The following is a 114,159-nucleotide window of genomic DNA, read 5'->3' as shown; positions in this document are numbered from 1 at the left end:
AACAAAAAAGCGCCCCGGCATATCACCGGGACGCTCAATGTTTTCGATAGGGCGCAGCCTAGTGCTGGCTCTCCGGTGTCGTGACTTTCAAGCCATCCAGATCTTCCGAAACGGTGATCTGGCAAGACAGGCGGGAATTTTCCTGAACATTTTCAGCGAAATCCAGCATGGATTTTTCCATTTCTTCCTGCTCTCCAACTTTGTCCATGAAGGCCTGGTCGACATATACATGGCATGTGGCACACGCGCAGGCGCCGCCGCAATCGGCATCAATGCCCGGAATGGAGTTCTTGATAGCAGCTTCCATCACGGTCTCGCCGTTCTGGGCCTCCACAACGCGCTCGGTGCCGTCGTGGTCGATATAGGTAATTTTCGCCATGTGCGGGTTTCTCTCCTTCAAGCTGCCACTGCGTTAGTGGCAATCTCTTTCATTGTTATTGATGTGTCTGCAAGAATGTCAGCCGAAAGCTTGGCGCCTGACATGATGAGCTTCTTGGATGCGAGGAATTCGGGCGGACTGTTGATCGCATCCACTGCGATGAGCGTTCCGTTCTTCAGGTAGAAGGCCGCAAACTTTCGATCCTCCGGTGAACCTCTCACGACGATCTCGTCATACCCGGCGCCGAGCCCGGCGATCTGGAGCTTGAGGTCGTACTGGTCTGACCAGAACCAAGGGCAATCTTCATTCGGTCGCGGTTTGCCAAGAATGGCGGCGGCAGCGAGCTTGCCCTGCTCGATGGCATTGTGGACGCTTTCAAGCCGACCAGAGCGACCAAAATGCACCAGCGGCCGACTGGCGCAATCGCCTGCGGCAAAGATTCGTGGGTCGGATGTGCGCGCATCGCGATCAACAAGAATGCCATTATTGCAGGCAATTCCGGAATCTTTGGCGAGTGCTTCGTTTGGCAGGATACCGATGCCGACCAGAACAATGTCCGCATCGAGTTTGGTCCCATCGGTGAGCACGGCAGCGGTCACCGCGCCATCATTCCCTTCAAGCTTCGACAGGCTCGTCTCTGTGCGAATCTCAACGCCCTGGCGGCGATGCTCAGCCTCATAGAACTCGCTCATGACCGGGCTTGTAACTCTGGCTAGAACACGTGGTGCCATTTCCAGAACGGTCGTTTTCAGACCCATTTGCTGGGCGACGGCCGCTGCTTCAAGACCGATATAACCAGCTCCGATAATCACCATGGAGCGTCCGGCCACCATTTGCGGCCGGATCCGCTCGACATCGGCAAGACCGCGCAGCGCGTAGACATGCTCAAGCTCTGCACCGTCGATCGGCAGGGCGCGAGGGCGCGAACCCGTCGCGATGATCAGCGCGTCATATTCGAGGTGGCCACCATGTTCGAGATCCACTCTGCGTTCCGCCCGGTCGATGCTGGTTGCACGTGTCGAAAGGATCAATTCCACATTGTTGTCTTCGTACCAGGCGGCTGGTTTGAAGTAGAGGCGCTCCTCGGCGAACTCACCCTTCATATAGGCTTTTGACAATGGTGGGCGCTGGTAGGGCAGTGCCGGTTCTTCACCGACCAATGTCAATTCGCCCGTATAGCCACCCATGCGCAGGGATTGAATTGCTTGCGCCGCAGCTTGCCCAGCCCCAAGCACCACAATGCGTTTTGCGTCTGTCAAATCCAATGTGCTATTCCCGGTCTACGTAGGGTCAATTCGTGACGCCTGCGTCATTTTTAATGTTCTAGGCCAGTCTGCCTGTTACTGCAAGGCATGTCACCACGCGTTTTGCCGCAATTTGGTCAGGAAACGATGGTGTGTGAGGTCAGTCTTTTATATGCACATGATGATGAAATTGACCTACCGACTCGACAATGAGGCTCACACGCTCGCATTCGGCAATGCGATCGCCCCCTTGCTGAAACCGGGCGACGTGATTGCCTTGCATGGCGGACTGGGTGTCGGGAAGACGACATTTACGCGAGGGCTGGTCCGGGCGCTCATACCGGACATTCAGGAAGTGCCGAGCCCGACATATACTCTGGTCCAAGCCTACGAGGCTCCGGATTTTCCCGTCTGGCATTTTGACCTCTATCGGCTGGGATCGCCTGACGAAATGGCTGAGATTGGGTGGGACGAGACGCCGGAAGGCGTGGCGATTGTCGAGTGGCCGGAGAAAGCGGGAAAGCACCTTCCTGCGTGGCGGCTGGATATCGTCTTTGACTTTGAAGGCGAACATCGGCTCGTATCCCTGGAACCCCAAGGCGAAGATTGGCGGGCGCGCTGCAATGAATTTCAATTCTAATTCCCGCGACGCGCTGATCGCCGATTTTCTTGCGCGTCATGGATGGGGTGGTGCAGACCTCAAGCCATTGGGACAAGACGCATCCACGCGCCGGTATGTTCGGATGGTGCGCGCTGATGGTTCGGCGGCGATGCTGATGGATGCCCCACGCATCGAAGCCGACCCATGCCCACCGGATGCCGATGATGCCACGCGCAACGCGATGGGCTGGAATGCACAGACGCGTTTGGCGGCCTCTCGTGTCGACGCCTTCGTCCTGATTGCGCACCATCTCAGATTACTCGGTTTTGAGGCGCCGGAGATATTTGCGCATGATACTGAAGCCGGGTTGGCTATTCTGCAGGATTACGGCGACGGTAGGGAATTGGCTCGGCAGATCGAGCAGGATCCAGCTTTGGAAGTGCCCGCCTACATGCTGGCCGCTGGCATGTTGGCAAAACTTCATCAGCAACCGATCCCCGAAGCTGTGATCTATGGGTCCGAGCAATGGCCGATTCTCGATTTTGACCGCCTCGCATTGTCCTCGAATGCTGACCTGTATGCGGACTGGTTGCCAGTGGAGGCGGGTGGCGGTGCGCTGACTGGACTTGCCCGCGTTAGGTGGGAGTCCGAACGTGATGCCCTGATCGAACAGGCAATGTCGTTCCCGCGAGTGTTCACTCTGCGTGACTATCATGCAGAAAACCTGCTCTGGTTGGGCGACGACCGCATCGCGCTGCTCGATTTTCAGGACGCGGTGAAGGGCTGGGATGCGTGGGATATGGCCATGCTGACTCAGGACGCGCGACGGGACGTTTCGCATGAGGCGTCCGAAGCCGCGATCCGGCACTATCTCGACCAGACCGGCAAGACGCGCGAGGCCTTTGACGAGCGGCTCGCCGTGATTGGGGCTCTCAACGCGCTGCGTATTGCAGGTGTGTTCTCCCGGTTGCAGCATCGTGATGGCAAGGCCCGGTATGGCACATTCCAACCGCGCCAACTGAAACTTCTGGCCCGCAATCTGTCCCACCCCGCACTGGAGCCCATGGCGGCCTTCGTGCGGGAGACGACCCCCTTCGTGTTCAAGGAAAGCTGATGTCATCAAATATTCCGCATACGGCGATGGTGCTGGCCGCCGGGCTCGGTACCCGGATGCGGCCGCTGACGGACACATGTCCGAAGCCCCTGATAGAGGTTGGTGGCAAGCGTCTGATGGACCGGATGATCGACCCACTGATCGAAGCGGGCGTTCAGCGGATCGTCGTCAATGTCCATTGGCTCGCCGATCAGGTCGAGGATCATGTTTCGGGCATCAAGGGTGTGGACCTGATTGTGTCGGACGAACGTGGCGAAGTGCTTGAAACAGGCGGCGCGCTGGTGAAAGCCGCGCCAATGCTTGGCGATGATCCCGTCTTCGTGGTCAATACAGATGCGTTCTGGGGTAAGGGTGATCCGAGACCTTTCCTCGATCTGGCCAGCGCATTTGACCCAGCGCAGATGGACGAGATCCTCCTTCTCGCGGATACGCAGCGCAGCCTGGGATATGGGGGCGCCGGAGACTTTCTCCGTGCCGAGGATGGCAGCCTCAAGCGACGCGGCGAAAACCCGTCTGCCCCATGGGCCTATGCGGGAGTACGCATCCTCAAACCGCAAGCATTCTCAGGCCTCGCCGTGGAGCGCTTCTCGGTTGCTTGGCGAATTTGGGGGCCGCTTGTCGAATCCGGACGGCTGCATGGTCTGCCACTGGATGATTTCTGGCTGCATGTGGGCGATCCGGACGCCCTGAAAGATGCCGAAATGTGGTTGCGCTGCCATGGCGCGTGATCCTGCCCTGTTTGGCGTAGGCGCGCCAAAAGTCTGGTCCATCCCGCCGGGCGAAAACTTCCTGAAATGCCTCGCAGCGGAACTGGCTCGCGCGGTGGATTTGCAAACCATTCCGGATGCGTTGGCGGACGCCACCATTTATGTTCCAAACCGCCGGTCTGCGCGGGAATTGTCTGCCGCTCTTTTCCTCGCCGCGAACGAAACCCCGATCCTGTCGCCAGACATCCGGGCGATGGGCGATCTCGAAAGCGACGAGGCCCCGCCTGTCGCCGAGTTTTCAGTAACCGATTTGCCCCCAGCACTGGCGCCTGCCAAGCGGCTCGGAACATTGGCCTCTCTTGTGCAGGCCTATTATCGCGAGAGTTCCGGCATGGATGTTCCGCCATCGTCGGCGCTTGCAGCCGCGAACGAGCTGGCGCGATTGCTGGACCAGGCTCATCTCAGCCCCGGGGCTGACTGGAGTGGGCTGGCAGATCTGGCAAAAGACGCCGACCTTGCCCAGCATTGGGAGAACTCGGCCAAATTCCTCGAAATCATAACCGATGCCTGGCCGAAATGGCTTGAAGAGCAGGGCGTTACCGACCCCCTTCAACGGAGATTGCTGGCTGCGGAAGCGACCGCAGAGGCTTGGCTGGCGCATCCACCCGAGGCACCGGTCATCATTGCCGGCTCGACCGGGGCGACGCCTGCCGGGCGCGCGTTGATGAAAGCCGCGCTGCAATTGCCGATGGGGCTTATCGTTTTGCCCGGGCTCGATTCTGCCGCCTCGGAAGAGCATCGTGCCGGTATTCTTTCCGAGGTCGGACATCCGCAAAATACGTTGCTCAATACATTGGTCGCGCTCGAAATTGAGCCGGGGGCTGTGGCTGAATGGCCTGGCATCGAGATTGGCCCCAAGCGCGACGCGCGCCGTCGCATGATCATGGAGGCGCTCGCGCCCGCCGATGCCACAGCAGACTGGCGAGATACCCTCGACCAACTTTCCGCAACAGCTGGCACCGACGTGCCAAGTTTTGCAAGAGACGCGCTGGAAGGCCTGTCGCTCGTAGAGGCTGCGGACGAATCTGCTGAAGCAAGTGCCATCGCCCTGATGATGCGCGAGACATTGGAAGCCAAGGACCGGACGGCGGCCCTTGTCACGCCGGATGCTGGTTTGGCGCGCCGGGTTTCCGCCCTGCTGAAGCGTTGGGACATCAGTGTGCCGCCGTCGGCCGGTATTCCGGTTGGGCGGACAGCCGCCGGTAGCTTCGTGGGGCTCTGCGCGAAATGGGCGGTCGATCCGGGCGACCCGGTCCTGATCGTGGCGGTTCTAACGCATGAACTGGCCGCGCCAGTCGATGATCTCGCCGACTTTGAGCTTCATTTCCTGAGAGGTCCGCGACGATGGAAATCCCTTCAGGAACTGGTCGAGAGCATTCGCACTCGAGATATGATCGAGCCCTATCCGCAATTCGGGCCAGATGATCAGATTAGGGGGATCACGCTTGTGGAATCCCTGATTGCCCGGTTCGAGCATGCCGATGCGGACCTTAGCCAGATTGAAGAAGTAACCGGCGACGACGCAATTCAACGTATCGCAGCCTTGGCGGAATCGGTCAGCCAGACGCCGATGCCTTGGGCTGGGGAAGACGGCGCAGCCACGAGCCGCTTGCTTGAATTCGTGCGCGAGGTCTCTGAATCCCTGGGACCGATGCGACCGGCCGCGCTCGCCGATCTCGTCAATGCGCAGGCGTCCCAGATGACCGTCAGTTTTGGTGAAGCCGAGCATCCGCAACTCTCGATCTGGGGGCCGCTGGAAGCGCGACTTCAGTCTGCGGATCGGGTGATCCTTGCTGGACTCAATGAGGACGTTTGGCCAAAGCGCCCGGCGCCGGACGCGTTCCTGCCCCGGCATTTCCGTGCGCGCCTCGGCCTGGGTGATCCTGAAGAGCGCATGGGACTTGCCGCGCACGACTTTGCCCAGCTTGCCTGCGCGCCGGATGTCACTCTGGTTTACGCCTCACGGCGAAATGATGCACCGGCAGTCGCGTCGCGCTGGGTCTGGCGGCTCAAGACGCTCGCAGAAGGCGCGCTGGAGAATCAGGCTACAGATCATTTCACCCCCACGGCGTTTGATCCGATCAAGCTGGTGGAAGGTCTAAAGCTGAATCGGGTCAATGCATTTTCTGACTTTAGCGCCGAGCCGACTCCGTCCGCGCGCCCAGAAGGCTGGCCCGCGCGCTTGTCCGCCACACGCGTCGACCTGTTGCAGCGCGATCCATATGCGCTCTGGGCTGAACAGGTGCTGGGCCTCTCCTCAATCGATGCGCTGAATGATGAACTCGGCCCTGCGCCGCGTGGGACCGCAATTCATAGGGCGCTAGAGCTGTTCGAGGAAGACGGAAATCCGAAGACGGCCGAACACTTGATGGGCCTGCTCAGGCAGGAATTGCTGCGTGTGGGCGAACCTGGCGACGCATGGGCGGCGCGTGAGGCCGTGTGGCGGCGTACAGTAGATTGGTTCATGGTCTGGCGCAGTCAGCGAGATACGTCGGGCGGCAAGTTGAAGCAGGAAGTCAAGGGTTCCATTGAGTACAGCGTCGCCGGTCAGCCGTTCACTTTGTCGGCGACCGCTGACCGGATAGAGCAAACGGCCCGGGGCGATCTTGTCATTGTGGACTTCAAGACGGGCAGTCCGCCGCGCGACAAGGAAGTGGCCACAGGGCTTAGCCAGCAAATGCCTTTGCAGGCCCTCATCGCCCAGAAGGGTGGCTATGACGGGGTGCCAGCGGCACGGGTTGACCAGTTGCACTATGTGGCCTTCAAGGCGAAGCCCGATGCATTCAGCCTGGGGGGCAAGCACAACCTCCCGACAGAGCCCGCCGACATGGCAACCATGGCTGAAGATGGCCTGTTGCGCCTGATTGAGGCCTATCGCGAACCCAGCTCGAAATTCCTGTCTGCGCCGCGGGTGAAATTCGTGAAATACGACAATGGCTACAATCTCCTGGCCCGCCGTGCCGAGTGGGCAGGTGATACCGAAGACGGGGAGGGCGGGGATGCCTGACGTGAAGATGCCCATTACTCCGCCGGATACGGAAGACTACCGTCGTGCGAACACTGCCCAGCTCGTTTCGGCCGATCCGGCACGTCCGGTTTTCGTTATGGCCAATGCGGGCAGCGGCAAGACAAAAGTCCTGATTGATCGCGTCGCTCGCCTGTTGCTGCGCCGCGAAGATGGGCGCGTGGGCGCTGCTCCGGATTCGATCCTTTGCATAACTTACACAAAGGCCGCCGCAAACGAGATGCTGTCGCGTCTGTTTCGAACGCTCGGCAAATGGTCGATCATGCGCGACGACAAGTTGCGCGAGGAATTGTCCCGCCTGGAGGGGCGACCGAAAGATGCCTACAAGACAGATGACCTGAGAGCGGCCCGCGCACTCTTCGCTCGCGCGCTTGAAACACCGGGCGGCCTTCGGATCGAAACGATTCATGCGTTCTGTGCGCGCATCCTGCGACGCTTCCCGTTGGAGGCCGGCGTGCTACCCGGCTTCGCAGAGATTGAAGAAGATGAGGCTCAGGCAATTTGGCAATCCGTTCGTGCGCAAGCGGTGCTGAACGCAAGTGAGGTGGCTCCTGAAGCTTTGAACGTATTGGCGCTGGAAGGGGGGCATGATGGTGCGGACGTTGCGTTGAATGCCATGCGGTTCCAGATGAGCGTCTATCTTGATTTTGCTGAAACGCATGCATTCAATCAGGCTGCGATGCGTGCTGCTCTCATTGAGGGGCTGAACGCACCTCAGGCGAGCCCTGCAGAAATTCTCGAGCTGGAAATGGGCTCGCAGATGCCGGTTGGTGCACTGCGAGAGGCCCTCATCAGTCTTCGCGCCTCTGGTAAGCGTGATGATACCCGTACGGCCAATGCCGTAGAGGCGGCGCTTTACGAAGAAGACCCGGGCCGCCGGTGGGGCTGTTACAAGGGTGCCTTCTTCGGCGCTCAGGGCAACGCATACAAATCCCTTTACAATGCAGAGGCGGGTAAGGATGCCAATGTGGTCGCGCTGTTCGCGACCAAGGATGAAATTGGGTCAGAAGTGGCGCGCGTTGAGGCGCTCGCGGCGAAGTTGAAGCTGGCCGAGACCGTAGAGCGCACCTCCGCTCTGTTGGAAGTCGGGCTGGATGCGCTGGTCGCATACCAGGAAGAGAAGCGTCGTCGCGGCGCGCTCGATTTCGACGACCTTATCCGCAAGACACGTGACTTGCTCACCCGGACCGGCATGTCCGACTGGGTACTTTACAAACTGGACGGAGGAATCAGTCACATACTGCTCGATGAAGCACAGGATACCAGCCCAGAACAATGGCAGCTGATCAATGCGTTGACGGAAGAATTCACCGCGGGCATCGGCGCCGAACGCCAACAGGACCCGCGCACCTTGTTCGTGGTGGGGGATGAGAAACAGTCTATCTATTCCTTCCAGGGCGCAGAGCCTGCCCAGCTTCGTGCGCAGGAGCAGGCCTATATCCAGAAGGATCCGGCGGCCCTGTCCCAAACCATGGAAATGTCGTTCCGGTCATCGCCGGAAATTCTCGGCTTCGTCGACGCGGTCTGGAACTCGGCCCCGCCGGTCGACATTGCATCTGGCGCACAACCTCCGCTGACGGCGGATGAGGTCACACATACAGCTCGTCGCGCGAACCAGCCCGGCTTGGTAGAGCTCTGGCCGGTGGATGAGCATGACGAGGACGAAGACGCTGATGCGTGGTCACGACCCGTAAATGCGCTGCGTTCAAGTTCTCCAAAGGCGCAGCTTGCAAGCCGGCTTGCAAAACAGTTGAAAGCCATGGTGGATCGGGGCGAGACCGTATGGGAGGAATTGCCGACACGGGACTGGCAGCGCCGGGCCATGAAGCCTGAGGATATTCTGATCTTGGTGCGTAGCCGGACGGGTGGCCTCTTCGATGCAATGATTTCAGCGCTCAAGTCCGAAGGTCTCCCGGTTGCTGGGGCCGACCGGTTGAAGCTCACCGACCATATTGCAGTACAGGATTGTCTGAACTTGATGCGGTTTGCGCTCCTGCCAGAGCGTGATCTGACACTGGCGGAAATCCTGCGCGGGCCTTTCGTCGGACTGGTGGACGATGATCGGTATCTGTTCCGGCTTGCGAGCAAGCGCAGAAAGGGCGAGACGCTCTGGTCGCGCGTTCGCGCGAGTGACGATCCCGATGTGCAGGCTGCCGAAAGATTTTTGTCAGGCCTGCTGGAGCGTCGCCATGAGCCGCCATACGAATTTCTCTCGCGGGTGCTGGATGTGCCGGGGGCGGACGATTTGACGGGTTGGGACAAGATCAATGCACGGCTTGGTGCGCCGGCTCATGATCCTGTCGAGGCACTGCTTTCCCGCGCTCAAGGCTTTGATGCGACGGAGCCGTCTTCACTGCAGGCCTTCGTTGCAGAGATGGAGTCGAAGCTTGTCGAGATCAAGCGAGATCTCGCCGCGCCTGAAGGAAAGGTCAGGGTGATGACGGTGCATGGTGCCAAGGGGCTTCAGGCTCCGGTCGTCGTGCTGCCCGATACGACCGCTGGGCCGAAGTCTGTTTCATCGTCCATGTTCACCGTCAGCGACATGCCGATCTGGTCTCCCCGCAAGGACAGCGACATCCCCGCTGCAGAGCATGCGCGTGCTGTTGCGAACGCAAAATCCGAAGAAGAGTTTCGCCGGCTTCTCTATGTTGCGCTGACCCGCGCGCAGGACCGGTTGATCATTGCCGGTCATTGGCATGGTGCGCGCCCGCCCGGGTATCATGACCGGAGCTGGTATGCATTGTGTGGCGCGGCCATGAGCCGGTTTGCTGAAGAGGCTGATGAGGATGGCATCCGCAGGTTTGGACGGGTGCCTCCGAAAGACCGGGATGTATTCGAAGAATCCAAAGCGCATTCAGCGCTGCCAGACTGGGTGTTTACGCCACCCCGTCAGGCCGAACGCCAGCGCAGGTTCGGCGCGCCGTCCAGCCTGCTTGGCCGCAAGACACCGGTCCTTGCGCCTTTCAGCCAGACGCGGCAGGCGCGCCTGCGCCGCGGTAGAATCATTCATTCCTTGCTGGAATACTTGCCGGCGCTGGACCCTGCCGCGCGCCAGGCGGCCGCGGATAGGTACCTGTCCCGCCTATCCGACCTCACAGATTCTGATCGCCACGAAATGAACGCTGCGGTCTTTGGCATTCTGGACGCGCCAGACATGCAGCGTCTGTTCCGGCCCGGCGGGCGCGCGGAGGCTGCGATTGTCGGTTCGGCGCCTGAGCTGCCGGACGGGCTGATCATCAATGGCCGGGTCGACCGGCTGGTGGTGACGGATGACGAAGTGCTGATTGTCGATTTCAAGACCGATCAGCCTGCGCCTGACAGGCCGGACGGTGTAGCAGAAACGTATCGTGCCCAGATGGCGGCTTATTGGGCTGTTCTGAGGCGGGCCTATCCCGGACGGACGGTGCGCACGGCGCTTTGCTGGACTGACGGTCCACGCCTGATGTTCTTGCCTGAGGAGATGCTATTAGAAGCTCTAAAGGGTGCGCAGAGCCCGGTTTGACTTCCCAATAGAGTTCCTATGTATGTTCCAACTGAAACAGAAAGCATGAAGGAGCCACGCTATGGCTGCGGTGAATGTTACCGACGATGAATTTGACGGCCTGATCGGCGATTCCGATTTGCCGGTGGTTGTGGACTTCTGGGCTGAGTGGTGCGGCCCATGTAAGCAGATGTCGCCGCACATTGATGCGGTGTCCGAAGAGCTGGCAGGCCAGATCAAGGTCGCCAAGATCGACGTGGACGAGAACCCAATCGCGCCTTCGAAGTATGGAGTCCGGGGTATGCCAACTCTCATGATCTTCAAGGATGGCAAAGTTGCCGCGACGCACTTGGGCGCGATGAGCAAACAGGCCATCTCTGACTGGATCAAGCAAAGCGTCTAAAACGTCTTGCTAAGTAGATATTAAAAAAACGCCGGCAGCGATGTCGGCGTTTTTTTTATGCAGCTTGCGTGGTCAGGGCGATGAAGACGTCTTCAAGGTCAGGTGCTTCTGTAACCAGGTCGCCAATTCCGATTCCGTTTGAGCGTACAGTCTCCAGCAACCTGCCGATACCGGTTTCGCTTGACCGGAACGTAATGGCGAGATCGCCATCGGGGCGCAACACTGCATCCATATCCGACAGGGCAGCGGGCACGGTCGCAAGCGGTTCCTTCGGCGTAATCACCAGCGTCTTGTAGTCGAGGCGGGAAAGTAGTTGTGGGGTCGGCTCGCAAGCAACAATCTCACCATGGTTCACGATGGCGATTGAATCACACAGCTCCTCGGCCTCTTCCAGATAATGAGTCGTCAGGATGATTGTCGTGCCTTTGTCGTGAAGTTCCCGCACATAGGTCCACAGAGACCTGCGCAGTTCCACATCGACACCCGCTGTTGGCTCGTCGAGAATCAGGACGGGGGGATTGTGGACGAGGGCCTTGGCCACCATCAGGCGACGTTTCATGCCGCCCGACAATTGGCGCACATAGGCATCCTTCTTGTCATCGAGCCCGACGGCTGTGAGGATTTCAAGGCTGCGGCGCTCCGATTTCGGCACGCCGTAAAAACCAGCCATCAATTCAAGCATTTCCAAAGGCGTGAAGAAGGGATCGGCAACGATTTCCTGATTGACCACTCCGATGGCTGCCCGACTCTGGCGTGGATATTTGTCGATATCCAGCCCCCAAATGCTCGCCGAACCCGACGTCTTGTTCACAAGGCCAGCCAGAATGTTGATAAAGGTCGATTTTCCCGCACCGTTCGGACCAAGCAGTCCGAAGATAGAGCCACGCGGAATCTCCAGATTCAGGCCCTTTAGCGCATGCTTTTCGGGCATCTTGCCAGATGCGCGATAGATTTTGTTGAGGTCTTTGACTTCAATGGCGAAGTCAGGGGCAGGTTTGCTGGACGACATGTGGGGGCCTTTTCACTCTGTCCATTCGATCTTGCGCCGATGGGCGGTGCAATCTAGGTAGGACCATGTGGCACCGGTAACAACCATGCCGACGAAATTGCAGATGGAATTACAAGTCATGTCCACGAAACGCGATGTGTTCGACCCGCCGGAAATCTCAATGGTGACGAGCCATAGGGTCTCGTGCAATGGCGGCGGCGGCGCCCTCGGACATCCGCGCGTTTGGTACGAAATGGGCGACGAGGATTTCGTCGAGTGCAAATATTGTGACCGGCGATTCGTTCTGATCGGCGGCAAGCAAGACCCTTCACGGGCGCGATGATTGCGGCCGGATGATGTGTGAGGTGTCCGAATGCGCGTCCTGATAGCAGGCGGAGGCATTGGGGGCCTGACCGCCGCTCTGGCGCTCGATCATTTTGGGCACGAGGTTTTCGTTTTCGAACAGTCCAGCGTGCTGGATGAAGTCGGCGCGGGTATCCAACTCAGCCCCAATGGCATGCAGGTGCTCAATCAGCTGGGAGTATCCGCCCGCATTCTCAAGGATGCGTTCCGTCCCAAGGCTCTGGAAATGCGGATGGGCCGCAGCGGTCGTCGGCTGTTCGACATCCCGCTCCGCAAGTCGGCGATCAATCGCTGGGGCGCTGACTATCTCCATGTCCACCGGGCTGACCTGATCCAGGCTCTCTACGATGCACTGGTCGCACGCCGTCCGGAAGCAGTCAGTCTTGGCCGAAAAGTTGTTTCCTATCAGAAGGATGAGACTGGCGTTCGTGCGACATTGGACACCGGCGAAACTGTCGAGGGCGAGCTTCTTGTCGGCGCAGATGGAATTCATTCTGTCGTCCGGACTCAGATGCTCGGCACTGAAGCGCCCCGATATACTGGCATGACGGCTTGGCGGGCCATGTCCGCTGTCTCGGACCTGACCGAAACCCCGCCTCCAACGGCCACAGTCTGGACCGGATCTCGCAGACATGCGGTCACCTATCTGCTGAGAGGCGGCAGTCTCGCCAATTTCGTTGGCGTGGTGGAGCGCAAGGCGAAGCATCTGGAATCATGGACCGCTGAAGGATCGCGAGAGGATGCGCTCGCTGATTTCAAGGGATGGCACTCATCCGTCACCGGCATCATCGAACACGCGCCGGTGCTGCATCGCTGGGCGCTGTTTGACCGCGACGAGTTACCGCGCTGGTCCGACGGGCGCGCAGTATTGATGGGGGATGCCTGTCATCCGATGTTGCCTTTCCTTGCGCAGGGCGCCGTGATGGCCATTGAAGATGCCTATGTACTTGCAAGGGAAGTTTCGTCCGCGGCAGACCTGCCCGACGCTCTCAAGGCCTATGAGGCCTGCCGCAAACCGCGCACCAGCAAGGTTCAGGCGGGCGCGAGAGAGAATGCGAGCCTTTTCCATCGCAGTAATCCAGTAACCCAATTATCCACATACGGTCCCATGTGGATGGCCGGCCGCATGATGAAGGGCTTCATCCATTCGCGGAATGATTGGCTTTATGGGCACGACGTCACGCTGGGCTGAGTGGCGCACGGCTTGTCAGCTCGCTGGGAAGCGGGCATTCAGATGTTTCATTTGAAACAATATTCGGGTCCCTATGCTTTCAGTTCTCGACCTATTTCGCGTGGGGATTGGTCCTTCCAGTTCCCACACAGTTGGGCCCATCCGGATTGCGGCGCGTTTCTCTGACGGACTTGCGAAGGCGGGCAATCTCTCACAAGTTCAGCGGATCGAGGTGGAGCTTCAGGGCTCCTTGGCGCTGACGGGGGAGGGGCATGCTACGCCGAAGGCGGTTCTACTTGGGCTCGCCGGGTTTGCACCAGAGACTTTGGATCCGGACGCGGCAGATGCGGCCGTCTCTGAGATCAACTCCAGCCACAATCTCTCCTTGGCCGGAACGCACCAGATCACGTTTGATCCGGATAAGGATATCGTATTCGCATATGGAATTATCCCCAGCCTGCATCCCAACGGCATGCGGTTAAGGGCGTTCGACGCATCGGGTGAAATTTTGTCCGACGAGACGTGGTATTCAACAGGCGGGGGATTCATTGCCTCCCAGCGCCAACTTGAAAAGCCGCTTGAAGACGATCTCATCCAGACTCAAGTCGACGTGCCTTACCCTTATTCGTCTGCCGCTGAGCTAATCACGATGTGTTCGCAGAACGACCTCACGATTGAACATCTCGTCCTGGCCAACGAGGATTCCCTGCGGCCTCGGTCTGAAACGTTTGAAGCGCTCGACCGTATCTCTGACGTTATGGCGAAATGCATTGAGCGGGGCCTGTCACAGACGGGAACCCTACCGGGCAAGCTAAATGTCAAACGTCGCGCTGCATCGCTCTGGGCGAAGCTCGCGAATGATCATGGCTCAAACGAGCGCGAGCAATTGTTTGACTGGCTCAATGTGTATGCCATGGCGGTGAATGAGGAAAACGCATCGGGGGGCCAGGTGGTCACCGCGCCAACAAATGGCGCCGCTGGTATTATCCCTTCCGTGATCCGCCATTATTGCAGTGGTACAGACGATGCGCGTGACCGTACGCGTAAATTCCTGCTTACCGCGGGCGCGATTGGCATTCTCTACAAGCAGCGCGCCTCAATCTCGGGTGCCGAGATGGGATGTCAGGGTGAAGTCGGCGTGGCTTGTTCCATGGCGGCTGGCGGCCTCGCTGCCGTTTGGGGCGCAGTTCCACAACAGGTGTCCAACGCAGCGGAAATCGGTATGGAGCACAATCTCGGCCTGACATGTGACCCGGTTGGCGGGCTTGTCCAGATACCTTGCATCGAACGCAATGCCATCGGAGCGGTGAAAGCCGTCAATGCGGCGCGGCTCGCCTTGCATTCAACCGGGCATTCGCATGTCTCCCTGGATCAGGTCATTGAAACAATGCGGCAGACCGGGCTCGACATGTCCACGAAATACAAGGAAACCAGTCAGGGCGGATTAGCCGTCAACGTCGTGGAGTGCTGATGACGCAAGTCAACAATCTCGGATCGCTACTGGACAGCCTGCGGGAGCAGACATCGGGAGAGAAGGTCACCGTTGGGGCCATGCTTGATGCGGTCGGTCGACGTTCTTACGGACCACTATTACTGCTTCTGGGTTTTGTGTCGATCAGCCCGTTGACCATCATTCCGGGCGCAAACTGGCTCGTCGCCCTGATCATTCTCATAATCGCGGGTCAAATCGTCCTGGGCCTGAAATATCCATGGGTACCGCGGCGCATTCTGGATTTCGAGTTTCCGCGATCGGCGCTGATCCTGGGCGTGGAACAGGCGCATCCTTATGTTTGCCAGGTCGACCGATTCCTGAAACCGCGACTCGCATTCCTGACCGACCCGCCCTTTGTGCAGCTCGTGGCGTTGATTTGTATCGCGGCGGCGCTCGTCTCGTTTCCGCTCGGCCTCATTCCTTTCGGGCCGGTCTTGCCAGGTTTGACGGTGCTCCTGTTCGGGCTGGCGCTAACCGCGCGCGATGGATTTGTGCTGATTCTTGCGGCGCTGGGTCTTGTTGGCAGCTGCTATCTCGTCATCCGGCTCTGGGAACGTCTGATCGGCTGATCGGTCCTGATCAGGCGGAGAATTCAGTCTTCTGAAGACGGTCCGTGATTGAGTTCGGCCAGGGCAGAGCGAACCAATATGAATGTGATCAGCGCCCAAAGGCTCAGAAACAGGGTCCCCGCCCCAAGCTTGTCCCAGCGAATATGGCGATAGATGACGGCCTTGGAGGGGCTTTTCGGATTAATCCAAACGGATAGGGGCTCATTCCGAGACTTGTGCCGACTCAGTTGGCGATTGAGCTGGTGATAATAGGATTCCCGAACGCCCAAGGTTTCATCAAAGAAGGTACGACGAGAGACATGAGTCTCGTTGTCCCAGACATAGCTATACTCGGTTCGCAGTCGATATTGCCGGTTTCGATTCTGGACATGGCTGGACAGGATGACGGCCGGACGCGCCTCCCAGTTCTGTGCTGCGATGGTCAGGCCGACAGGTTTGAGAACCGAGTAGGTGATGAAGGGGGCGATCACGCAAAACCCGGTTGCAACGATCCAAAGGACGATCGTTCCGCCAATCGGCCGCGTTCCATCTTTTTCCACCATACATGAACTCCCTTTCGGGTGTGTAGCATTTGTAGAAGAAGACTTGGAAGTCTGCGACCCGTGGATGGGCTACGTCACGTATAGGATTTTTCGGGAAGGGAAGGTGGCTCCGCGAGTAGGACTCGAACCTACGACCGGGCGATTAACAGTCGCCTGCTCTACCAACTGAGCTATCGCGGAACAGCCGGAGACGGGTGAATAGCAGACCCGAATACCCGTTCAAGCCCCCACATGCTGCGAAGTCATAAAAACTTGCAGATTCCGCAAAAAAAAAGGCGGGAGACAAGCTCCCGCCGAGGCGTTGGGTGATGGTGGGTGTCTCCAAGAGAAGACAGGTACACAATCCCTCAAATTGGTTAACGGGCTGTAAACGGTTTGCAAATGTGTGAGGGAAAATTTGCCGGATCGCGTTTACGACTCCGAAATCATGGGCGTCGGGGTGCTGGCGCACCTGTTGGGGCGCGCTGGTCAGGCGTGTGGCGGATAGGAGTGGTCATTTGAAAGTCTGGAGGCTCCGGCCGGAATCGAACCGGCGTACACGGATTTGCAATCCGCTGCGTAACCACTCCGCCACAGAGCCGTCCCAGAAGGCGCGTCACTTAGCAACGAACTTCGTAGCTTGCAATCTGTCCTTTTCATGCGGCGTGCGTTTATCGCGCATTGCGCCCCCGAAAACCCATGTTAAAGGGCAGGGAAACCGCGCTATAACAAAGCCCGAGAGGGAATCGAGATGAATTACGACAAAGCCCGTGAGATCATGGTCGACACGCAAGTGCGCCCGAATGATGTCTCTGACCCGCATATCGTCTCGGCTTTCTTGAAAACGCCTCGCGAAGCCTTTGTGCCGACATCGCGCAAATCGGTTGCCTATTCTGAACTGGAAATCGAGACGTCCGTGGGCCGTGCCCTCTGGACGCCGCGCGATACGGGAAAATTGGTCAAGCTGGCCGACATCAAACCATCCGACATTGTGCTCGTGATTGGTGCTGGCTCTGGCTACGAGGTGGCGCTTATCAGTCATTTGGCCGAAACCGTTATCGCGCTCGACGATACCGATGCGCGCGTGGACGCCATGTCAGAGCGCTTTGCAGCGCTTGGGATCGATCAGGCGGTTGCCGTCGAAGGTGATCTCGCTGCAGGATTGCCTGACCAGGCGCCTTTCGACGTTATCTATGTCTGCGGCATGGTCGAAACACTTCCAGAAGCCTGGACTTCGCAGTTGGCTGAGGGCGGTCGACTGGCCGTCGTGACGCTCGAGCGGGAAGGGCTTGGACGCGGCAAGGTTTACACGCGCGCAGGCGACACAGTATCGGCCCGCGAAGGATTCGATGCTTTTCCACCAAAATTCCCTGCATTCGACCGCAAGAAGTCATTTGTCTTCTGACAAGCGACAGGCCGCGACAATTTGTTAAGACTCCAGAAAAGTGAACAGTGTTCACTAATGCTGTCAGAACCCTTATATTAGGGATCAAGCATATAAGGGGCTCAGTCGGTCTGGGCCTCAAGGAGCGCCGCATGAATTTCCACCGATCCCTCTCTGTCAGCCTTTTTGCCCTCGGCCTGACCGGGATGACCGCAGCACAAGCAGACACACTCGCCGACGCCATCAATGCAGCGCTCGCAACCAATCCGGGGCTGCAATCTCAGCGAGTTGAGACAGATATTGCTCGTGAGAGTGTGGAGCAGGCCCGCTCACAGGGGCGTACCACGGTCGATCTGTCTGGGAGTGCTGGCTACCAGTACACAGATTCAAACGCAGCTTTTGCGTCGCTCTCCGGCACGAATGGCGACCGTCCGATTGCCAGCGCCCAGATTCAGGCTGCCAAACCCATTTATACCGGAGGACGTATCAATGCCGGTATCCGTCAGGCAAAGGCCGGCGTGGACGCCGCTGAATCGCAATATGATGCCGCCGTCCAGGATCTCATCCTTCAGGTCATAACGGCCTATGTCGATGTGCGCAGCGACCTCGAAACCGTTTCGATTCGCGAAAACAATGTCGAAGTGACCGGTGAGCAGGTTCGTGCGGCGTCTGACCGGTTCGACGTGGGCGTGGTGACGCGGACCGATGTTTCGTTGTCTCAAGCTCGCCTCGAAGGCGCGCGCGCCGCTCTGGCCGGCGCCGAAGCAGTTCTCGAAGCAGATATTGCAAATTATCAGTTCCTCACCGGTCTTGCGCCGGACGATCTCGCGCCGCCGCCGCCGCTGCCGCCCCTTCCGGCCTCGCTGGACGAAGCAGTCCAGATCGCGCTCGACACGAATCCGGACCTGATCGCCGCCCGCCATGCTGAACGTGCGGCTCGCGAGGCAATTGACGTTGCCCGCGGTCAGTACAAGCCTCAGATCAGCATCGTGGGCACTGCGGCGCGCCAGGAAACCTATAATGACTTCACTCAGCGCGATTCGAGCGTCTCAGCTGTGGCGCAAGGCACCATCCCGCTGCTTTCAGGCGGCCTGATCAAAAGCCAGGTGAAATCGGCCAAGCTGCAGCGCGCTCAGGCGCAGCGCCAGATCGACACGCTTCAGCGCAGCATTCGCGCTCAAATCGCACAATCCTGGTTCGCTTATGAAGCTTCCTTGCGCTCCATCTCGGCCTCCGAACGTCAGGTCGACGCAGCCCAGATCGCCTATGACGGCGCCACGGAAGAACTGGCCGTGGGCATTCGCACCACGCTGGATGTGTTGGACCAGGAACAGCAATTGTTCGAAGCCCGGCTTGCCCTCGTGCAGGCCGAGCGGGACTCCTATGTCGCCGCTCACAATCTCCTGCGCGCGACCGGACAATTGTCTCCGAACATGCTGGTTCTGGATGGCGCGGGCTGAGACTCGCGTTAACGACGATAAACGGTTGTTAACACAATCCCCGTAGCGGTTAATGCATAGGGATTCGCACTGCACCAAATATCAAGGGGCTGGCCATGGCCAATGAAGCACACAAAGAACCGACGATGGAGGAAATCCTCGCGTCGATTCGCAAGATCATCTCAGATGATGACACGGCTCCACAGGCGGAAGAATCGGCGCACGCCGAAGAGACTTCCGCGCCTGTCGAGGCTGAAGCCTCATTCGATGAGGATGATCTGCACGATATTGATGACGTCATGTTCGAGGACGAACCGGCAGCGGACGAGGCTTCTGCCGAAGAGGTCGTGGCTGACGAAGACGCCTTTGAAGTAGAATTCGAGCAATTCGACTCCAGCGCCGACGAAGTCAGCGAGCCGCCAAGCTTCGAAGAAATGCTTGGCGCGGCGCGCGCTGTCGTGGCGGCCCCCAAGGCCGAAGAGGCTGAGGAAGTCGTAGAAGAAGTGTTTCCCGAAGCGCTCGTTGAAGAAGTCGCTCCGGAGCCCGAACCAGAGCTTGAACCAGAACCCGCTGCCCCCGAACCGGTGGCTGCATCCGTATCCGTGGAGGAAGACATGGCGGCTACCGCACGTTATCAGCAAACCATCCTGACCGACGACCAGACTGCCGATGTGGCCGCTGGTGCACTTGGCAAACTCATTTCCAAAATGGACATGGGCGGCGACAATACGATCGAGGGCCTCGTGCGCGAGATGCTCAAGCCGATGATGAAGGACTGGCTCGATGCCAACCTGGCAAAGATCGTCGAGGAAAAGGTCGAGGCCGAAGTACAGCGCATTGCCCGCATGGCGCGCTAGCCTCTCCTGACAAATACGTTATAGGGAAGGGCGCGCCGTCACTGGCGCGCCTTTTCTTTTACATGGAATACGCCTGAAACGATGCTCGATCAAAGATTTGACCCCGCCGAAGCCGAACCCCGCCTGTACAAGGCCTGGGAAGAAAACGGATGCTTCAAGCCCTCCGGCGACACGTCTGCACAAGCCTATTCCATCGTAATACCACCGCCCAACGTCACCGGCGTCCTGCATATGGGCCACGCCTTGAACAATACGTTGCAGGATGTCCTGATCCGGTTCGAGCGCATGCGCGGCAAGAATGTGTTGTGGCAGCCGGGCACCGACCATGCCGGCATCGCAACGCAGATGGTGGTCGAGCGCCAGATGGCCCAGTCCGGTGACAATGTCACCCGCCGCGACATGGGTCGCGAGGCCTTTGTCGATCGCGTGTGGAACTGGAAAGAGGAATCCGGCGGTGCCATTGTCGGCCAGCTGAAACGTCTCGGCGCGTCGTGCGACTGGTCAAAGGAAGCCTTCACGATGGGCGACCGCAACGATCCCGACAACAGCATGATGCGCGCGGTGACGAAGGTCTTTGTCGAGCTCCACAAGAAGGGCCTGATCTATCGCGACAAGCGGCTCGTGAACTGGGACCCACACTTTCAGACTGCGATCTCGGATCTTGAAGTCGACCAGCGCGAAGTGCCGGGCCATTACTGGCATCTACGCTACCCGCTCGCGGACGGCGTCACCTATCTGCATCCGGTCAAGGATGAAGACGGCAATGTCACCGAACAGGAAATGCGCGACTACATTGTCGTCGCCACGTCCCGTCCGGAAACCATGCTTGGCGATACCGGCGTCGCTGTGCACCCGGAAGACCCGCGCTATGCAGGCCTGATTGGCAAGTTTGTCGAACTGCCGATTGTCGGCCGTCGTATACCGATCATTGCGGATGAGTATGCCGACCCGGACAAGGGCTCTGGCGCCGTGAAGATCACCCCCGCGCATGATTTCAACGATTTCGAAGTCGGCAAGCGCGCGGGCCACACACCGCTGAACATCCTGAATGCGACCGCGCATATCGTGGACGGCGAAGAGGCTGACACGGCCGGCATTCCGGCTGAGTATCGCGGCTTGGGTCGCTTTGACGCACGCCGGAAAGTTGTCTCGGCTTTCGAGGAAGCTGAACTCCTGCAGGAAATCGAGAACCTCAAGATTGAGCAGCCTTTTGGCGACCGCTCAAACGTCGTCATCGAACCGTGGATGACGGACCAATGGTATGTCGACGCCAAGACGATGGCCAAGCCTGCCATCGCCGCGGTGAAAGAGGGCAAGACCAAATTCGTCCCGGAGAACTGGGAAAAGACCTATTACAACTGGATGGAAAACATTCAGCCCTGGTGCGTCTCCCGCCAACTCTGGTGGGGACACCGGATTCCGGCCTGGTATGACGAAGATGGAAATGCCTACGTTGCGTCCACCGAAGCGGAAGCTCAAGCGCAAGCCGGCAAAGGCAAGAAGCTTGTTCAAGATGAAGACGTTCTCGACACCTGGTTCTCTTCCGCCCTCTGGCCGTTTTCCACACAGGGCTGGCCGGACAAGACGGTCGATCTCGACACCTTCTTCCCGACCGCGACGCTTGTTACCGCGTTCGACATCATCTTCTTCTGGGTCGCCAGGATGATGATGATGAGCCTCGAATTCATGGGGGAAGTTCCGTTCAAGGACGTCTACATCCACGCGCTCGTGCTCGACGAGAAGGGCCAGAAAATGTCCAAGTCCAAGGGCAATGCCATGGACCCGCTGGAACTGGTCGACGAATACGGTGCCGACGCGCTGCGCTTCACGATGGGCCGCATGGCCGGGCAGGGGCGCAACATCCGGCTCTCCAAACAGGCCGTCGAAGGCAATCGCAACTTCGCCACCAAGCTCTGGAATGCGGCCCGCTTTGCCGAGATGAATGAGTGCGGCGCGCCTGGCGAGATCGACTATGCCAGGGTCGAAAGCCCGGTGAACCGCTGGATCCTGTCCGAACTCTCCCAATGCGCGGCAGAAGTCAGCAAGGGCATTGAGGACTACAAATTCAACGAAGCTGCGGGCGCGCTCTACAAATTCATCTGGAACACGCTCTGCGACTGGTATCTCGAACTGATCAAGCCGCTGCTGGCAGGCATGGACGATGCCGCCAAGCAGGAAACCCGAATGGTCTGCGGCTATGTGCTGGATGAATCGCTGAAGCTGCTCCATCCCTTCATGCCGTTCGTGACGGAAGAGTTGTGGGAGCGCCGCGCTGAGGGCCGCGCAGAGGCCAAGGGCTTCCTGATGCACCAGTCCTGGCCATCGACTGAGCCGTTCACGGATGAGGCTGCCGCTGAAGAGATCAACTGGGTGATCGACATGATTACCGAGCTGCGCTCGCTCCGGAACGATCTCGGTGTCCCGGCGGGCTCCAAGCTGCCGCTGACCCTGGTCAATGCCGGCGCGGAAATCGAAAACCGCGCGATGAGCCATGAGGACGTCCTGAAGCGCCTTGCGCGCCTTGAAGACATCTCGATGACGGATGCGACCCCCGAAGGTGCGGTGACTGCGGTCATCGGCGAGACCATGTCTGCGCTTTCGGTGGCCGACATTGTCGACATCGACGAGGCCCGCAATCGGCTCGACAAGGAGCTGGCCCAACTCGACAAGGACATCAAATCCACCGAGGGCAAGCTTTCAAACGAAAAATTCGTTTCGCGCGCCCCGCCAGAGATTGTTGAAGAGAATCGTGAGCGGATCCGTGACTGGTCCGCGCGCAGGGAAAAGCTGAAAGCTGCTCGCAAGGGGCTTGAAGGTCTCTGACCAATGCGGGCATCCTGTTTCAGCATGAACAGGAGTTGCTCTCATGAATTTCCGCAAACTGGTGATCGCGTCGGCGGTCCTCCTCGGCGCGTGCGCTGCGACCCCGGACCCTGGGCCCACCATGACCGAGTGGCGGCTGGTGATCCATGGCGGTGCAGGCGTGATCACCCGCGAAGGCATGAGCCCGGAAAAGGAAGCGGCTTACACCGCAGCGCTCGAGACTGCGTTGGAAGCTGGCGCAGCCGTGCTCCGAAACGGTGGTAGCGCGCTGGATGCGGTCGAGGCGGCTGTCATCCCGATGGAAGACGATCCGCTCTTCAATTCCGGCCACGGCGCCGTGTTCACCGCGGCGGGTACTCATGAACTCGACGCATCAATCATGGACGGCCGCGACCGCAATGCCGGCGCCGTCGCTGGCGTCACCCGCGTACGCAACCCGATCAAGGCGGCGCGCGCCGTGATGGACAAGTCCGAACATGTCATGTTCGCCGGATCGGGGGCCGACGCTTTTGCTGAAGCGCAGGGGCTCGACATGGTCGACAATTCCTATTTCGACACGGACCGGCGCAGGCAGTCTCTGGAGCGCGTGCTCGAAGAGCGCGTTCGGACCGCCGCCGATCGTCATGGCACCGTCGGCGCGGTCGCGATCGATCAGGACGGCAATCTTGCCGCGGCGACGACGACCGGCGGCATGACAGCCAAGGCAGCGGGCCGGATCGGGGACTCGCCGCTGATTGGCGCAGCGACCTATGCCGAGAACGGCGTTTGCGCCGTGTCTGCAACTGGACACGGCGAATATTTCATCCGCGTGGGCGTGGCAAAGACCATTTGCGACAGAGTGAAACTTGCTGACGACGAAATCGAACCGGCTGCAACATCCACGCTCGCGGAAGTCGCGGAATTGGGCGGCGATGGCGGCGTCATTGTGGTGAATGGGGATGGCGGATATGCCTTCGTCTTCAACTCCGAAGGCATGTATCGTGGGGTCGTGGATGCTTCAGGGGCAAGAACTGCCATCTATGGCGGCGAATAGTCCCTTTTCCGCAACAGGATTGCGCGCTAGGGGCATTGCAGAACACACAGGATAGGACCGTCATGAGCAAGACTTGGGACAAATCGAAAATGCCCTCCCGCCACGTTACACAAGGGCCGGAGCGCGCGCCGCATCGCAGCTATCTCTACGCCATGGGCCTGTCGACCAAGGACATCCAGAAGCCCCTCGTTGGCGTTGCGTCCTGTTGGAACGAGGCCGCGCCCTGCAACACCGCGCTGATGCGTCAGGCACATGCGGCTTCCGAAGGCGTCAAGAAGGGCGACGGCACTCCGCGCGAATTCTGCACCATCACAGTGACCGATGGCATCGCGATGGGGCATGAGGGCATGCGGTCTTCGTTGGTCAGCCGCGACACGATTGCGGACTCTGTCGAACTGTCCATGCGTGGCCATTCCTATGATGCGCTGGTCGGCATTGCCGGCTGTGACAAATCCCTGCCGGGCATGATGATGGCCATGCTGCGCCTCAACGTGCCCAGCGTCTTCCTCTATGGCGGATCGATCCTGCCGGGCTCTTATGAGGGCCGCGATGTCACCGTGCTTGACGTGTTCGAGGCCGTGGGCGCGCATGCCGCTGGCTCGAACGAGATGACCGCCGAGAAACTTCACGCGCTGGAAAAGGTCGCCTGTCCTGGCGACGGGGCGTGCGGCGGCCAGTTCACGGCGAACACGATGGCCTGCGTCTCTGAGGCCATCGGCCTCGCCTTGCCGCTCTCCTCGGCGCTGCCAGCGCCTTACACCGACCGTGACGGCTATGCCGTGGCCAGTGGTGAAGTGGTGATGCAACTGGTCGAGAAGAATCTGCGCCCGCGCGACATCTGCACGCGGGAAGCCTTCGAGAATGCGGCCATCGTCGTCGCCGCGACCGGCGGCTCGACCAATGCGGCGCTTCATCTGCCAGCCATGGCGCATGAGTGCGGCGTTCAGTTCGATCTCGAAGACGTCGCGAAGATCTTCCAGAGGACGCCTTACATCGCGAACCTCAAACCCGGTGGCGACTATGTTGCCAAGGATTTCGGCGAAGCAGGCGGCGTGCCCATGCTGATGAAGACGCTGCACGAATCCGGCCTGATCAATGGCGACTGCCTGACCGTCACCGGACAGACCTGGGCAGAATACCTCGAAGACATCGAGTGGGACCCGAACCAGAAGGTCATCTATCCGGCAACCAATCCGATCTCGCCAACCGGCGGTGTCGTTGGCCTGTGGGGATCGCTCGCCCCCGATGGCGCCATCGTGAAAGTGGCCGGACTGCACACGCTGCAATTCTCCGGGCCGGTGCGCGTCTTTGACGGCGAGGAAGCCTGTTTCAAAGCCGTGTCCAACCGCGACTACAAGGAAGGCGAAGTTCTCGTCATCCGATACGAAGGCCCCAAGGGTGGCCCCGGTATGCGGGAGATGCTGTCGACCACTGCCGCGATCTACGGTCAGGGCATGGGTGACAAGGTGGCCCTGATTACTGATGGTCGCTTCTCCGGCGCAACGCGTGGCTTCTGCATTGGTCATGTCGGCCCTGAAGCGCAGGAAGGCGGCCCCATCGGCCTGCTGAAGGATGGCGACATCGTCACGATCGATGCCGAAAAAGGCACGATTGATGTCCGCCTGACGCCTGCTGAGCTGGAAGACCGCAAGCGTCAGTGGAAGCCGCGTATTACGGCCTATGGCTCCGGTGCGCTGCAAAAATTTGCCGCGCTGGTCGGCCCTGCACACAAGGGCGCGACGACCCATCCGGGCTTCGCGGGTGAGCGGCACGTCTACGCCGATATCTGATACAGGTTTTACCTGTCACGGAATCCAAGCTTAACTGGGGCGGTCTGTTTATGAGAGGCCGCCCCAGATGAGTCAGGATATGCCATCGACCGATCCACTCCCGTCACAACCTCCTTTCGATCCGGATGTTGTAAAGGCATTGGGTGATCTTCCAGAGGAATTCCAGGAGTTTCCCCGCCTGTTCCAGGATGAGATCAGGCCAGCGCTTTTGACTCGTGAGGCCGAACGACAAGTCGCCGTCGCGAAGGCGCGACAAGCCCGCTATGTGGGGATCGCGGTTGCTGTTCTCGGTGCGCTTGCTGGCGTGCTTCTTGTTCGGCATCCCTTCGCAGCAATCATCGCTGTGGTGGTCGGTGTGGGCTATCTGTACTGGGGAGGCCGTGATGTGCGTCGACTTGGCAAGGAAGCCAAGGATCTGATTGTCCTGCCCGTTGTGCGAAAGCTTGGTCTGCAATTCTTGGCGGAGCCCGGCTCTGTCGACTCTATCTACAAGCATCATGATGTTGGAATCGTGCCCAGCTGGGACCGCGCCAATTATGAGGATCGGCTGACGGGACGGCGCAAAGGCGTGGATTTCGAATTGTTCGAGGCGCATCTCGAAGAGCGCAGTACGTCGACCGATTCCAAAGGCAATACGCAAACCCGCTGGAGAACGGTCTTCAAGGGCCAATGCCTGCGCTTCGAGTTTTCCAAGCGCTTCTATGGCCGCACGCTGATCACGCGTGATTCGGGCTTCTTCAACCGGTTTGGCGGGGGAAAGGGCATGTCCCGTGCCATGCTGGAAGACCCGGTGTTTGAAAAGATATTTGAGGTCTACACCACCGATCAGGTGGAGAGCCGCTACCTCCTGACGCCGGACCTCATGCAAAATCTTGTCGACTTGGAAAAGGCATTCCACGGCGGTCGGCTGAAGGCGTGTTTTGATGGTGGAGAGATGTTCATCACACTGGAGGGAGGGAACCTGTTTGAGCCTGGCAGCATGTTCAAACCCCTCGATAGTGTGGATCGCGTGCGGGAATTGCTGACTGATTTTGCGGCCATATTCCGCATCATGGATGCTGTCATTATCGGTCGTGCCCGTGAAGGCCAGGAGCGCGACTGAGATCGTTCAAATGAGGCAGTTCGGGGGCAACAGCGTTCAGCTTTGCTTCAGTGACTTTCCGCCATAAAAAGCGTGAACTTAGCAAGAGGTCCCGTTTCATGATGAAATCCATTGTCGCCAGTTTCATGCTTGTCATTGCTGCACAAACAGCCGTCGCTCAGGCGATGACGACTGCGGACGTGAAGCGGTGCAATGCCATGACGGCAACCATGGCGCCGAAGAAGGCGGAGATCGAAACGCTGCAGGCCAAACGTGATGAATTGGCGATCCGTGTGGAAGAGTTGGGTGAGGTTTGGGAAGACGCCGAAATCCATCGCTTGGCCTCGCCTGCGCACGCTGTGACGGCTGATGAGACCAAGTCTGCCTATCAGACTGCCAGGAAGGAGCTGATGGCAAAAGAGCGTGGGCTGCAAGCCGTTGCACGCCAGTTCAATCAGGACATTGCCTCATATAATCAGAGCTGCGCCACCGCCAAATAGGCGGCAATTCCCTACTCCATTCGTGCTGGACCTCAGCCTGCGATGATGCGCAACTGGCGCATCGTCGTCGCCCCGACTCGTAGGAGCCGTTGCAGCAGAAACACTTGTCAACGTTGACAACTCAATTTTGATAGACTTCTTGTTGGCGATAACATTCGAGGCTAGACTTCGGTATAAGCAAAAAGCGGGCAGGGGGTTGCCTGCCGCGAAACAAGGGAGGGCGCGCGGTATGAGCGACGCATCATCGACTGTAAATATGGATACAGGACAGGGCAGTTTTGGCCAGGTTCTGCTGATCACCGCCGTCGCCACGATCGGCGGATTTCTTTTTGGTTTTGACTCAGGCGTCATCAACGGAACTGTTGATGGTCTCCGTGTTGCCTTCAACTCGCAAGAAATGGGCACAGGTTTCAACGTTGCCTCCATGCTGCTTGGCTGTGCGGTCGGCGCGGCACTGGCAGGCACATTGTCGGATGCGTTCGGTCGTCGCACGATGATGATCGTTGCTGCGGTTTGTTTCATAATCTCCGCATGGGGCTCCGGTGTAGCGGGCTCGTCGGCGGAATTTGTCGTCTATCGCATCATTGGTGGTCTTGCGGTCGGCGCGGCAAGCGTCATGTCACCAGCTTATATTTCCGAGGTTGCTCCGGCCAAATATCGCGGTCGCCTCACGTCGATCCAGCAGGTCGCCATCATCAGCGGGCTTTTTCTGGCATTCGTGTCCAATTATCTGATCGCGCAAGCAACTGGCGGGTCTGCCATGAATGAATGGCTGCTCGGCTTTGAAGCGTGGCGCTGGATGTTCTGGATGGAATTGCTGCCGGCTACATTCTTCCTCGTGGCCCTTCTGTTCATTCCGGAAAGCCCGCGCTACCTCGTGGCACAAGGTTCTACAGACAAGGCGCGTTCGGTGCTCTCGCGTCTCTCTGGTGCCAAGGCCGCTCACCGCAAGGTCGACGAGATCGAGCAGTCGCTTGCCAATGATCACAAGCCGTCCCTCAAGGACGCGCTTGGTCAATTCGGTTTCAAACCCATTGTCTGGGTCGGTATCGGTCTTGCCGTGTTCCAGCAACTTGTTGGTATCAATGTCGTCTTCTATTATGGCGCCGTGCTCTGGCAGGCGGTTGGCTTCTCCGAAAGCGACGCCTTGCTGATCAACATCATTTCCGGTGCGGTCTCGATTATTGCCGTGATCATTGCGCTGCTGCTGATCGACCGGATCGGTCGCAAACCACTATTGTGGATGGGCTCGGTCGGTATGACGGTCACACTTGCCATCGTGGCATTCTGCTTCTCACAAGCGGTCACGATTGATGGGGCAGTCAGTCTGCCCGGCAGCTTTGGCTTGATCGCTCTGCTCGCCGCGAATGCCTATGTTGTGTTCTTTAACGCGTCATGGGGCCCTGTCATGTGGGTCGCCCTTGGTGAGATGTTCCCGAACCAAGTTCGCGGCGCAGGTCTCGCCATCTCCGGCTTTGCGCAATGGATCGCCAACTTCGCGATCACGATGACCTTTCCGATCATGCTGGCAACGGCTGGTATCGGTCTGGCGGGTGCTTACGGTTTCTACGCTGTGTGTGCGCTGATTTCCGTCTTCTTCGTCTTCAAGGCGGTCAGGGAAACCAAAGGTCTCGAACTCGAGGAAATGCAGGGTTAGGCCCGGCATATACATTCCGCCCTCGCCGATCTGTCGGCGAGGGCATTTTTTTAAAAACTGAACAAGGGAGGTCGCGATGGCCAAGGCTGTCCGGAAATCGTCAATCATTTCGCTGCTCGGCGGCGTGGCTAGTGTGGCGCTCATTGCCGCGTGTAGCCATACGCCGACCGATGCCGATGCCAACGAAACAATGGTAGCTGCAGAGCCCGTGCAGACCGCGCTCATGACTGAGCACGATCTCGTCGCAACACCAGAACTTTGGCCCGAAATCACTGTGCCGGATCTCGACCCTGTGATCGAAGCGCGCATTGACGAGATCATGGCGAAGATGACTCTGGAGCAGAAAGTCGGTCAGGTCATCCAGGCGGACAGCGACAGTGTGACCCCTGAAGAAGTAAAGGCCTATCGCCTTGGGTCCGTTCTCAGTGGTGGCAGCTCGGCGCCCGGTGACGAACCGTTCGCGTCCATGGACGCGTGGCTCGCGGATGCGGACGCTTATTGGCACGCCTCGGTCGATCCAGAAGGTGTTGAAATCGCCATCCCCGTCATCTGGGGCATCGATGCCGTGCATGGCCATGCGAACCTGTTTGGTGCGACCATCTTCCCGCACAATATTGGTCTTGGCGCTGCCAATGATCCGGACCTGATCGAAGACATTGCCCGCATTACCGCCGAGGAACTCATTGTCTCCGGCCATGATTGGACATTTGCCCCGACCATCGCCACTCCGCGCGATGACCGCTGGGGCCGCACCTATGAGGGCTATTCAGAAAGCCCTGAAATTGTCCGCGAATATGCCGAACGGATTGTCTACGGATTGCAGGGCCGTCCGGATGATGAGGACTTTCTCGGCGAGGGCCGTGTCATTTCCAGTGCCAAACACTATGTCGGCGACGGCGGTACACAAGATGGCATCGATCAGGGCGAGACGCTCGCCACCGAACAGGAACTCATCGACATTCACGCCCAAGGCTATTTCACCGCGCTTGAAGCCGGTGTGCAGACCGTCATGTCGTCATTCTCCAGCTGGCAGGGTGTCAAGATGCATGGCAGCCACGTCATGCTGACCGAAGTGCTGAAAGACCGCCTCGGTTTCACTGGTTTTGTTGTCGGTGACTGGAATGGTCACGGCCAGGTGCCGGGTTGTACGAATACCGACTGTCCACAGTCGTTGAATGCTGGGCTCGATATGTACATGGCACCGGACAGCTGGAAGGGGCTCTATGAAAGTACGCTCCAGCACGCCAAGGATGGCAACATCCCGATGGAGCGTCTCGACGATGCCGTGCGCCGTATCCTGCGTGTGAAGCTCGCCTATGGCATTTTCGACAAGCCTGCGCCAAGCGAACGCCCTGGAGCGAACGACGAGAGCCTGATGGCAACGCCCGAGGCCCGAGAGATCGCCCGCCGCGCCGTGCGGGAATCGCTCGTTTTGCTGAAGAACAATGACAATCTCCTTCCGCTCAGCACGGAGCAAACCATTCTCGTGATCGGTGATGGCGCAGACAGTATCACCAAGGCCGCTGGTGGCTGGACCTTGTCCTGGCAGGGCGGTGGTTATGACAATGGCCACTTCCCCAATGGACAGTCCATTCTGGAAGGTATTGAGGATGCGCTGCTGCCGGGCGGCGGAACGCTGATCTTCGACCCCACAGGAGAGTCCAATGTAGATGCGGATGTTGTAATTGCTGTGTACGGAGAAAATCCATACGCTGAAGGCATCGGCGATATTCGGACGATGGATTTTGTGCCGAATGGTTTTGACACAAGCAAGCTCGAAGCCTTCCAGGACAAGGGCGTGCCGGTCGTGTCGGTTTTCCTGTCGGGTCGGCCGCTTTGGGTAAATCCCGAACTCAATGACTCCGATGCGTTCGTAGCAGCTTGGCTCCCGGGCTCCGAAGGTGCCGGGATTGCCGATGTGCTATTCCAGACGGAACCAGACTTCGACTTTACGGGACGTCTCTCCTTCTCATGGCCGGCGACAGCCCAGCCGTCACGTCTCAATTCGGAAGACACACCTTATGAGCCGCTATTCGCTTACGGGTACGGCCTCAGCTATGCCTCTGACGCAACCGAGCTTGGAGAGCTGAGTGAAGATCCGGGTCTGTCCGAAGACCTCATGGGCAATGCGGATCCGCGGACCTTGTTCAGGCGCGGACGCCCAGGAGACCGCTGGGGCGCGCTCCTCGCGTTTGAGGGGGCTTACACGACGCTGCAGCCGGGGCTTACCGAACTGGCGGGCCTTTCGATCAGTCGGACGGACTACGAAATTCAGGAGGATGGACTGGTGCTTTCATGGTCGGATCCGACTGGCGTCCTGTCCATTGGTTCCTTTGCCAATCCGGTCAATCTGAATGCGGCTGGCGACGCCGCGCTGGACATCGTAATCGCAGCCAAGGTGCCGGATGGCGGGGAGCACGTCATATCCGTCAGTGGCTCTTGCGACCAGAATGGCAATTGCGAAGCCGTTGAGCAGATCACCGTCACAGGTTCCGACTGGGCGGAATACCGAGCGCCTGCGGCCTGTCTCGGTCTGACTGACCTTACTGCCGTGCAGATCCCGGCGGTTATCGGAACGATGGATGCTGGGACAGTGGCAGTGGCGGACATCCGCTTCGAACCTTCCGAGCGTGATCAAGGTTGCTCTGAATAGCGCCAGCCTGAAAGATAGGTCTGAAATCAAATGGCGGCCTTCGTTCGAAGGCCGCCATTTTCATTTTTAATGATCAGTCTCCGGCGGACTGGGCATAAACACCGAGAAGCGTACCGACAAACCCACCAGCCTTTTCCGTGCTCAGAATTGTGCTGTCTTCGCCGAGTGCCACGGGCTCCCAGTCGTCGCCTCGGGCAGCCTGATAGAAGTCGATCTCAGGGCCCCGTGATACGATCCGCAGTTTGAGGGAGGCCCCCAAAGGCGCGGCTGCAGGGACCTCTGCGACGATCTCACCGTCCTTGTCTGTCGCGTCACCAGCGCGCTTGCGCAGCCGCACAATCGCTTTCCCGTCTTCACTCATCGACAAGCCGAGCGCATAATAGGCCGCATCATTCTGGAAAGCGGCAATTCCCGCTTCGTCGTCACTATCTTCCGGCACGAAAGAGACCTCTGTATAGGCTTCAGCATTTGTGTGTTGCTGCCGCCGCGCGAGAAAGGAAGGCTGTCCAGGGCTGCCGACTCCGTCTGCGCGCGCTTCCAGAACGAGTTCGCCATTTTCCAGTCGATACGCTTTCTGGGCAGGTATTCTGACCGTCAGCCAGTGCAGCGGAAGTACGTCTTCCTCAAACTCATCCGTATAGGTGAAGTTACCAGTCAGCGGCAAAGAAGCCTTCGGCTGCGCCGGCAGGGCGGGACGATCAATGACGTGCGGGATGACGTCGCCGGGCTTGGTGATGCGTGGGATACCATTGTCCCATGACACCGGCATGAGGAAAGTTTCGCGGCCGGTATTGTATTCGTTGCCTTGATAGGGGCGCGTGCCAAGGAATACGGCCCACCAATTGCCCTCAGAATCTTGGGTGAAGTCAGCATGGCCAACCGAAGTGATCGGTTCGGCCCGGTCTTCCGGTAGGTCGCGTTGCGTCAGGATCGGGTTATCGGGATGGGGCGTAAACGGCCCCAAGGGGGACTTCGCGATGAGGATCACCTGCGAGTGCTGCGGGCCTGTTCCGCCTTCAGCAGCGCTAAGCACGTACTTGCCATCAACCTTGTAGAGATGCGGCCCCTCGATCCAGACGGGTTGTTCGGACAAGTCCAGGCCGCCATTCACCGCTACGACCGCATCCGAAACCGGTTCGAACGTTTGTGCATCAACTTCGCGGATCCAGACCGCGCGATGCCCCTCATAGAGGGGCTCGCCCTCAGGGGCGTCATTGTTCAGGATGTAGACCTTGCCGTCCTCGTCAAAGAAAAGCGACGGGTCGATCCCGCCAATATGGGGTAGCCAGATCGGGTCGGACCATGGCCCGGCAGGGTCGGTAGCCGTCACGACGAAATTGCCGCCGCAATCCACGCAGGTATTGATCACGTAGAAGACGCCGCCATGGAATTCGATTGTCGGCGCAAACACACCTCGCGACACGGTCAGCCCGGAAAAGTCGAGCATGTCCGGCCGGTCGATCACATTTCCGATCTGGGTCCAGTTGATCAGGTCTCGGCTGTGGAAGATCGGGATACCCGGATAGTGGGTAAAGGATGAGTTCACGAGGTAGTAGTCGGCGTCGACTTTCACGATGCTGGGGTCTGGATAGTATCCGGCCAGGATCGGATTCCGAGCCTGACTGTCGGAGACGGGCAGATCAAAGATCGGGTCAGTGCCGCTATATGTCAGATAGGAGAAGCGGGCTTCCGATGTTTCCAGCGGCGCAGGCGCAGGCGCAGGCGCACTGACACTGCCGCACGACGCTGCGATCGCGATCGCCCCGAAACTGGCAAACGCCTTCCAATGTCGCATTTGAATAATCACGCTTCCGACTCCCTCTGTCGTTCTACCGGTATGGACCCGGTTTCAATTCACGATATGATAGCGTTATCATTATCGCTATGCCAAGGCCGCCAAGAGCCGAAATCAACCGGGAGGAATTCGATGTCCAAATTTACAAGACGCCATGCGCTCGCTCTGATGGCGTCGGCAACGGGTGCAGCGTGCACGTCGGCAGGCGGGCCAGCCGTGCAACTTGGGACGGGTTCCGAGCCGTTGAAGGATTTGGCCGCCGCAAAGGGCATCCGTTTCGGCACGGCCATGGATGTGCGCGAGGTCTCCGATCCGGCTTATCTCGATATTGTCTTGCGAGATTGCGCCGTCATCGTAGCCGAAAACGAACACAAGATGTACACGATTCAGCCAACCCCGGATGCCATGAACTGGACGCCGGGCGATACGCTGGTGGCGTTTGCGAAAGCGAACAATCTCGGTATGCGGGGCCACACTCTGTTGTGGCAGCATCCGCAATGGCTCCCGGACTGGATCAATGACTCAGATTTTGCGAACGCCTCGGAAGCAGAAGCCGTCCTGGGCGGTTACATCACAGCGGTGGCGTCGCGGGATGCTGATTTCATCTATTCCTGGGATGTCGTGAACGAGACTATTGACCCGAAAACCGGCGATATCCGTGAAACCTCTTTTACCCGAGTCATGGGGCCGGACGTATTGGAGTTCGCGTTCCGCACGGCACGCGCAGCAGCGCCGGACGCAACGCTGGCGTACAACGACTATATGAGCTGGGAGCCCAGCCACGAAAAACATCGCACAGGCGTGCTGCGCATGCTCGAGCGTTTGAAACGCAACGGGGCACCCATTGATGCACTTGGCATTCAAAGTCATTCCAATGATGCGCCGCCGTCGGCCTTTACGCCGACCCAGCAAAAAGTCTGGCGGGACTTCGTGGAAGAGGCCATCGGTATGGGGTTGGACATCTACCTCACCGAATTCGATGTGAATGACTCGATGATGGCTCCTGGCATTGTTCAGCGCGACCAGGAGATTGCCGCGTTTACGCGGGACTATCTCGACATGATGTTCAGCTATCGGGAGACCAAGGATCTGTTGATGTGGGGTCTGGCGGATAGTCACAGCTGGTTGCAGGGATTCAAACCGCGCGAAGACGGGATAGAGAAACGACCGACTCTTTACGATTCCAGCTATCGCCCCAAGCTGATGCGTGACGCTGTCGCGGCCGCGCTCAAGGCTGCGCCAACCCGTGCGTGAACTGCGCCACATTACCCCATCTGGCTGAATCGTCTTGAAAAAATTACATAAAGGCTTGAGGTTTGGGTGTTAAGTCGGCGCAAGACATAGAATGAAAAGCAGGACGGAAACCCTGCTCACGGGATAAGAAGAACAAGTATGTCCGAAAAAATTACAAAGTCGGGACGTCGCCAGCACGCGACCATCAAGGAGGTCGCCGAACTCGCTGGCGTTTCACAGATGACGGTCTCGCGTGTGCTCAATCGCCGGGATGTCGTGCGTGAAACTACCCGGGCGCGTGTTGAAGATGCCATCCGCGAACTGAAGTACCGACCGAACTTACTCGCACGTAGCCTTGCGGGTGGGAGCTCCCTGTTCATCGGAATGATTTTCAACAACCCCAGCAACTCCTATCTCAGTGAACTGCTCATCGGTGCGATGAACCGCTGCCGGGAAGCGGGGCACCATCTGGTGCTTGAGGATTTCTCCTCATACCAAGACCCTTCCGATGTAGATGAGCTTGTGGGCCGCGTCAGCGGCGCCGGTCTGGACGGCATTCTCGTCGTTCCCCCGCTCAGCGAAGATGACCTCCTGCTATCCAGGCTGGAGGAGGCGGGCATTCCTTGCGTCCTTATTGCCCCAAAAACTCCGCCGAAATCCGGAACAAGCCTCGCGATCGACGACGAAGCCGCAGCCAAGCGCATGACGGAATATCTGATCGCACGTGGCCATACTCGGATCGGCTTTGTGATCGGCGCCGAAGATCAGATATCGTCACATCGCCGCTATAGCGGGTTCCAGCTGGCGATGAAGGAACACGGCCTCGACATTGATCCAAATCTCGTCCGGCGCGGTCGGTTTACGTATCGCAGCGGCATGGAGGCGGCCGACAGGATGCTGGATCTCGCCGACCAGCCTACGGCCATCTTTGCCAGCAATGATGACATGGCCGCCGGCGTGATCGCGTCGGCTTTCCGTCATGGTAAGCGCGTGCCGGAAGACATTTCCGTGGTCGGATATGATGACACGCCCATCGCCAGCGCGATCTGGCCGCAGCTGACTACTGTGCGCCAGCCAATTGCAGAAATGGGCTATCAGTCCGTCGATTTGCTTGCTGCGTTTATTTCGGACCACGAAGCCGAGCTGGGCGAGCTGAATCCGATTCTGGATGTTGCGATCATTGAGCGGGATTCGGTCATCAAAGTCTGAAGCCAGACGCCTTAGATCTCGCGAATGGTCAGGCTTATCTGAGCCGACAGCGTTTCGCCGGGCTCGAGGCTATGCAGCCCTGTCAGTTCGGCCGGATGCTGGCTGTTCACCGCGTCGGGAGCGTGGCTTACGGGTTCAACGCAGAAGAACTCCTCTTGCTTCGGCGTGTAGATCACCATGTGACCAAGCTCTGCGTCCGAGACCATTTCTACGCGCAGGTTCCGGCTTGGCCATTCGATACAACTTATCCGGTCTGACACGGTGAAGGCATTGTCGAGGTCGAGCTCATCAACCATACGCCAGTCTGACAGATCGGCACCAGCGGCTGGCATAACCAGCCTGTCGGGGATCATGCCCTCATCCGACATCCAGATCCGGTCGACCGGTACTTTCACGCGCGCATCCAGACGGGGAAAATAGGGGTGCCAGCCAAGCCCCGCGGGCATGGAGTCGTCCCCGTGATTGGTCAGGCGAAGCATCAGGTCCAGACCGTCATCCCGCAGCCTGAAGTCCTGCTCCGCGCGATAGGCCCACGGCCAATCTTCGGGCCTGTAGTCAAACACCAGTCGTGCATGATTGCTGCCATGCTCTGCAACCTGCCAGGCCGCGTGCCAGGCCTGGCCGTGAATGGCGTGCGGTTCTGGAAGGAAGTTCGGTGCGAGAGACACATCACGGTCATTCCACGCAAAACGGCCTTCGGAAATTCGGCCCGAGAACGGAAAAAGGGGGAAGCCCGCAGTCTGTAGCGGGCTTTCATCCGCAGTGCGCGCAAATGGACGCAGAATGTCCTGGGCCATGTAGGTCAAGCCGCCCACACTGCCGCCAAGGTCGGGCAGCAAGGTCAGCTTCATGGCTTTGGTTTCGAGTATGAGGCGCGACAGCGCTGTTGAATCGGCCAAACCCCGGTCTCCCTTATCCGCAAGTGTTGGCTAAAAAGCATGCTAACGCTAACATGGAAAGTAGGATCGGTCTTTTCACCGGTACTTGACGCTGCGACAGAGGCGGATCTGCTGCGTCTCGGCAAGTTGATATTCCGCTCTTGCGATGGCAAAGCTGAAATGATAGCGGTATCATTTAGTGGACAGCCGCACTCAGACGGGCTGCCAGGGAGGACATTCGGAACGTGTTTCTAGGGATCGACATAGGCACATCCAGCGTGAAGGCAGCGCTGATTGATGAGGCAGGACGCCAGGTTGAAGTCAGCCAGGCGGAACTTCCGATTTCGCGTCCCAAACCCCTCTGGTCTGAACAGAATCCATCTGATTGGTGGACCGCCACGAACATGGCCGTCGCCAAGCTGGACGTGAACCGCCGTCATCGGGTGAAGGCTGTCGGCCTGTCCGGACAGATGCACGGTGCGACGCTTCTGGATGAATCTCTTGCTCCGATTCGGCCGGCGATCCTCTGGAACGACGGGCGCAGCTTTGAAGAGTGCCGCGACCTTCAAAAGAGTACACCAGCCTTTGTATCCAAGGGCGGTAATCTTGTCATGCCTGGTTTTACCGCGCCGAAACTCGAATGGGTGCGCCGGCATGAGCCAGGTGCATTCGAGAAAGTGCACAAGGTACTCCTTCCCAAGGATTATGTCCGCCTTCGGATGACTGGCGATCTCGCCTCCGACATGTCGGATTCCTCGGGCACGCTCTGGATGGATGTCGAGGCGCGGACCTGGTCAGAGGAATTGCTTGCCGCTTGCGGTCTCACGATCGACCATATGCCAAAGCTCTATGAAGGCCATGAAGTGACCGGTGTGCTTCGCCAGGAAGCGGCTGAAGCATGGGGCATGGACCGCGTGCCGGTGGTTGCTGGCGGCGGCGACAATGCGGCCGGAGCGGCGGGTGTTGGCGTGATCGATGAGGGTGAAGCGCTGCTGTCGCTCGGTACGTCCGGCGTGATTTTCGTGGCGGGGAATACGTTCCGCTCAAATCCCGATTCTGCGGCGCATGCATTCTGTCATGCTTTGCCGGATCGGTGGCACCTGATGTCGGTCATGTTGAGTGCAGCGAGCTGCCTCGACTGGGCCGTCAAACTGACCGGGACATCCGACGCAGGAGAGCTTGTGAAGCTCGCCCAGACAGAGGCAGGCCTAGCCGGGTCTGAGCAATTCCTCCCCTATCTGTCTGGCGAGCGCACACCTCATAACAATCCCCATGCGTCGGGTGTCCTGTTCGGTCTGACCCATGATTCCGGGTCTGCGCAGATCGGCCAAGCCGTGCTTGAGGGAGTCGCCTTCGGTATGGCGGATGGTTTCCGCGCCCTTGTGGAATCGGGTGTGGACGTACATTCGATCTCAGTTATCGGCGGCGGCGCACAATCCACTTATTGGGGGCGTATCCTGTCTGCTGTGCTGGACCGCCCGATGGTTTACCGCGACGGCGCGGCCACTGGCCCGGCCTATGGCGCTGCGCGCCTGGCTCGCTACGCCAGCATGGGCGGTTCAGTCGAGGAAATGTTCGAAGCACCCGAAGTGCTGCAGATTGTTGAGCCAAAAGAAAGCGACCGCGACCGGCTGGCCCCGAAATACGAGAAATTCGGTACACTGTACCGTATACTGAAAGATGCCTTCTGAGGAGAGTAAAGACATGGCTGATGGACAGATCAATGTAGGCGGCGAACCCGTCTTCAAGGGCATCGACCCAATCAAGTTTGAGGGACCAGACAGCGACAACCCGCTGGCTTATCGTTATTACAACAAGGACCAAATGGTCATGGGCAAGCGGATGGAAGACCATCTGCGCATGGCTGTTTGCTATTGGCATACCTTCTGCTGGGATGGCTTTGACGTCTTTGGCGGTGGCACGTTTAACCGTCCTTGGCACGGTGCCGCCAATGACCGCGCCGCAGCTGACGCGAAGATGGCCGCAGCTTTCGAATTCTTCAGCAAGCTCGGCCTGCCTTACTATTGCTTCCACGACGTGGATGTCACTGAAGACTCTCCGACACCGGACGATCTGTCGAACAATCTCAAGCGCCAGGCCGACCGTCTCGCAGCCTATCAGGAAGCGACCGGCATCAAGCTGCTCTGGGGCACCGCCAACCTGTTCAGCAATCCACGCTTCGGCGCCGGTGGCCTGACCAATCCGAACCCCGAAGTCGCCGCGGTTGCGGTCCGCCAGATCCGCGACTGTATGGAGGTGACGCAGGCGCTTGGCGGCGAGAATTATGTGCTCTGGGGTGGCCGCGAAGGCTATGACACCCTGCTGAATACTGATCTCGACCGCGAACTCGGCAATTTCGGTCGCTTCCTCGCAATGGTCGTCGATCACAAGCACAAGATCGGCTTCGAAGGAAAAATCCTGATCGAGCCGAAGCCGCACGAGCCGATGTATCACCAGTATGATTTCGACTCCGCGACCGTCTATGGCTTCCTGAAGCGCTTCGGCCTTGAAGATGAAGTCCAGGTCAATATTGAGCCGAACCACGCCACACTGGCAGGACACAGTTTCGCCCATGAGATCGCCACGGCTGTCTCGCTCGGCATCATGGGCTCGATCGATATCAATTGCGGCAACTACCAGAATGGCTGGGATACCGACCAGTTCAATCTCGACATCCGCGACATTACGCTGGCGCTGATCGAATTACTGCCATCCGGCGGCCTCGACACCGGCGGCTTCAACTTCGATGCCAAGGTGCGCCGTCAGTCAAGCACGGTCGATGACCTGTTCCACGCCCATGTCGGCGGCGTCGACGCGCTGGCCCGTGCGCTTTTGTCGGCGGCCGACATCCTTGAAAAGGGCGAGATCGCCAAGCTCAAGACGGAACGTTATGCTGGCTGGGAGAATTCCGACCTCGGCAAGATGATGCTGTCAGAAGGCGCGAGCCTCGAAAGCATCGCCAACAAGGCCGTCGAGTCGGGTGTAAATCCGTCCCATACAAGCGGACGTCAGGAAATGCTGGAAAACCTCGTGAACCGCAGCCTGAAATAAACTGAACAGCGGCAGGCCTTGCCGGGCGTAATGAACGCGGGCAAGGCCTTGTCACTGTAGGGAAAAAGAAGCTAGGTTTGTCCGCCATACCCCTATGAGCGGACAAACTAGCTGGCGGCGGATTTCTGCTGCGCGATTGGCTTGCTCACAAGGGTTCTAACCGAGGAGCCGCGATGACTGACGGGCTAAAAGCGCATAGGACTTCCGGACATGTCCGGCCTGCCACCATCATTGATGTTGCCCGCGAAGCAGGCGTGTCCTTCAAGACGGTCAGTCGCGTGCTGAATGGCGAGACCAATGTGCGCGAAGAGACCCGTTTGAAGGTGCTCGAAGCCGTCAAGACGCTGAACTATCGGACCAATCACAATGCGCGCAATCTGCGGGCTCGCCATAGTCACATCATTTGCCTTTTCTATGCGAACCCATCACGCAACTATATTGGTGAAGTTCAGTTGGGCGCCCTGCAACGCTGCCAAGCCTATGGTTATAGCCTTATCACCGAGGATTGCAGCGACAATCATACATCGCTGCTTGCGCTGAGGGCTGAAACCAAACTGGCCGGAGCGATCCTGACGCCGCCATTGTCGGACGATAAAAACCTTATCTCTGAACTCGAAAATCGCGGTATTCCATTCGTTCGAATTGCGCCCGCAGAAGACGTCGAACATGGTCAGGATGTCGCCATCGACGATGCTGCGGCTGCGCGAGAGATGACGGAGTATCTGATCGGACTCGGCCATCGGCGGATCGGCTTCATCAAGGGGGCCGATTCTCATGCGCAGGCTGTCCGGCGTTTTGCCGGTTACCGGCAGGCACTGGAAGAAGAGGGCATCTCCCTCGATCCTGATCTAATCGAGGATGGTGATTTCGCGTTTGACTCCGGTGTCTCATGCTCTGAGAAACTCTTGTCATTGCCTGACCGTCCGACCGCGATATTTGCGAGTAATGACGACATGGCTGCCGGTGTGCTCGCGACGGCGTATCGCCGCCAGGTGAATGTACCAGCCAACCTTTCCGTCGTGGGTTTCGACGATACGCCGCTGGCCACGACAATCAGTCCGTCCTTGACGACGATTTACCAGCCAAGTCGCGAACTTGCTGCAGAGGCCGTCAGCATGTTGCTGGAAGAGGCTGCCCCTACCGGCGATGCGCCCCGCCACAAGTTGCTCGAATACAAGTTGATGCTACGGGAATCCACTGCCGCGCCACGCGCATGACGCGCAAATCGCGAGTTTCCCAGTCAGCCGCTTTCGTGTAAGTCGCGCGGCGATGACCAAGATTACGCCTCTTCCGCATATCGCCCAGACCAAGCCCTATGTGCCCGGCGGCAAGCTCGCTGGCGCGAGTGGCTCCGTCATCATGCTGGCCTCCAACGAGAATCCGTTCGGCCCCAGCCCGAAAGCCATTGAGGCGATGAAGGCGGTGGCGGGCGATGTGCACGTCTACCCTGATCCGGAATATCGTGCCCTGCGGGAGACGATTGCCGAGGCGGTCGGCATTGCCGATTCAAGCCGTGTGATGGTTTCCGCGGGGTCTGACGAGATCATTCACTTGTTGACCCAGAGCTATGCCGGACCGGGCGACGAAATCCTGTTCACCGAGCACGCCTTTTCCATGTATCGCGTTTCGGCATTGTCGCACGGCGCAACGCCAGTGACTGTCCCGGAAACCGATCTGACCGCGGGCGTCAACGCCATCCTTGGCGCGGTCTCGGAGCGGACGAAAATCCTGTTCCTCGCGAATCCGAACAATCCGACTGGCACGATGCTGCCCGTCGAGGCGCTGGAACAGCTGCAGGACAGCCTGCCGCATGTCTTGTTCGTCGTCGACGGTGCCTATGCCGAATATGTCGGCCCGGAATATGAAGCGCAAATTCGGGACCTCGTGGACCGGAAAGCCAATACGGTGATGATGCGGACCTTCTCCAAGATTCATGGGCTTGCGGCCTTGCGTCTTGGCTGGGGGTACATGCCTGCCGAGATCGCTGAGACCTATCAGCGTATTCGCGGCCCCTTCAACGTGAATGGTCTCGCTGTGGCAGCCGGCATGGCCAGCATTCAGGATACCGACTTCCTGACGAAAAGCCGGGACCATAATACCGACTGGCGCGCCCGCATGACCGCAGCCTTGAATGCGATGGGCCTTCCGACCCCGCACAGCGACGCGAACTTCGTGCTGCCGGAGTTCGGCTCCTCAGAGCGCGCTGCGGCGGCGAACGACTTCCTCAAGGCGCGCAACATCCTTGTCCGCGCTGTTGGGGGCTACGGCCTGCCGGAACGATTGCGGATTACAGTCGGCTCGACCGACGACAATCAGGCGGTCCTGGACGCGCTGAAAGAGTTCACCGCGTCACGCTGATATTGTCGATCAGGCGCGTCTTTCCGAGCCATGCCGCGCCGAGCAGCCGCGCAACCGTGCCAGATGACAGGGGCGCGTCGGGCAGGTCTTCCAGGGAGGCTGGGTCGACGAGGCTGACATAGTTCATCTCCGTGAATCCGGACGCCATGATCAGGCGCCGGGCTTCTTCCAGCACGTCTGACGGCGTCGCACCCAGCGACAGGCGGACCGAGGCCCGGTGCAAAGCGGCCTGCATCGCCCCGGCTGCGCGGCGCTGTTCGGGCGAGAGGTAGAGATTGCGCGAAGATTGCGCGAGCCCATCACCATCCCGCGTGGTTTCGCCACCAAGAATTTCGATTGGAAAGCCGAGGTCTTTCACCATGCGCCGGATGATCTGGAGCTGCTGGTAATCCTTCTCCCCGAACACGGCGACATCCGGCTGGACGTGCAGGAAGAGGCGAGCCACCACGGTCGCGACGCCATAGAAGAAGTGCGGACGGTAGATCCCGTCCAGCAGGTCTGACATCTGCTCGACGCGGACATTGGTGCGGGTGCCCTCCGGATACATTTCCTCGACCGTAGGCAGGTAGACGAGATCGCATCCCGCCGAATCGAGTTTGGCCCGATCGGCCGATTCGTCGCGCGGATATGTGTCGAAATCCTCGCCGGGTGCGAATTGTGTGGGGTTTACGAAGATGCTCGCGACCACTTTTGTCACTTTGGTGCGTGCCTTCTGCACAAGGGAAAGGTGCCCCCCGTGAAGGGCGCCCATTGTGGGAACAAATCCAATAGTTTCACCGGCTTGGCGCCATGCTCGAATCTGTTGTTGCAGCTCGGCTCGCGAGTGGACGGCCTCCGTTAACTTACCTGTCATGGAATTCACTATGAAAACTTCCCGTATGAGGATTGTTTAAAACGTCCCGCCAAAGGATTTCGTAAACGCGTTGTTAACCCATTCGGAGGAATTTCAAACTCATGACACATCGCATTCTCGCTCCGCTAAAAACCTTCGCGCTTTCTATCGGTCTCCGACTGGCAGCAGGCAAGTCCAGACTCGCTGAAACGGCTGTTCCAGAGCCGATCCGCGAATATCTGAACCCGAATGCGGTCGACGAATGGATGTTTGATCGCGACGGTAGCCCGGTAACCGAAGCGGCAACGCTTTATTCCCGCGACTTCGGACGTGTCTCAAATACGCTTTCCAGCCTTCGCGCATTGCTCACTGACATTGCGGCACATGCCCCCGTCAGCGCCGAGCTGCCCTTGCAGGCTGCCTTTGGTCCAATCACGTCGGACGATGTCCTGTTCGATGGGGAGCCGATGGCTGCGCATTATGGTGACGTACCGGCTGAAGACGCTGATCTCTTCATGGACGTGGTTTCCAGCAGCAAGTCTGCTGGCGCCGAGATGTCTCACGTCGCCTGAGCCCTAACGAACTGAAATACCTCTGAAGGAGTCGCCCGTAATGCCCGCTGATGGATTCGCCCCGCTTGAAACGGTTAGCGGCCCGGACCTGTCAGCGCAGCAGCGCGAGGCCCGCGTCATTGTCGTGGGCAATGAAAAGGGTGGAGCGGGCAAGTCGACGGTCTCCATGCACTTGTCCGTCGCTCTGATGCGGATGGGCAAGAAGGTTGGGGTTATCGATCTTGATGTGCGTCAGCGCAGCCTCACCCGATATCTCGAAAATCGTCTCCGCTGGATGCAATCCACCGGTGCGAAACTTCCGATGCCGGAGATCGTGCGCGTGGATGCTTCGACAGAGCGCGATCTCGACAAGGCTGAATCCGAGGAGACTCAGCGTTTTCTCAGCAGCGTGGCGCGCCTCAAGAAAGCCTGCGATTTCATCATCATCGATGGTCCTGGCGGTGACACCTATCTCTCGCGTCTTGCGCATGTGAACGCAGACACGCTGATCACGCCGCTGAATGACAGTTTCGTCGATTTCGACCTGTTGGGCGATGTGAACCCGCAGACGCTCGAAGTATTGCGCCCGAGCTTCTACTCAGAAATGGTCTGGTCCTGTCGCAAGAAGAAGGCCCAGACGTCGCGCCGTCCGATTGACTGGATCGTGATGCGCAACCGCATGTCGCCTCTGGCGGCACGTAACAAGGAGCGCGTCGGCGAAGCGCTGACCAACCTGTCCAAGCGGATCGGTTTCCGCCTTGCGCCAGGCCTCTCTGAGCGCGTGATTTATCGCGAACTGTTCCCGGCCGGTCTGACCCTGCTGGATCTCACGGAGAAGGGCTCCAATATCTCCTTCACCATGAGCCATGTTGCCGCCCGTCAGGAGATGCGCGATTTGCTGATCATCATGCAGCTACCAGAGCTGGTCGGCGCCGAAATCGAATTCTGATCTGTTGGGAAATGGATTTTATGAAAGGCCAGCCTCGGGGGCTGGCTTTTCGCGTTTCAGGGGCTCACACTCCTCCTAAAAACAGGAGGAAGCGCAGATGGTGTTCAACAATAGCGGCTGGCTGGCGCAGGTTCAGGAAGATATTGTCGATCCTGATCGCGAGATCATCGATCCGCACCACCATCTCTGGCCCCAGGCGGACATGTACTACCATGTGCCGGAATTCCTCGCTGACCTGACCAGCGGGCACAATGTTGTCCAGACCGTGTTCATGGAGTGCGGTGCGGCCTATCGCGAGGATGGACCGGATCATCTCAAACCCGTCGGCGAGACCGAGTTCGTGGCCGCCGCTGCAGCCGAAATGAAGGCGAAGGGCGGTCCCTATATCGCAGGGATCGTCGGGCATGCCGACCTTCGGGGGCCGCATCTGGAGGACGTGCTCGACGCTCACAGGGACGCTGCCAACGGCCTGTTCCGTGGCATCCGTCATGCGGGCTCACGTGATACGAGCGGCGCTACGTTGCGCATTCCAGGCCGGGCGCCTGAGCGTCTCTATGCGGATGAAGATTTTCGCCGGGGCGTGCAATTGCTGGGCGAGCACGACCTTTCCTATGACACATGGCATTATCACCACCAGAACCGGGACTATCTCGACCTGGTGAAGGCGGTGCCGAATACGACCATGGTGCTCGACCATTTCGGGACGCCCATCGGTATCGGCCCCTATGCCGACAAGCGCGAAGAGATATTCGAGCAGTGGCGGGACGACATGGCCGACCTGTCCCATTGCCCGAACGTGGTGGCGAAACTGGGTGGGCTTGCCATGCCAGACAATGGCTGGGGCTGGCATGAGCGCGAAACGCCGCCGACCTCGGACGAATTCGTGCTGGCCCAACAGCGCTATTACGATCACATGATCGACTGTTTCGGTGCAGCCCGCTGCATGTTCGAGAGCAACTTCCCGGTGGATCGCTGGTCCATCAGCTACCCGGTCCTGTGGAATGGCTTGAAGAAGATCGCCGCCAAATACTCCGAAGTGGAGCAACGCGCGCTGTTCACGGAAACCGCGCGGCGCATCTACCGGCTGTAGCCACGCCTAGGCAGAGGCCTGCATTGACTTTATAGGCCTCGGCCCATGACGACATTTCCATTCGAGATCAAGGCGACCGAGGGCAAGGCCCGTACGGGCACGCTCAAGACACCGCGCGGCGAAATCCGCACGCCGGCCTTCATGCCTGTGGGCACGGCCGGCACGGTCAAGGCGCTCTATATGGACCAGGTAAAGGAGGCCGGGGCGGATATCATCCTCGGCAACACCTATCATCTGATGCTGCGGCCCGGCGCAGAGCGCGTGAAGCGTCTCGGCGGCCTGCATAGCTTTGCGCACTGGGACGGCCCGATGCTGACCGACAGTGGCGGCTTTCAGGTCTGGTCGCTCGCGCAATTGCGCAAGATGGATGCCGATGGTGTGACCTTCCAGAGCCATATTGACGGCTCCACGCATAGGCTGACGCCCGCGCGCAGCATCGAGATCCAGGCGGATCTGCTCGGCGCCGACATCTCCATGCAGCTGGACGAATGCACCGATTATCCCTGTTCGCACGCAGAGGCCGAGCGGAGCCTCGACCTGTCGCTCGACTGGGGTCAGCGGAGCCTGGACGCCTTTGGCGACCGCGACGGCCAGACCCTGTTTGGCATCGTGCAGGGCTCCAATTTCGTCGATCTGCGCGAGAAATCTGCCAAGGGCGTGGTCTCTCAGGGTTTTGGGGGCATCGCGCTAGGCGGGCTCGCTGTCGGCGAGGGACATGACCAGATGTGCGCCACCATCGACATGACCGTGCCGCACCTGCCGGGCCATTTGCCACGCTATGTAATGGGCGTCGGCAAGCCGATCGATCTGGTGGAAAGCGTCGCGCGTGGCGTCGATATGTTCGACTGCGTCCTGCCCACGCGGTCCGGTCGCCACGGTCAGGCCTGGACCTGGGACGGGCCGGTGAACGTCAAGAATGCGCGGTTCGCAGAAGACACTTCACCGCTCGACGAGGCAGTAAACTGCAAGGCCAGTCAGGACTATTCACGCGCCTATTATCACCACCTTTTCAAGGCGGGTGAGTATCTCGGGCCCATGCTGCTCAGCTGGCACAATACGGCTTTCTTCCAGGCGCTCATGGCCGAGATACGACTCAGTATTGCGGAGGGACGGTTTGAAGCCCTGCGTCATCGACTTCAGACGGCGTGGGCGTCGACGAGGTCGGCTCCGAAGGACCAACAGGGGTAAGATTGTCGAGTTGCTTTTGTTGATAGGCGTCATACGCGCCTGAATTCGGCACAGTCGGCGCATCGCCCTTGAAAGTGACCGCCGTTGGGTCGCGCTCTGCGGCGAAATCCGGACGAGCGGGCAGGGGGCAATCCATGGCGAGACCCATGCCTTTCAGATATGCCCGTCGTTGCGCACCGATCTTGTAGGCGAGATTATACTTCTTCTCGTGGCTTTCCGCGCCTGTAGCTTTGCGAACGATACCCCGGAACGGAATCAGGCCGCGGGCTTCGGAGGCGATTGCGCCAAGCGTCGCATCGGCGGCTGAATCCGCCAGTTTCTCGGTGCGAAGGCGTTCATCCGGAACCGGCGTATCCCAGTCAGGGCCAAGCACGGCATCAAGGTCAGCCAATCGCTGTTCGATTTCCTCGCAACTCATTTTCTCTGGAAGCTCGTAGGGGCTCTGTACCCCTTTGAGAATGGGAGGGATTTCTTCTCGGCGCAGGTTGAAGTCTTCCAATGGCGACAGAGCTGCATCCGACAGGCCGTTCCGTGTCTGGGTATAGGCGCTGCCGGCCGCGTCGCTGACATTTTCGGTCAGGTTGCCGGTCGATGCGGTTTTTTGTGTTGTCGGGGCAGGTTGGCTGGCGCATGCGCCAACTGCTGCAAGTGTAAGGAAAAGGGGGAATATACGTCTCATGCGGCGAGGGTGATGCGAAAATTGTGGCGACTTCAAGCCATACAATGCAAGAGGCGGTTGACCGCTCGGTTCTGGTCGCCTAAATCGCGCGTTCCGGCGTGCCCTTAGCTCAGCTGGTAGAGCAACTGACTTTTAATCAGTAGGTCACAGGTTCGAACCCTGTAGGGCACACCATTCTTTTCCTTTTTTGACGAAGTCAAAAATTTTCGATCCTGTGAAGCGAAAATCGGAATAGAATGATTGAGGTGAAGCCGAGATATCTGCGCCTTTCCAGTTACCCCGATTTAACCCCGCCGGCCACTTCTCCTCGGAACATCTCGCGCTTGTCGCCCGTTGGTTTTTCGAAAGGAGACTCATCATGAACAAGCAAGAAACAGATATCGATACCCAGCGCCAGAACGACCTCAGCCAGCAGCGAGGTGATGGCGAGACCCCCGGCCGCGAGGATACGAATCAGGCTGGCTACCGCAGCACGGACGACCAGCCGCAGGACGGCGAGCACGGATTCTTGCGGGATGACGGTCAGAAGGACCGCCCAGACGCACCCGGTACCGCCGCAGAACGTGCCCAACGCCTAGATGAGGGCAAGAACCCGGTTCTGATGCCGCGTGATGGGCGTCATCCAAATGCACCCGAGACGCTTAATGCTGATACAGGGGCCGAAGATACAAAGGCGGGCGCGTTGAAACAGTCCCCGGACACGCACGAACTCGAAGACGCCTATTCCCAGAACGATCCGGGGGTGGAGACCAAACAGTAAAACAGCAAAAAGAGCCGGACTGGGGTAAAACCCGTCCGGTTTTTCTATCGGGTCCTGGCGGATGGAGCAAAGCTCCGGACGCTGGGGCCTTTTTAGTGAGTTGAATGGAATGAAATGACCCCGAGTGCACGCGAGGCTCCGTCCATCCGCCGGGAGTGCCAAGAAGAGACGACAATCCTCTTCGCGCTCCGGACCTTCGTCGGCACTTTCATCGCAGGATGCCGACAGGTGGAGTGTATACATCTGGCGACCCGGTCGGATTCAGGACTTTGGGGCCTTTGAAAAGCCTCAGTAAAATCTGGAAGCCGTGGGGGGTAGTGGCAGCGAAACCGTTGTTCCTGCCCTGCTGAGGCGTTAACGCTGCCAAGCGGAAAGGATGCGTTTATGGACAGGCTCGCGCGGATAGCGGTTCGAGACCGGCTGCTGGAGCGGCTCGCGGCCCCGACGCCGCTGATCATGGGCATCTTGAATGTGACCCCTGACTCTTTTTCCGATGGGGGCGCGCATGACACCCTGTTCGCTGCGCAAGCGCATGCCCGGCAAATGGCCGAGGACGGCGCAGACATTCTCGACATTGGCGGTGAGTCGACACGGCCCGGAGGTGATCCGGTGAGCCTCGAAGACGAATGGGCCCGCGTGCGTGAGCCCATTACACGCCTTGCCGGGCCGGACGCCTTGCCGCTCTCCATCGACACTTACAAGACCGAGATCGCCCGGCGCGCTGCCGAAGCGGGCGCGGTGCTTGTGAATGATGTCTGGGGCATGACCAAGGATGAGGGCATGGCCGACGCCGTGGCCGAGACTGAAAGCCTTGTCTGCATCACGTACAATCGCGGCAAAACGGATGGCGACATAGACCTCCGCGAGGACATGGCGGAGTTCTTCGGGCGCGCCTTCGACATGGCCGACCGCGCCGGCATTCCCCGCACGCACATCCTGCTCGATCCGGGCGTCGGCTTTTCCAAGACGTATGATCAGAATTTCGGCGTGATCGCGCACCTGGATGTGCTCGTCGATACCCAATGTCCGGTCCTGGTCGGAGTCTCCCGGAAGTCCTTTATCGGACGCATGACGGGCAAGCCCGTGGAGGATCGTCTTGTCGGGACGCTTGCCGCCGGGCTCGACAGCGTCTACCGGGGCGCAACGATTCTTCGTGTCCATGATGTCGCCGCGCACCGCGAGGCGCTCGACATGTTTCAAGCCATTGGGAGCGCCAATTGACCGACCGCATCTTTGTTTCAAATCTTTGCCTTCACGGCTTTCACGGGGTCCACAAGGCGGAGAAATCCCTCGGCCAGAAATTCTTCATCGATATCGACTGCCGTCTCGGCCAGCCCGCGACGTCAACCGACCAGATGGAAGAGACCGTCCATTATGGGGAAGTCTGTGACCTTGCCGAAGACCTGTCCGGAAAGACTGTGTTCAATCTGATTGAAACCTTTGCCGAACGCATCGCCGATGCGATCCTGGCCAAGTGGGTCATTGTCGAGGAAGTGACCGTCACTGTGCGCAAGCCGTCGGCGCCAATTCGACATCTGGTGGACCATGTCGGCGTGTCGATCACACGCAGCCGCAATGGCTGAGGCTGCGCTCGGCCTCGGCACCAATCTGGGCGACCGCGAGGCGGCGCTGGCGCAGGCGGTGGACTTGCTGGCCGCAATGCCGGGTATTGAGCTTGCTTCCGTCTCCAATCTCTACAGCAGCGCGCCTTGGGGTGTTACGGACCAGCCGGATTTCCTGAATCTTTGCGTGCTGATCGAGACAGGTCTTGGACCGCTGCAATTGCTGCATGCCTGCAAGGCCATGGAAGCCGAACTGGGGCGACAGGAACGTTTGCGCTGGGGTCCGCGTGAGATGGATGTGGACGTGTTGCTGATGCAGGGCGTGACGCTCGACACCGAGACGCTGGCCATCCCGCATCCACGCATGGCGGAGCGCCGGTTCGTGCTGGAGCCGCTGGCGGAGATTGCGCCGGACTGGGCTCTGGAAGATGGCACTGTGACAAGCAAATCGGCCGCCCTCAAGAAGAAGGCGGCCGATCAGATGTGTGTATTGGATGAGGCGGCAACGCGTCGGTTTGCGTCGCTGCGAAGCGCCTAGAGGTTCTTCACAATGTCCTCGACCATCTTCTTCGCATCCGCGAGCAGCATCATCGTGTTGTCGCGGAAGAAGAGTTCGTTCTGAATGCCGGCATAGCCTGAACCCATCGAGCGTTTGATGAACAGGACCGTTCCGGCATTCTCGACGTCGAGGACCGGCATACCATAGATCGGGCTGGTCTTGTCGGTCTTCGCGGCCGGGTTGGTGACGTCGTTGGCACCGATCACGAAGGCAACTTCGGAATTGCGAAAATCCGAGTTGATATCTTCCAGTTCGAAGACTTCATCATACGGCACCTGCGCTTCGGCGAGCAGGACGTTCATGTGCCCCGGCATCCGGCCCGCGACGGGGTGGATGGCGTATTTCACTTCGACGCCTTCTTCCTTCAGCTTGTCGCACATCTCTTTGAGAGCGTGCTGGGCCTGGGCGACGGCCATGCCGTAACCGGGCACGATGATGACCTTGGAGGCGTTCTTCATGATGAACGCCGCGTCTTCGGCTGAGCCGCGCTTGAACGGACGGTCTGCATCCGCGCCTGCGCCACCGGCGGCCGCATCGTCGCCGCCAAAGCCGCCGAGGATGACCGAGATAAAGCTCCGGTTCATGCCTTTGCACATGATATAGGACAGGATCGCGCCCGACGAGCCGACGAGCGCGCCGGTGATGATCAGCGCGAAATTGCCCAGCGTGAAGCCGAGCGCCGCTGCAGCCCAGCCAGAATAGGAGTTCAGCATCGAGACGACGACCGGCATGTCCGCGCCGCCAATCGGGATGATCAGAGTAATGCCGAGGATCAGGGCAAGCGCCGTGACGCCCCAGAAAGCCCATTGTGCCGAACCGTTTGACTGGATCAGGATGACCATCAGGACCACGATGCCGACAGCTAGGGCGATGTTCAGCAGGTGACGGGCGGGCAGCATGATCGGCGAGCCGGACATGTTGCCATTGAGCTTGGCGAACGCAATCAGCGAGCCGGTAAAGGTCAGCGCACCGATGGCGGAGCCGAGGCCGAGTTCGATCAGGGACGCTGCCTTGATGCCAGCGATGCCGGAAATGCCGAAACTGACCGGAGAGTAGAGCGCGGCAGCCGCCACGAGCACGGCGGCGAGGCCGACGAGGCTGTGGAAGGCGGCGACGAGCTGCGGCATGTCTGTCATCGGGATCTTGCGGGCGATGATCGCGCCAATCGTGCCGCCGATGGCGACGCCGCCGAGGATCAGGCCCCAGGTCTGCAGGTCAAGCTGTGACCAGACCAGCGCCAGCGTGGTGCCGACGGCGATGGCCATGCCGATCATGCCATTGCGGTTGCCAGCGCGGCTGGTCGCCGGGCTGGAGAGACCGCGCAGGGCCAGAATGAAGAGAATGCCAGCGACGAGATACAGCAGCGGCGCCCAAGTGGTTTGGAAGGAGTCCATGTCTTAGTCTCCCTTCTTCTTGTACATGGCGAGCATACGCTGGGTGACGAGGAAGCCGCCGAAGATGTTTACGCTGGCAAGGATCACGGCGACCGTGCCGAGAATCTTGGAGACCCAATTGTCGGAGGTGAGCCCCATCGTGGCGGCTGCGACGAGCGCACCAACGATGATCACGGACGAAATGGCATTCGTCACAGCCATCAAAGGTGTGTGCAGGGCCGGGGTGACCGACCAGACGACATAGTAGCCAACGAAGCAGGCCAGCGCGAAGATGGCAGCGAGGAAGACGGTCGAGTCGATGCCACCGGCATCTGCGAAGGCGGGCAGCGCAAAGCTGGCCGCAGAAAGCGTCAGGAGTGCGCGCTTCATGATTGGATCCTTTCGTTCACCGTCTCGCCATTGCGCGTGAGCAGCATGGCGGTGACGATTTCGTCATCGGTGTCGAGATTGAGGCTGCCATCCTCGGCTGTGACCAGCGGCAGGAAGGCGAGGAGGTTCTTGGCAAACAGGGACGAGGCGTCTGCGGGCAGGCGCGCGGGCAGGTTCGAAAACCCGGCCACTTTCACACCGTTCACGTCCACGATCTCATCAGGTTTGGAGAGCGGGCAGTTGCCGCCCTGGCTAACCGCCATGTCGACAATGACCGAGCCCGGCTTCATCGTTTTCACCATCTCCTCGGTGACGAGGACCGGCGCGGCGCGGCCGGGAATCAGGGCGGTCGTGATCACAATGTCCTGCTTGGTGATGTGGCTGGCCGTCAGTTCGGCCTGCTTGGCCTGGTATTCCGGCGACATCTGCTTGGCATAACCGCCAGCGGTCTCAGCCGCCTTGAACTCTTCATCCTCGACCGCGATGAATTTCGCACCGAGCGAAGCGACCTGTTCCTTGGCAGCGGGACGCACATCGGTTGCGGTGACGACCGCGCCGAGGCGGCGCGCCGTGGCAATGGCCTGAAGGCCAGCGACGCCTACTCCCATGATAAAGACCTTGGCCGGGGCGATCGTGCCGGCAGCGGTCATCATCATCGGCATGGCGCGGCCGTAGATCTGCGCACCTTCAATGACTGAGCGATAGCCGGAAAGGTTTGATTGGGACGACAGGGCGTCCATGCTTTGTGCGCGCGTGATGCGGGGGGTGAATTCCATGGAAAGAGCCGCGATCTTTTTCCCATTGAGCGGCGTCGCATCCAGGTTGCTGGGGTCCATCAAGGCGATGAGCGCGACGCCGTCGGGCAGGGCGCTAAATTCGCCGTCTTCCGGTGCGCGCACCTTGAAGACAATGTCGGCCCCCTTGGTTGCCGCGGCCGCGTCTGGTGCAAGGGTGGCCCCCGCCTCAGAAAAGCTGTCGTCAGGAAAGCCTGCGACAGTGCCCGCTCCGGACTCAATTGTTACCGAGTGGCCGGAGGCCACCAACTTCTTGACGGTTTCTGGTGTAGCCGCCACACGGGTCTCACCAGCTCGTCGCTCCCTCAGAACAGATATTTTCATATCGCTGGGATAGAGGAAAAATATTGCGGCGCGCAACACGAATTTTCTAATTGGAGGGCATGAGATTGTTCAGTTTAACTAATAAGACGGCATTGGTCACGGGAGCATCAAGCGGTTTGGGCCAGCATTTCGCCCATGTTCTGGCCGATGCCGGGGCCTATGTCGTGCTCGCGGCGCGCCGCCTGGACCGATTGGAAGAAGTTGCAGAAAGCATTGAGAAGCGCGGTGGAAAGGCGCTGCCTGTACAGATGGACGTCACTTCCGACGATAGCGTGACGGGAGCGTTTGCAGAGATTCGCGAAGCGCTTGGTCGTCCGTGCGATGTTCTCGTCAACAATTCCGGTATGTCGCGTGAGGGGTGGTTCTGGGACATGCCCGAAAAGGATTGGGACACTGTCATCGAGACCAATCTCACCGGTGTCTGGCGAGTTGCCAAATACGCTACCAAGGCCATGATCGATGCGGGCTGTGGCGGCGCGATCATAAATATTGCGTCAATTACGGCGCTCAGGCCGTCAAACATGATCTCTGCCTATTCAGCGTCGAAAGCTGCGGTGGATCATCTGACTCGCACGATGGCACTTGAGGCATCTCGGCATGGGATCCGCGTTAACGCGATTGCGCCTGGATACTTCAAGACAGCAATAAATGATGAGTTCCTCGAATCGGAAGCGGGTCAGAGAATGGCAAAGCGCGTCCCGATGCGTCGGTTCGGAAACTATGACGAATTGTCTGGTCCGCTTCTGCTGTTGGCGTCGGAGCAGGGCGGCTACATGACGGGCGCCACACTGGTTGTGGATGGCGGTCATACGTTGACCCCGCTTTAACTCTTGAAGTTTTCCGGTCAGACGAATATAGGCGGCGCTCCCTCCCTTATCGTTGGTAAATTTCGGGTAACCCCCAAAAGGCCGAAACATGCTCAAAGAAATTTTGTCCACCGGTGTCGCCGTGATGATTTCGGGAAGCCTCGCACCGGCGACGACAGTGCGCAGCGATGGCGGCGAGTCGATATCGCAAGCGCGCGAATTCGGAGAATCCCGTCTAAAGACTTTCGTCGTTCTGGACGACCGCGGTTCTGATGGCACGTTGCGCTGCTCAAATGGCTATGAAGCGCCAGACGGTGGCGTTTTCTTCGGACCGGTTCCGGACTGACTTCAGTACATCCGATTTTGTTAGCTATCGGTTAGCTCTCATCTGGCACACTCTCTGGAAGATACCGGAGAATTCAGATGGCCCTTCCGAAAAGCAAGCCAGCGATTCAAGACGAATCTACCGCCCAGGAAGCCGCGAAATCCACAGACCTGGCGGCAGCGAATATGCAGGACGCCAGCCTATCTGAGCCGCGTTATCCGCCCACGCTATCTCCTGCGCGTCGTTTGCAGAGCCTGCTCGAAGCCGAAATGCGTGGGACACGGGCACCCTCCGTCAAACGGTCCATGGCCACAGTGCTCGTTTTGTCACTCGCGTGCAGCGTTGGTGCGTTAAGCTTGTACAGCCTTGGCTGGATTTAGACTTACGGCCATTTTATTGCTCTGAGTTAACGCGATTTAAGTCCAAGTCTGCTTAGAAACCCGCATAGGTGGCCTTTCGCGGTCCCGATGTTGAATTCCAAGGAGCTTCCTGTTCATGCGCGTTAGAAAAGCTGTTCTTCCTGTGGCCGGATTTGGCACGCGAGTCCTGCCCGCGACGAAGGCTATCCCGAAAGAAATGCTGCCCGTCGTCGACCGGCCGGCCATTCAATATGTCGTTGATGAAGCGCTGGAAGCTGGAATTGAGCACATCGTTTTCGTGACCGGGCGCAACAAGGGTTCGATCGAAGACTATTTTGACATCCCTTACGAGCTTGAAGTCGCGCTCGAAGCCAAGGGCAAGAAGGCCATTCTGGAACAGGTCAAGCAGACCACTTTGCCAGCGGGTTCCGCCAGCTTTGTGCGCCAGCAATCGCCTCTGGGACTTGGCCATGCCGTCTGGTGTGCGCGAGATATCGTCGGCAACGAGCCGTTCGCCGTGTTGCTGCCGGATGTTCTGGTCAAGGGCAGCCCCTCCTGTCTCGCGCAGATGGTGGAAGCCTATGACAAGGTCGGTGGGAATATCGTTGCCGTAGACCAGGTGCCGATGGATCGCGTGTCATCTTATGGCGTCATTGCGCCGAAAGGGAGTGATCGCGACGGACGCCTGATCGAGATGACGGGCATGGTGGAGAAACCCCGCGTCGCCGACGCGCCATCGAACCTCAAGATCACGGGTCGTTATATTCTCCAGCCCGAAGTGTTTGGCCTGCTCGAAAGCCAGGGCAAGGGCGCCGGCGGCGAGATCCAGCTGACGGACGCCATGGCGCGCCTGATGGAAGTCCAGTCCTTCTATGCCTACGAGTATGAAGGGCAGGATTATGATTGTGGCTCGAAGCTTGGCTATTTCGAAGCTGTTCTGGGTTATGCGCTTGCCAATGAAGAGATAGGCGAAGACGCCAAGGCACTTGCCAAGGCAATGCTCGACAAACTCTAGTCGATCCTATTGCATTGCAGGGCATGCCGGTTCGGTTTAGGTCACCGGCATGACTGCTGCTGACGCGCTACCGGATTTCGAAGATGTGCTTGCCGCCGCTGAACGTGTGCGGGGTGTTGCGCGTGAGACGCCGATACTGACACATGAGGCGCTGGACGCCCTGGCTGGCGGATCGCTGTTCGTCAAGGCTGAATGCCTACAGGTGACCGGCAGCTTCAAGATCCGCGGCGCGATGAATCGCCTGTCACAAATCCCGGCGGCGCAACGCGCAGCGGGTGTGGTGGCTTTTTCCTCTGGCAATCATGCGCAGGGCGTTGCGCGGGCCGCGCGTTTGCTGGGTATGCCCGCGATAATTGTCATGCCATCTGATGCGCCCCGGATAAAGGTGGCAGGCGTCGAGGCAGATGGCGGCGTGGTTCACTTCTATGACCGGGAGACCGAAAGTCGTGAGGAGATCGCGACCCGGATCGCCGAAGACCGCGGCGCGGTCGTCGTGCCGAGTTTTGACGACAAAGACATCGTGGCCGGGCAAGGCACCGCGGGGCTCGAATTTGCGCACCAGATGGAAGCATTCGGTGCGCCATTGGACCATCTGATCTGTTGTGCTGGCGGCGGCGGGCTGATCACGGGCGTGGCGATCGCGATGGCCGAACTGTCGCCGCAAACAAGTATTTGGACGGCTGAGCCAGAAGCACATGATGATTGGGCGCAGTCGCTAGCAGCGGGCGAACTGCGCAGCAATCTGCCCGGAACGCGGTCGATCTGCGATGCCATTCTGACGCCCATGCCCGGCCAGATCACCTTTGCCCTCGGCAAGCGCTTGTTGAGTGGTGGGCTGGGCGTGTCGGATGACGAGGTGCGTGAGGCGATGCGCTTGGCCTTCCGATACTTGAAGGTCGTTGCCGAACCGGGCGGGGCAGCCGCGCTGGCGGCCGCAGTGCAGGGCTTGCCATCCGAGATGCACGGACAGCGGGTCGGCGTGCTTATCACGGGCGGGAACGTCGACGCAGACATGTTCTCCACTGTCTTGAGAGGCTAAATCGGCCTAGCAGATTAACATGCGTGTGCTGAATTTTAAGAACTGGCCGCGAAACAGTTGCGGCATGGTTAATGCGCGGTTCTGTTCGTGATTTAGATTTCCCTACAAGTCTTCAAGAGACCTTATCGCCTGAAGATTAATCATGAATGCTGATGATTGCGTATTTTGCGCGGGAGAGGGCATTCAGAATGAAACTCGCACCCCTGATCAGTCTTGGTCTTTCTGCGGTACTGGGAATCGCAGCTGTGTTTCTTGGCCGCTATTACATGACGTCAAATTCCAATGACGCGACAGCCCAGATTGCCGCACCTGCGGTCCAGATGTCGTCTGTTCTCGTTGCATCTGCGGCGATCGAAGCAGGTGAGGAGGTCTCGGCCAGCAATGTGAAAGCCATCAAATGGCCAAGTGACTCTGTTCCTGAGGGCGTTCTGGCCTCGACGGAGGAACTGTCGGAAATCCTTTATGCACGTGGCCTGATCCTGCCTGGCGAACCAATCATGCTGGAAAAGCTCGACGCGGCCGGAAACCTGCTTACCCTGGCATCTGCTATCGAGCCCGGCATGCGTGCCGTGGCCATCACGGTACGGAGTGATACTGGAGTTGCTGGATTCGTCCTGCCCGGTGACCGGGTCGATGTGAACGAGTTCATCCAGCGCGAACCTGGCCAGTCTGCAAACTCGTTTGGCAGCGATGCCGTACGGGTCACATCAGACCTGATAGCGCGGCCTGTGCTCAAGCGAGTGAAAGTGCTGGCGGTCGATCAGACATTTGAATCGAATCTTGAGGGCGCACGTCCCTCCAGCACGGTAACGCTGGAAGTGACGCCAGAAGGTGCACTCCGCTTGGGTGCGGTCAGCATGCAAGGCGCGCTGGGACTGGCATTGATCGGACGCGAAGAAGACGCTGATGTCATCACGCTGGTAAAGGCGGAGCCTAAAAAGGTCCCTATTGTTCGTCGTGCTGCGCCCAAGCGCGCAACGACTGCGACCGTGCGCATCATAAATGGGGATCGTGAAACAAGTGTGACCGCGCCTGTCGCGCAGCCGAAGCCGCTGACCGAGGAGGCGAACTGATGCCTAAACTGACTTATATCCTGCTTTTCCTGGTTGTTGGCATCGTCGCAATTGCGCCGGCGCATGCCTGGACCGAGCGCACGACCGGCCCTGATGCCAAGGTGCTCGTGCTCGAAAAGGGACGCTCGACCGTCATCGAGTCCGATCAGGGATTTTCGACGCTCGTCGTCGCCGACCCTGATATCGCCGAAGCGATGGCAACCTCCAACCGGTCCTTCTTCCTGCGTGGCAAAGTGCCCGGCTCAACCACCGTGCTCATTTACAATGCAGAGGGCGAGATCTCTGAACTGATTGATGTCGAAGTTGAGCTGAGCCTTGATGAACTGCGCGCCGATTTGGGGAATCTCCTGCCAGGCGAACGTATTGAAGTATACCCCGTGCATGATGGCGTGTTCCTGGATGGCAAGCTGACCACGGCTGCAGCTGCGGAGATGGCGGTGCAAGTGGCCGAGCGCTATGTTCCGGGTGGTGTGGCCAATGGATTGTCTGTTGGCCAGAGTCAGCAAGTCCTGCTGGAGGTGCGTTTTCTCGAAGCCAGCCGTAGTGCGGTGAAGGAAATCGGATTTGGAAACTCCATGGATGGGCGCGACGCGGTTGCGTTCACGGAGCCATCGACCGTGTCCGGACTGGCCGCCAAGACGGTTGCCCTGTTCACCAATGTCGGTGGAGAGAATATTGATGTCGAACTGCGCGCCCTTGAAGAGAAGGGAATCGTGCGTACGCTGGCTGAGCCCAATCTGGTGGCCCTGTCAGGCGACACGGCGAGCTTCCTGGCCGGGGGCGAGTTCCCCATTCCGGTCTCGAGCGAGAATGGCCAAGTATCGGTCGAGTTCAAGAAGTTTGGGGTGAGCCTCGATTTCACGCCGACCGTATTGGGTGGTGGGCTTGTGAACTTGCGGGTGCGTCCGGAAGTGTCCCAGCTTGACCGGAACAATGGTATCCGAGCGCAGGACATCGAGATCCCCGGTATTTCCGTCCGTCGCGCCGATACAACGGTAGAGCTACATGACGGACAGGCCTTTGCCATCGCGGGCCTGTTGCAGAATGATTATTCCAATGATGTTCGGCAGACACCGTGGCTTGGAAATGTGCCGGTATTGGGCGCCTTGTTCTCTTCCAAGCGCTACCAGCGTCAGGAAAGCGAATTGGTGATCATCATCATTCCGCGTCTGGTTCAACCTACTCCACACCCTTCCATGCTTCGGACTCCGCTCGACGCATTTGCTGAACCGACGGAAGAAGAATTCTTCCTCATGAACCAAACCACTCATGCGCCGCTGGTCGGCGAAGGAGACTGAACATGACTTTCAAGCGCCGTATTATGAGTGCCATGATGGTGAGCGTGTTCCTCGTCGGATGTGCAAGCTATGACAATCAGGACAAATTTCTGCTGGGTGAAGCCAATGCCAGCAACATACGTGAGCAATCGGTTCGTGACGTCAATCTGAGCAACTCCAAGGCCGTCGAGTCCACGTCTGGCCTGCGTGCAGCCAATGCCGTGAAGGCCCTCAATGAAGGCAAAACCAAAGACTTGCGGGATTCCTCGGTCAGCGCGTCGGGAGGCAGCTGATGTCAGGCGCAGCGCGAAAACTATCTGATGGAGCCCATCCGGCATCCGCTCCGGCGATGATCCCTGCGATCGCCGCATTGGCGGGGCCTGAACGGCTGATGCAGCTCAAGTCGATCTGCCGGAATGTTATTGACCTTTCTTCAATGGACCCTGCGAACATTGTCGAAAAGTTCGGTGGTGCACTGATCCTGTTGGAACAAGGACAAACAGGCGCGGAACAGGTTGTGCTGGGGCTGGCGGTGGAAAAACCGGACAGTGCCGTCTTGATGGTGTCAGACAATCTGCCAGTTCACATCGTTAGAGCCTTAATGAAAATTGAGGCGTCGGACATCCTTCCGGTCAGCGCCGGTGCGGACGAAATCCTGGAGTCCGTGGAACGCATCCGCGCCGCTGCAGAAGCCGCAGAGAGTGGCGGTGACGGACCAGCGTCCGCCGTATGCTGGGCGTTCCGGGGCGCTGTCGGTGGTGCGGGTGTCTCAACTCTGGCTATTGAGAGCGCGTTTGCCATCTGTGAGAAAGTCGGACCCGGCAAGGTATGCCTTGTTGATCTGAATGTGTCTGACGGCATGGTCAGTTCGTTTCTGGAAGCAGTGCCAAAGCTCGACCTTGCAGCCTTGTCCGCTGCGCCGGAGCGCCTTGATGCGCGCTTGCTGGCCGCATGGTGCTGGCAACACGAGGATGGTGTTTCGACAATTTCGGCGCCGCGCAATCCGGACGCAGATGCATTGGCCACGGAAGCGGCGATCCTCAGATTGCTGGACGTTGCCTGCGCCGAGTTCCCATTTGTTCTGGTGGACATGCCTCGCCACATGATGCCGTGGACCAAGCCCATACTGGGCGCGGTTGATGAGGCGATCATTATCAGTGAGCTGACCGTGCCAAGCCTGCACGCTGCTGCGGATATGGCGCGCGAAGTTGATATGCTGCGTGGGCCCGATCGCAAGGCCAAGCTCGTACTGAACCGTATGTTCCCGAAAAAGAAGTTCCGTGCCGAGTTTGCCGTCGACAAGGCCGAAAAGGCCATCGACCGTCAGATTGATGCAACGATCACGTCGGACTGGGATGCTGCCCGCACGGCGGTAAATCTCGGAAAGCCGATTGGTGACGTGAAACCGAAAAGCGCGCTCGTCGCAGATGTCTCGACATTGGTCGACAAGATGATGCCCGACGCCGCGAGGCAGCCCGTTCAACAAGTTTCCGGTAAGAGGAAAGCGAAATGAGCCGTTTTGGATTTTCGAACGCCGCCGCCAAGCCTGAACCGGTCAACGCGCCTGAAGTGGCTGAGCCAACTGCGCCGAAGCCCGCGCCGCCCGCTCCTGCCGACACCAAGGCTTTTGACCAGCTCGATGCCAAATTGCGTATCCATGCCAAGCTGATCGACGAACTGGATTTGTCCGTTCTCGACAAGCTGGATGATGAAACCATGCGGCGTCGTGTGCGGGGGATCGTTTCGGAGATCATCAAGAAGGAAGAGATGGCGCTCTCGGCCACAGAAGAGGCAAGCTTTGCCGATGCTGTGATGGACGAGATGACGGGGCTTGGGCCCATCGAGCCGCTACTGAAGGACGATTCGATTGCCGACATCCTGATCAATGGTTTTGACCAGGTCTATGTCGAGCGGCACGGCAAGCTCCAACTGGCACCGGTCCGGTTTGCGGACAATGACCATTTGCTTCGCATTGTGCAGCGGATTGTGGCGGCTGTGGGCCGACGTGTCGATGAGAGCCAGCCCTTGGTTGATGCACGCCTTCTGGATGGCAGCCGTGTCAATGCCGCTGTCTTGCCAATTGCCATTGATGGGCCGCTTGTCTCCATCCGGAAATTCTCCAAATCGCCACTGACAATGGAGAAGTTGGTTGGCTTTGGCGCAATTCCTGAGCCTGTTGCAAAGTTCATCCTCGGGGCGGTGAAATGCCGGGCCTCTACCGTTATCTCCGGGGGCACCGGGTCGGGGAAGACAACCCTGCTCAACGCGCTATCAGCCGCTATCAATGAAGATGAACGCCTCATCACGATTGAGGACGCTGCCGAACTCCAGCTGCAACAGCCTCATGTTGCGCGCATGGAAACCCGCCCGCCCAATATTGAAGGCAAGGGCGAAATCCGTCAGCGCGAACTGGTGAAGAACGCGCTGCGCATGCGGCCTGACCGCGTGATCCTGGGCGAGGTTCGCTCAGAAGAAGCGTTCGACATGCTGCAAGCCATGAATACGGGCCACGAAGGCTCTATGGCGACGATCCACGCTAACAATCCGCGCGATGCACTGACCCGTCTGGAGCAGATGGTGATGATGGGTGGTATGAAAATATCCGAGACGGCGATCCGTGGACAGATTGCTTCGGCCGTCAATTTTATCGTCCAGGCCACGCGCCTGTCAGATGGCTCGCGAAAAGTCGTATCAATCTCCGAAGTGACGGGCATGGAAGGCTCAGTCGTTCAATTGCAGGAAATCTTTCGCTTTGAACGCACTGGCACAACCGATGAGGGCAAGGTCGAGGGGCACTTCGCCGCGACCGGTCTACGTCCGAAATTCCTCGATGAGATGGAACGTCGCGGCGTTCCCATGCCGGAAGGCATGTTTGACCCCTCTACGCGATTCTAGGAGACGAGCTTCTTGTCGTGGATGCCTGACATCACCAATATCAGCCTGACTGTCCTGATCCCTGTGATCATGGCGATCGGCGCGGTATTTCTGGCGATCCAGTCGGTTATGGGGCTGGTGACGGAAGCCCAAACCCGCCGCGTGGTCAACAAGCGTCTTCAGTTCAAGGAACGGTTTGAAACGACGAGTGAAGCCATGGTCGAGCTGCGCAAAAGTCGTGGCCTCGACAAGAATGGCAATCTTGCCATGCCGTTGCGCTGGTTCAATCAGCTGGTGGTCAGGTCTGGCCTGAAGTTTCAGCCATTGCGTTGGTTCGGTATGTCAGCCGGGGCAGGTCTGGTCGCGGGGCTAGCCTATTGGCGTTTTGTTGGCGGGCCCGGACCGGCTGCCGGTATTGCCGCGCTCATTCTTGTGCTCGGACCCATCGTCTGGCTCAAAATGGTTGCTGGTCGGCGCATGAAGAAAATGTCGGAACAATTGCCCGACGCACTCCAGATTGTCTGCCGCAGTTTGGAGGCCGGGCATCCGGTTGCGACAGCCGTGTCGTTGGTGGCCCGCGAGATGCCTGACCCGATTGGAACAGAGTTCGGCATGGCGGCGGATGAAGTGTCATACGGCATGTCGCTGACCAATGCGGTACAGCGCATGGCCGAGCGGGCGGGCGACCCGGACGTCGAGCTGTTCGTCGCCACGGTACGCCTGCAGGAAAAGACTGGTGGCAACCTTTGCGAACTCCTGAAAGCGAACACGACAACCATCCGTGAGCGTCAGACCATGCGTCTGAAAGTGAAGGCAGCTTCGTCAGAGGGCCGGGCCTCGGCGATGATCCTTACCTCGGCACCCTTCATCGTGATGTCTGGCATCCACGTGCTGCGCCCGGAATTTTACGGCGAAGTGATCGATGAGCCGCTAGTGCGGGTGGTGTTCCCGATCCTGTTTGTATGGATGGCGATTGGCAATTTTGTCATGCGCAAGATGATCAATTTCAAGATGTAGGCCCCAAGCAAACCCATGCCCTTCTCCGCATCTGCTCTTCTGCCCATCATTATGCTGGCCATTGCCGGCTTCCTCGCCGTGCCTGCGATTATGGCCTTCGTGAGAAGCTGGAAGGCCAAGGAAGATCTTGAGCGTCGGTTGGAGCGACGCGAGTCACGTCCTGCGGTGCAGGAAGAGAGCCGGAACGATACACGGATAGGTCGGGCGGTCATCGGGCTTGCCAATCGCGCGACCCCTTCGAACGAGGACGCGGTCAGCGAGGTGCGCGCCAAATTGCTGCTCGCGGGGTTTACTAACCCGTCGGCGGTGGGGCGATATTACATAGCCAGAATTGCTTGCGTCGTGTTGCCTCAGCTCGCTCTGCTGGTGGCTTTGCCTCATCTCGGTGGCTTTTCGAAGCAACACCTGATCATGCTCAGCATTGGCCTGATCATTGCGGGCTTGCTCGCGCCTGACATGCTCGTTTCGCGCCGTACCAAAGCGCGCCAGCAGCAATGCTCGGCTGGCTTTCCCGACATGATGGACCTGATGGTTGCCTGTGTAGAAGCCGGTCTAAGTCTTGATGCCTCGGTTCAGAGGGTCGGCGAAGAGTTGGAATTGCGGCATCCGATCATTGCCGGGCACATGAAAAAGCTGTCGCTGGAGCTACGCGCGGGCAAGGCGCGCAAGAATGCCTGGCGCGCTTTTGCTGATCGCATGAGCATCGAAGAAGCGAGTTCTCTGGCCACGATGCTCCGTCAGGCAGAGGAAATGGGCACCAGTCTGGGCCAGACTTTGCGAGTTTTCTCGGCAGATATGCGCAAGCGTCGCATCCTGATGGCGGAGGAAAAGGCCATGGCGCTGCCGGCAAAGCTGACTTTGCCATTGATTATATTCGTTTTTCCCGTCCTGCTCGGCGTTTTGATCCTGCCGGCCGTGGTAAAGGTGCAAGGCGCACTTTAGTGAATTCCCGGCTAGGCGAGTCAGCCCGTCATTGCTAACTTGCGCACCATGACAACGACCTATCTTGAATTCGAAAAGCCCATTGCGGAGCTGGACGCGAAGATCTCCGAACTGGAAGCGCTTGCTTCCAGCAAGGAAGGTCCATCGATCACCGACGAGCTGAAAAAGCTGAAGGCCAAATCGAGCAAGCAGCTGAAGGACATGTATTCCGATCTCAGCGCATGGCGGAAGACTCTTGTGGCCCGCCATCCAGACCGGCCGCATTTGTCTGACTTCATCGAGAACATCTTCGACGATTTCGAGGAACTCGCGGGCGACCGTGTGTTTGGGAATGATGAAGCCATTATGGGCGGACTGGCACGCTTCAAGGGGCGTCCCGTGGTCATTATCGGCCATGAGAAGGGCCGTACGATCGAGAAGCGCCTGAAGCACAATTTCGGCATGGCCCACCCTGAAGGCTATCGCAAGGCGGTGCGCTTGATGGACATGGCCGAGAAGTTCAATTTGCCTGTCCTGAGCTTTCCGGACACGTCGGGGGCATATCCCGGCAAGGGCGGCGAAGAGCGTGGGCAGGCTGAAGCCATTGCGCGCGGCACACAGCGCGGCCTGTCACTGGGCGTGCCGTTCGTCACGCTGATCATCGGCGAGGGCATGTCGGGCGGCGCGATCGGTATCGCGGCGGCCAACAAGGTCCTGATGATGGAGCACGCCATCTATTCGGTGATCTCTCCGGAAGGCTGCGCTTCGATCCTTTATCGCGACGCTGCCAAGGCGAAGGATGCGGCTGACGCCATGAAAATCACAGCGCCGGACCTGTTGAAAACCAAAGTCATCGACGGTGTCGTCAAGGAGCCAGTCGGCGGCGCACATCGTGACCCGAAACGGGCGATGGCTGCTGCAGCAAAAGCGCTTGATGAGGCCTTGCAGGAACTGGAAGGCCTGAGCCCGTCCGAACTGCGCACCCAGCGCAAGGAGCGTTTCTACGCCATCGGTCGCGAAGGGTTGTAGCGCCGTGAGGCGCATGGGGCGCTGACCCAATGGCTGAGAGAGACTGGATCGCCAAATATTTTGCGCCGCTCGCCAGAGCGGGCGGGGCAGCTGGCTTGCGGGACGATCTTGCGCAGTTGGCCGACAGCAAGTCTCCGACGGTCATCACGGTTGATGCGTTGGTCGAGGGCGTGCATTTTCTCGCGTCTGATCCGGTGGCGTCCGTTGCCCAAAAGCTTGTGCGCGTGAACGTGTCCGATGTCTACGCCGCCGGAGCCTTGCCCTCTGAAGCTTTGCTCACGCTCGGATGGCCCAAGGAACGACCGGAATCCGACCTTGCTGAATTCGCATCTGCTCTTGGGGCAGAACTGGATGCATTCGATATCCACCTGATCGGCGGAGATACCGTGCGCAGCCCGGGTGGTCTTTTTCTGTCACTCACCATGACCGGGACTTGTCTTGGTGAAACACCTGTTCGGCGGATGGGCGCTGGGCCCGGCGAAGATGTCTGGGTCACAGGTCGTGTCGGTGCGGCGTATCTGGGCTTTGACGCGATCCAGAAAGGGGCGGTTGAAAGCGCCGAGGTTGAGGCGTATCGGGTGCCGCAGGTCCAACCGCTTGCCGCCGCGCATCTTGTCGCGCAGTTCGCGACGGCGGCGATGGATGTTTCCGACGGGCTGTTGGGGGATGCCGCGAGTCTCGCCAGCGCGTCCGAAATTGGCGTCCATATAGCACTTGAGTCCGTGCCCTTTGCGGGGAATGCAACCGATGTGGACGAAATGATCCGCCTGTCGACATGGGGAGACGACTATCAACTGCTCTTCACCTCAGAAAAAACGCGACGCGATGAAATCCTGGCGGATGCGGGCAGATCTGGCGTAGTTATTACGCTTATCGGCGAAACCCGACCCGAAGGAGGACTTTCCGTCACCCTGCGAAATTCGCCCATTAACCTCCCGGAAACTCTCGGCTTTGAGCATGGCTGAAGTGGGACTGGGCTGACTCGCCCCTGACGGGAGGCATATTGCCTATTTCCCGAGGGCCGGGCAGGCTGGTCACCTATAATAAACAGTGCATGATCAGGAATAACCTGGCGTCGAAGTTCTGTTTTAAGGGAAGGAAACGTAATCCATGTGGTATTATCTCGCTCTCGCGGCGGGGGTCTTGTCAGTCCTTTATGGCTGGCTCCAGATCAATTCGATCATGAAGGCCCCGGCTGGTGATGCGCGTATGCGCGAAATTGCTCAAGCGATCCAGGAAGGCGCAAATGCCTATCTTGGGCGCCAGTATCGTACAATTGCGATCGTCGGCGTCGTTGTCGTCGTTCTGTTACTTATTCTGTTCCGAAACTGGCAGGTGCCGCTCGGCTTCATCGTCGGCGCAGCGCTTTCCGGCGCGGCCGGGTTCATCGGCATGAAAGTGTCGGTGCAGGCAAACGTGCGCACAACTGAAGCGGCCAAGTCTGGCCTCAACGCAGGTCTGAAGTTGGCCTTCAAGTCAGGTGCCATCACGGGCATGCTGGTGGTTGGCCTCGCTCTTCTGGGCATCGTTGTCTATTACGGCTTGCTCACCATGGTCGTTGGACTGAATCTGGGCGTTGAAAGCGAGAAACGTCTCGTCATCGACTCGCTCGTGGCCCTTGGTTTTGGCGCGTCGCTGATCTCGATCTTTGCGCGTCTTGGTGGTGGTATCTTCACCAAGGGCGCGGACGTCGGCGGTGATATGGTCGGCAAGGTCGAAGCCGGCATTCCGGAAGATGATCCACGCAACGCTGCGACGATTGCAGACAATGTGGGAGACAATGTCGGCGACTGTGCCGGCATGGCGGCCGACCTGTTCGAGACCTATGCGGTCACGCTGGTGGCGACGATGGTGCTCGGTGCAATCTATTTCTCTGGCGCAACATACATCGTCGAAATCATGATGCTGCCGTTGGCGATTGCCGCCGTCTGTATCGTCACGTCGATTGTCGGCACCTATTTCGTGAACCTCGCACCCGGCAAGACGGATGTCATGTGGGCGCTCTACAAAGGCCTGATCGTGACGGGCGTGCTGTCCATTGGCGGCCTCGCAATAGCAATCGCAACGGTCTTGCCGAATGGTTTCGGCGTGCTCGACGATGCCGGCGAGCGGCTTGGCCTCGCCAATGACGTGTCCGGTTGGATGCTGTTTGGTTGCGGCGTGGTCGGCCTCGTGGTGACGGGACTGATCGTCGTGATCACGGCTTACTATACCGAAACCAAATATCGTCCGGTACGCTCCATCGCGCGGGCATCAGAGTCTGGCCACGGCACGAACGTGATCCAGGGCCTCGCTGTGTCGCTGGAATCGACGGCCCTTCCGGCCATCGTGATCATTGCGGGCATCATCCTGACGTTCAACCTCGCAGGCCTCTACGGCATTGCGATTGCCACCACGACCATGCTGGCGCTTGCCGGAATTATCGTGGCGCTCGACGCTTTTGGACCCGTTACGGACAATGCGGGCGGCATCGCCGAGATGGCGGAGCTTCCGTCGGAAGTTCGCGAGACAACGGACGCACTCGATGCGGTTGGTAACACCACGAAAGCTGTGACCAAGGGCTATGCCATTGGTTCGGCCGGGCTCGGCGCACTCGTTCTGTTCGCGGCCTATGCGGAAGATCTCAAATACTTCTCGGCGCGCGCCGTGGAAGGGGACTTCTTCTACAATGCAACGGCTGATTTCTCGATTGCGAACCCATATGTGGTGGTCGGCCTTCTGTTCGGTGGCCTGTTGCCATTCCTGTTCGGAGGCCTGTCCATGATGGCCGTCGGACGCGCTGCGCAAGCGGTGGTTGAGGAAGTTCGTCGACAATTCCGCGAAATGCCGGGCATCATGAAAGGCGAAGTGAAGCCTGATTATGGCCGGGCGGTCGATCTTCTGACGAAGGCCGCTATCCGGGAAATGATCGTCCCGTCACTCCTGCCAGTGTTGTCACCGATTGTCCTGTTCGGCGTGATCTTTGCGATTGCCGGCAAAGGCGCGGCCCTCGCGGCGGTTGGGGCGATGCTCCTTGGTGTGATTGTGACAGGCCTGTTCGTGGCCATCTCGATGACGTCCGGAGGCGGTGCCTGGGACAATGCGAAGAAGTATATCGAGGATGGTCATCACGGCGGAAAGGGCTCAGAAGCTCACAAGGCCGCTGTAACCGGAGACACGGTTGGCGATCCCTACAAGGATACTGCCGGTCCGGCCGTGAATCCGATGATCAAGATCACAAATATCGTGGCCTTGCTCATGCTCGCGGTCCTCGCAGGCCACTAGTTGAATGAATTTTTTATGGAAGGCCCCGGTGCGAAAGTGCCGGGGCCTTTGATTTTGTACCACTAATTCAATGCATAGAAAATATCGATACCGGAGTAGGCTTCTATTGATTGGTTCTATTCAAAATCATTGCGTAGCCTCAAGACTGTCGTCAAAGGACTGCGCCTACTCCGCGCTGATATTCTTTCGGCGACCGTGAAATCAGGAGGGTTGTTCCGGGAGGGACTGCTCTCAGGCCAGACCAATCCAGGGAGATGAATATGGACGGAAATGACGCAGCTCCAGAGGGCAAGTGCCCCGTAATGCATTCGCTGCGAGGGCGCGTAAACCGCGACTGGTGGCCCAACCAGCTAGACCTCAGCATCCTTCACCAGAACCCGCCGGTCGGTAATCCACTTGGCGAGACGTTCAAGTATTCCAAGGAATTCAAGAAACTCGACCTGAAGGCGATCAAACAGGACATCTTCGCGCTGATGACGGATTCCCAGGATTGGTGGCCTGCGGACTACGGCCATTATGGTCCGTTCTTCATCCGTATGGCCTGGCACAGCGCCGGTACATATCGCACAGGTGACGGCCGGGGTGGATCGACTTCCGGGTCGCAGCGCTTTGCGCCGCTGAACAGCTGGCCGGACAATGCCAATCTCGACAAGGCCCGCCGTTTGCTATGGCCGATCAAGAAGAAGTACGGCAACAAGATTTCCTGGGCCGATCTCATGATCCTTGCGGGCAATTGCGCCATTGAATCCATGGGCGGTAAAACGTTTGGGTTTGGCGGCGGCCGCGAAGACATTTTCGAGCCGGAGAAAGATATCTATTGGGGCACGGAAGAAGAGTGGTTGGCCACCAGCGATAAGCCCGGCAGCCGCTATAGCGGCGAGCGTGTGCTCGAGAACCCGCTCGCAGCCGTTCAAATGGGCCTCATCTACGTGAACCCCGAAGGCCCGGACGGCAATCCTGATCCGCTGGCTTCGGCAAAGGACATCCGTGAAACATTTGCCCGGATGGCCATGAACGACGAAGAAACTGTTGCGCTGACTGCTGGCGGTCACACATTTGGCAAGTGCCACGGTGCGGGTGACGCGGCGATGGTTGGTGCAGAGCCTGAAGGCGGCGACATCGCCGAACAAGGGCTTGGTTGGCAGAGCAAGTTCGGTATTGGCCATGGCGATGACACGATCACCAGCGGCATCGAAGGCGCATGGACGCCAAACCCGATCAAATGGGACAATGGCTATTTTGATATGCTGTTCGGCTATGAGTGGGAACTTGTGAAGAGCCCCGCTGGCGCGTTCCAATGGCAGCCAAAGGATGTAGACGAGGCGCACATGGCGCCAAAGGCTCACAATCCGTCCGAGAAGCAGATCACCATCATGACCACGGCCGACATGGCCATGCGGATGGATCCGGAATACGAGAAGATCTCTCGCAGGTTCCACGAAAATCCGGATCAGTTTGCAGACGCGTTCGCCCGCGCCTGGTACAAGCTGACCCATCGCGATATGGGGCCAGCCGTTCGGTACCTTGGTGAGGAAGTTCCAAGCGAAGAATTGCTCTGGCAGGACCCAATTCCGGCAGTTGACCATGAACTGGTGAACGCCAGTGACATTGCTGATCTCAAAGAGAAAATCTTGTCTTCGGGCTTGTCTGTGTCCGAACTGGTCTCGACGGCATGGGGCGCAGCTTCCACGTTCCGCGGCTCCGACAAGCGGGGCGGTGCGAATGGCGCCCGTATCCGCCTGGACCCGGCTAAGAACTGGGAAGTCAACGAACCTGAAAAGCTTGCCAAGGTTCTCGGTCTGCTCGAAAGCGTTCAGCGCGCTTTCAATTACGCCCAGACAGGCAAAAAGAAGGTGTCGATGGCCGACCTGATCGTGCTCGGCGGTTCTGCTGCCGTGGAGAAGGCCGCCAAGGATGCGGGCGTCAATGTTTCGGTACCGTTCACGCCGGGCCGTATGGATGCTTCGCAGGAGCAAACGGATGTTGAATCCTATGCCTTCCTCGAGCCGAAAGCCGATGGCTTCCGCAACTATCTTCAGGTCGAATTCTCGGTTCCGACTGAAGAATTGCTACTGGATCGGGCGCAGTTGCTGACTCTGACTGCACCAGAAATGACGGTTCTCGTCGGCGGCCTGCGTGTACTCGGCGCCAATCATGCTGATTCCAAGCATGGCGTCTTCACGGATCGCCCCGGCACGCTGTCGAACGACTTCTTTGTGAACCTGATGGACATGGGCGTCGCTTGGAAAGCAGCCACTGAGAAGCAGGATGTCTTCGAAGGACGTGATCGCAATACCGGAGAAGTGAAATGGACCGGCACGCGAGTTGATCTCGTCTTCGGTTCGAACTCACAACTGCGGGCCCTGTCGGAGACTTACGCCCAGGATGATGCGAAAGAAAAGTTCGTGCACGATTTTGTCGCGGCCTGGACGAAAATCATGGAAGCCGATCGGTTCGATCTTGAACGCGACTAGTTGGTTACAGATTGTCTAAAGCGCGGCGCTCCGGGAAACCGGGGCGCCGTTTTCTATTTGACGAGGGAGGCGGCCATCCGCCGGAATTCGTCCTGGCTGAGCGTCTCGGCACGGGCCGTCGGGTCAATGTCGAGGCTTTGGAGCCATTCCACCGCTTTGAGCCCATGACGCTTGGCAAGCGGTTTCAGGCCAGCTCGCAGCATCTTCCGCCTCTGTCCGAACGCCGCACCGGCCACTTCTTCCAGCTTGTCGAGATGGGGAAAGACTTTTTCCGGCGGCAACGGGTGCAGAACGGCTACGGCGCTGTCCACTTTCGGCGGGGGTCGGAACGCACCCGGCGGCAGCGTGAAGGCAATATGGGGATCGGTAACCGCATGGGTCAGGACGGCGAGGCGACCATATTGATCCGTATTCGGTTTGGCGCACACGCGCTCAGCCACTTCCTTTTGGAACATCAGGGCCATCTCGCCACGCCAGGGGCCTGACTTCAGCCAGGCTACGAGCAATGGCGTGCCAACATTGTAAGGAAGATTGGAGATCATCATGGCTGGTGTGGTGCCGCCAAGTTCTGCCAGCATTTCTTCCCAGCGAACTTTACGTGCGTCTTTCAGGATTACGTGGAGACGACCGCTTTTGGCTTCTGGCCATGATTGTAGTGCCTGGGCAAATCGCTCATCAGCCTCCACGGCGATGACCTTGGCGGCGCCATTGTCCAGCAAGGCGCGCGTGAGCCCGCCCGGACCTGGGCCAACCTCGATGACTGTCCGGCCTTCTATCGGTCCTGCGGCCAGTGCCGTTCGCTTCAAAATGTCCGGATCGAAAAGGAAATGCTGACCTAGCGCCTTGCGCGCAGTTGCCTGTGTCAGGCCTGGCGGCGTCTCGTCACGGCTCATGAAATTTTCTTTCGGTTATCAGCGATCATTCGGGCCTGGCGGATTGCGGCGATCAGGCTGTCAGGCCGAGCTGTGTCATTCGCGGCGGCATCATAGCCGGTGCCGTGATCGGGGCTGGTGCGTACAATGGGCAGGCCAATCGTCGTGTTGACGCCGCCCCACATGTCCAGCGTCTTGACCGGAATGAGCCCTTGATCGTGGGTCATGGCGATGATGGCATCGAACCGTCCGTCCAGAGATTCGGCGAACACTGTGTCAGCTGACCGCGCGTCTGACATGTCGATGCCGGCGGCGCGCAGGGCGCTGGCTGCAGGATTGATGATATCGACTTCCTCGCGCCCTATCGTACCGTTCTCGCCAGCGTGTGGGTTCAATCCGGTGAAGGCGAGGCGGGGCGAGGCAATGCCGAAGTCCGCACGCATTGACTCCGCCACAATTTCTCCAAGTGTGGCGAGGTCTTTGGTGTTCAGATGACTGAACACATCTTTCAGAGCGACATGAATGGTTGCGAGTGCGACGCGCAGACCACCTCCGGTCAACAGCATGACCGGTAGGTACGAAGTCTGAGAGCCTTCCGCGCACAGCGCGGCCACGAATTCTGTATGGCCCGGATGACGAAAGCCCGTCCCATAGAGCAGCGCCTTGTTGATTGGATTGGTGACCATGCCGTCTGCAGAGCGATCAAGGCACAAGGTGGTGGCCAGTTCGATGGATTTGATGATGGATGCGGCGGCGCGGTCGTCTGCCTGTCCAGGCTGGATGTCCGGTACCTCTTCCAACGGAATGACGGGTAGCGCATGAGCGAATATCTCTTGTGCGTCTGCCGGGCTGGAAATTTCCTGCACCGGAATGTCCCGAGCATACAAACGTGGCGCGCCAATCACGAAGAAACAGCAAGACGGATCATGCTTTAGCGCGTTCCACGCCGACACTGTGATCGGCGGGCCCACACCCGCAGGGTCGCCCATTGTCAATGCGAGTGGAGTTTGGCTTTTATCGGTCACTCAGGGGGTCTTCATCCAAACAGCCCGCCATGCAAGGCCTAGCGATAGATAATCGTCGCTTCGCGGCGCATGTCGCGCAGCTCTCGCTCCGAAATCATGCTGAGTTCCTGATCTTTCAGGCGGCTCTTGAGGTCATCGCGCGATGGCAGGGCTTCGGCACCATCCTCACGGCGGCAGACATACATGACTGCAAGGCCGCTACCGGCGGCAAAGATTTCTGTGGGCTGGCCAACGTCTGCCGCAAGCACGAGGTCCTTGCCCTCAGTGCCCAGCTCGTCGACGTTTATGTCTGTCAGGTCAGCATGCCGCAAGTTCGATTTCGAATTGGAAACGCTTTGAACATCATCACAGCTGGAGATGGCTTCCATGGCTTCTGTGAGGACGGCTTCATCGCCATCTGTCACTTGCAGGCGAATAAGGTCGACCTTGGTTGTCAGTTTGGCTGGCTCACGTTTGCTGGCAATATTCAGAATGTAAATTCCATTTTCGACTGCGAGCGGACCGACGATGCCGGGTCCAGCTGAGTCTTCGACGGCTTGTGCGAGCACAGGGTCAAGGTCACCTATTGTGATCCACCCCATATCTCCCCCTGTGGCCGAAGTTGGCGCAGAAGAGATACGCTGTGCCGCTATGCGAAAATCGGCGCCTTGATTCAACTGCTCGATAATCGAACTGGAGGCTTGCAGGGCTTGATCCTTGGTTTCCGGATCCGGTGCGTAGAGAAAGATTTCGGAAACACGATACTGGGTCTGCTGCAGGGAGCTGCGCACGCGGTTAAGCTGGTCTTCCACCTGGTTGTCCGAAATGCGGATACGTGAGCCGTACAATCCGCTCATCACGCGGCTCCAGGCGATCTCGGCACGCATCTGCTCTTCAAGACTGGTGGGGTTCACGCCAGCCGCCAGCAATTGTTGCTTCAGCTGATCACCCGTTGCGCCGGACTGGCGCGCCATGTCGTCTACGGCCCCGTTGATCTCTTCCGGCGCAATTTCCATTTCGAATTCGGCGGCTTTCTCCAGCTGGAGGCGCTCATCGATCAGCTGTTCAAGAGCCTGACCTGTGATCTGCTGAATCTGTTCCTGGGACGGCTGCTGACCACCGAGGCTGAGCAGCAGTAGTCGTGCGCGCTGGCGAACATCTGAATAGGAAATAGGTTGGTCATTTACGATGGCGGCGACACCTTCCAGCGCCAACCGTTCTGGTGCGCTTGCTTCCTGCGCTGCTGCAACAAGGCCAACAGGCATGGCTGCAAGAAGGACAGCTGCGAAAATCTGACGAACCATGAATGGCCTCCATTGAGTGCCCAGCCGGGCCCCGTGGCAATTATACTGCCGGACCATACAAGTCCTGCAATCGCGCGCAACGCATCAGGGCAGTCATCCCTGAATTCTTACGGAAATTTAGGATATGACATCGGGCAATATCGCGCCCTCATACCCCGAATCAATCGAACTCGCTGGAGCCGAAGTCGCCGATGGTCTTGAGCGAGAATCGAATCTGGATGTTTTCTTCCGGTCCCAGCGTACGATCCTGCAATTCCGACCGCATATAGACCAGTTCAAACCGCGAGCACTCATCTTCGAAGGCGATGCCGTATTCCTGCCGAGCATTCAAATTGGATTGGATATCTCTCAATTGACCGAAGAAGACCGAGTACTGGCTGGTCACCTTGATGTCGCCGCGTAGCAATACGCCTTCGTCTCCACCGCCCACGATTGCGATCCGCTCGTCAACTTTGTAGTACTGCGCAATAGCGCGGAACCGTTTGTAAGATGAAGATAATTTCGCGTCGATCCTATTCAGGCTGAACCCGTCTTCATCCAGGCGAGCTCGTGCATCCACACGTAACAATTCGCCCAGATCTGCCGTCGTAGCGATGATCCAATCCGATGATGTCCCATCAAGATTGCTCACCGGATCAAACGCATTATCTGGTCTGGACCGCCATCGTTTACCGACCGTTGCGCTGAGGCTGGGACCGCTTTTCCAAACCGCGCGAGTAGTGATCCCCGCCGCGAGCTTTCCATCCCCTTCATAGAGATCGAAGGCACCAAAGCCGTTGGCATCGAACAGCGAGGCTTCGTCGGCCTCGTAAAGCAGGCTGTCTTCGTTCGGGATGGCGTCATCATTGACGTTGGAGAGGCCCCACGCCGCCATGACCGCCGGTTCGACCATGATATCAATGACTTTCCCGGGCCGGATCATGGGATAAGCCAGCTTGCCCCCGATATTGCCAACGGCGCGGGAGACGCTTTCCTCACCGGAAACGTCTTCGTCCAAACCGTAATAATCGGCACGAACTTCGGCAAATTGCTCGAATGTGAAGCCGCCCGGCAAGATGTTGAGATCGGTCCAGTCCGCGCCAACGCTGACCCGGTGACTGTCTTCCCCCAAATCCCGACTAAGGATGGCACTCGACGCGTTGACGCTGGCAAAGCCCATATTGCCAAGGTCCCAATACTTCTCGCCATAGAACACAGGTAGGGCGGTGGGCAATTCGCCATCGTCGTCATTCTCGCGCAGTCCCTGGAACTTCAACAGGGCGACGTCAGTGTAATAGTCGTCGCCCTGGCCGATGGCGAACAATTGCGTCAGGAGGCGGCGGGGCTGGCTGGCATAGAGGCCGCGCTGTTCATCTTGCCCGTCCAGATCGTATCGGCGATCATAGAGGTCATCTGTCTGATGCTCGACACCAAAGCCCCATTTCCATTGGTTGTTGATAGCAAACAGACCGCTTCCATAAACGTGTCCGCGTAGTTTTTCTTCTCCGAAAAGTTCGCCGTCACTGTCGAAATTCTGTTCGCTGGTAAAACTCGTATTGATGTTGATCGCGCCAGAATAGAATTTCTTGCGGTAATCAAGTTCCAGCATGGGGTTCACATTTTGCGTGACCATGGGCGAGATCGTCAGCTCGGACGAATCCGAAATGGCCCAGTAATAGGGCTGTTGGTAGAACCAGCCGAGTTTGGACGAGTTACCGGCAGAGGGGATCAAGAGACCCGACCGTCGGTCAGATGACGGATCGGGGTGAGCCAGAAACGGAAAATAAAACACAGGAATGCCGGCGACTTCGATCACGGCATCGCGATACGAGATCATCTGGCTTTCCTGGTCAAGGACAGCCCGGCGGGCGCGGACGGACCAAGTGGGTGTCTTGTCCTCTTCGCAGACCGGGCAAGCGGTATACACCACCTGGTCCAGCGCGTTCACGCCATTTGACTGCCGGATCGCAGAATTGGCGGCGACCGTTGCGCCCTGATCCAGCCGCGCTGAAAAGCCGATTGCATAGCCGTCTTCCAGGTTGGAATTGACCTCGATTTCGTCTGCAAATTGCTGGCTGCCGGTTTCATCGATGATAATGACATTGCCACTGGCCCGGACTTTCTCGGTCGTGCGGTCGTAGACGATCTTGTCAGCGCGCAGGATGCGGCCCTGATACAGCGCCTCAACATTGCCCTCGGCAACAAGTTTGTTCTCATCTCGAACTTCGTAAACATAGTCGGCTTCGAGAACGACCCGCTCATCCTGCTCGGCTGGTTGCGGAGCGCCCGTGTTTTCCTGGGCGATGGCGTACCAAGGAAGAGAAGCCGCCAGTCCAAGTGCAGCTGCAACATGATGCCATTTTGCCAAAACGCGTACCCTTACAGCTGTTTTCGGGCGTCGAACCGAACGCGCGCCGCGTTCCGCCTACACTCATTTCCTTTTGGAGGCTTAGAGAGGAAGGCGGGAATCGTCCAGCCATGAGACCATTCCGGCTGATTTTTCATGTTTCTGCCGATGCACTGACAGCACAGCTCGGTTCAAACCGCGCGGGATGCCAGACCACCGGGAAGGGTGATTGCCTCACCAGCAATCTCCAGTTCCATCAAGGCTGCGGCGCATTGGGCCGGTGTAGCCCCGGCTGCTCTTGCGATTTCATCGAGGGGCATGGGATGGGGCGACAAAGCTTGCTGGATTCGCTCAATCAAGTCGGTTGGCAAATCATGCTCTGGCGATCCTTCGAACAACTCTCTGGGCGCGGACACGCCTGAAAAGGAAAGACTTTCCAAAACTTCCAGAACGTCGTCGGCATGACGCACGAGTGTCGCGCCTTGCCGGATCAAATGGTTTGTCCCGGCTGATCTGGGATCTAGCGGTGAGCCGGGCACCGCCATGACATCACGGCCTTGCTCTGCCCCCATTCGAGCCGAAATCAGGGAGCCAGACCTTTCGGCGGCCTCCACAACGACCACCCCTCGCGACAAGCCGGTGATGATGCGGTTGCGTCGCGGAAAATCCTTTGCTGTGGCGCGATATCCGAACGGACTTTCAGATACGATGAGCCCTTGCGCCGCGATTTCGGCATAGAGTCGGTCATGCTGGGGCGGGTAGACATGGTCCACCGCACCGCCCAGCACAGCAATGGTGCCAGTGCCCAGGCTGGCGGCATGTGCCTCGCCATCTATGCCCAAGGCGAGACCGGAAACCGTAGCATACCCGGCGCCGCCAAGCGCGGAAGCCATATCGCGGGCGAGCTTTCGTCCGGCGGCGGATGCATTCCGCGCGCCGACGATGGCCACTGTGGGTTTGGCGGCCAGATCGAGTTTGCCGAGCGCTGTCAGGACGGGCGGCGGGGGATCGAGTGCCTTAAGCAAGGGCGGATAAGCGGGTTCGCAGCTTGCGATTATGTGTGCGCCATACTTCCGGGTCCGGTCCAGCTCATGCTTGATATCGGAGACATCCGGGGGGACGAGTTCACGGCCTCTGCGGCTCTTCCGGGTCAACTCCGGTAGACCGTCCAACGCTGCGCCCGCTGATTTGAACTTGCGTATCAGCTGGAAGAAAGTGACCGGGCCGATATTCGGGGTGCGCGCGAGCCTCACCCAATCCAGGCGTTCTGCATCATTGAGCGCGCGCGCCGGACTCATGTGGTCGGGTCTACCGTTTTCTTGGAGCCGAACTTGGGCTCCTCACCCTTCAATAGGCGGCTCAGATTGGCGCGGTGAGTCCAGAACACGAAGAGCGACAACAGCGCGAGCCCGCCAATGATGAACATGTTCCGTTCGCCCAGCAGCCATGCGCCGGGCGGCACCAATGTCGCAGCGGTCAACGCGGCGAGAGAAGAAATGCGGGTAATTGCAAACAGGCCGAGCCAAACCGGTGCGGCGATATAGAAACCGGGCAGGGACACGAATGGCAGCAGTCCCGCATAGGTCGCGACCCCCTTACCACCCTTGAATCCGAGCCATATGGGGTAGCAATGGCCGACAAAGGCGAATGCGCCGGCCACGAAGCCGACTTCCCTGCTGGCCAGCATGCCAAATGCTAGCGCCAATAGGCCTGCCTTCAGACTATCGAGAAGCAGCGTCGCAAGCGCGAGGTCTTTGCGGCCCGTACGCAACACGTTTGTTGCTCCGATATTGCCGGAGCCAATGGATCGGATATCGCCAAGACCTGCAGCGCGGGTGATGAGCAAGCCAAACGGGATCGAACCGGCGAGATAGCCGCAAAGTGCGGCCAAGGGGAATGCCAGCTCAGCTGTCATGTCGATCTCCTCAATTCCCAATTGAAAATTCTACGAATGGAACCGGCGGTGGGCAAGGCCAGTCTGGGCTATCGCTCAAAAACCTGCACTCCACCCACAAATGTCCGCAGCACACGGCCTTGCAGGCGCCGCCCATCAAAAGGCGAATTGGTTGATCTGGAAAGAAGGTGTTCACGTTCACAGAGCCAAGGCTTGTTTGGATCAAACAGAATGACATCTGCAGGCGCCCCTTCAGCCAGTCGCCCTTCAGGCAACCCGATAATGTCCGCCGGCTTGGAGGTAATCGGCGCGAGCGCTTCAAGCAGGGTGAGCGGGCCATCATGAACAAGGCTGAGTAGTGCCGAAAGCGTGGTCTCGAGGCCTGCCGCGCCAAAGCTCGCCTCACCAAATGGCAGGCGCTTTTCTTCCGGGGGTTGCGGGTCGTGTGCGGACACCACGGAATCGATTTCGCCTGCCTTCAACGCAGCAATCATGGCCTGACGTGTGTCCTCGTCCCTGAAGGGCGGATTGACCTTGCAATAGGTCAGGTAGTCGCCAACGTCGATCTCGTTGAAGAAAAGCGAATGTGCGGCGATGGTCGTGAAGACGTTGGCGCCCCGGGCGCGGGAATCTGAGACCAGTTCCAGTGTGCGGGGGGTGGATACTTGATCAAGGATCAGGGTGCAGCCAGTTGCTTCCGCAAGCATCAGGTCGCGCGCCGCGCCGATCCACTCAGCTTCTTTTGGAATTCCGGCGAGACCCTTGCGGGCGGCGAAGGCCCCGGCATTCATCACGCCAGAGCCCTTCAACGCGCTATCATCCGGGCGAGACATGACGATGGCACCGCGACTGGCCGCATAAGTCATCGCGCGTTTGAGTATGGAGGGATTTGAGATGGGCGCATCACCATTGGTGAAAAGGACCGCGCCAGCATCCGCCATCATGCCTATCTCGGCCATGGCGTGACCTTCCAAGCCTACGGTGAGTGCGCCGGCGGCGTATATGCGGGCTTTCGCGCTGACTTTGGCACGATCTGAAATATAACGGACCAGTGCGACGTCATCCACGACTGGCTTGGTGTCCGGCATGACGACGAGACTGGTCACACCGCCCGCAACGGCGGCTCGAGATGCTGTTGCGAGCGTCTCCTTTTGCTCGTCGCCTGGCTCACCCGTTTTCACACGCAGATCAATTAGGCCCGGTGCGAGACAAAGTCCGCCTGCGTCGATGACTTCATTTGCATTGCCAACGGCGCCCGTAGCGCCTGGCGAAATTGCGGTAATGAAACCATCCTCGATCAGGATGCCGCCGATTTCATCCAGTCCGGATGCCGGATCCAATAGGCGCGCGTTGAAGATGGACAGGCTCATGGGCGGCCTCCTGCCAGCAAATGGAGCACGGCCTCTCGCACAGCGACGCCCATTTCCACCTGTTCTGTAATCACCGAGCGCTCACCATCAGCAATGGCACTTTCGATCTCGATGCCGCGATTCATCGGGCCGGGATGCATGACAATCGCGTCGTCCTTTGCTAGCGCAAGCCGTTCCTGTGTCAGGCCGAAATAGCGGAAGTATTCGCGGCGGCTCGGCAGATACGCGCCATCCATGCGCTCGAGTTGGAGGCGCAGCATCATCACGACGTCTGCGCCTTGAAGGGCTCTGTCGAAGTCGGATGTGGCTGAGGCGGCACCCCAGGTTTCCGTGCCCGATGGCATGAGTGTTCGCGGTGCGCACAGGTGTACTTCGGCGCCCAGCAGGTGCAGCGCCATCGTCGTAGAGCGCGCGACGCGCGAATGGACAATGTCGCCGCAGATGACGACTTTGAGCCCTTCGATCCGGCCCTTGTTGCGGCGGATGGTCAGCGTGTCGAGCAGGCCCTGAGTCGGGTGTTCATGCGTGCCGTCCCCGGCATTGATCACGGCGCAATCGACCTTGCGGGAGAGCAGCTTTGCGCCGCCCGAGGCCGAGTGCCTGACCACCAACACGTCCGGTTTCATGGCGTTCAGGGTCATTGCTGTGTCGATCAGTGTCTCACCCTTCTTCACGGAAGACTGTGCTACTGGCATCGATACGACGTCGGCGCCCAATCGGCGGGCGGCAATCTCGAAACTGCTCATCGTCCGAGTGGAATTTTCAAAGAACAGGTTCACGACTGTCTTTCCAGACAAGACCGGATCTGCCCGCTGGCCCGTCCGTGTCGCTTCGGCATAGTCGTTTGCCAGATCGAGAATATGAGTGAGATCGAGCGGGTGAAGGCCATCAATGCCCAGCAAATGCTCGTGGTCGAAGGAGTAGTGATATGCCGCCTTGCTCATGGAGGCCCTTTCGATTTTTGGCGGTTTAGGCGCGTTTCGGAGTTGGGGCAAGAGGCTCAGAGCGTGAGAAGCAGATACAGTATGGGGATCGTGACCATGGCGAGCACTGTTTCAACGGCGATCAGATTGGCCGAGAGTGCCGCATCGCCCCCCAGTTCCTTGGCGAGGATATATGAGCTGGTCGCTGTCGGGGTCGCGGCGCAGATCAGTGCGATGACAAGCGGTGTACCGGTTACGCCGAGCAGGAGGCAGAAGCCTACCGCGAAGGCTGGCAGGCCCAGCAGCCTGACGAGCGACCATGTAAGTGTGCGGGAGCCGGCGCGCTTCAGGGCGGACAGATCGACGCCCGCGCCAGCAGAGAGCAGGCCGAGGGCAAGGGCCGCGTCACCCAGGATGCGGAGGCTGTCATCGAGCAGACGGGGCAGCGTGACGCTAGCGCCCGCCAGTGCCAATCCTCCAATGCACGCGATGACGATCGGATTCTTGAACAATGCCATAAACGGATTGGGCTTTGGTCCGTGCGGAGTATCCGCGTGTGCGATCAGCGCGTAGACTGATAGAATGTTGGCGGTGGGAATCATCACGGCGGCGGCGATGGTGACGAGCGCGAGGCCCTCTTCACCGAACAGGAGGCTGCCGATGGACAGGCCGATCATCGTATTCCAGCGAACATTGGATTGGATGACAGAGCCGACGGCCGGGCCAGGCATATTGGGCAGGAAGCGGGCGAGCCATCCTATGCCACCGAGGGCGAACTGCGCGAAGATCAGCGCGGCAGCGAGTCCCCAGGGCGCTTCTTCGAATGGTGCATTGGCCAAGGTGCGAAGGATGAGCGCCGGGAAGAGCACCACATAGGAAAGGCGTTCGATGGCGCGCCAGCTATCGGTCGGAATCCAATTGCGGACAGACAGGACATGGCCGAGCGTGACGATCGCGATGACGGGCAGGAGGGCGTAGAGAAACCCTGACATCAGGTTCGAGCCAGTCTTTGAAGGGCGTCATTCAGGATTACCGCAGCAGCTGAGGCATCGATTCGCTCGGCGCGTCGTTTCCTCGAAAGGTCAGCCTCGATCATCGCATTTTCGGCTTCTACTGTTGAGAGCCGTTCATCCTGAAACAGGATTGGCACGTCGCGGCGTTTCATGATGTGCCAGGCCAGCGCGCGGACAGATTGTGCGCGTGGGCCTTCGGACCCGTCCATGTTAAGCGGAAGTCCCATGACAATGCCGACAGCCACGCGATCATCATAGAGGTGGAACAAGCGATCAAGGACAGGGGCCAGCTTCTTGCCGCGTGGAATGGTCTCGACCGGGCTCGCCAGCATCCGCAGGCCATCCGCCGACGCGATACCGAGCGTCTTCGTCCCGGGATCAATGCCGATCAGGGCGCCGGTTTTCGGGAAATGGTCAGGATCAGTTATGGGCATGAATAGCCCACATAGCGCCTTGATGCCGTGTTGCCTATGGCGTATTCGGGCGGTTCATTTTCACGCGTTGGAGTTCGCTCATGTCTGTTACCAAGGATGATGTCCGCAAGGTTGCCCGCCTGTCGCGCATTGCCGTCAGCGAACAGCATGTCGGGGAACTGGTTGGGGAATTGAATGGCATCCTCAGCTGGATCGACCAGTTGAACGAGGTTGATATTGACGGCGTGGAACCGATGACCTCCGTGGTTGAGACGACGCTGCCCATGCGTGAAGATGTCGTCACAGATGGCGATATCCAGGATCAGGTTCTGGCAAACGCACCGCGCACCGAAGATGGTTTCTTCGTTGTGCCCAAGGCCGTGGAATAAGCCAGCCGCCGCAGTGCCATCGTGCCATAAGTGCTGTACAACGCGCTTATGGAACGGCTGACAGTTCTCTACAACAGTGTGTGTCCTGTCTGTCGGGAGGGAATTTGCCATTTCGAACGGCGAACCCGAACAGGTTCAGACCTTGTCGATTATGTAGATGTTTCTCAAACACCTGATCGTTTTCGCGATCGGGGCATTTCCCTTAACGACGTTCGCCTGAAACTGCATGCTGTCTTGCCGGATGGTCACGCGGTTAAAGGATGGCCAGCGGTCGCTGAGATATGGCAGCGGACGCCCGGCTATGGATGGTTGGCCTGGCTGGGCAATCTGCCTGGGCTGAATCTGGTATCCCGCAGCCTGTATCATGTGACCGCCCACCTTCTGTGGCGCTGGAATCGGATGTCTGGCCGCTGGTAGCGATCAGATAATCTGGTCAGCGAATTCTTCGTAGTCGATCAGGATTTCTGCATCGGCAAGGATGGGGGTGCGGGCACTTAGCGTCACAGTTTGTGCAGCCGGGTCGACGGTAAAATCCGCATTGGCTTCGACACTGTGATTGCACATCGAGATCAGGCCGAATGCGACCGCGGCGCGCATTTTTCCTTGTTCATTTTCATCCACGTAGAAGACGTAATGATGGATCTGGGTGCCGCGAATGGCGGCGGTGTCATCCTGGCTGAGGACCAGGAGGGGATAGGTTGCGATCAGGTCGCCCGCTTCAAAGGAAACGGCCGCGAACAGGCCACGACCGTGAAAGGGAGATTGGCGAACCTCAACGGGTGAGGCGTATCCGGTTTTTTCCATAGGCATGATTACCACATGCCGAAGCCGCCGCCATCAGGATTCAGCGTCTTCCTCGCCAGATTCTTCTTCGGATTCTTCCGCCTTTGCCTCTGGGTCCCATGCATAGATTCCATTCACCAGGCATCTTTGCTTGGAAAAGGGCGTGGTCTCTGCGAAATCAGAAATGGAGTCGGACACGATTAGCGCGTCATGCTTTCGCAAGCAGCTGCCGGTCGCGTCCATTCCGATCCGCATTGCATCATCCAGCGGCGTACACGCGCCAAACACTTCAATCAGGAAATGGTCGCGCCCGTCACGCACCACAACTGTGTCCCGTGTTGTTTCGCCAAAACCATCAATGGTGGATGCAAAGCAGATGCTGCTCACCTCTTCGCCCAGTCGTGGATCGTCGGCATAGCGCTCGACGCCGCGTGGTCGGTCCTCTTGTGTCTCTGAAGTGGCGCAGGCCGCCAGGATAACGGGGGCAGCAAGGCTGAGCATGAGGGTACGCATGATGGGTCTCCGTTGAATTTGGCGTTGGAACCGAGCCTGCGCCACTCTCGCGCAACTGACAAGAAGGCTCACGAAGGCTTGAACTTTTGTGCCAAGCCGTCATAGCAGGCGGGCAGATTTCTTCTCAGGATGTCCGATGACCGAACTGACCAAACTTACCCTCGCCGCAGCGCTTGATGGCTTGAAAGCCAAGGAGTTTTCTTCGCGCGAGATCACCCAGCAATTCGTCGACGCCATTGAAGGCGCGCGGACGCTGAATGCCTATGTGGTCGAAACGCCGGAAAAGGCGCTCGCCATGGCGGACGCGTCCGATGCGAGACTGGCCAAGGGCGAGGGCGGCAAGCTGGAAGGCGCCCCGCTGGGGATCAAGGATCTGTATTGCACCAAGGGTGTGCGCACGACGGCGTGCAGCAACATCCTGGGTGAGTTCACCCCAACCTATGAATCCACCGTCACCCAGAACCTCTGGGATGAAGGCGCAGTCATGCTGGGCAAGCTCAACATGGACGAATTCGCCATGGGTTCCTCCAACGAGACCTCGCGGTTTGGGAATGTCATCAACCCGTGGCGCCGCAAGGGCGACAATCAAGGCCTGACACCCGGCGGCTCGTCAGGTGGGTCGGCAGCATCCGTTGCAGCAGACCTTTGTCTCGCGGCGACAGCTTCCGACACGGGCGGGTCTATCCGCCAGCCAGCCGCCTTCACAGGTACGGTCGGTATCAAGCCAACCTATGGCCGCGCCAGCCGCTATGGCATGGTCGCGTTTGCCTCTTCGCTCGATCAGGCTGGCCCGATCTCCAAGACGGTCGAGGATAGCGCCATCCTGCTGGAAGCCATGTGCAGTCACGACCCCAAGGATTCGACCTCATTGAGCGTCGAAACGCCAGACTGGCGCAGCGATGTGTCCAAGGGCGTAAAGGGCATGCGGATCGGTATTCCGAAAGAATACCGGATGGAGGGCATGTCCGACGAGATCGACAAGCTCTGGGGGCAAGGCATTGCCTGGCTGAAAGCTGCAGGCGCCGAAATCGTCGATATCAGTCTGCCGCACACGAAGTATGCGCTGCCAGCCTATTATATCGTTGCGCCTGCTGAGGCATCCTCAAACCTCGCTCGATATGATGGTATGCGTTATGGCGCGCGCGTAGCCGGGGAGAACCTGACCGCGACCTATGAAGACACGCGGGCTGGCGGTTTTGGAGCTGAAGTCCAGCGCCGCCTGATGATTGGCACTTATGTTCTTTCGTCCGGCTATTACGATGCCTATTACCTGCGTGCCCAGAAAGTTCGCACCAAGATCCTCAATGATTTTATTGAGGCGTTCGAGAGCTGTGATGCCGTACTGACGCCGACCTGTCCGAGCCCGGCCTTTGCGTTTGGCGAGAAAAGCGGCGATCCGGTCGAGATGTATCTCAATGACGTGTTCACGGTGACGGCCAACCTTGCCGGCCTGCCGGGCATCTCCGTGCCCGCTGGCCTGTCCTCAAGCGGCCTGCCCCTCGGTCTACAGGTAATCGGCAAGGCGCTCGACGAGACGGCCTGTTTCCGCGTCGGCGGCGAACTGGAACGCGCAGCAGGTTTCGTGGCCAAGGCGGAGAAGTGGTGGTAGGTTCGGGGGCATGAACATCACCCGTTTTCTCCTTCTCTTTGCTGTCCTGCTTGTCTTCTGCCTCGCCCTGATGGCGGCGATGATGGCGCAATATGGCTACAGCCTGTTTGCCCCGGAAATGCGGTCCATGCTGCTCGTGGCATTCCTCGTGGCTGGCTACGTCTCGTTTCGAATTTCCCGAATCATCGCACGCAGAAAGCGGCGACTAGAGGACCACCCCCAGCCGGGCGGTGCCGGAAAGTCAAAGCTGTCCGGCCTGTTTGGCGGCAAGAGCGCCGCGCAGACGGCGCGCGAAGCACGGGTTGCCGCACGGCGCAAGAAACTGGTCGAGGAAGGAAAGCTGGAAGACACCCCAGAACCTGAACCAGCGGCCGAAAGCGAAGGTCCTGTCCGTGTTGCCCAATCGGCCCCCATCAAGGACCGCATGGCCGCGCGTGCCGAGCGGGTGCGGCGGGCAAAAGAGTCAGGCAAGCTTGATTAGGCCTCAGGCCTTGGATGGCTTGAGTGCTCCGCCGGACTTGCTGTTTGGCCGAATGACAACCTGGTCAAATTCTACTTCTTCCGGCGCATTACCGCCGGGACCTGGTTTGTCGTCATCATCCTCATCAGAATCCCGCTGTATGACCCGCGACAAGTAGATGCCAACCCCGATCAGGCCGCCTACGGGGCCGCATTGCAGCATCATCGCGAAAATCCATAACAGGGGCATGTCAAGGTCCATATCCTGGAGAGATAGCAACATGCCGCCCAGCAGGATGGAGCCCACAGCCACGCCGCCGGCGAATCCCAAGACAAGATGTTTGAGAAAGCCGCGAACCACCGGCTTTTCATCCTCGCCCGAGGCATCCATCATCATCTTGAAAATCATTCCGGCACTCCCTTTTTCCTCCACGAGCGGAATTATTCGCCCATATCCCGAAAATTGGAAGGGTTGGCGCCTATCGAATGGTATTGACGGCTCGACAGTGCGCCGCTCCGGCGGCTAGAACAGCGCCAAATCATACTGCCAGCAGGGAACACTATGTCCGCGCGCACACCATATGTCATCAAGGGCGAAACCGGCGATTGGGAACTGGTCATGGGCCTCGAAGTCCATGCTCAGGTCTCGTCCAATGCGAAGCTGTTTTCTGGCGCGTCCACGGCGTTTGGTGCGGACCCCAACTGCAATGTGTCGCTGGTCGATGCGGCAATGCCCGGCATGCTGCCCGTGATCAACAAGTATTGCGTCGAGCAGGCTATCCGTACCGGCCTCGGCCTGAAGGCGCAGATCAACACCTATTCCCGCTTCGACCGGAAGAATTATTTCTATCCCGACCTGCCGCAGGGCTATCAGATCAGCCAGTTCGCGCACCCGATTGTCGGTGAAGGCGAAATCGAGGTGGATGTCGAGCCCGCGCATGGCGGCGATGCCTATGCTTTCCCGTGCCGCATTGAGCGGCTCCATCTGGAACAGGATGCTGGCAAGTCGATTCACGACATGGACCCGAACTCGACCTATGTGGACCTGAACCGGTCCGGCGTCGCGCTGATGGAAATCGTGTCCATGCCGGACATCCGCACACCTGCCGAAGCGGCCGCCTATGTGAAGAAGCTGCGCGCCATCGTGATCGCGCTCGGCACCTGTGATGGCGACATGGAGAAGGGCAATCTCCGCGCCGATGTGAACGTGTCGGTCTGCCGTCCGGGCCAGTATGAGAAATTCCGCGAGACCGGCGATTTCAGCCATCTCGGCACGCGCTGTGAACTCAAGAACATGAACTCGTTCCGCTTCATCCAGCAGGCCATCGAGTATGAAGCGCGCCGCCAGATCGAGATCCTTGAGGATGGCGGCTCCATCGACCAGGAAACGCGCCTGTTCGATCCGGTGAAGGTCGAGACGCGCTCCATGCGTTCCAAGGAAGACGCGCATGATTACCGCTATTTCCCGGACCCGGATCTGTTGCCGCTGGAAGTCGAGCAGGCCTGGATCGAGGAAATCCGTGCGACCCTGCCGGAACTGCCAGACGAGAAGCGCGCCCGCTTTGAAACCGATTATGGGCTGTCACGCTATGATGCGGGTGTCCTCAGCGCCGACGCCGAAAAAGCCAGCTTCTTCGAGGACGTTGCCAAAGGCCGCGATCCGAAACTTGCGGCGAACTGGGTGACGCAGGAATTGTTCGGCTATCTCAACAAGCAGGACATTGAGCTGGCCGACAGCCCCGTATCTGCCTCCAGCCTCGGCGGCCTGATCGAACTGATCGCCAATGACACGATCAGTGGAAAGATCGCGAAGGACGTCTTTGCCCGGATGATCGAAGGCGAAGGCGAAGCTTCTGACATTGTCGAAAAGCACGGCCTGAAACAGGTAACCGATACCGGCGCGATCGAGAAGATCGTCGACGACATCATGGCTGCCAATCCGGACCAGGTCGCGCAGATCAAGGAAAAGCCCAAGACGATGGGCTGGTTCGTGGGCCAGGTGATGAAGGCTTCCGGTGGCAAGGCCAATCCGAAAGCCGTCAACGATATCCTGAAAGCGAAGCTGGGGCTCTAACCCCTAGAGCTTGGACTTGATGCGATCGGCCAGCACGCCGAGTTTAGCTGTATCTGCCATTTCGCCCGAGCCATGCCGCCCGAGCGCCACATCCTTCCAGCGCGGAATGATGTGAAAGTGCAAATGGTAGACAGTTTGTCCGGCGGGGGCGCCATTGAACTGGGTCACGACCAAGCCATCGGGCGTCAAGGCAGCTTCGACAGCCTGCGCCACTTTCTGCACAGCTGCCATATAGGGGCCGAGCTTGTCGACGTGCATGTCGAGCAGGTTGCGCGCTTCCACGCCCTTCGGCACGACGAGCGTGTGACCTTCGCTCTGGGGGAACACGTCCATGAAAGCGAGTGCAGCGTCATCCTCATAGACTTTGACGGCGGGCATTTCACCGCGCAGGATCTTGGCGAAGATATTGTCGGGATCGTAGGCAGCGTGAAGAGTCATGACGAGGACGAACTTTCTAGTTTGTGTGGGGAGGGATGCCGTAGTTTCAGAAATGTGGCTCTCAGGAAGCGCCACAGGACAAATAACGAGAGCCAGTCGAGCATGAACAAGGCGGCCACAGCCCAGGCGCGCCAATATTTTCTCCGTACCGGATCCGGGGCTTCCCCCGTCGCTTCTACGAGACGGTCCTCCGCGGTTTCGACCATTTCCCGGAGATATGCCTTCGCGTCTTCCAGTTGCGATGTCGGAAGCCGGACAGGGATTCCCCCAAGGGCCGGAACCAACAGCCAGTTCACGGTCGCATGATTGTAGTTGTCGATAGAGGCGTCGAACCCTGCATACTGCAACGCTGCACAGACGATGAGGGCCTCTTCGACCCGGCCATAGTTCCTGAGGACGGCAGACTCGCTCATTCGCCCTTCTTAAAGGGTGTTCGTTCGGTGAGATAGCCCATGTCGGATTCTACCGCTTCGCGTTCGCGCTCCAGATAGTCGGCTATGGCGTGGCGAAGGCCGGGATGGGCTATCCAGTGGGTGGAATGGGTGGTGACGGGCGTATAGCCACGGGCCAGCTTGTGTCCGCCCTGAGCACCTGCTTCGACGAAAGCCAGCTTGCGCTCGATGGCGTAGTCGATGGCCTGATAGTAGCAGGTCTCGAAGTGCAGCATTGATCTGTGCTCGGTACACCCCCAGTAGCGGCCATAGAGTGTGTCGGAGCCGATTAGATTCATGGCACCGGCAATCGGCGCTCCGTCTGACATGGCGAAGATAAAGAGGAGATCGTCGGCCATCCGTTCTCGCAAGAGTGAGAAAGTGTCTCGGGTCAGATAGGGCGAGCCCCATTTGCGCGTGCCCGTGTCCATGTAGAATATGTAGAACGCATCGAGATGAGCTTCGGTAATGTCGTCGCCCCGCAGGTGGACAAAGTCCAATCCTTCCTGCGCCTTTGCGCGTTCCTTCCGAAGATTCTTTCGCTTGGACGAGGAGAGGTCGGCAAGGAAATCATCGAACGAGCCATAGTCGCGGTTCTGCCAGTGGAATTGCTGGTCGGTGCGCAACAGCAGGCCCGCCTCCGACAGCATTGTGGCTTCTGCCGGTGAAGCGAAATTGATGTGCAATGAAGATAGCTCGTTCTGCTCGGCCAGTTGGATCGCGCCGGACAGGAGCGCCGTCTGCAGGCGTATTTCATCGGGGCCCGGACGCACAAGCAGGCGACGACCGGTTACCGGCGTGAAGGGCACGGCCCCAAGCAGTTTGGGATAATAGGCTCCGCCTGCGCGCTCATAGGCGTCGGCCCAGGATTGGTCGAAGACGAATTCGCCGCGTGAGTGGGTTTTGCCATAGAGCGGCATCGCAGCCTTGAGTCGGCCAGTTGCGTCGCGGATCAATACATGACGCGGCATCCAGCCCGTATTTGGAGTGGCCGCGCCAGACGTTTCCATCGCGTCCAGGAATTCCCATTTCAGAAAGGGATCGAAGCGTACCCCGGCTGGATTGGCGACCGCGTTCCATTCCTCCGGATCGACCTCCGCCATGGCTGAGGCAAAACTCAATTTCAGCGCGGTGTCATCCATGCTCTGAATCTAGGGCAAGGCGTAGGCCGAGACCAGTCCCGGAGCGAGATGTTCGAAGATGATGGCCACATTTTCATGAACGGCCAGCCGAACCTCATCCAGCGTCCGTACCGTCCAGCACACAATCGGGAGGTCTTCCGGTACGCGTTTGCGGATGCCATCGACGTCCGCGATGTTGATGGCAATGTAGTCAATGCCGTCTGACAATGCGCGTTGAAGAATTGTTTCGAACTCGGATGTGCCAATCTTGTGGGACGGTCCAATGAGCTGACCGCGCATCACGTCCGATGGGAGGGCCCGTACCGCCTCTTCCGAAAAGCTCATCGCCGCTGCGCGTCCTGCATAGTTCTGAAGCAGCGCACCGGTTCGGCGGCCGAGATCTGCCGGGTCCGTGCGTCCGTCCAGCTTCATTTCTGTCAGCAGGGGCAGCTTGTGTGGCCAGCTTGCAAGCAGGCGTTCGAAGGTCGGCAAGCCATGGATTCCGGCGATCATTATGTCCTGCAGGTCGTCCGACGTAAGATCCTCTACACGGTCAGGGCGCCCGGCAAGGCGGTCCAGTGTGTCATCATGGAAAACGACAAGGTTTCCATCTAAATCGGGGCGGATATCGAACTCCATGCCGAGCCCGTACTGTGCCGCCGCATCAAAGGCCGCCATCGTATTCTCAGGTGTTTTGCGTCCGGACCACAGGCCTCTATGTGCGTAGGCGAAGTCCGTGAGCGTGAATGCCTGTGCCATCTAGTCGGCAATTTCGAAGATGCCATCGACTTCCACGGCGACGCCCAGAGGCAGTTCGGGGCATGACACAGCCGATCGGGCATGACGGCCGGCCTCGCCGAATACGTCGACCATAAGATCTGAACATCCATTGATGACTTGCGGGATGTCAGTGAAGCCGGGCGCGACGTTCACAAAGCCGCCGAGTTTTACCACGCGCTTGATACGGGACAGGTCGCCAATGGCAGCTTTGCACTGGGCGATCAGGTTGATCCCACAGAAGCGGGCGGCCTGCTGACCTGCGGAGAGTTCCATGTTCTCGCCGAGGCGTCCCTTGATGAGGCCGTCAGCGGATGCGCTGACCTGACCGGACACGAACAGCATGTTGCCGCTGATGACATAGGGGACATATGTGGCGACCGGTTTCATGGGTTCCGGCAGTTCGATGCCGAGTTCATCAAGACGGGTTTCGGGGGTCGACATGGCGCGCTCCTTGAAAATGGTGTTGCGTTTTCACTAGACCGCCAAGGGGCGGGGCGCAAACGCCGTTCACCGGGGCGCGTTCTTCACCCGCGCTGACCGGCCTGTGATCACGGCTTCGGCGCCGAACTTCTGCCGGGCCAGGTCCGACGCGCGCTCTGCCGCCGCGCGCTTCGCGACGAGAGGGTCGAGCAGGTCGACAGCGTCCGAGCGATGCTCTGACAGGTCGGAAATACCAACTCCGATGAGACGAAAGCGTGTCCGGCCATTGGTTTCCTTGGCCAGCAACACTTTGGCATTCCGAAACAGGGTCTGGGCCAGCTGGGTGGGCTCTGACAGGGACATGCGCCGCGTAAGGGTCCGGAACTCAGCGGTCTTGAGTTTGAGCGTGATGACATTGCCGACAAGGCCCGTGGCCTTGGCACGGTCTGCCGTTTTTACGCAGAGGCGCCAGAGCTGGTCTTCCAACCAGGCCGGGTCTGACATGTCGTCATTGAACGTGGTCTCGGAACTGACCGACTTGCGCTCCTCATCATTCCGGACCGGCCGGTTATCGATGCCATGCGCCCGATTCTTCAGCCACATTCCGGTCTCGCCATAGCGCCCGATCAACTGTTTCAACTCCGTCCGTTGGAGGTCTTCGATCGTATCGTACCCATCCCGGGTCAGTTTCTGGGCCAGTTTCGGGCCCACGCCATGAATGAATCCAATGGGTCTCGGTGCGAGTAAGGCTTCGGCTTCGTCTGCGCCGATGACGGCAAAACCTCTCGGCTTGTCCAGTTCGCTTGCGGTCTTGGCCAGGAATTTGTTGGTCGACAGGCCTATCGAGACAGTGATCCCGATATCGCGCTCAATCTCTGCTGCAAGCCGGGCGAGGGACACGGCCGGCGGCGCCTTGTGAAGGGTGCCCGTGCCGCTGAGGTCCAAATAGGCCTCGTCGACCGAGACGGGCTAAATCATGGGCGTCAGCGCCTGCATCTTTTCGCGCATCTGGTGGGCGGCGAGCCGGTACTTTTCGCCATTCGGCTTGATCACGACGGCGTCCGGGCAGGCCTTGAGCGCCTTGAACATCGGCATGGCCGAGCGGACGCCATAGAGACGGGCGATGTAACAACACGTAGATACGACTCCCCTTTTTCCGCCGCCCACAATGACTGGCCGGTCTTTCAGGGAGGGATCGTCGCGTTTTTCGATGGCTGCAAAGAAGGCGTCGCAATCGAGATGAGCGATGGCCAGCGTTGTGATGTGTTTATTGCGGATTACACGATGCCGCCCGCAGCGAGGGCAGGCGTCGCTGTCGTCGTCTGAAAGGTGAAAACAGTCTCTGCAGAGCGTGTACATGGCCCCGTGTTCATGCCATGTTCCGGCGCCCGCGGCAATCAATGGGACGCAAACACGTAAACCAGTGTTAACGATTTCGGGTGTAGCTGGCAAAAGAGCTCTTAGAATCGTCCCGAATCAGAGGCACCAACTCAATCATGACGAAGTCGCACACCAGGAAAGTTCTGGTTGTTGAGGATAACGAACTCAACATGCGCCTTTTCTGTGACTTGTTGGACGCTTTCGGTTTTGAAACCTTCCAATGTCGCGATGGTGCCAAGGCTGTCGAGATTGCACGCCAGGAACTGCCGGACCTCATCATCATGGATATCCAGCTGCCGGAAGTTTCAGGTCTCGACATCACGCGATGGCTCAAGGACGATGACAAGGTCGCGCACATTCCGGTTCTGGCCGTCACGGCATTTGCCATGCGCGCGGATGAGCAGCGGGTTCGTGAAGCTGGCTGTGAGGGGTACCTTTCCAAGCCCATCCAGATTGCAACCTTCATCAAGGCGGTTGAGGCATTGATGCCCAAGGAGGCAGCGTGACAGCACGCGTCCTCGTCGTAGATGACATCGAAGCGAACCGACGCCTCCTGCAAGCCAAGCTGGAGGCTCAATATTATACGGTCATGCTGGCTGAAAACGGGATCGAGGCGCTCAGCATGGTGGAGCGTAGCGAGCCTGACATTATCCTTCTGGACGTGATGATGCCCGGTATGGACGGGTATGAAGTTTGCCGCCGCCTGAAGGAAAACCCTGCCACTGCGCATATACCCGTCGTCATGGTTACGGCCCTGAATGATGCCGAGGATCGCGTCCGGGGCCTGGACGTCGGGGCGGAAGACTTCCTGACCAAGCCGGTTGATGACTTTGCCTTGATGGCGCGTATGGGGGCCATCACCCGATATAATGCTGTTGCGTCAGAGCTTCGCCAACGTCAGGCCAGCGGCCTGCGAGCGGGCATTGATGGCGACGAAAGTCTCAACGTCAAAGACCAGCCAGCACGCCTCTTCGTGGTGGACGACAATCCCAGATCATCGTCGCGCGTCGCTGAAACCCTGCGGTCTGGTGGTCATACGGCCATTACACTGCTGGAGGCGGGCGGCATGAAAGGGTTGAATGAGCTTGGCGTGGATATTCTCGTCCTGTCCATGCTCAGTGATCGTTATGACGCCCTGAAACTCTGTGCGCACTTCAAGATGAATGAAGCGACACGCGCGATTTCAATTCTGTTGATTTGCGATCCGGATGATCGGCCGAGGGCTGGAAAAGGTCTTGATCTGGGTGCAAGCGACGTCATTTTTGCACCCGTCGACAAGCAGGAATTGCTGGCTCGTGTCCGGACGCAGGCACGGCGAACCCGCTATATCGAGGCATTGAGAGACCGCGTGGATCGTGGTCTTGAATTGTCGGTCATCGATCAACTCACCGGCCTCTACAATCGTCGGTACATGAACAACCAATTGGAACAATTGATTCAGCGCTCCCAGATGGGCGGACGACCCGTATCGGTGGTTATGGCCGACATCGACCATTTCAAAGCAGTGAACGATACATATGGTCATGATGTCGGAGATGAAGTCCTGCAAGAAGTGGCCAAGCGCCTGAAGGTCAATAGCCGCGTCATGGATGTGGTCTGTCGCCCGGGTGGCGAAGAATTCATGGTCATTATGCCAGATACGCCGGGTGATCTCGCTTGCGCAGCAGCCGAGCGAATCCGCCGATCTGTCGCGGCTGAGCCATTCATTGTGAATAGTGGTGCGCGCGAAATTTCCATTACGCTCAGCGCTGGCGTTTCCACCATTAACGGCGCTCATGATACGATTGCTGATCTGACCAAGCGCGCGGATACGGCGCTCTATCAAGCCAAGTCTGCTGGCCGGAACAGAGTGGAAAGTCTTGCTGCCTGATTGACTTGAGCCGCCGCCCGTCGCAAGGCGCTGCTCATGAATGACCGGTTCTCGGCGTTTCGCCATTCTTCCTATCGCAGATACTTCCTGTCTCGCTTCATGACATCGCTTGCGGCGCAGGTCGTTTCTGTCGCCGTGGCGTGGCAGATGTATGATGTTACCCAGAACGCGGCGCTTCTCGGTTGGATCGGCCTTGTCCAGTTCCTGCCAGCCCTGTTGTTGGTCGTGGTGACAGGTGTCGCATCGGACCGGCTCGGTCGCCGGAATGTCATGGGAGCCTCAGTCAGCGTCGAACTGGTATGCGCCGGGGTGATTTTGGCGCTCGCGCTGACGGGACGATTTGATCCTCTGATCGTTCTCGCGACCCTCACTGTCTTTGGCGTCGCACGCGCATTCTATACGCCTGCTTCGTCGAGTCTTGCGGTCAATTTGGTGCCGCGTGATGACTTCGCCAATGCTGTGGGCTGGCTTGCATCATCCTGGCAGGCGGCGTCGATCCTCGGGCCTGTGGCAGGTGGCTTGCTATATGGTGTCGGGGCGGGGTTTGCGTATGGAACGGCTGTCAGCCTGTTTGCCATATCGGCCATCCTGATTTTCTCGATCCCGAAACCTCCCCAGCGTATCGAGCGCGAGCCAACGACACTCAGCGTGCTGTTGGGCGGGTTCAAATATGTGTTCAATCAGAAAGTTGTGCTGGGCGCGATCTCTCTGGATTTGTTCGCTGTGTTGCTGGGCGGCGCCGTGGCGTTGCTGCCGATCTATGCGCGGGACATATTGGAAATTGGTGAAGAGGGGCTTGGCTTGTTGCGCGCGGCGCCCGGCATTGGCGCACTCATTATGCTGGCGATCATCACGGCGTTTCCGATCAAGGACCATGCCGGCCTGATACTATTCGTGTCGGTCGCGCTCTTCGGGATTTCCACCGTCGTGTTCGGGTATTCGAATGTCGTCTGGCTATCCATCGTCGCGCTGATCTTCGTTGGAGCCTTCGACATGGTGTCGGTCTATATCCGCGAAGTTCTCCTGCAGCTCTGGACACCTGACCAAGTGCGCGGGCGGGTCAATGCCGTGAACTCGATTTTCCTGGGCGCGTCCAATGAACTGGGCGAGGCGCGGGCCGGATTCATGGCCGCCAAATGGGGCGCCGTCTTCACGGTCGTAGCGGGCGGCTATGCGGCCGTCGGCGTGGCTGCGGCTTGGTCAGTCCTGTTCCCCGGTATCCGCAAGACACGAGACCTGCATCATGGCGTGCCGGAAGAATAGGCAACAAAAAACCCGCTCTAGTGGAGCGGGCTTTTCGAACAATGCATGAAAAACAAGGATCTTACTTGATCTTGCCTTCCTTGAATTCGACGTGCTTCTTCGCGACCGGGTCGTACTTACGCTTGACCATTTTTTCGGTCATGTTGCGTGGGTTTTTCTTCGTCACGTAGAAGAAACCGGTGTCGGCCGTCGAATTGAGGCGGATCTTGATGGTGGCTGGTTTGGCCATGACGAATGCTCGCTTGTGTTAGCGTCTGAAACTGGAAAGCGGCTTAATGGAGATGTGCGCGTCGGAAGTCAAGCGCCATTGCTGCTAGAGGCGGTCGGTCGAATGTCCGCTGCGGGTCCAGCGCAGGAAGGGCGGGCCCCGATTCAGCGACGGCTTGTCCAGTCTTTCCTCGATTTCCCCCAGCATGAACCGGGTGACATTAGGCAAATCGAGCGCCAGTGCGTCTTTCAGGGTGACCCATTGCAGGTCAGACAATTCCGCGCCGTCGACGGGCGGACGCTCATCAATCAGAGCATCTTCGGCGTTCGCCATGAAGAATCGCGCGTCGAATCGCTTCGGTCGATAGGGCGGCGTGATGGCTCGGCCGATGAAGGTCAATGGGGACAGGTGAGGCGCTGCGTCGAGTTCATGAAAAGGTTTCCATCCGATTGGGTGCCTGTCTGGCATCTCGGCGTCGCGCGCCACCAAGAGGCCGGTTTCCTCGAATGTTTCGCGTATGGCTGTCAGGGCGAAGGCACGCGGCTTGCGGCGCGTCTGGATGCGCAGGAGACGTTCCTGCTGGGCGTCCAGTTCGCAATAGGAGACGGCCTTGCCATCCTGTGGGTCCACACGGCCACCGGGGAAGACGTATTTGTCTGGCATGAAGGCATGACGCGCCGAGCGCTTACCCATCAGGACGCGAGGTTCGGCGGCGTCCCGGCGGACCAGTATGAGTGTGGCGGCGTCTTTCGGGCGGGGACTGCGTTTGCGAGTCTCGATGACATCGCCATCATCTTCCTTGTCAAATGCGGAGCCCATCAGCGTATCTGAGTGCGGATTCGAATTCATGTCCAAACTATTTCCGGCTCTTGCGCTTGTGCTTGGGCAGCGTCTTCTTGTTGAACTTCCCTTTGCCGGGGCGCTTACCCGTTGGCTTGCCGGGGCCGGTCTTTCTGCGCGGGGGACGACCGCGGCCTGTATCATGGCGCTCGCGTGCCTCCCGGCGCCCTTCCGGGGCTGGCATCGGGTCGGATAGCATTTCGAGCAGGAGGCCACCTTGAAGAGGGGTAACCTCTTTCAGCTTCACCCGAACGATCTGACCGAGACCATAGGTCTTGCCTGATCCCCGCGCATAAATCTGCATGGCGGTGTCATCATGCACCCAATAATCATCGGAGATAGATGAAATCGGGACGAACCCGTCTGCACCTGAGCCAGCCAGCGCGATGAATAGCCCTGCGCCAGTGACGCCCGTGATGCGTCCCTCAAATTCACTACCAACTCGATCCGCAAGGAAAATGGCAAGGTAGCGGTCGGTGGCCTCGCGTTCAGCGGCCATGGAACGGCGCTCGGTATCTGAGATGTGCTGAGCCATCTCCTCCAGCCGTACCGACATGTCCTTGGACAGGCCGTCCGGGCCGAGCCCGAGTGAAGCGATCAGCGCGCGGTGCACGATCAAGTCAGCATAGCGCCGGATCGGTGAAGTAAAGTGCGCGTAGCGGATAAGGTTCAGGCCGAAATGGCCCAGATTCTCTTCCGAATAGATCGCCTGAGCCTGTGTGCGTAGCACCATCTGGGTGACCATCTGGTCGTAATCGCCATCGCGGATTTCGCCAAGCAGACGGTTGAAATTCTCGGTCTGCGGGCGCTGGCCGATATTCCATTTCATGTCGATGGTCTGCAGGAATTCGGCGAAGGCGGCGATCTTCGCATCTGTGGGCGTGTCGTGGACACGATAGATCAGCGGGCTTTTCTGCTTTTCCAGGGTTTCAGCGGCTGCCACGTTCGCCTGGATCATGAATTCCTCGATCAGGCGGTGGGCGTCGAGGCGTTCCTTGGTAATGATGCCTTCGATTTCGCCATCCTCGGAAAACACGATGCGACGCTCGGGCAGGTCGAGATCCAGCGGAGAGCGATCGTCCCGTGCCTTGGAAAGCGCTGCATAGGCGCCCCAGAGCGGCTTCAGGACGGTTTCCAGCATGTCGCCAGCCTTGCCGCCCGGCTTGCCGTCAATCGCCGCCTGAGCCTCCTCATAGGAGAGCTTGGCTGCTGACTTCATCATGCCGCGAATGAAACGGTGCGAGCGCTTGGAGCCCGACTTGTCGAAGATCATCTCTACCGCCATGCAGCGGCGCAGCTCGCCCTCGCGCAGGGAGCATTCATCCGCTGACAGTTCAAACGGCAGCATCGGGACCACGCGGTCCGGGAAATAGGTCGAGTTGCCGCGCTTCAGCGCTTCGCGATCGAGCGGCGAGTCTGGCGTGACGAACGCCGCCACGTCGGCGATGGCGACGATCACGCGCCAGCCATCATCCAGCTGTTCGGCGAATACTGCGTCATCATGGTCGCGCGCATCATGCGGGTCGATGGTGATGAGCGGGGTTTTTGTCAGGTCCTCACGCTCCGCCGCAGCGGGTTTTGGATTGCGGGCCTGTTCCAGCGCCGCTTCAGGGAAGTCGACCGGGATGCCATGGGCATGAATGGCCAGCAGGCTGGCTGAGCGGGGATCGCTGATATGGCCGATCACTTCGCGGATCACGCCGAGATTGGGACCATATTGCCGGCGGCCCTGTGGCTTGGGCGTTGTGACCACGAGATCGCCATCCTCGGCACCATTGCGGTCAGCTTCCTGAATCAGGAATTCGCGGCGCTCCTTGCGATTGGCCGGGGTAACCTTGCCGCCGCGGGGGCCTTGCGAATACATGCCAACGAGCGAATTGGTCAGCTGTTTTTCCAGCACGGTCAGGGCCCGGGCCTGCCAGTCGCCATCGACCTGGGTGATCTTGCACAGGGCGCGGTCGCCTTCGCCGGGCTCGGTGGCCTCACCCTTCTGCTTACCGGACAGGCCGGAATAGATGATGTCCGGCCCAAACGGACCATTGTCGCCAAGCGCCTTGCCGATCAGATCGCCATTTTCGTCGGTATGGGTGAATTGGACAACGCCAGTCGAAGGGGGGCGATCCGCCTGGGACCAAGCGCGTTTGCCTGTCCGTTCCAGCGTGCCATCGGCCTCCAACTCCTTCAGGATTTCGCGCAGTACGGCGCGTTCGCGCCCTTTTACGTGCAGGCCGCGGGCAATGTCCTGTTTGGTCGTTGCGTTCGGATTGTCTCGAATGAAATCGAGCACCGTTTTCTTATCTGGGAAACTCATACCGCCTATATAGGGGGACTCGCAGAAAAATGCGCGGGGCTTTTATGCAGCCAGTCTAATCGGAAAAAAACGATCTTAATAATATACGAGCGCACGCCACAGCATTGTCGGTAGTGTCACCGAAAACTTCTTTTGTTTTTTCAAGCCTGCCAGTCCGTATATATACTTGGCATGCATAATTGTGCTCAGAGTGCTTATACGGTTCACTTACCTGAACCTGAATACAAGGCCATTCCGATGTATGCTCAGTATTCAAGGAATAAACCTCTGGAAATCGCTTCTACACTTCCGCTCACAATTCCCATATGCGTTTATAGCTGCTGAGTAGCAAGAGGCACGTGACGCTGGGTCGGGATGAATTCGGCAATAGGCCACTGCCGAATTATACCAAAAGTCGCAATCCTTTTCACAATGCAGGTAGTCAGGGGTGCCATAACCGAATCCCTGACCGTTATTTGTCCGCAGGTTTATTACGTCTTCGTTGAAGAACCTGTCCAACATATCATCGGTAGACCAACTGAAATCATCTTCTGGCGGTCAGTTGAGTCCCAAACATACAGTTTGCGACATAGCGGGTGCGGGTGTTGCGCAAAGAAGTAGCGATATAATTGTGGCGCGGATGAGTTGGCTAGGTGGCATGTTTCCCTCCAAATTTTGAATAATTTATCGGGGAAACGAAAAATAGTTTAAATAGAAATTTGAGAATGTTTTGTGATCATCCTAGATCATTCTCCGCTGCTGGCACGTAGGCTAGTGTGCAATTCTGCCTATCGAAGGCTGCATTATTACGGGGCTTCCGGCAGTGACATCACGTCTACGGGTGTAAGGGCGAAGGATCCGGCGTGTGCGCCCCATGTGCCGACCAGAACTTCATAGTGCAGGTGGCGCGGTATCAGGTAGCTGGCCGTATTCCCCATAGTACCAAGATATTGGCCGGTTGTGACCAGATCGCCTTCCCGCGTGTCTGCGAACCCTTCGAGATGCGCGTAGCGCGTAAACACGCCGCGGCCATGCTCCAGGACGATCATGTTGCCATAATCGCGTCGGTATCGCTGCCGGCGAATCTTGCCATCGGCGGCGGCAAATACGGGCACCGGATCCAGGCTGTAGAAGTCCAGGCCTTTGTGAAGGCCACCGTTCCGGGGGCCGAAGACGGAAGACAGGCATCCGCCGCCGACTGGGGCGGTGGCAAGCCGTATATGGCCCTCCGCCAGCACAAAGCGCTTATAGTCGGTGACTACGAGGTCTTGATCGACATTCGCTCCAATGCTCGGCGCCATCCCCTTGCACGCCGTCAGCGTATCCAGAAACCCCGTCGGGCTTGGCGCAAGCGACATGAGCGTTGGCGGGATATCCGGGGCCGGAGACGGGCGCGGGATTTCCTCCAGATCGATCACTTCAGACGGTCGATCCAAGGCCGCAATCGTCTTGTCCAGTTCTTGGGCGATCAGAACCGAGGCGAGCGTAACCGCTCCCAAGAATGCCAATTTCTCTAAAACAGGCATGATGCAACCCCTAATTCCGCGAGGCAGGAACAGTAAACCATTGGCAGGCCAATCCCTCAACCGGAGGCCGACCGAAAGTGTTCCGGTGACCGTCGATTGAGCTCATTGCCTTATGGATTAATCCTTTTTTGCGGCGGGTGCTTTCTTCTTCGCCGGTGCCTTCTTCTTGGCAGGGGCTTTTTTCTTGGCGGGAGCCTTCTTGCCGCCCTTGGATGCCTTGGCGTTGATCAGCTCGATGGCCTGTTCCAGTGTGACCACATCCGGCGTCACGTCCTTGGGCAGGGTCGCATTGGTCTTGCCATGCTTCACATATGGCCCATAGCGGCCTTCGAAGACTTCGATTGCGCCGCCATCCGGATGATCGCCGAGAGTTTTCAGAGCGGCGGCTCCGCCACGGGCTCCCTGTTTGGCGCGTTTGTCGGCGATCAGTGTAACGGCGTGGTTCAGACCGATGGTGAAGACATCGTTCGGATCCTTGAGGTTCGCATAGGTCTTGCCATGCTGAACATAGGGGCCGAAGCGACCGAAATTGGCGAGGATCGGTTCGTTGTCTTCCGGGTGTTTGCCAACTTCGCGGGGCAGCATCAGCAGTTCGACAGCGCGGTCGAGCGTGATGTCCTGCGGGTTTTCCTTCTCGGCCTTGGTCAGGGAGGCGCGCTTGGGCTTCTCGCCATTCGCCATCTCGACATAGGGGCCGAACCGGCCGGTCTTGAGATAGATCATCTCGCCTGTGTCGGGGTGCAGGCCCAGCTCGTTGCCGTCCGGATTGATCGCCGCGGCAGCGTCGCCATCGGCGCTGAACTGGCGGGTGAACTTGCACTCAGGATGGCGTGAACAGCCGACAAAAGCGCCAAAGCGGCCCAGCTTCATCGAAAGCTCGCCTTCCTTGCAGAGCGGGCACTGGCGCGGGTTCTCGATCGGATTGCCGTCCGCATCCTGGCGCGGGAACACATAGGCTCCGAGTTCCTCGTTGAGAACGTCCAGAACCGCTGAGACACGAAGGTCTTTCGTCTCGTCGATATCGGCGGCGAATTGCTGCCAGAATTCCTTCAGAAAGGCTTTCCAGTCGAGCTTGCCATCCGAGATAATGTCGAGCTTCTCTTCGAGCCCGGCGGTGAAATCATATTCCACATAGCGCCGGAAGAAGTTCTCAAGGAACGCCGTCACGAGGCGTCCCTTGTCCTCGGGGATCAGCTGTTTCTTCTCGATACGGACATAGTCGCGATCTTCCAGCGTGGAGAGGGTCGACGCATATGTAGACGGGCGGCCGATGCCGAGCTCTTCAAGCTTCTTGACCAGCGAGGCTTCCGTGAAGCGTGGTGGCGGTGTGGTGAAGTGCTGGCTGGCCTCGGCCTTCAGCAGGTCCGCATGCTGGCCTTCTTCCATCTTGGGCAGGCGATTTTCGTCATCGTCGCCATCATCGCCTTCATCGCGACCTTCGGTGTAGAGCTTGATATAGCCATCAAACACCAGGACCTGACCGGTCGAGCGCAGGACCGCGCGCTTGTCCTTGGAGGTCATGTCGATGGTGGTGCGCTCGAAGCGGGCGGTTTCCATTTGGGAGGCGACCGCGCGTCGCCAGATGAGCGTGTAGAGTTTCTTCAGGTCGCCATCGCCATGATAATCTTCCGGGCGAAGGTCGAAATTGGTCGGCCGGATGGCTTCGTGCGCTTCCTGGGCGTTCTTGGCCTTCGAAGAATAGCGGCGGGTCTTTTCCGGCAGGTAACGCGCGCCATAGTTCGACTGGATCATGGACCGGGCTGCCGCATAGGCTTCCTCGGCCATGTTTACGCCATCGGTACGCATGTATGTGATGCGACCTTCTTCGTACAGCTTCTGGGCGGCCTGCATCGTCCGCTTGGCGTTGAAGCCGATCTTGCGGGAGGCTTCCTGTTGCAGCGTGGACGTGATGAAGGGTGGGGGCGGATTGCGCTTGACCGGCTTGGCCTCAACCGAGGTGACGGAATAGCCGCCGATCTGGACAATTTCCAGCGCCTTGTCGGCGTCGCCCTTGTTGCCCAGCGTGAACTTTTTCAGCGTTTCGCCGTCGAGACTATAGAGGCGCGCTTCGAAGTCGGTGCCGTCTGGGGCGCGCAGGTTAGCCGCCACATTCCAGTACTCTTGCGGCCGGAACATCTCGATCTCGTTCTCGCGGTCGCAAACGATGCGCAGTGCCACAGACTGGACGCGGCCAGCCGACCGGCTACCCGGCAATTTGCGCCACAGGACCGGCGACAGGTTGAAGCCGACCAGATAGTCGAGTGCGCGGCGCGCCAGATAGGCATCGACCAGTTCGCCATCAATCTGGCGGGGATGTTCCATTGCGGTCGTGACTGCATTCTTGGTGATCGCGTTGAAGACGACACGCTCGACTGGCGTGTCCTTCTTCAGGGCGCGGCGCTTGCGCAAGGCTTCTACGAGGTGCCAGCTGATGGCTTCGCCTTCGCGATCGGGGTCGGTCGCGAGGATCAGCGTGTCGGCTTCTTTCAACGCCGCTGCGATCTCGGAGATACGCTTGGACGATTTGGAATCTGCCTCCCACACCATCGCGAAATCATCGTCGGGATCGACCGAACCATTCTTGGAGGGAAGGTCACGGATATGCCCGTAGGACGCCAGGACCTTATAGTCCTTGCCGAGATACTTGTTGATGGTTTTCGCCTTTGCGGGCGACTCGACGACGACAAGTTTCATGCGCTTACCTCTTTAAGGCGGCGAGAGATGGGGTCGGGAGACAGGCCCTGTCAAGGCCGGGTTGTGATTAGCCGTCTTCCCGATAGGCGATGATGGTGAGCGTGCAGAACAGCACAAAGAGTGGCGGGCTCCATGCTGCGATCACAGGGGGCGCTGCACCTGTTGCCCCGAGGCTGGAAGAGAATTGAGTGAAGAAATACAGCCCGACCGCTGCGAGCGACCCAATGGCCAGAAGCTGTGAATTTCCACCCATTCGCTGCAGGCGCAGGCACACAACGGCGCCGATCAGCGCCATCGCCACAAACAGGGCCGGCAGGGCCATGAGCGCGTTGAGGCGCATCTTGTAGCGCGAAGCGTCCAGGCCGGCGGCTTGGGTCTGGCGAACGAAATGCGGCAATTGCCAGAAGCCAATCGTGTTGGGAGATGCAAATTTATCGAGCAGCGTCACCGCGTCCAGTGTCGTGGGGATGGCGAGATTTTCCTTGAACTCGGGTGGAGCGTTCGGAATATTTTCGATTACGCCTTCAAGCTGCCAGAAGCCATTGCGCAGAATCGCACTATCCGCGTCGATCCGGCGGGCAAAGGCGTAGTCATTGGTCGGTCGCCCATCTGCGTAGAGGCGCTCTTCCTGAATCATCTTCACATCCTGAAGATTCACCCCGCCTTCGGCGACGCGCTTGGCGTGAATGACAATCTGGTTGGTTTCGTCACCCTGGCGCAACCAGATGCCTGTATCGGAAACCGAAAGGGTCGGACGGCCTTCATTGAGCAGGCGGTCGCGCGTCTGCTCAAAGGACTCGGTCAGTTTCGCCGCAAACGGATTGAGCACCATCATTGTGAACAGGCCGAGGACCACGCCGAGGACCATGACCGGGGTCAGGAAGCGCCACGCCGAAATGCCGCTGGCGCGGATGATGGACAATTCCGACCGACGATTGAGCCGGGTGAAGGCCATCATGGAGGCGATCAGCAGCGCAAAGGGCAAGGTTTGTTCGACAATTTGCGGCAGTTTCATCAGGGACAGGTTGAGCGCGCCAAGAATGCTGAGGCGTACATCGCCGCCCACTGTGCGCAGTTGCTCGACCACATCGATCATGAGAATGGCCAGCAGGAGGATGCCGAGCACAAGGGCCAGTCCCATGAGGCATTCCTTCAGGATGTATCTCTGTATCTTGGAAAATAGAGGCATCAGCTGGTGGCTCCGGTCGGGTTCCGGAATAACTCAAGTGGTGGGCGATCGACCTTGCCGAGGTGGCGCCCTCTCGCAAAATAAATATAGCTGAGGATTGCAATGATGCCGAGCGGGACGAGCCATTGCAGCACATTGAGCGCCGGATCATTCGCGGCGGCCGATTGCAATACCAACTGCACAATCAGAACGCCGATGGCACCACCGGTCGCCCAGCCAATCCGCTTGCTGTAGCCCTTGCGGCTGAAATCCCCGCCGAGCACAGCAAATATGGCCAGCAGCGTCATGACGATGTTCAGCAGGGGTGTGGTCAGGCGACTGTGCGCTTCCGCCAGCAGGGAGTCTATTTCCTTGAGTTCGAAATAATTGGTTCGGTCCACGAAGAACAATTCATAGAGATATTTGTCCGATGCCTTCAGGACGAGGTCTGAGTCCTCTTTCATGAAGTCAGTCAGATCGAACAAGTATTGGTCGAATTCCAGGATCGATAGCTGGTTGTTTGCGTCGAGCTGTTGGCTGGTCGCATCCCGCAGCAGGAGTGTTGGGCTGCCTTCGACTTCAATCAGCGCGGCGCTGCGCGCGAGAATGTCAGTGGGGTTCTCCGGATCGGTCATGTCGGAGATCAGCACGCCACGCAGTTCGCCGCCGGCCTGTTCCCGTGCATAGAAGGTCAGCCGGTCCCCATTGGAGGTAAACTGACCGGGCCGGATCAAGGCGGCAGCCAGATCGGCGCGCGCCGTCGCCACGGTTTCGCGCATGGCACGTTGAGCGGCGGGCTGGACCCAGAGGTTCACGGTCAGGTGTGCGACGAGACAAAGCACGGCGAGCCGCATGATCGGTGAAGCGATCTGCCAGCGGGTCATGCCGGCGGCCTGCGCGACAACGATCTCGCTATCCTTGTGTATGCGGTTCAGCGACCAGACCGTTGCCACGAACAGGGCGAGCGGGGTCAGAAGCGCTATGATCTGCGGTGCGCCGAGCATGACAATATAGAAATAGGTGATCGCAGACTGGCGGTTTTCCAGAATCAAATCGGTGCGTGAAAGCCCTTGGGCCAGCAAGGCCAGCATGGCGAGCCCGCCAATGATGATGACCACAGCCTTCAGGACTTCGAAAAACAGGTATGTCTGGACTTTGGTCATAAGGCGATTAGCAGGCTTTTCGCAGAATCCTTCAGAAAGGGGTGATATTTCCCTAGCTAACGAGTTGCGCAACGCGCGTCGACGTTTAGTTTCCGCTGCAAATGGAGAATCCACACATGAAAATCACATTTGCTGAAAGTGCCAAGGCCGACATCATCGCCTTTCTGGTCGATGAAGACGGGGATCTTCCCGAAGCTGCGGCCGCGCTGAACGAAACCACGGGCGGTCTGTTGTTAGAAGCCATGGATGGCAGCCGGTTCAGTGGCAAGAAGGACCAGCAGGCCTTTATCGTTCTGCCCAAGGGCAGCGATGCTCGCCGTGCGGTGCTGATCGGTGCAGGCAAGAAGGACAAGCGCGATGCGCGCGTTCTCGAAGGCCTCGGTGCCAATCTTTACAAGTCCCATTCCAGCAGCGGTTTCAAATCTCTCGCGGTCCATGCTGGTTCTGCAGAAGATGCTGCGCGCATTGCGCTCGGTGCGAAGCTCGCCAGCTATCGCTTCGATACATATTTCACCAAGCTGAAAGATGACCAGAAGCCAAGCCTTGAAAGCGTGACACTGGTGGTCTCCGATGTGCCTGCGGCAGAAGCGGCATTCGTGCCGTTGAATGCGGGCGCCGAAGGCACCAAGCTTGCGCGCGATCTGGTCAACATGCCACCGAACGATCTCTATCCGGCCAGCTTTGCAGAGAAGTGCCGCGAGCTGGGCCAGTATGGTGTTCAGGTCGAAGTGCTCGGCGAAGCGGAGCTTGCCAAACTCGGCATGAATTCCATGCTTGGCGTCGGTCAGGGCAGCGTCAAGGAAAGCCAGCTCGGCGTGATGAAATGGATGGGCGGCGCCGAAGGCGAAGACCCGGTGATCCTGATCGGCAAGGGCGTGTGCTTCGACACGGGCGGCATCTCGTTGAAGCCCGGACCGGGCATGGAAGACATGCGCGGGGATATGGGCGGCGCAGCGGCTGTGACCGGTGCAATCCGCGCGCTGGCCGAGCGCAAAGCCAAGGTCAATGTGATCGGTCTCGTGGGTCTGGTTGAGAACATGCCGGATGGCGACGCGATCCGACCGGGCGACATTCTCAAGTCGGCTTCCGGACAGACCATCGAAGTCCAGAACACCGATGCTGAAGGCCGTCTCGTGCTTTGCGATGTGCTCTGGTATGCGCAGGAGCATTTCAAACCGAAGGCGATGGTGGATCTCGCCACGCTGACCGGTGCAATTGTAATCTCGCTGGGCCATCATCATGCGGGCCTGTTCACGGAGAGCGACGATCTGGCGAATGAGCTCTCCAAGGCTGGCCAGACCGAAGGGGAGCGCGTGTGGCGCCTGCCGCTCGGGCCAGAGTATGACTCGCTGCTGAAGTCGAAATTTGCCGACATGCGCAATATTGGCGGCCGGGCCGCTGGCTCGATCACGGCGGCACAATTCCTGAAGCGCTTCGTGAAAGAGGGCGTGAAATGGGCGCACCTCGACATCGCAGGCGTCGCTTGGGTCGAGGGTGAGAAGGCCGCCTTCGATGTGAGCTGGGCATCCGGCTTCGGCCCGCGCCTGCTCGATCGCTGGATCGCGGACAATTACGAGAACTAGGTGATGTCAGAGGCGCCGAAGCCTGAATGGTGGTTTTACCATCTCTCCCGCACCACGCTGGAGCAGGCTGCGGCGCCGCTGATGCAGAAATGCCTTGATGTTGGTTGGCGCGTTCTGGCGGTCAGCCCGAGTGTCGAGCGCCGGGCGGCGCTGGATGCGAGCCTCTGGACTTTCGACGAGAAGACTTTCCTGCCGCATGGTCAGGCCGAGGCGCCGGGGCTTGATCCTGCGCGCCAGCCGATCCTGCTTGCAGGCAAGCCGGAGAATTTGAACCAGGCCGATGCGTTGTTCCTGATGGACGGGACGAAGGCGCCCGTCGATGCGCCCTATACGCGCTGCATGGTCATGTTCGATGATGGCGATACGGACACGCGCAATCTGGCCCGCCAGCAGTTCAAGGCGGCCAAGGATGCCGGGCTGGTGACCCGATATTTCCAGCAAACGCCGAGTGGCGGCTGGCAGGAAGCGGGGAAATAGGCGTCAGGCCTTTTTCACAAATTCCGATTTAAGGCCCATCTGGCCAATGCCGTCGATGCGGCAGTCGATATCGTGATCGCCGTCGACGAGACGGATATTCTTGACCTTGGTGCCGCGTTTGACGACTGAGGACGAGCCCTTGATCTTGAGGTCCTTGATGACCGTGACGGTGTCGCCGTCTGCGAGCGGGTTGCCGTTCGAGTCCTTGATGACTGGTGCGTCCGTTGCAGTTGTCGTGTCTGCGCTCCATTCATGGGCGCATTCCGGGCAGATCAGCAGCGCGCCGTCTTCATACGTGTATTCGGAATCGCAATTGGGGCAGGGAGGCAGCGCGCTCATGGGTCGGATCCTTGTCGAAATTCAGGCCCCAGCCCCTATGCCTCTCGGGCCGCCTGCGCAATAGCGGCCTTCGATGCTTGCCCCGCTGGGCCCGCCCCGCTATAGGCCGCGCCAGAACCCTTTTTTCCCTTTCAAGCAGGATGTCATCATGGCTGTTCAGCGCACTTTTTCCATCATCAAGCCGGACGCCACCGAGCGTAACCTGACCGGCGCCGTCAACGCCGTCATCGAGAAAGCCGGTCTCCGCATCATCGGCCAGCGCCGCATCCAGATGACGCAGGCCCAGGCCGAGCGCTTCTATGGCGTTCACAGCGAGCGTCCATTCTTCGGTGAACTGGTCGAGTTCATGACGTCCGGCCCGGTTGTCGTTCAGGTCCTCGAAGGCGAGAACGCTGTTGCCGCCTACCGTGAAGTCATGGGCGCCACGAACCCGGCCGAAGCCGCTGACGGCACGATCCGCAAACTGTTCGCCAAATCCATCGGCGAAAACACCGTGCACGGTTCGGACTCCGAAGAGAATGCCGCGATCGAGATCGCGCAATTCTTCTCCGAGGCCGACATCGCTGGCTAAGGCGACGCCTTCGGGCAGGTGAGATTTGCAAAGGGCCCGCCGTAAGGTTGGGCCCTTTTTCTTGCACGCAGCACAAGCGGCCGGACAGGCGGCGCCTTCCGGGGGTTACCAGATCAGTTTCAAGGCTGGCAGGGTCATGTGTCGGGGCGCGGCAGGTGATAGAGTCTGCATTCCTGGCGAAAGCCGGAATCTCTTGCTGCAGGAGGCCCCGGCATGCGCCGGGGACACGGATCGGGGGTGAGAATGATCAATTCGCTGTAGGCCGCTTCACGGAAAGGGCGTGACGGTTCAAAACCGAATCCGGATTGGAGCGGCCTCCGTCCCGATAGATCATCCGACAACAGATTGACCACAACCCGCCCGCTTCGTGTGATGCCCCAGAGCATCTGAGAGCCGGGGCGGCCATTGGCGCGGAACCACGCCCTCAGGCGCTGGATGCGCCAGAAGATCAGGGGCCAGATGAGCAAAAGAGGCCAAGGCAGGCCCGGCAAGGGCTGGAAGAGGGAAAAGGCTGGCATCGCCTCACCAGCATATTTGCGCAGTGTCTCCGACGAATTCGAAAGGCATGAACCTGCGTGGACTGGAGGCTAGTCTGCTACCTGCAAGTCGACATCCCGTGGAGAGAAAACCCGCGTTTGCTGGACAAATTGCTCAACTTCATCCTGAAATTCTGTGTACCGGGATTGGGTTATTGCAACATCTTCTTCATAGCTGTCGGGATGGAATGAGACGACATAGGCCCGCCCGAAATGTGACACAGGAAGTTCGGTATTGGGTACGCCACGCTCATATGTATCCGGCAGCCACAGGGTCCTGTCCTTGTCCTGATACCGATACTGTAGCCCGATCCGGTATGTGAACTTGTAGCCAGGATAGTAGCCAAGGTTCAAAAACACTTCTTCAATCTCGCCGGGTGCGAGCGTGAAGAAATCCACCTGTTTCAAGGTGCGGTCATAAGGGTCCAGATGCGGGGCCAATTGCAGGCCGGTTACGGGGCGCAGCATGCCTTTGAACTCGCGCTGTTCACCACCTGCACCGCGCTGGGCTTCGAACAGCGCAAGCATTTGCGGTGCGAAAGGTTCAGCAGACAGAACGTCGATCAGCAGGTAGGGCGCAAACTGCACTGTGTGTTTCTCGGCGTCCGACCGAACCGAGAATGAGAGGAAAGGCGTGGAGGAAATCGCCGGAAGGGTTTGGCGGACATCCTCGATGGGTCGCTCATCACTCACACCTTCGTATATGAAGCTGTCTATCTCATCATATACCCGGCTGATCGTGATAGGTTCAGAGAACTGGCGCCGGGCCGTATCAATCGTGTTCCAGACAAAGATTGCGACGCCGAAGATTGAAGCCAGCGAGCCCCAAAAAGCGATCTTGTTCCACAGGCTGAGTCTGCGGTAGCGAGTGATGATGTGCACCGATTACGTCCCCACGGTCATTTTGGCTTGGCATGAAGCCTACCCATGCTGACCGGGACATCAAGAGCGCCAAGCGAACTTCGCGACTTCAATTTGGGCAGGGAGTTCAGTCGCGCGCCTGAATTTCGGCGCAGGCCTTGGCCAGTGCTTCCGGATAGAGCTGGTGCTCAACTGGCAGGAGGCGTGCGGCGAGGCTGTCGGCTGTGTCGCCCGGCAGGATGGGCAGGCTCGCCTGCTGGATGATTTCGCCATCATCGACACCGGGACTGACCCAGTGGACAGTGCAGCCGGCTTCGGTATCGCCTGCATCAAGGGCGCGCTGATGGGTGTCGAGGCCTTTGTACTTTGGCAGCAGCGAGGGGTGGATGTTGACCATCCGGCCTTCCCATGTGTTGACGAACCAGGGTGTCAGGACGCGCATGAACCCGGCCAGTGCAATGATCTCGACGCCTGTCTCTGTGAGCTGTTCGTGCATCGCGCGCTCAAAGGCTTCGCGGTCCTTGCCATAAGTCTTGTGATCTATGGCGGCGGTCGCAATGCCGGCGGCGGTAGCCGTTTCCAGCCCCTTCGCGTCCGGCCGGTTGGACAGGACGAGGACGGGTTTGGCCGGATAGGCCGGGTCCCGCGCCGCCTCCAGGATGGCTTCCATGTTGGAGCCGCGCCCGGAAATCAGGATGGCCAGTTTCAGGCGGGTCATGCGGGGGCGAGGTCTCCGAGCGCGACCGGGTGTTCCCCCATCAGGCTCAGCTGGTTCATGACGATTTCAACCATGTCCGGCTCGACGGAGAAGACCATGCCGATGCCCATATTGAAGGTGCGATGCATCTCATCCAGCTCGACGCCGCCGGCTTCCTGCAGCCATTGGAAGACCGGGCCGGGCGTCCAGCTGTTGCGGTCAATGCGGGGGACAAGATGGTCCGGGCACATGCGCGGCGTGTTTTCCGTCAGGCCGCCGCCGGTGATGTGGGCAAGGCCATTGATCAGGCTGCCCTTGATGAGCGGCAGGGCGGCTGCGGAATAAAGCCGGGTCGGAGTCAGCAGGGCTTCGCCGAGCGTGCCGTCAGAGAAAGGCGAGGCGGCCTCGTAGGAGAGGCCTTCACGCTCGACGATGCGGCGGATCAGGGAATAGCCATTTGAATGCGGGCCGGACGAGGCGATGCCGATCAGCACGTCGCCTGCGGCCATGTCGCCCATGCGCGGAAGGACCTTGGCGCGGTCGACGGCGCCGACAACGAAGCCGGCAAGGTCATAATGGCCGGGCGGGTACATGCCGGGCATTTCAGCCGTTTCGCCGCCGACAAGGGCGCATCCGGACTGGCGGCAGCCTTCGGCGATGCCCGCGACGACCGCTTCGGCGATGCCGGCTTCGAGCTTGCCAGTTGCGAAATAATCCAGAAAAAACAGCGGCTCGGCCCCTTGGGCGAGCACGTCATTGGCGCACATGGCGACGAGGTCGATGCCGACCGTGTTGTGGATGCCGGTTTCGAAAGCCAGCATCAGCTTGGTGCCGACGCCGTCTGTGCCAGAAACCAGGACAGGATCCTCATAGCCGGAGGCTTTCAGGTCGAACAGCGCGCCGAAGCCGCCGAGCCCGCCCATGACGCCTGCGCGTGCGGTTGCCTTTGCCAGCGGGCCAATGGCCTCAACCAGCCTTTCTCCTGCCTCAATGTCGACACCGGCATCACGGTAGGAAAGGGGAGTTTTGGATGTATCGCTCATGATGACTCGCGCGTTAGCATGGGGAAAACGTCTCTGCCAGTGCCGCTTGCGGTTCCAGCCCCAGCTCTGGCTTGCTACAAGAGGTCTAAACGGAGGCCGTTGACCATGATTCGTATCCTTATTGCGTCCCTTTTCGCCCTCGTTGCCCTCGGGCTGGGCGCCTCCGCGGATACGCGGGATGTCTACACGATCTCGAATATCGAAGTGGATGAATCCGCGAGCACGCTGATTGAAGCGCGCGAACGGGCAATGGCTTCGGCCCGGATCAAGGGCGCGCGCGTCCTGATCGACCGGATCACCCTCGCGGATGACCGCATGGCGGCAGGCGGCATCCCGATTGACGCCGCACTGGCCAACCGCCTGTCGGCTGCTGTCGATGTGCAGGAAGAGACGGCCGGGAACGGTCGTTACAAGGGCACGCTGGCGATGGTCTACAATCCGCGCATGGTCCGCGCGCACCTCGACTCGCTGTCGGTGCCCTATGTCGATACGCAAGGCCCCAAGGGCCTGCTTGTGCCGCTTGCCGCCTCTGCCGGTCTGGAAGCGGCCTGGCGCGAAGCGCTCGGCACTGGCCGCGATGAGACCTTGTCGCCTTTCGTGACCTCCAACAGCCCCGGTTACAGCGCGTTCAGCGACTGGATGGAAATATCGCCGGAAGCCTCCGCCATGGGCGCCCGTCGCGGTATTCTCGCAGATTTGTCAGGCAGCGATGGCGCATGGCGCGTGACGGTCTCGACGGTGACTGCTGCCGGGACCGAACCGGTCGGGACGACCTCCTACGCCCAGACGCTTGAGGGCGCGGTCGAGGCGATGCTTAGCCTGCTGGATGAGAACTGGAAGCGGACCTCGGTTATTCGCAGTGGGGAACGTACGCCCGCCACCGCAAGCGTGCGCTATACCTCGCTCGCCGAATGGAACACGCTGCGCGGCGCGTTGGCGCGCTCACCGCTGATTTCGGAATTCCGGATCGAAGCCATCGCCCGTGACGGCGCATTGGTCGCGTTCTCCTATGCCGGGGATCCACCGCGCCTGCAGAATGACCTGCTTCAACGCGGTGTGTCGCTGTCCGAAAATGATTATGGCTGGATCGTCCGGTCTGCCGTTTCATCCTCGGGGGAACCGTGAGCCCGGCACCCCCTCACAGGCCCCAAAAGCCGAGCCAGCTGAGTCTCGGCTTTCCTGCAAAAGAACCCACGCTCGACGCGCTTCTGGTCACGGAAGCGAATGAAAGTGCGTTGGCCGTGCTGGGGGCGCCGCAGAGCTGGCCGTTCCCGGTGATCTGCCTGTTGGGGCCGCCGCGCTGCGGGCTGTCGGTGCTGGCGCGGGCCTGGTGCCAGGAATTCGGCGGCAGCTATCATGTCGCCAAGGAGTTTTCCCGGCTGAAATCGCGCGGCCTCGCCGCACTGGCGTCCGGCTTTGTGGCGGTGGATGATGCTGATCTAGTCAGGAAGTCCGAGAATTTGTTGACGCTGATCAATTCGGCGACGGCCGAGGGCGGGCATGTGCTGCTGACGTCCAAACGCCATCCGAGCCAGTGGCAGACGCAATCGGCTGACCTGAAATCGCGGCTGATGGCCCTGCCCGTGATCGAGATCGGGGAGCCGGACGAGAAAATACTGATGGCGCGGCTGGAATCGGCGGCAGAGCGCTATTTCCTAAAGCTGGACCCGGAGGTCATTAAGTATCTGGTGCCCCGTCTGGAACTTTCCTATGAGGCAATCGAAATATTTATAGAGAAATTAAATGATAAGGTGACCGAAGCGGGCAGGGCGCCTTCGGTGCCGCTGGCTAGGGAAGTCGTCGAAGAGCTGGGCTGGGCCGATCCCGATCAGAGGTCCATGCTCTAGACCTGAAATGAATTGCGGAGTTGGCATCATGGCCGATGGACAGTCTGGTAACCAGAAGCAGCTGATGAGCGCTCCGGAGCGCTTCCTGAACCGGGAATTGTCCTGGCTCGAATTCAACCAGCGTGTCCTGGAAGAAGCCTCCAATCAGGACCATCCGCTGCTGGAACGCCTGCGCTTCCTGTCGATCTCTGCGAGCAATCTCGATGAATTCGAGATGGTCCGCTATGCGGGCCTGCGCGAACAGGTGCGGGCGGGCGTGGTGAAAGCAAGCCAGGACGGCCTCACCCCCGGCGAACAGGTCGACCGGATCGAGGAAGCCTCGCTCAAACTGATTGCCGAGCAGCAGGCGCGCTGGCGCAGCCTGAAACAGGAACTGCATGCCGAAGGCGTTGACGTGCTCGGCGTGAAGGATCTGAACAAGAAGGATCGCACTGAACTCGACAAATATTTCCGGTCCAATATCTTCCCCGTCCTGACGCCGCTTGCGGTCGACCCGGCGCATCCTTTCCCGTTCATCCCCAATCTCGGCTTCTCGATCGCGATCAATCTGGTCGCGAAAGGCAATGGCGAGGATCATGTCGGCATCATTCCGCTGCCGGCCTTTGTCCGCCGGTTCATCCGGCTGCCAAAGGGAACGAAGGGCAATCTGCGCTTCATCGCGCTGGAAGATGTCATCGGCATGTTCATTGACGAGTTGTTCCCCGGCTTTGAGGAAAAGGATCGCTGCCTGTTCCGGGTCATCCGGGACAGCGATATCGAGATCGAGGAAGAAGCCGAAGATCTGATCCGCGAATTCGAGGTTCTGCTGAAGCAGCGCCGACGCGGCCGTATCGTCCGTATCCGGATGCAGTCGAGTGCGCCAGAGGATTTGCGACGGCTGATCACGCATGAGATCGGCGCCGAAGAAGCCGACATCGTGCTCTATGATGGTATTCTCGGCATGGCGCAGCTGTCGGAGCTGATCGTCAGTGATCGTCCGGATTTGCAATTTCCGTCTTATGAGCCGCGCTATCCGGAACGTATCCGTGAAATGGGCGGCGACTGTTTCGCGGCGATCCGGGCCAAGGACATTTTGGTCCACCACCCGTTCGAGACATTTGATGTGGTGGTGCAGTTCATCCGCCAGGCTGCCGCCGACCCGCAAGTGGTGGCCATCAAGCAAACACTTTACCGGACCACAGCAAATTCACCCATTGTTGCCGCGCTGATCGAGGCGGCTGAAGCCGGCAAAAACGTCACGGCGCTGGTCGAGATCAAGGCGCGCTTTGATGAGGAGGCCAATCT

At 59.0% G+C, this 114,159-nt stretch carries 104 protein-coding genes, 3 tRNA genes and 1 pseudogene; 65 read left to right on the top strand and 43 right to left on the bottom strand.

The genetic code is table 11. From position 1 onward, the window contains the following. Window positions 1–58: 58 nt before the first annotated feature. Together B2344_RS13710 and B2344_RS13705 are read right to left on the bottom strand one after the other, a co-directional pair. A complete protein-coding gene (locus B2344_RS13710) occupies window positions 59–379 on the bottom strand; it encodes a 2Fe-2S iron-sulfur cluster-binding protein (RefSeq protein WP_034813477.1) in 321 nt (106 codons plus the stop codon). Between the two features lie 17 nt (window positions 380–396). Next, window positions 397–1,638, bottom strand: coding sequence for an NAD(P)/FAD-dependent oxidoreductase (locus B2344_RS13705; RefSeq protein WP_290485406.1), 1,242 nt, complete (start codon window positions 1,636–1,638; stop codon window positions 397–399). Window positions 1,639–1,804: 166 nt separating this feature from the next. Between B2344_RS13705 and tsaE the strand changes: the two genes are divergently transcribed. From tsaE to trxA, 6 genes are all read left to right on the top strand, one after another. After that, window positions 1,805–2,263: a tRNA (adenosine(37)-N6)-threonylcarbamoyltransferase complex ATPase subunit type 1 TsaE gene (gene tsaE / locus B2344_RS13700; RefSeq protein WP_290479329.1), complete on the top strand. Its 459-nt coding sequence runs from the start codon at window positions 1,805–1,807 to the stop codon at window positions 2,261–2,263. Continuing rightward, a complete protein-coding gene (locus B2344_RS13695) occupies window positions 2,247–3,338 on the top strand; it encodes an aminoglycoside phosphotransferase family protein (RefSeq protein WP_290485405.1) in 1,092 nt (363 codons plus the stop codon). Before tsaE ends, B2344_RS13695 begins: the two co-directional genes overlap by 17 nt. Next, window positions 3,338–4,066 carry a nucleotidyltransferase family protein gene (locus B2344_RS13690; RefSeq protein WP_242517520.1) on the top strand — a complete coding sequence of 243 codons (729 nt, stop codon included), beginning with the start codon at window positions 3,338–3,340 and terminating at the stop codon, window positions 4,064–4,066. Before B2344_RS13695 ends, B2344_RS13690 begins: the two co-directional genes overlap by 1 nt. Then, window positions 4,056–7,112 carry a double-strand break repair protein AddB gene (gene addB / locus B2344_RS13685; protein WP_290485404.1) on the top strand — a complete coding sequence of 1,019 codons (3,057 nt, stop codon included), beginning with the start codon at window positions 4,056–4,058 and terminating at the stop codon, window positions 7,110–7,112. The genes B2344_RS13690 and addB overlap by 11 nt, the downstream gene beginning before the upstream one ends. Further along, window positions 7,105–10,632 (top strand): double-strand break repair helicase AddA, encoded by a 3,528-nt coding sequence (gene addA / locus B2344_RS13680; protein ID WP_290483437.1) that lies wholly within the window; start codon window positions 7,105–7,107, stop codon window positions 10,630–10,632. The genes addB and addA overlap by 8 nt, the downstream gene beginning before the upstream one ends. Before the next feature lie 61 nt (window positions 10,633–10,693). After that, window positions 10,694–11,014 (top strand): thioredoxin, encoded by a 321-nt coding sequence (trxA, locus tag B2344_RS13675; protein ID WP_034813468.1) that lies wholly within the window; start codon window positions 10,694–10,696, stop codon window positions 11,012–11,014. A gap of 55 nt (window positions 11,015–11,069) precedes the next feature. On the opposite strand, the gene B2344_RS13670 is transcribed toward trxA, so the two are convergent. After that, on the bottom strand, window positions 11,070–12,023 hold the full coding sequence (locus tag B2344_RS13670; protein ID WP_206992976.1) for an ABC transporter ATP-binding protein: 954 nt from the start codon (window positions 12,021–12,023) through the stop codon (window positions 11,070–11,072). A gap of 118 nt (window positions 12,024–12,141) precedes the next feature. Between B2344_RS13670 and B2344_RS13665 the strand changes: the two genes are divergently transcribed. The 4 genes from B2344_RS13665 (at window position 12,142) to B2344_RS13650 (ending at window position 15,597) form a co-directional block, all read left to right on the top strand. Beyond that, complete coding sequence (locus B2344_RS13665; RefSeq protein WP_034813464.1) at window positions 12,142–12,345, top strand: zinc-finger domain-containing protein; 204 nt, start codon at window positions 12,142–12,144, stop codon at window positions 12,343–12,345. Window positions 12,346–12,375: 30 nt separating this feature from the next. Beyond that, window positions 12,376–13,557, top strand: a complete 1,182-nt coding sequence (locus B2344_RS13660; RefSeq protein ID WP_290485402.1) for an FAD-dependent monooxygenase — start codon at window positions 12,376–12,378, stop codon at window positions 13,555–13,557. A gap of 73 nt (window positions 13,558–13,630) precedes the next feature. Further along, window positions 13,631–15,007 carry an L-serine ammonia-lyase gene (locus B2344_RS13655; RefSeq protein WP_206992978.1) on the top strand — a complete coding sequence of 459 codons (1,377 nt, stop codon included), beginning with the start codon at window positions 13,631–13,633 and terminating at the stop codon, window positions 15,005–15,007. After that, on the top strand, window positions 15,007–15,597 hold the full coding sequence (locus tag B2344_RS13650; RefSeq protein WP_206992979.1) for an exopolysaccharide biosynthesis protein: 591 nt from the start codon (window positions 15,007–15,009) through the stop codon (window positions 15,595–15,597). Before B2344_RS13655 ends, B2344_RS13650 begins: the two co-directional genes overlap by 1 nt. A gap of 23 nt (window positions 15,598–15,620) precedes the next feature. On the opposite strand, the gene B2344_RS13645 is transcribed toward B2344_RS13650, so the two are convergent. The 3 genes from B2344_RS13645 to B2344_RS13635 all read right to left on the bottom strand — a co-directional run bounded on the left by B2344_RS13645 (window position 15,621) and on the right by B2344_RS13635 (window position 16,719). Next, complete coding sequence (locus tag B2344_RS13645) at window positions 15,621–16,139, bottom strand: DUF3592 domain-containing protein (RefSeq protein WP_290483439.1); 519 nt, start codon at window positions 16,137–16,139, stop codon at window positions 15,621–15,623. Between the two features lie 104 nt (window positions 16,140–16,243). Beyond that, window positions 16,244–16,319: transfer RNA gene (locus B2344_RS13640), tRNA-Asn, on the bottom strand. Between the two features lie 326 nt (window positions 16,320–16,645). Continuing rightward, a tRNA-Cys gene (locus B2344_RS13635) sits at window positions 16,646–16,719 on the bottom strand. Window positions 16,720–16,869: 150 nt separating this feature from the next. Between B2344_RS13635 and B2344_RS13630 the strand changes: the two genes are divergently transcribed. The 10 genes from B2344_RS13630 (at window position 16,870) to B2344_RS13585 (ending at window position 31,335) form a co-directional block, all read left to right on the top strand. Next, window positions 16,870–17,523: a protein-L-isoaspartate O-methyltransferase family protein gene (locus B2344_RS13630; protein WP_206992981.1), complete on the top strand. Its 654-nt coding sequence runs from the start codon at window positions 16,870–16,872 to the stop codon at window positions 17,521–17,523. A gap of 131 nt (window positions 17,524–17,654) precedes the next feature. Beyond that, entirely contained in the window at window positions 17,655–18,962 is a 1,308-nt protein-coding gene (locus B2344_RS13625) for a TolC family outer membrane protein (RefSeq protein ID WP_290483440.1), read from the top strand. Between the two features lie 95 nt (window positions 18,963–19,057). After that, window positions 19,058–19,798, top strand: coding sequence for a DUF2497 domain-containing protein (locus B2344_RS13620; protein WP_206992983.1), 741 nt, complete (start codon window positions 19,058–19,060; stop codon window positions 19,796–19,798). A gap of 81 nt (window positions 19,799–19,879) precedes the next feature. Then, window positions 19,880–22,621, top strand: a complete 2,742-nt coding sequence (locus tag B2344_RS13615) for a valine--tRNA ligase (RefSeq protein WP_290485401.1) — start codon at window positions 19,880–19,882, stop codon at window positions 22,619–22,621. 43 nt (window positions 22,622–22,664) lie between these two features. Further along, entirely contained in the window at window positions 22,665–23,654 is a 990-nt protein-coding gene (locus B2344_RS13610; RefSeq protein WP_290485400.1) for an isoaspartyl peptidase/L-asparaginase family protein, read from the top strand. Window positions 23,655–23,716: 62 nt separating this feature from the next. After that, the gene (ilvD, locus tag B2344_RS13605; RefSeq protein WP_290485399.1) at window positions 23,717–25,444 is read left to right on the top strand and encodes a dihydroxy-acid dehydratase; all 1,728 of its coding nucleotides are present in this window, start codon (window positions 23,717–23,719) and stop codon (window positions 25,442–25,444) included. Window positions 25,445–25,511: 67 nt separating this feature from the next. After that, on the top strand, window positions 25,512–26,546 hold the full coding sequence (locus B2344_RS13600) for a DUF3137 domain-containing protein (RefSeq protein WP_290483171.1): 1,035 nt from the start codon (window positions 25,512–25,514) through the stop codon (window positions 26,544–26,546). A gap of 98 nt (window positions 26,547–26,644) precedes the next feature. After that, window positions 26,645–27,025 (top strand): hypothetical protein, encoded by a 381-nt coding sequence (locus tag B2344_RS13595; RefSeq protein ID WP_290483172.1) that lies wholly within the window; start codon window positions 26,645–26,647, stop codon window positions 27,023–27,025. A 229-nt stretch (window positions 27,026–27,254) separates the two neighbouring features. Next, window positions 27,255–28,682 (top strand): sugar porter family MFS transporter, encoded by a 1,428-nt coding sequence (locus B2344_RS13590; RefSeq protein WP_290481347.1) that lies wholly within the window; start codon window positions 27,255–27,257, stop codon window positions 28,680–28,682. A 76-nt stretch (window positions 28,683–28,758) separates the two neighbouring features. Next, window positions 28,759–31,335: a glycoside hydrolase family 3 protein gene (locus tag B2344_RS13585; protein WP_290485398.1), complete on the top strand. Its 2,577-nt coding sequence runs from the start codon at window positions 28,759–28,761 to the stop codon at window positions 31,333–31,335. 73 nt (window positions 31,336–31,408) lie between these two features. On the opposite strand, the gene B2344_RS13580 is transcribed toward B2344_RS13585, so the two are convergent. Further along, window positions 31,409–33,130 carry a glycoside hydrolase family 43 protein gene (locus B2344_RS13580; protein WP_290485397.1) on the bottom strand — a complete coding sequence of 574 codons (1,722 nt, stop codon included), beginning with the start codon at window positions 33,128–33,130 and terminating at the stop codon, window positions 31,409–31,411. Window positions 33,131–33,262: 132 nt separating this feature from the next. Here B2344_RS13580 and B2344_RS13575 point away from each other — a divergent pair, with 132 nt between their 5' ends. Beyond that, the gene (locus tag B2344_RS13575) at window positions 33,263–34,384 is read left to right on the top strand and encodes an endo-1,4-beta-xylanase (RefSeq protein WP_290485396.1); all 1,122 of its coding nucleotides are present in this window, start codon (window positions 33,263–33,265) and stop codon (window positions 34,382–34,384) included. Window positions 34,385–34,522: 138 nt separating this feature from the next. Further along, window positions 34,523–35,572 (top strand): LacI family DNA-binding transcriptional regulator, encoded by a 1,050-nt coding sequence (locus tag B2344_RS13570; RefSeq protein ID WP_206992993.1) that lies wholly within the window; start codon window positions 34,523–34,525, stop codon window positions 35,570–35,572. An 11-nt stretch (window positions 35,573–35,583) separates the two neighbouring features. Here B2344_RS13570 and B2344_RS13565 read toward each other — a convergent pair whose 3' ends face one another. Further along, on the bottom strand, window positions 35,584–36,471 hold the full coding sequence (locus tag B2344_RS13565) for an aldose 1-epimerase (protein WP_290485395.1): 888 nt from the start codon (window positions 36,469–36,471) through the stop codon (window positions 35,584–35,586). Window positions 36,472–36,695: 224 nt separating this feature from the next. Between B2344_RS13565 and xylB the strand changes: the two genes are divergently transcribed. From xylB to hisC, 4 genes are all read left to right on the top strand, one after another. Further along, the gene (gene xylB / locus B2344_RS13560) at window positions 36,696–38,141 is read left to right on the top strand and encodes a xylulokinase (protein ID WP_290479166.1); all 1,446 of its coding nucleotides are present in this window, start codon (window positions 36,696–36,698) and stop codon (window positions 38,139–38,141) included. A gap of 13 nt (window positions 38,142–38,154) precedes the next feature. Next, the gene (xylA, locus tag B2344_RS13555; RefSeq protein WP_206992996.1) at window positions 38,155–39,501 is read left to right on the top strand and encodes a xylose isomerase; all 1,347 of its coding nucleotides are present in this window, start codon (window positions 38,155–38,157) and stop codon (window positions 39,499–39,501) included. Window positions 39,502–39,674: 173 nt separating this feature from the next. After that, window positions 39,675–40,718, top strand: a complete 1,044-nt coding sequence (locus B2344_RS13550; protein ID WP_206992997.1) for a LacI family DNA-binding transcriptional regulator — start codon at window positions 39,675–39,677, stop codon at window positions 40,716–40,718. Window positions 40,719–40,770: 52 nt separating this feature from the next. Next, window positions 40,771–41,859 carry a histidinol-phosphate transaminase gene (gene hisC / locus B2344_RS13545; RefSeq protein ID WP_290483178.1) on the top strand — a complete coding sequence of 363 codons (1,089 nt, stop codon included), beginning with the start codon at window positions 40,771–40,773 and terminating at the stop codon, window positions 41,857–41,859. Here hisC and panC read toward each other — a convergent pair. Beyond that, window positions 41,843–42,712, bottom strand: a complete 870-nt coding sequence (gene panC / locus B2344_RS13540) for a pantoate--beta-alanine ligase (RefSeq protein WP_290485394.1) — start codon at window positions 42,710–42,712, stop codon at window positions 41,843–41,845. The genes hisC and panC overlap by 17 nt on opposite strands. Window positions 42,713–42,813: 101 nt before the next feature. Between panC and B2344_RS13535 the strand changes: the two genes are divergently transcribed. From B2344_RS13535 to tgt, 4 genes are all read left to right on the top strand, one after another. Then, entirely contained in the window at window positions 42,814–43,263 is a 450-nt protein-coding gene (locus tag B2344_RS13535) for a hypothetical protein (protein ID WP_206993000.1), read from the top strand. A gap of 40 nt (window positions 43,264–43,303) precedes the next feature. Beyond that, window positions 43,304–44,191, top strand: coding sequence for a division plane positioning ATPase MipZ (locus B2344_RS13530; protein WP_051607668.1), 888 nt, complete (start codon window positions 43,304–43,306; stop codon window positions 44,189–44,191). Between the two features lie 97 nt (window positions 44,192–44,288). Beyond that, window positions 44,289–45,281, top strand: a complete 993-nt coding sequence (locus tag B2344_RS13525; protein ID WP_290483179.1) for an amidohydrolase family protein — start codon at window positions 44,289–44,291, stop codon at window positions 45,279–45,281. A 45-nt stretch (window positions 45,282–45,326) separates the two neighbouring features. After that, the gene (gene tgt, locus B2344_RS13520; protein ID WP_290485393.1) at window positions 45,327–46,469 is read left to right on the top strand and encodes a tRNA guanosine(34) transglycosylase Tgt; all 1,143 of its coding nucleotides are present in this window, start codon (window positions 45,327–45,329) and stop codon (window positions 46,467–46,469) included. Here the strand turns inward: tgt and B2344_RS13515 are convergent. Further along, entirely contained in the window at window positions 46,375–47,148 is a 774-nt protein-coding gene (locus tag B2344_RS13515) for a hypothetical protein (RefSeq protein ID WP_290485392.1), read from the bottom strand. The two genes, tgt and B2344_RS13515, sit on opposite strands and share 95 nt — an antisense overlap. Before the next feature lie 98 nt (window positions 47,149–47,246). Here B2344_RS13515 and B2344_RS13510 point away from each other — a divergent pair. The 5 genes from B2344_RS13510 to folK all read left to right on the top strand — a co-directional run bounded on the left by B2344_RS13510 (window position 47,247) and on the right by folK (window position 50,008). Continuing rightward, window positions 47,247–47,322 (top strand) — tRNA-Lys (locus B2344_RS13510). 184 nt (window positions 47,323–47,506) lie between these two features. Further along, on the top strand, window positions 47,507–47,908 hold the full coding sequence (locus B2344_RS13505) for a hypothetical protein (RefSeq protein WP_290482975.1): 402 nt from the start codon (window positions 47,507–47,509) through the stop codon (window positions 47,906–47,908). Between the two features lie 384 nt (window positions 47,909–48,292). Further along, window positions 48,293–49,129, top strand: a complete 837-nt coding sequence (folP, locus tag B2344_RS13500; RefSeq protein WP_290485391.1) for a dihydropteroate synthase — start codon at window positions 48,293–48,295, stop codon at window positions 49,127–49,129. Next, window positions 49,126–49,491 carry a dihydroneopterin aldolase gene (gene folB / locus B2344_RS13495; RefSeq protein ID WP_206993005.1) on the top strand — a complete coding sequence of 122 codons (366 nt, stop codon included), beginning with the start codon at window positions 49,126–49,128 and terminating at the stop codon, window positions 49,489–49,491. Before folP ends, folB begins: the two co-directional genes overlap by 4 nt. Continuing rightward, window positions 49,484–50,008, top strand: a complete 525-nt coding sequence (folK, locus tag B2344_RS13490; RefSeq protein ID WP_206993006.1) for a 2-amino-4-hydroxy-6-hydroxymethyldihydropteridine diphosphokinase — start codon at window positions 49,484–49,486, stop codon at window positions 50,006–50,008. Before folB ends, folK begins: the two co-directional genes overlap by 8 nt. Here folK and B2344_RS13485 read toward each other — a convergent pair. Genes B2344_RS13485 through B2344_RS13475 form a run of 3 tightly spaced genes read right to left on the bottom strand, consistent with a single transcriptional unit; the run spans window position 50,005 to window position 52,910 of the window. Continuing rightward, a complete protein-coding gene (locus tag B2344_RS13485; RefSeq protein ID WP_290485390.1) occupies window positions 50,005–51,423 on the bottom strand; it encodes an NAD(P)(+) transhydrogenase (Re/Si-specific) subunit beta in 1,419 nt (472 codons plus the stop codon). The two genes, folK and B2344_RS13485, sit on opposite strands and share 4 nt — an antisense overlap. A 3-nt stretch (window positions 51,424–51,426) precedes the next feature. Further along, window positions 51,427–51,792: a proton-translocating transhydrogenase family protein gene (locus B2344_RS13480; protein ID WP_206993008.1), complete on the bottom strand. Its 366-nt coding sequence runs from the start codon at window positions 51,790–51,792 to the stop codon at window positions 51,427–51,429. Further along, window positions 51,789–52,910 carry a Re/Si-specific NAD(P)(+) transhydrogenase subunit alpha gene (locus B2344_RS13475; protein ID WP_290479155.1) on the bottom strand — a complete coding sequence of 374 codons (1,122 nt, stop codon included), beginning with the start codon at window positions 52,908–52,910 and terminating at the stop codon, window positions 51,789–51,791. The genes B2344_RS13480 and B2344_RS13475 overlap by 4 nt, the downstream gene beginning before the upstream one ends. Window positions 52,911–52,969: 59 nt before the next feature. On the opposite strand from B2344_RS13475, the gene B2344_RS13470 reads away from it, so the two are divergent. From B2344_RS13470 to katG, 16 genes are all read left to right on the top strand, one after another. Continuing rightward, window positions 52,970–53,737, top strand: coding sequence for an SDR family NAD(P)-dependent oxidoreductase (locus tag B2344_RS13470; RefSeq protein ID WP_206993010.1), 768 nt, complete (start codon window positions 52,970–52,972; stop codon window positions 53,735–53,737). An 88-nt stretch (window positions 53,738–53,825) separates the two neighbouring features. Further along, window positions 53,826–54,062, top strand: coding sequence for a hypothetical protein (locus B2344_RS13465; RefSeq protein WP_206993011.1), 237 nt, complete (start codon window positions 53,826–53,828; stop codon window positions 54,060–54,062). Between the two features lie 77 nt (window positions 54,063–54,139). Beyond that, on the top strand, window positions 54,140–54,421 hold the full coding sequence (locus B2344_RS13460; RefSeq protein WP_206993012.1) for a hypothetical protein: 282 nt from the start codon (window positions 54,140–54,142) through the stop codon (window positions 54,419–54,421). A gap of 115 nt (window positions 54,422–54,536) precedes the next feature. Beyond that, window positions 54,537–55,415, top strand: coding sequence for a UTP--glucose-1-phosphate uridylyltransferase GalU (gene galU, locus B2344_RS13455; RefSeq protein WP_290485389.1), 879 nt, complete (start codon window positions 54,537–54,539; stop codon window positions 55,413–55,415). 49 nt (window positions 55,416–55,464) lie between these two features. Then, the gene (locus tag B2344_RS13450) at window positions 55,465–56,454 is read left to right on the top strand and encodes a threonine ammonia-lyase (RefSeq protein WP_290485388.1); all 990 of its coding nucleotides are present in this window, start codon (window positions 55,465–55,467) and stop codon (window positions 56,452–56,454) included. A 188-nt stretch (window positions 56,455–56,642) separates the two neighbouring features. Further along, on the top strand, window positions 56,643–57,527 hold the full coding sequence (cpaB, locus tag B2344_RS13445) for a Flp pilus assembly protein CpaB (RefSeq protein ID WP_206993015.1): 885 nt from the start codon (window positions 56,643–56,645) through the stop codon (window positions 57,525–57,527). Then, window positions 57,527–58,825, top strand: a complete 1,299-nt coding sequence (locus B2344_RS13440; protein ID WP_206993016.1) for a type II and III secretion system protein family protein — start codon at window positions 57,527–57,529, stop codon at window positions 58,823–58,825. The genes cpaB and B2344_RS13440 overlap by 1 nt, the downstream gene beginning before the upstream one ends. 2 nt (window positions 58,826–58,827) lie before the next feature. Beyond that, complete coding sequence (locus tag B2344_RS13435) at window positions 58,828–59,097, top strand: hypothetical protein (protein WP_206993017.1); 270 nt, start codon at window positions 58,828–58,830, stop codon at window positions 59,095–59,097. Next, window positions 59,097–60,317: an AAA family ATPase gene (locus B2344_RS13430; protein ID WP_290485387.1), complete on the top strand. Its 1,221-nt coding sequence runs from the start codon at window positions 59,097–59,099 to the stop codon at window positions 60,315–60,317. The genes B2344_RS13435 and B2344_RS13430 overlap by 1 nt, the downstream gene beginning before the upstream one ends. After that, entirely contained in the window at window positions 60,314–61,699 is a 1,386-nt protein-coding gene (locus B2344_RS13425) for a CpaF family protein (protein ID WP_290479149.1), read from the top strand. The genes B2344_RS13430 and B2344_RS13425 overlap by 4 nt, the downstream gene beginning before the upstream one ends. A gap of 21 nt (window positions 61,700–61,720) precedes the next feature. After that, a complete protein-coding gene (locus tag B2344_RS13420) occupies window positions 61,721–62,695 on the top strand; it encodes a type II secretion system F family protein (protein ID WP_290482994.1) in 975 nt (324 codons plus the stop codon). 15 nt (window positions 62,696–62,710) lie between these two features. After that, on the top strand, window positions 62,711–63,637 hold the full coding sequence (locus B2344_RS13415) for a type II secretion system F family protein (protein ID WP_206993020.1): 927 nt from the start codon (window positions 62,711–62,713) through the stop codon (window positions 63,635–63,637). A gap of 48 nt (window positions 63,638–63,685) precedes the next feature. After that, on the top strand, window positions 63,686–64,645 hold the full coding sequence (locus tag B2344_RS13410; RefSeq protein WP_206993021.1) for an acetyl-CoA carboxylase carboxyltransferase subunit alpha: 960 nt from the start codon (window positions 63,686–63,688) through the stop codon (window positions 64,643–64,645). 29 nt (window positions 64,646–64,674) lie between these two features. Further along, window positions 64,675–65,610, top strand: a complete 936-nt coding sequence (gene thiL, locus B2344_RS13405) for a thiamine-phosphate kinase (protein WP_290485386.1) — start codon at window positions 64,675–64,677, stop codon at window positions 65,608–65,610. A gap of 145 nt (window positions 65,611–65,755) precedes the next feature. Beyond that, the gene (locus tag B2344_RS13400; protein ID WP_206993023.1) at window positions 65,756–67,909 is read left to right on the top strand and encodes a sodium-translocating pyrophosphatase; all 2,154 of its coding nucleotides are present in this window, start codon (window positions 65,756–65,758) and stop codon (window positions 67,907–67,909) included. 260 nt (window positions 67,910–68,169) lie between these two features. Further along, window positions 68,170–70,383, top strand: coding sequence for a catalase/peroxidase HPI (gene katG, locus B2344_RS13395; protein ID WP_290485385.1), 2,214 nt, complete (start codon window positions 68,170–68,172; stop codon window positions 70,381–70,383). 53 nt (window positions 70,384–70,436) lie between these two features. Here katG and rsmA read toward each other — a convergent pair whose 3' ends face one another. The 10 genes from rsmA to ruvX form a co-directional block, all read right to left on the bottom strand. Continuing rightward, on the bottom strand, window positions 70,437–71,276 hold the full coding sequence (gene rsmA / locus B2344_RS13390; protein WP_206993025.1) for a 16S rRNA (adenine(1518)-N(6)/adenine(1519)-N(6))-dimethyltransferase RsmA: 840 nt from the start codon (window positions 71,274–71,276) through the stop codon (window positions 70,437–70,439). After that, window positions 71,273–72,280, bottom strand: coding sequence for a 4-hydroxythreonine-4-phosphate dehydrogenase PdxA (gene pdxA / locus B2344_RS13385; protein WP_290482983.1), 1,008 nt, complete (start codon window positions 72,278–72,280; stop codon window positions 71,273–71,275). Before pdxA ends, rsmA begins: the two co-directional genes overlap by 4 nt. Window positions 72,281–72,318: 38 nt before the next feature. Beyond that, window positions 72,319–73,563, bottom strand: coding sequence for a peptidylprolyl isomerase (locus B2344_RS13380; protein WP_206993026.1), 1,245 nt, complete (start codon window positions 73,561–73,563; stop codon window positions 72,319–72,321). Window positions 73,564–73,723: 160 nt separating this feature from the next. Further along, window positions 73,724–75,910, bottom strand: a complete 2,187-nt coding sequence (locus B2344_RS13375; RefSeq protein ID WP_206993027.1) for an LPS-assembly protein LptD — start codon at window positions 75,908–75,910, stop codon at window positions 73,724–73,726. A 170-nt stretch (window positions 75,911–76,080) separates the two neighbouring features. Then, window positions 76,081–77,187 (bottom strand): DNA-processing protein DprA, encoded by a 1,107-nt coding sequence (dprA, locus tag B2344_RS13370; RefSeq protein WP_290482984.1) that lies wholly within the window; start codon window positions 77,185–77,187, stop codon window positions 76,081–76,083. Beyond that, window positions 77,184–77,804: a glycerol-3-phosphate 1-O-acyltransferase PlsY gene (gene plsY, locus B2344_RS13365; RefSeq protein ID WP_290479144.1), complete on the bottom strand. Its 621-nt coding sequence runs from the start codon at window positions 77,802–77,804 to the stop codon at window positions 77,184–77,186. The genes dprA and plsY overlap by 4 nt, the downstream gene beginning before the upstream one ends. Before the next feature lie 68 nt (window positions 77,805–77,872). Further along, the gene (gene pyrC / locus B2344_RS13360) at window positions 77,873–79,153 is read right to left on the bottom strand and encodes a dihydroorotase (protein ID WP_290485384.1); all 1,281 of its coding nucleotides are present in this window, start codon (window positions 79,151–79,153) and stop codon (window positions 77,873–77,875) included. Beyond that, on the bottom strand, window positions 79,150–80,097 hold the full coding sequence (locus B2344_RS13355) for an aspartate carbamoyltransferase catalytic subunit (protein WP_290479142.1): 948 nt from the start codon (window positions 80,095–80,097) through the stop codon (window positions 79,150–79,152). Before B2344_RS13355 ends, pyrC begins: the two co-directional genes overlap by 4 nt. Before the next feature lie 56 nt (window positions 80,098–80,153). After that, window positions 80,154–81,068 carry an AEC family transporter gene (locus B2344_RS13350; RefSeq protein WP_290485383.1) on the bottom strand — a complete coding sequence of 305 codons (915 nt, stop codon included), beginning with the start codon at window positions 81,066–81,068 and terminating at the stop codon, window positions 80,154–80,156. After that, complete coding sequence (ruvX, locus tag B2344_RS13345) at window positions 81,068–81,523, bottom strand: Holliday junction resolvase RuvX (protein WP_206993033.1); 456 nt, start codon at window positions 81,521–81,523, stop codon at window positions 81,068–81,070. The genes B2344_RS13350 and ruvX overlap by 1 nt, the downstream gene beginning before the upstream one ends. Window positions 81,524–81,603: 80 nt before the next feature. Here ruvX and gatC point away from each other — a divergent pair, with 80 nt between their 5' ends. Together gatC and B2344_RS16035 are read left to right on the top strand one after the other, a co-directional pair. Then, window positions 81,604–81,891 (top strand): Asp-tRNA(Asn)/Glu-tRNA(Gln) amidotransferase subunit GatC, encoded by a 288-nt coding sequence (gene gatC, locus B2344_RS13340; protein WP_206993034.1) that lies wholly within the window; start codon window positions 81,604–81,606, stop codon window positions 81,889–81,891. Window positions 81,892–81,939: 48 nt separating this feature from the next. Then, on the top strand, window positions 81,940–82,308 hold the full coding sequence (locus B2344_RS16035; protein WP_414651738.1) for a thiol-disulfide oxidoreductase DCC family protein: 369 nt from the start codon (window positions 81,940–81,942) through the stop codon (window positions 82,306–82,308). A gap of 3 nt (window positions 82,309–82,311) precedes the next feature. Here the strand turns inward: B2344_RS16035 and B2344_RS13335 are convergent, their stop codons facing one another. Both B2344_RS13335 and B2344_RS13330 read right to left on the bottom strand, forming a co-directional pair. Then, the gene (locus B2344_RS13335; protein WP_206993036.1) at window positions 82,312–82,701 is read right to left on the bottom strand and encodes an SET domain-containing protein; all 390 of its coding nucleotides are present in this window, start codon (window positions 82,699–82,701) and stop codon (window positions 82,312–82,314) included. Window positions 82,702–82,728: 27 nt separating this feature from the next. Next, a complete protein-coding gene (locus B2344_RS13330) occupies window positions 82,729–83,187 on the bottom strand; it encodes a DUF6491 family protein (RefSeq protein WP_290482987.1) in 459 nt (152 codons plus the stop codon). Window positions 83,188–83,323: 136 nt separating this feature from the next. Here B2344_RS13330 and gatA point away from each other — a divergent pair, with 136 nt between their 5' ends. Both gatA and B2344_RS13320 read left to right on the top strand, forming a co-directional pair. Continuing rightward, window positions 83,324–84,796: an Asp-tRNA(Asn)/Glu-tRNA(Gln) amidotransferase subunit GatA gene (gatA, locus tag B2344_RS13325; RefSeq protein WP_290485382.1), complete on the top strand. Its 1,473-nt coding sequence runs from the start codon at window positions 83,324–83,326 to the stop codon at window positions 84,794–84,796. A 10-nt stretch (window positions 84,797–84,806) separates the two neighbouring features. Continuing rightward, the gene (locus B2344_RS13320; RefSeq protein WP_290482989.1) at window positions 84,807–85,277 is read left to right on the top strand and encodes a hypothetical protein; all 471 of its coding nucleotides are present in this window, start codon (window positions 84,807–84,809) and stop codon (window positions 85,275–85,277) included. A 3-nt stretch (window positions 85,278–85,280) separates the two neighbouring features. Here B2344_RS13320 and B2344_RS13315 read toward each other — a convergent pair whose 3' ends face one another. Further along, entirely contained in the window at window positions 85,281–85,664 is a 384-nt protein-coding gene (locus tag B2344_RS13315; protein ID WP_290482990.1) for a hypothetical protein, read from the bottom strand. Between the two features lie 153 nt (window positions 85,665–85,817). Between B2344_RS13315 and gatB the strand changes: the two genes are divergently transcribed. Continuing rightward, window positions 85,818–87,329, top strand: coding sequence for an Asp-tRNA(Asn)/Glu-tRNA(Gln) amidotransferase subunit GatB (gatB, locus tag B2344_RS13310; protein WP_206993041.1), 1,512 nt, complete (start codon window positions 85,818–85,820; stop codon window positions 87,327–87,329). Between the two features lie 3 nt (window positions 87,330–87,332). On the opposite strand, the gene B2344_RS13305 is transcribed toward gatB, so the two are convergent. From B2344_RS13305 to B2344_RS13280, 6 genes and pseudogenes are all read right to left on the bottom strand, one after another. Beyond that, window positions 87,333–87,767 (bottom strand): HIT family protein, encoded by a 435-nt coding sequence (locus tag B2344_RS13305; RefSeq protein WP_290482991.1) that lies wholly within the window; start codon window positions 87,765–87,767, stop codon window positions 87,333–87,335. Then, window positions 87,764–88,180, bottom strand: coding sequence for a hypothetical protein (locus tag B2344_RS13300; RefSeq protein ID WP_290482992.1), 417 nt, complete (start codon window positions 88,178–88,180; stop codon window positions 87,764–87,766). The genes B2344_RS13305 and B2344_RS13300 overlap by 4 nt, the downstream gene beginning before the upstream one ends. Next, window positions 88,177–89,340 (bottom strand): GNAT family N-acetyltransferase, encoded by a 1,164-nt coding sequence (locus B2344_RS13295; protein WP_290485381.1) that lies wholly within the window; start codon window positions 89,338–89,340, stop codon window positions 88,177–88,179. The genes B2344_RS13300 and B2344_RS13295 overlap by 4 nt, the downstream gene beginning before the upstream one ends. Window positions 89,341–89,349: 9 nt before the next feature. After that, window positions 89,350–90,078, bottom strand: coding sequence for a glycerophosphodiester phosphodiesterase family protein (locus B2344_RS13290; RefSeq protein ID WP_290479131.1), 729 nt, complete (start codon window positions 90,076–90,078; stop codon window positions 89,350–89,352). Further along, window positions 90,079–90,540: a RidA family protein gene (locus B2344_RS13285; RefSeq protein WP_290479130.1), complete on the bottom strand. Its 462-nt coding sequence runs from the start codon at window positions 90,538–90,540 to the stop codon at window positions 90,079–90,081. Window positions 90,541–90,606: 66 nt separating this feature from the next. Next, window positions 90,607–91,878, bottom strand: a pseudogene (locus B2344_RS13280) (DNA polymerase IV). A 137-nt stretch (window positions 91,879–92,015) separates the two neighbouring features. On the opposite strand from B2344_RS13280, the gene B2344_RS13275 reads away from it, so the two are divergent. The 3 genes from B2344_RS13275 to B2344_RS13265 are packed head-to-tail and all read left to right on the top strand — an operon-like array spanning window position 92,016 to window position 95,032. Then, window positions 92,016–92,405, top strand: a complete 390-nt coding sequence (locus tag B2344_RS13275) for a response regulator (protein ID WP_034813323.1) — start codon at window positions 92,016–92,018, stop codon at window positions 92,403–92,405. Beyond that, complete coding sequence (locus B2344_RS13270) at window positions 92,402–93,769, top strand: PleD family two-component system response regulator (protein WP_206993048.1); 1,368 nt, start codon at window positions 92,402–92,404, stop codon at window positions 93,767–93,769. Before B2344_RS13275 ends, B2344_RS13270 begins: the two co-directional genes overlap by 4 nt. Window positions 93,770–93,805: 36 nt before the next feature. Next, window positions 93,806–95,032, top strand: a complete 1,227-nt coding sequence (locus B2344_RS13265; protein WP_290485380.1) for an MFS transporter — start codon at window positions 93,806–93,808, stop codon at window positions 95,030–95,032. 61 nt (window positions 95,033–95,093) lie between these two features. On the opposite strand, the gene rpmG is transcribed toward B2344_RS13265, so the two are convergent. From rpmG to B2344_RS13230, 7 genes are all read right to left on the bottom strand, one after another. Next, window positions 95,094–95,261: a 50S ribosomal protein L33 gene (rpmG, locus tag B2344_RS13260; RefSeq protein WP_034789743.1), complete on the bottom strand. Its 168-nt coding sequence runs from the start codon at window positions 95,259–95,261 to the stop codon at window positions 95,094–95,096. A gap of 84 nt (window positions 95,262–95,345) precedes the next feature. Next, on the bottom strand, window positions 95,346–96,089 hold the full coding sequence (locus B2344_RS13255) for an NUDIX hydrolase (protein ID WP_242517523.1): 744 nt from the start codon (window positions 96,087–96,089) through the stop codon (window positions 95,346–95,348). A gap of 7 nt (window positions 96,090–96,096) precedes the next feature. Next, window positions 96,097–98,391 (bottom strand): ribonuclease R, encoded by a 2,295-nt coding sequence (gene rnr / locus B2344_RS13250; RefSeq protein ID WP_290485379.1) that lies wholly within the window; start codon window positions 98,389–98,391, stop codon window positions 96,097–96,099. A 785-nt stretch (window positions 98,392–99,176) separates the two neighbouring features. Then, entirely contained in the window at window positions 99,177–99,896 is a 720-nt protein-coding gene (locus B2344_RS13245) for a M23 family metallopeptidase (RefSeq protein WP_290479126.1), read from the bottom strand. A 117-nt stretch (window positions 99,897–100,013) separates the two neighbouring features. Continuing rightward, window positions 100,014–102,590 (bottom strand): type I DNA topoisomerase, encoded by a 2,577-nt coding sequence (gene topA / locus B2344_RS13240; RefSeq protein WP_290485378.1) that lies wholly within the window; start codon window positions 102,588–102,590, stop codon window positions 100,014–100,016. A 67-nt stretch (window positions 102,591–102,657) separates the two neighbouring features. Continuing rightward, window positions 102,658–103,779, bottom strand: a complete 1,122-nt coding sequence (lptG, locus tag B2344_RS13235; RefSeq protein ID WP_290485377.1) for an LPS export ABC transporter permease LptG — start codon at window positions 103,777–103,779, stop codon at window positions 102,658–102,660. Further along, a complete protein-coding gene (locus tag B2344_RS13230) occupies window positions 103,779–104,921 on the bottom strand; it encodes an LptF/LptG family permease (RefSeq protein WP_051607661.1) in 1,143 nt (380 codons plus the stop codon). The genes lptG and B2344_RS13230 overlap by 1 nt, the downstream gene beginning before the upstream one ends. A 116-nt stretch (window positions 104,922–105,037) precedes the next feature. Here B2344_RS13230 and B2344_RS13225 point away from each other — a divergent pair, with 116 nt between their 5' ends. Beyond that, window positions 105,038–106,504, top strand: a complete 1,467-nt coding sequence (locus B2344_RS13225) for a leucyl aminopeptidase (protein ID WP_290482286.1) — start codon at window positions 105,038–105,040, stop codon at window positions 106,502–106,504. A 3-nt stretch (window positions 106,505–106,507) separates the two neighbouring features. Then, a complete protein-coding gene (locus tag B2344_RS13220) occupies window positions 106,508–106,981 on the top strand; it encodes a DNA polymerase III subunit chi (RefSeq protein ID WP_290482285.1) in 474 nt (157 codons plus the stop codon). Window positions 106,982–106,984: 3 nt separating this feature from the next. Here B2344_RS13220 and B2344_RS13215 read toward each other — a convergent pair whose 3' ends face one another. Further along, entirely contained in the window at window positions 106,985–107,320 is a 336-nt protein-coding gene (locus B2344_RS13215) for a zinc ribbon domain-containing protein YjdM (protein ID WP_290482284.1), read from the bottom strand. A gap of 148 nt (window positions 107,321–107,468) precedes the next feature. Between B2344_RS13215 and ndk the strand changes: the two genes are divergently transcribed. Continuing rightward, window positions 107,469–107,891, top strand: coding sequence for a nucleoside-diphosphate kinase (ndk, locus tag B2344_RS13210; RefSeq protein WP_034814231.1), 423 nt, complete (start codon window positions 107,469–107,471; stop codon window positions 107,889–107,891). Window positions 107,892–108,478: 587 nt separating this feature from the next. Here the strand turns inward: ndk and B2344_RS13205 are convergent. The 3 genes from B2344_RS13205 to purM all read right to left on the bottom strand — a co-directional run bounded on the left by B2344_RS13205 (window position 108,479) and on the right by purM (window position 111,028). After that, window positions 108,479–109,309, bottom strand: coding sequence for a hypothetical protein (locus B2344_RS13205; protein WP_290483315.1), 831 nt, complete (start codon window positions 109,307–109,309; stop codon window positions 108,479–108,481). 106 nt (window positions 109,310–109,415) lie between these two features. Next, complete coding sequence (gene purN, locus B2344_RS13200) at window positions 109,416–110,006, bottom strand: phosphoribosylglycinamide formyltransferase (RefSeq protein WP_290485376.1); 591 nt, start codon at window positions 110,004–110,006, stop codon at window positions 109,416–109,418. Further along, window positions 110,003–111,028: a phosphoribosylformylglycinamidine cyclo-ligase gene (gene purM / locus B2344_RS13195; RefSeq protein ID WP_290483317.1), complete on the bottom strand. Its 1,026-nt coding sequence runs from the start codon at window positions 111,026–111,028 to the stop codon at window positions 110,003–110,005. The genes purN and purM overlap by 4 nt, the downstream gene beginning before the upstream one ends. 105 nt (window positions 111,029–111,133) lie before the next feature. Here purM and B2344_RS13190 point away from each other — a divergent pair, with 105 nt between their 5' ends. The 3 genes from B2344_RS13190 to ppk1 all read left to right on the top strand — a co-directional run. Continuing rightward, window positions 111,134–112,153, top strand: coding sequence for a hypothetical protein (locus tag B2344_RS13190; protein ID WP_290485375.1), 1,020 nt, complete (start codon window positions 111,134–111,136; stop codon window positions 112,151–112,153). A 110-nt stretch (window positions 112,154–112,263) separates the two neighbouring features. Beyond that, the gene (locus B2344_RS13185) at window positions 112,264–112,875 is read left to right on the top strand and encodes a hypothetical protein (RefSeq protein ID WP_414651737.1); all 612 of its coding nucleotides are present in this window, start codon (window positions 112,264–112,266) and stop codon (window positions 112,873–112,875) included. 28 nt (window positions 112,876–112,903) lie between these two features. Beyond that, on the top strand, window positions 112,904–114,159 hold a 1,256-nt coding region (ppk1, locus tag B2344_RS13180), incomplete at its 3' end, for a polyphosphate kinase 1 (protein ID WP_290485374.1).

Origin of the sequence: Hyphomonas sp. UBA3195, assembly GCF_002366485.1 — a bacterium.
Lineage (GTDB): Bacteria > Pseudomonadota > Alphaproteobacteria > Caulobacterales > Hyphomonadaceae > Hyphomonas.
This window is presented reverse-complemented; position numbering and strand designations above follow the sequence as displayed.

Excerpts from the sequence above, each read along its gene's own strand:
- B2344_RS13710 (WP_034813477.1), bottom strand. The coding sequence starts at position 379 with ATGGCGAAAATTACCTATATCGACCACGACGGCACCGAGCGCGTTGTG.
- tsaE (WP_290479329.1), top strand. The coding sequence starts at position 1,805 with ATGATGAAATTGACCTACCGACTCGACAATGAGGCTCACACGCTCGCA.
- B2344_RS13695 (WP_290485405.1), top strand. The coding sequence starts at position 2,247 with ATGAATTTCAATTCTAATTCCCGCGACGCGCTGATCGCCGATTTTCTT.
- B2344_RS13690 (WP_242517520.1), top strand. The coding sequence starts at position 3,338 with ATGTCATCAAATATTCCGCATACGGCGATGGTGCTGGCCGCCGGGCTC.
- addB (WP_290485404.1), top strand. The coding sequence starts at position 4,056 with ATGGCGCGTGATCCTGCCCTGTTTGGCGTAGGCGCGCCAAAAGTCTGG.
- addA (WP_290483437.1), top strand. The coding sequence starts at position 7,105 with ATGCCTGACGTGAAGATGCCCATTACTCCGCCGGATACGGAAGACTAC.
- trxA (WP_034813468.1), top strand. The coding sequence starts at position 10,694 with ATGGCTGCGGTGAATGTTACCGACGATGAATTTGACGGCCTGATCGGC.
- B2344_RS13670 (WP_206992976.1), bottom strand. The coding sequence starts at position 12,023 with ATGTCGTCCAGCAAACCTGCCCCTGACTTCGCCATTGAAGTCAAAGAC.
- B2344_RS13665 (WP_034813464.1), top strand. The coding sequence starts at position 12,142 with ATGTCCACGAAACGCGATGTGTTCGACCCGCCGGAAATCTCAATGGTG.
- B2344_RS13660 (WP_290485402.1), top strand. The coding sequence starts at position 12,376 with ATGCGCGTCCTGATAGCAGGCGGAGGCATTGGGGGCCTGACCGCCGCT.
- B2344_RS13655 (WP_206992978.1), top strand. The coding sequence starts at position 13,631 with ATGCTTTCAGTTCTCGACCTATTTCGCGTGGGGATTGGTCCTTCCAGT.
- B2344_RS13650 (WP_206992979.1), top strand. The coding sequence starts at position 15,007 with ATGACGCAAGTCAACAATCTCGGATCGCTACTGGACAGCCTGCGGGAG.
- B2344_RS13645 (WP_290483439.1), bottom strand. The coding sequence starts at position 16,139 with ATGGTGGAAAAAGATGGAACGCGGCCGATTGGCGGAACGATCGTCCTT.
- B2344_RS13630 (WP_206992981.1), top strand. The coding sequence starts at position 16,870 with ATGAATTACGACAAAGCCCGTGAGATCATGGTCGACACGCAAGTGCGC.
- B2344_RS13625 (WP_290483440.1), top strand. The coding sequence starts at position 17,655 with ATGAATTTCCACCGATCCCTCTCTGTCAGCCTTTTTGCCCTCGGCCTG.
- B2344_RS13620 (WP_206992983.1), top strand. The coding sequence starts at position 19,058 with ATGGCCAATGAAGCACACAAAGAACCGACGATGGAGGAAATCCTCGCG.
- B2344_RS13615 (WP_290485401.1), top strand. The coding sequence starts at position 19,880 with ATGCTCGATCAAAGATTTGACCCCGCCGAAGCCGAACCCCGCCTGTAC.
- B2344_RS13610 (WP_290485400.1), top strand. The coding sequence starts at position 22,665 with ATGAATTTCCGCAAACTGGTGATCGCGTCGGCGGTCCTCCTCGGCGCG.
- ilvD (WP_290485399.1), top strand. The coding sequence starts at position 23,717 with ATGAGCAAGACTTGGGACAAATCGAAAATGCCCTCCCGCCACGTTACA.
- B2344_RS13600 (WP_290483171.1), top strand. The coding sequence starts at position 25,512 with ATGAGTCAGGATATGCCATCGACCGATCCACTCCCGTCACAACCTCCT.
- B2344_RS13595 (WP_290483172.1), top strand. The coding sequence starts at position 26,645 with ATGATGAAATCCATTGTCGCCAGTTTCATGCTTGTCATTGCTGCACAA.
- B2344_RS13590 (WP_290481347.1), top strand. The coding sequence starts at position 27,255 with ATGAGCGACGCATCATCGACTGTAAATATGGATACAGGACAGGGCAGT.
- B2344_RS13585 (WP_290485398.1), top strand. The coding sequence starts at position 28,759 with ATGGCCAAGGCTGTCCGGAAATCGTCAATCATTTCGCTGCTCGGCGGC.
- B2344_RS13580 (WP_290485397.1), bottom strand. The coding sequence starts at position 33,130 with ATGCGACATTGGAAGGCGTTTGCCAGTTTCGGGGCGATCGCGATCGCA.
- B2344_RS13575 (WP_290485396.1), top strand. The coding sequence starts at position 33,263 with ATGTCCAAATTTACAAGACGCCATGCGCTCGCTCTGATGGCGTCGGCA.
- B2344_RS13570 (WP_206992993.1), top strand. The coding sequence starts at position 34,523 with ATGTCCGAAAAAATTACAAAGTCGGGACGTCGCCAGCACGCGACCATC.
- xylA (WP_206992996.1), top strand. The coding sequence starts at position 38,155 with ATGGCTGATGGACAGATCAATGTAGGCGGCGAACCCGTCTTCAAGGGC.
- B2344_RS13550 (WP_206992997.1), top strand. The coding sequence starts at position 39,675 with ATGACTGACGGGCTAAAAGCGCATAGGACTTCCGGACATGTCCGGCCT.
- hisC (WP_290483178.1), top strand. The coding sequence starts at position 40,771 with ATGACCAAGATTACGCCTCTTCCGCATATCGCCCAGACCAAGCCCTAT.
- panC (WP_290485394.1), bottom strand. The coding sequence starts at position 42,712 with ATGACAGGTAAGTTAACGGAGGCCGTCCACTCGCGAGCCGAGCTGCAA.
- B2344_RS13535 (WP_206993000.1), top strand. The coding sequence starts at position 42,814 with ATGACACATCGCATTCTCGCTCCGCTAAAAACCTTCGCGCTTTCTATC.
- B2344_RS13530 (WP_051607668.1), top strand. The coding sequence starts at position 43,304 with ATGCCCGCTGATGGATTCGCCCCGCTTGAAACGGTTAGCGGCCCGGAC.
- B2344_RS13525 (WP_290483179.1), top strand. The coding sequence starts at position 44,289 with ATGGTGTTCAACAATAGCGGCTGGCTGGCGCAGGTTCAGGAAGATATT.
- tgt (WP_290485393.1), top strand. The coding sequence starts at position 45,327 with ATGACGACATTTCCATTCGAGATCAAGGCGACCGAGGGCAAGGCCCGT.
- B2344_RS13515 (WP_290485392.1), bottom strand. The coding sequence starts at position 47,148 with ATGAGACGTATATTCCCCCTTTTCCTTACACTTGCAGCAGTTGGCGCA.
- B2344_RS13505 (WP_290482975.1), top strand. The coding sequence starts at position 47,507 with ATGAACAAGCAAGAAACAGATATCGATACCCAGCGCCAGAACGACCTC.
- folP (WP_290485391.1), top strand. The coding sequence starts at position 48,293 with ATGGACAGGCTCGCGCGGATAGCGGTTCGAGACCGGCTGCTGGAGCGG.
- folK (WP_206993006.1), top strand. The coding sequence starts at position 49,484 with ATGGCTGAGGCTGCGCTCGGCCTCGGCACCAATCTGGGCGACCGCGAG.
- B2344_RS13485 (WP_290485390.1), bottom strand. The coding sequence starts at position 51,423 with ATGGACTCCTTCCAAACCACTTGGGCGCCGCTGCTGTATCTCGTCGCT.
- B2344_RS13480 (WP_206993008.1), bottom strand. The coding sequence starts at position 51,792 with ATGAAGCGCGCACTCCTGACGCTTTCTGCGGCCAGCTTTGCGCTGCCC.
- B2344_RS13475 (WP_290479155.1), bottom strand. The coding sequence starts at position 52,910 with ATGAAAATATCTGTTCTGAGGGAGCGACGAGCTGGTGAGACCCGTGTG.
- B2344_RS13470 (WP_206993010.1), top strand. The coding sequence starts at position 52,970 with ATGAGATTGTTCAGTTTAACTAATAAGACGGCATTGGTCACGGGAGCA.
- B2344_RS13465 (WP_206993011.1), top strand. The coding sequence starts at position 53,826 with ATGCTCAAAGAAATTTTGTCCACCGGTGTCGCCGTGATGATTTCGGGA.
- B2344_RS13460 (WP_206993012.1), top strand. The coding sequence starts at position 54,140 with ATGGCCCTTCCGAAAAGCAAGCCAGCGATTCAAGACGAATCTACCGCC.
- galU (WP_290485389.1), top strand. The coding sequence starts at position 54,537 with ATGCGCGTTAGAAAAGCTGTTCTTCCTGTGGCCGGATTTGGCACGCGA.
- B2344_RS13450 (WP_290485388.1), top strand. The coding sequence starts at position 55,465 with ATGACTGCTGCTGACGCGCTACCGGATTTCGAAGATGTGCTTGCCGCC.
- cpaB (WP_206993015.1), top strand. The coding sequence starts at position 56,643 with ATGAAACTCGCACCCCTGATCAGTCTTGGTCTTTCTGCGGTACTGGGA.
- B2344_RS13440 (WP_206993016.1), top strand. The coding sequence starts at position 57,527 with ATGCCTAAACTGACTTATATCCTGCTTTTCCTGGTTGTTGGCATCGTC.
- B2344_RS13435 (WP_206993017.1), top strand. The coding sequence starts at position 58,828 with ATGACTTTCAAGCGCCGTATTATGAGTGCCATGATGGTGAGCGTGTTC.
- B2344_RS13430 (WP_290485387.1), top strand. The coding sequence starts at position 59,097 with ATGTCAGGCGCAGCGCGAAAACTATCTGATGGAGCCCATCCGGCATCC.
- B2344_RS13425 (WP_290479149.1), top strand. The coding sequence starts at position 60,314 with ATGAGCCGTTTTGGATTTTCGAACGCCGCCGCCAAGCCTGAACCGGTC.
- B2344_RS13420 (WP_290482994.1), top strand. The coding sequence starts at position 61,721 with ATGCCTGACATCACCAATATCAGCCTGACTGTCCTGATCCCTGTGATC.
- B2344_RS13415 (WP_206993020.1), top strand. The coding sequence starts at position 62,711 with ATGCCCTTCTCCGCATCTGCTCTTCTGCCCATCATTATGCTGGCCATT.
- B2344_RS13410 (WP_206993021.1), top strand. The coding sequence starts at position 63,686 with ATGACAACGACCTATCTTGAATTCGAAAAGCCCATTGCGGAGCTGGAC.
- thiL (WP_290485386.1), top strand. The coding sequence starts at position 64,675 with ATGGCTGAGAGAGACTGGATCGCCAAATATTTTGCGCCGCTCGCCAGA.
- B2344_RS13400 (WP_206993023.1), top strand. The coding sequence starts at position 65,756 with ATGTGGTATTATCTCGCTCTCGCGGCGGGGGTCTTGTCAGTCCTTTAT.
- katG (WP_290485385.1), top strand. The coding sequence starts at position 68,170 with ATGGACGGAAATGACGCAGCTCCAGAGGGCAAGTGCCCCGTAATGCAT.
- rsmA (WP_206993025.1), bottom strand. The coding sequence starts at position 71,276 with ATGAGCCGTGACGAGACGCCGCCAGGCCTGACACAGGCAACTGCGCGC.
- B2344_RS13380 (WP_206993026.1), bottom strand. The coding sequence starts at position 73,563 with ATGGTTCGTCAGATTTTCGCAGCTGTCCTTCTTGCAGCCATGCCTGTT.
- dprA (WP_290482984.1), bottom strand. The coding sequence starts at position 77,187 with ATGAGTCCGGCGCGCGCGCTCAATGATGCAGAACGCCTGGATTGGGTG.
- plsY (WP_290479144.1), bottom strand. The coding sequence starts at position 77,804 with ATGACAGCTGAGCTGGCATTCCCCTTGGCCGCACTTTGCGGCTATCTC.
- pyrC (WP_290485384.1), bottom strand. The coding sequence starts at position 79,153 with ATGAGCCTGTCCATCTTCAACGCGCGCCTATTGGATCCGGCATCCGGA.
- B2344_RS13355 (WP_290479142.1), bottom strand. The coding sequence starts at position 80,097 with ATGAGCAAGGCGGCATATCACTACTCCTTCGACCACGAGCATTTGCTG.
- B2344_RS13350 (WP_290485383.1), bottom strand. The coding sequence starts at position 81,068 with ATGTCAGGGTTTCTCTACGCCCTCCTGCCCGTCATCGCGATCGTCACG.
- ruvX (WP_206993033.1), bottom strand. The coding sequence starts at position 81,523 with ATGCCCATAACTGATCCTGACCATTTCCCGAAAACCGGCGCCCTGATC.
- gatC (WP_206993034.1), top strand. The coding sequence starts at position 81,604 with ATGTCTGTTACCAAGGATGATGTCCGCAAGGTTGCCCGCCTGTCGCGC.
- B2344_RS16035 (WP_414651738.1), top strand. The coding sequence starts at position 81,940 with ATGGAACGGCTGACAGTTCTCTACAACAGTGTGTGTCCTGTCTGTCGG.
- B2344_RS13335 (WP_206993036.1), bottom strand. The coding sequence starts at position 82,701 with ATGCCTATGGAAAAAACCGGATACGCCTCACCCGTTGAGGTTCGCCAA.
- B2344_RS13330 (WP_290482987.1), bottom strand. The coding sequence starts at position 83,187 with ATGCGTACCCTCATGCTCAGCCTTGCTGCCCCCGTTATCCTGGCGGCC.
- gatA (WP_290485382.1), top strand. The coding sequence starts at position 83,324 with ATGACCGAACTGACCAAACTTACCCTCGCCGCAGCGCTTGATGGCTTG.
- B2344_RS13320 (WP_290482989.1), top strand. The coding sequence starts at position 84,807 with ATGAACATCACCCGTTTTCTCCTTCTCTTTGCTGTCCTGCTTGTCTTC.
- B2344_RS13315 (WP_290482990.1), bottom strand. The coding sequence starts at position 85,664 with ATGATTTTCAAGATGATGATGGATGCCTCGGGCGAGGATGAAAAGCCG.
- gatB (WP_206993041.1), top strand. The coding sequence starts at position 85,818 with ATGTCCGCGCGCACACCATATGTCATCAAGGGCGAAACCGGCGATTGG.
- B2344_RS13305 (WP_290482991.1), bottom strand. The coding sequence starts at position 87,767 with ATGACTCTTCACGCTGCCTACGATCCCGACAATATCTTCGCCAAGATC.
- B2344_RS13300 (WP_290482992.1), bottom strand. The coding sequence starts at position 88,180 with ATGAGCGAGTCTGCCGTCCTCAGGAACTATGGCCGGGTCGAAGAGGCC.
- B2344_RS13295 (WP_290485381.1), bottom strand. The coding sequence starts at position 89,340 with ATGGATGACACCGCGCTGAAATTGAGTTTTGCCTCAGCCATGGCGGAG.
- B2344_RS13290 (WP_290479131.1), bottom strand. The coding sequence starts at position 90,078 with ATGGCACAGGCATTCACGCTCACGGACTTCGCCTACGCACATAGAGGC.
- B2344_RS13285 (WP_290479130.1), bottom strand. The coding sequence starts at position 90,540 with ATGTCGACCCCCGAAACCCGTCTTGATGAACTCGGCATCGAACTGCCG.
- B2344_RS13275 (WP_034813323.1), top strand. The coding sequence starts at position 92,016 with ATGACGAAGTCGCACACCAGGAAAGTTCTGGTTGTTGAGGATAACGAA.
- B2344_RS13265 (WP_290485380.1), top strand. The coding sequence starts at position 93,806 with ATGAATGACCGGTTCTCGGCGTTTCGCCATTCTTCCTATCGCAGATAC.
- rpmG (WP_034789743.1), bottom strand. The coding sequence starts at position 95,261 with ATGGCCAAACCAGCCACCATCAAGATCCGCCTCAATTCGACGGCCGAC.
- B2344_RS13255 (WP_242517523.1), bottom strand. The coding sequence starts at position 96,089 with ATGAATTCGAATCCGCACTCAGATACGCTGATGGGCTCCGCATTTGAC.
- rnr (WP_290485379.1), bottom strand. The coding sequence starts at position 98,391 with ATGAGTTTCCCAGATAAGAAAACGGTGCTCGATTTCATTCGAGACAAT.
- B2344_RS13245 (WP_290479126.1), bottom strand. The coding sequence starts at position 99,896 with ATGCCTGTTTTAGAGAAATTGGCATTCTTGGGAGCGGTTACGCTCGCC.
- topA (WP_290485378.1), bottom strand. The coding sequence starts at position 102,590 with ATGAAACTTGTCGTCGTCGAGTCGCCCGCAAAGGCGAAAACCATCAAC.
- lptG (WP_290485377.1), bottom strand. The coding sequence starts at position 103,779 with ATGCCTCTATTTTCCAAGATACAGAGATACATCCTGAAGGAATGCCTC.
- B2344_RS13230 (WP_051607661.1), bottom strand. The coding sequence starts at position 104,921 with ATGACCAAAGTCCAGACATACCTGTTTTTCGAAGTCCTGAAGGCTGTG.
- B2344_RS13225 (WP_290482286.1), top strand. The coding sequence starts at position 105,038 with ATGAAAATCACATTTGCTGAAAGTGCCAAGGCCGACATCATCGCCTTT.
- B2344_RS13220 (WP_290482285.1), top strand. The coding sequence starts at position 106,508 with ATGTCAGAGGCGCCGAAGCCTGAATGGTGGTTTTACCATCTCTCCCGC.
- B2344_RS13215 (WP_290482284.1), bottom strand. The coding sequence starts at position 107,320 with ATGAGCGCGCTGCCTCCCTGCCCCAATTGCGATTCCGAATACACGTAT.
- ndk (WP_034814231.1), top strand. The coding sequence starts at position 107,469 with ATGGCTGTTCAGCGCACTTTTTCCATCATCAAGCCGGACGCCACCGAG.
- purN (WP_290485376.1), bottom strand. The coding sequence starts at position 110,006 with ATGACCCGCCTGAAACTGGCCATCCTGATTTCCGGGCGCGGCTCCAAC.
- purM (WP_290483317.1), bottom strand. The coding sequence starts at position 111,028 with ATGAGCGATACATCCAAAACTCCCCTTTCCTACCGTGATGCCGGTGTC.
- B2344_RS13190 (WP_290485375.1), top strand. The coding sequence starts at position 111,134 with ATGATTCGTATCCTTATTGCGTCCCTTTTCGCCCTCGTTGCCCTCGGG.